This is a genomic window from Haloarcula sp. H-hyl2 (genome assembly GCF_056934385.1).
Window position 1 is genome coordinate 1,050,097 of record NZ_JBRIIJ010000001.1, and the last position, 111,330, is coordinate 1,161,426.

At 65.6% G+C, this 111,330-nt stretch carries 117 protein-coding genes and 3 tRNA genes (2 of these 120 cut by a window edge); 62 read left to right on the top strand and 58 right to left on the bottom strand.

All coding sequences use genetic code 11. The features are described from left to right. From ilvN to Hhyl2_RS05420, 4 genes are all read right to left on the bottom strand, one after another. Positions 1-347 carry the 5' portion of an acetolactate synthase small subunit gene (gene ilvN, locus Hhyl2_RS05405; protein WP_483549708.1) on the bottom strand. 241 nt of this gene lie to the left of the window's left edge, so only the first 347 of its 588 coding nucleotides appear in the window; it begins with the start codon at positions 345-347; its stop codon lies beyond the left edge, outside the window. Positions 348-361: 14 nt separating this feature from the next. Continuing rightward, the gene (gene ilvB, locus Hhyl2_RS05410; RefSeq protein ID WP_483549709.1) at positions 362-2,125 is read right to left on the bottom strand and encodes a biosynthetic-type acetolactate synthase large subunit; all 1,764 of its coding nucleotides are present in this window, start codon (positions 2,123-2,125) and stop codon (positions 362-364) included. A gap of 324 nt (positions 2,126-2,449) precedes the next feature. Continuing rightward, on the bottom strand, positions 2,450-3,661 hold the full coding sequence (locus tag Hhyl2_RS05415) for a LeuA family protein (RefSeq protein ID WP_483549710.1): 1,212 nt from the start codon (positions 3,659-3,661) through the stop codon (positions 2,450-2,452). Positions 3,662-3,740: 79 nt separating this feature from the next. After that, positions 3,741-4,427 (bottom strand): VOC family protein, encoded by a 687-nt coding sequence (locus Hhyl2_RS05420; RefSeq protein ID WP_483549711.1) that lies wholly within the window; start codon positions 4,425-4,427, stop codon positions 3,741-3,743. Positions 4,428-4,528: 101 nt separating this feature from the next. Here Hhyl2_RS05420 and Hhyl2_RS05425 point away from each other — a divergent pair, with 101 nt between their 5' ends. Then, positions 4,529-4,828 carry a DUF5779 family protein gene (locus Hhyl2_RS05425; protein ID WP_483549712.1) on the top strand — a complete coding sequence of 100 codons (300 nt, stop codon included), beginning with the start codon at positions 4,529-4,531 and terminating at the stop codon, positions 4,826-4,828. A gap of 3 nt (positions 4,829-4,831) precedes the next feature. On the opposite strand, the gene Hhyl2_RS05430 is transcribed toward Hhyl2_RS05425, so the two are convergent. Together Hhyl2_RS05430 and Hhyl2_RS05435 are read right to left on the bottom strand one after the other, a co-directional pair. Beyond that, positions 4,832-5,989 (bottom strand): acyl-CoA dehydrogenase family protein, encoded by a 1,158-nt coding sequence (locus tag Hhyl2_RS05430; protein ID WP_483549713.1) that lies wholly within the window; start codon positions 5,987-5,989, stop codon positions 4,832-4,834. A 105-nt stretch (positions 5,990-6,094) separates the two neighbouring features. After that, positions 6,095-7,240 carry an acyl-CoA dehydrogenase gene (locus Hhyl2_RS05435; protein ID WP_483549714.1) on the bottom strand — a complete coding sequence of 382 codons (1,146 nt, stop codon included), beginning with the start codon at positions 7,238-7,240 and terminating at the stop codon, positions 6,095-6,097. Between the two features lie 162 nt (positions 7,241-7,402). On the opposite strand from Hhyl2_RS05435, the gene Hhyl2_RS05440 reads away from it, so the two are divergent. From Hhyl2_RS05440 to Hhyl2_RS05465, 6 genes are all read left to right on the top strand, one after another. Continuing rightward, positions 7,403-8,197 (top strand): electron transfer flavoprotein subunit beta/FixA family protein, encoded by a 795-nt coding sequence (locus Hhyl2_RS05440; RefSeq protein ID WP_483549715.1) that lies wholly within the window; start codon positions 7,403-7,405, stop codon positions 8,195-8,197. Continuing rightward, positions 8,194-9,150 (top strand): electron transfer flavoprotein subunit alpha/FixB family protein, encoded by a 957-nt coding sequence (locus Hhyl2_RS05445; protein WP_483549716.1) that lies wholly within the window; start codon positions 8,194-8,196, stop codon positions 9,148-9,150. The genes Hhyl2_RS05440 and Hhyl2_RS05445 overlap by 4 nt, the downstream gene beginning before the upstream one ends. A 3-nt stretch (positions 9,151-9,153) precedes the next feature. Next, a complete protein-coding gene (locus tag Hhyl2_RS05450; protein WP_483549717.1) occupies positions 9,154-11,217 on the top strand; it encodes a (Fe-S)-binding protein in 2,064 nt (687 codons plus the stop codon). Positions 11,218-11,262: 45 nt separating this feature from the next. Further along, positions 11,263-11,907 carry a cupredoxin domain-containing protein gene (locus Hhyl2_RS05455; protein ID WP_483549718.1) on the top strand — a complete coding sequence of 215 codons (645 nt, stop codon included), beginning with the start codon at positions 11,263-11,265 and terminating at the stop codon, positions 11,905-11,907. 63 nt (positions 11,908-11,970) lie between these two features. Continuing rightward, positions 11,971-12,651 (top strand): hypothetical protein, encoded by a 681-nt coding sequence (locus Hhyl2_RS05460; RefSeq protein ID WP_483549719.1) that lies wholly within the window; start codon positions 11,971-11,973, stop codon positions 12,649-12,651. A gap of 42 nt (positions 12,652-12,693) precedes the next feature. Further along, positions 12,694-13,104: a JAB/MPN domain protein-containing protein gene (locus Hhyl2_RS05465; RefSeq protein WP_483549720.1), complete on the top strand. Its 411-nt coding sequence runs from the start codon at positions 12,694-12,696 to the stop codon at positions 13,102-13,104. On the opposite strand, the gene Hhyl2_RS05470 is transcribed toward Hhyl2_RS05465, so the two are convergent. The 5 genes from Hhyl2_RS05470 to Hhyl2_RS05490 all read right to left on the bottom strand — a co-directional run bounded on the left by Hhyl2_RS05470 (position 13,105) and on the right by Hhyl2_RS05490 (position 17,378). Further along, on the bottom strand, positions 13,105-13,314 hold the full coding sequence (locus tag Hhyl2_RS05470) for a ribbon-helix-helix domain-containing protein (protein WP_483549721.1): 210 nt from the start codon (positions 13,312-13,314) through the stop codon (positions 13,105-13,107). 37 nt (positions 13,315-13,351) lie between these two features. Continuing rightward, complete coding sequence (locus tag Hhyl2_RS05475; RefSeq protein WP_483549722.1) at positions 13,352-13,510, bottom strand: hypothetical protein; 159 nt, start codon at positions 13,508-13,510, stop codon at positions 13,352-13,354. A gap of 180 nt (positions 13,511-13,690) precedes the next feature. Beyond that, positions 13,691-14,863: a M24 family metallopeptidase gene (locus Hhyl2_RS05480; protein WP_483549723.1), complete on the bottom strand. Its 1,173-nt coding sequence runs from the start codon at positions 14,861-14,863 to the stop codon at positions 13,691-13,693. Positions 14,864-14,910: 47 nt separating this feature from the next. Continuing rightward, on the bottom strand, positions 14,911-16,113 hold the full coding sequence (locus Hhyl2_RS05485) for an outer membrane protein assembly factor BamB family protein (RefSeq protein ID WP_483549724.1): 1,203 nt from the start codon (positions 16,111-16,113) through the stop codon (positions 14,911-14,913). Further along, entirely contained in the window at positions 16,110-17,378 is a 1,269-nt protein-coding gene (locus Hhyl2_RS05490; RefSeq protein WP_483549725.1) for an outer membrane protein assembly factor BamB family protein, read from the bottom strand. The genes Hhyl2_RS05485 and Hhyl2_RS05490 overlap by 4 nt, the downstream gene beginning before the upstream one ends. A 96-nt stretch (positions 17,379-17,474) precedes the next feature. Between Hhyl2_RS05490 and aroA the strand changes: the two genes are divergently transcribed. The 3 genes from aroA (at position 17,475) to Hhyl2_RS05505 (ending at position 20,703) form a co-directional block, all read left to right on the top strand. After that, positions 17,475-18,764, top strand: a complete 1,290-nt coding sequence (gene aroA, locus Hhyl2_RS05495; RefSeq protein WP_483549726.1) for a 3-phosphoshikimate 1-carboxyvinyltransferase — start codon at positions 17,475-17,477, stop codon at positions 18,762-18,764. 63 nt (positions 18,765-18,827) lie between these two features. Continuing rightward, complete coding sequence (gene aroC / locus Hhyl2_RS05500) at positions 18,828-20,075, top strand: chorismate synthase (RefSeq protein ID WP_483549727.1); 1,248 nt, start codon at positions 18,828-18,830, stop codon at positions 20,073-20,075. Between the two features lies 1 nt (position 20,076). Then, complete coding sequence (locus tag Hhyl2_RS05505; protein ID WP_483549728.1) at positions 20,077-20,703, top strand: uracil-DNA glycosylase; 627 nt, start codon at positions 20,077-20,079, stop codon at positions 20,701-20,703. Positions 20,704-20,708: 5 nt separating this feature from the next. Here the strand turns inward: Hhyl2_RS05505 and Hhyl2_RS05510 are convergent, their stop codons facing one another. Together Hhyl2_RS05510 and Hhyl2_RS05515 are read right to left on the bottom strand one after the other, a co-directional pair. Beyond that, positions 20,709-21,236 carry a hypothetical protein gene (locus Hhyl2_RS05510; protein ID WP_483549729.1) on the bottom strand — a complete coding sequence of 176 codons (528 nt, stop codon included), beginning with the start codon at positions 21,234-21,236 and terminating at the stop codon, positions 20,709-20,711. Between the two features lie 51 nt (positions 21,237-21,287). Then, the gene (locus tag Hhyl2_RS05515) at positions 21,288-21,698 is read right to left on the bottom strand and encodes a CBS domain-containing protein (RefSeq protein ID WP_483549730.1); all 411 of its coding nucleotides are present in this window, start codon (positions 21,696-21,698) and stop codon (positions 21,288-21,290) included. Positions 21,699-21,795: 97 nt separating this feature from the next. On the opposite strand from Hhyl2_RS05515, the gene Hhyl2_RS05520 reads away from it, so the two are divergent. From Hhyl2_RS05520 to Hhyl2_RS05560, 9 genes are all read left to right on the top strand, one after another. Then, positions 21,796-22,548, top strand: a complete 753-nt coding sequence (locus Hhyl2_RS05520; protein ID WP_483549731.1) for a hypothetical protein — start codon at positions 21,796-21,798, stop codon at positions 22,546-22,548. 26 nt (positions 22,549-22,574) lie between these two features. Continuing rightward, a tRNA-Ser gene (locus tag Hhyl2_RS05525) sits at positions 22,575-22,657 on the top strand. Positions 22,658-22,860: 203 nt separating this feature from the next. Then, a complete protein-coding gene (locus tag Hhyl2_RS05530) occupies positions 22,861-24,252 on the top strand; it encodes a PGF-pre-PGF domain-containing protein (RefSeq protein WP_483549732.1) in 1,392 nt (463 codons plus the stop codon). Positions 24,253-24,298: 46 nt separating this feature from the next. Continuing rightward, positions 24,299-24,598, top strand: coding sequence for a DUF5785 family protein (locus Hhyl2_RS05535; protein WP_483549733.1), 300 nt, complete (start codon positions 24,299-24,301; stop codon positions 24,596-24,598). Positions 24,599-24,653: 55 nt separating this feature from the next. Next, entirely contained in the window at positions 24,654-24,986 is a 333-nt protein-coding gene (locus Hhyl2_RS05540) for a DUF7344 domain-containing protein (RefSeq protein ID WP_483549734.1), read from the top strand. A 49-nt stretch (positions 24,987-25,035) separates the two neighbouring features. Beyond that, a complete protein-coding gene (locus tag Hhyl2_RS05545) occupies positions 25,036-25,803 on the top strand; it encodes a GTP cyclohydrolase III (RefSeq protein ID WP_483549735.1) in 768 nt (255 codons plus the stop codon). A 71-nt stretch (positions 25,804-25,874) separates the two neighbouring features. Next, positions 25,875-26,450, top strand: a complete 576-nt coding sequence (locus Hhyl2_RS05550) for a CBS domain-containing protein (protein ID WP_483549736.1) — start codon at positions 25,875-25,877, stop codon at positions 26,448-26,450. A gap of 40 nt (positions 26,451-26,490) precedes the next feature. Beyond that, on the top strand, positions 26,491-26,958 hold the full coding sequence (locus Hhyl2_RS05555) for an N-acetyltransferase family protein (RefSeq protein ID WP_483549737.1): 468 nt from the start codon (positions 26,491-26,493) through the stop codon (positions 26,956-26,958). Positions 26,959-26,989: 31 nt separating this feature from the next. Then, positions 26,990-27,063 (top strand) — tRNA-Thr (locus Hhyl2_RS05560). Positions 27,064-27,515: 452 nt separating this feature from the next. On the opposite strand, the gene Hhyl2_RS05565 is transcribed toward Hhyl2_RS05560, so the two are convergent. After that, complete coding sequence (locus Hhyl2_RS05565; protein WP_483549738.1) at positions 27,516-28,652, bottom strand: hypothetical protein; 1,137 nt, start codon at positions 28,650-28,652, stop codon at positions 27,516-27,518. A 270-nt stretch (positions 28,653-28,922) separates the two neighbouring features. Between Hhyl2_RS05565 and Hhyl2_RS05570 the strand changes: the two genes are divergently transcribed. Further along, positions 28,923-29,069: a hypothetical protein gene (locus Hhyl2_RS05570; protein WP_483549739.1), complete on the top strand. Its 147-nt coding sequence runs from the start codon at positions 28,923-28,925 to the stop codon at positions 29,067-29,069. Positions 29,070-29,380: 311 nt separating this feature from the next. Here Hhyl2_RS05570 and Hhyl2_RS05575 read toward each other — a convergent pair whose 3' ends face one another. The 7 genes from Hhyl2_RS05575 to Hhyl2_RS05605 all read right to left on the bottom strand — a co-directional run bounded on the left by Hhyl2_RS05575 (position 29,381) and on the right by Hhyl2_RS05605 (position 35,897). Continuing rightward, positions 29,381-30,223: a hypothetical protein gene (locus tag Hhyl2_RS05575; protein ID WP_483549740.1), complete on the bottom strand. Its 843-nt coding sequence runs from the start codon at positions 30,221-30,223 to the stop codon at positions 29,381-29,383. A gap of 93 nt (positions 30,224-30,316) precedes the next feature. Further along, positions 30,317-31,759 (bottom strand): PKD domain-containing protein, encoded by a 1,443-nt coding sequence (locus Hhyl2_RS05580; RefSeq protein ID WP_483549741.1) that lies wholly within the window; start codon positions 31,757-31,759, stop codon positions 30,317-30,319. A gap of 194 nt (positions 31,760-31,953) precedes the next feature. Continuing rightward, on the bottom strand, positions 31,954-32,313 hold the full coding sequence (locus Hhyl2_RS05585) for a hypothetical protein (protein ID WP_483549742.1): 360 nt from the start codon (positions 32,311-32,313) through the stop codon (positions 31,954-31,956). Positions 32,314-32,394: 81 nt separating this feature from the next. Beyond that, positions 32,395-33,048, bottom strand: a complete 654-nt coding sequence (locus tag Hhyl2_RS05590; RefSeq protein ID WP_483549743.1) for a ribonuclease HI family protein — start codon at positions 33,046-33,048, stop codon at positions 32,395-32,397. Between the two features lie 124 nt (positions 33,049-33,172). Further along, entirely contained in the window at positions 33,173-35,305 is a 2,133-nt protein-coding gene (gene katG / locus Hhyl2_RS05595; RefSeq protein ID WP_483549744.1) for a catalase/peroxidase HPI, read from the bottom strand. Between the two features lie 158 nt (positions 35,306-35,463). Further along, a complete protein-coding gene (locus tag Hhyl2_RS05600) occupies positions 35,464-35,643 on the bottom strand; it encodes a DUF7130 family rubredoxin-like protein (protein ID WP_483549745.1) in 180 nt (59 codons plus the stop codon). Beyond that, positions 35,640-35,897 (bottom strand): DUF5789 family protein, encoded by a 258-nt coding sequence (locus tag Hhyl2_RS05605; RefSeq protein WP_483549746.1) that lies wholly within the window; start codon positions 35,895-35,897, stop codon positions 35,640-35,642. The genes Hhyl2_RS05600 and Hhyl2_RS05605 overlap by 4 nt, the downstream gene beginning before the upstream one ends. A 115-nt stretch (positions 35,898-36,012) precedes the next feature. On the opposite strand from Hhyl2_RS05605, the gene Hhyl2_RS05610 reads away from it, so the two are divergent. From Hhyl2_RS05610 to Hhyl2_RS05640, 7 genes are all read left to right on the top strand, one after another. Further along, on the top strand, positions 36,013-36,744 hold the full coding sequence (locus tag Hhyl2_RS05610; protein ID WP_483549747.1) for a Yip1 family protein: 732 nt from the start codon (positions 36,013-36,015) through the stop codon (positions 36,742-36,744). A gap of 134 nt (positions 36,745-36,878) precedes the next feature. Next, positions 36,879-37,718, top strand: coding sequence for a DsbA family oxidoreductase (locus Hhyl2_RS05615; RefSeq protein ID WP_483549748.1), 840 nt, complete (start codon positions 36,879-36,881; stop codon positions 37,716-37,718). Next, positions 37,718-38,686 (top strand): glutathione S-transferase family protein, encoded by a 969-nt coding sequence (locus tag Hhyl2_RS05620; RefSeq protein ID WP_483549749.1) that lies wholly within the window; start codon positions 37,718-37,720, stop codon positions 38,684-38,686. Before Hhyl2_RS05615 ends, Hhyl2_RS05620 begins: the two co-directional genes overlap by 1 nt. 710 nt (positions 38,687-39,396) lie before the next feature. Then, on the top strand, positions 39,397-39,990 hold the full coding sequence (locus tag Hhyl2_RS05625) for an LURP-one-related family protein (protein WP_483549750.1): 594 nt from the start codon (positions 39,397-39,399) through the stop codon (positions 39,988-39,990). Positions 39,991-40,333: 343 nt separating this feature from the next. Beyond that, a complete protein-coding gene (locus tag Hhyl2_RS05630; RefSeq protein WP_483549751.1) occupies positions 40,334-40,750 on the top strand; it encodes a DoxX family protein in 417 nt (138 codons plus the stop codon). A 12-nt stretch (positions 40,751-40,762) separates the two neighbouring features. Next, complete coding sequence (locus Hhyl2_RS05635; protein ID WP_483549752.1) at positions 40,763-41,983, top strand: MFS transporter; 1,221 nt, start codon at positions 40,763-40,765, stop codon at positions 41,981-41,983. A 160-nt stretch (positions 41,984-42,143) separates the two neighbouring features. Then, positions 42,144-42,524 (top strand): winged helix-turn-helix transcriptional regulator, encoded by a 381-nt coding sequence (locus Hhyl2_RS05640; RefSeq protein ID WP_483549753.1) that lies wholly within the window; start codon positions 42,144-42,146, stop codon positions 42,522-42,524. A 24-nt stretch (positions 42,525-42,548) separates the two neighbouring features. On the opposite strand, the gene Hhyl2_RS05645 is transcribed toward Hhyl2_RS05640, so the two are convergent. After that, a complete protein-coding gene (locus Hhyl2_RS05645; protein ID WP_483549754.1) occupies positions 42,549-42,791 on the bottom strand; it encodes a hypothetical protein in 243 nt (80 codons plus the stop codon). A gap of 687 nt (positions 42,792-43,478) precedes the next feature. Here Hhyl2_RS05645 and Hhyl2_RS05650 point away from each other — a divergent pair. Continuing rightward, positions 43,479-43,922 (top strand): type IV pilin domain-containing protein, encoded by a 444-nt coding sequence (locus tag Hhyl2_RS05650; protein WP_483549755.1) that lies wholly within the window; start codon positions 43,479-43,481, stop codon positions 43,920-43,922. Between the two features lie 294 nt (positions 43,923-44,216). Further along, on the top strand, positions 44,217-44,453 hold the full coding sequence (locus tag Hhyl2_RS05655) for a hypothetical protein (protein WP_483549756.1): 237 nt from the start codon (positions 44,217-44,219) through the stop codon (positions 44,451-44,453). A 3-nt stretch (positions 44,454-44,456) separates the two neighbouring features. Here Hhyl2_RS05655 and Hhyl2_RS05660 read toward each other — a convergent pair whose 3' ends face one another. Together Hhyl2_RS05660 and Hhyl2_RS05665 are read right to left on the bottom strand one after the other, a co-directional pair. Continuing rightward, positions 44,457-45,227 carry an IclR family transcriptional regulator gene (locus Hhyl2_RS05660; RefSeq protein WP_483549757.1) on the bottom strand — a complete coding sequence of 257 codons (771 nt, stop codon included), beginning with the start codon at positions 45,225-45,227 and terminating at the stop codon, positions 44,457-44,459. Positions 45,228-45,284: 57 nt separating this feature from the next. Next, positions 45,285-45,953 (bottom strand): RraA family protein, encoded by a 669-nt coding sequence (locus Hhyl2_RS05665; RefSeq protein WP_483549758.1) that lies wholly within the window; start codon positions 45,951-45,953, stop codon positions 45,285-45,287. Between the two features lie 91 nt (positions 45,954-46,044). Here Hhyl2_RS05665 and Hhyl2_RS05670 point away from each other — a divergent pair, with 91 nt between their 5' ends. After that, positions 46,045-47,247, top strand: coding sequence for a mandelate racemase/muconate lactonizing enzyme family protein (locus Hhyl2_RS05670; protein ID WP_483549759.1), 1,203 nt, complete (start codon positions 46,045-46,047; stop codon positions 47,245-47,247). Continuing rightward, positions 47,234-48,415 carry a galactonate dehydratase gene (gene dgoD / locus Hhyl2_RS05675; RefSeq protein WP_483549760.1) on the top strand — a complete coding sequence of 394 codons (1,182 nt, stop codon included), beginning with the start codon at positions 47,234-47,236 and terminating at the stop codon, positions 48,413-48,415. Before Hhyl2_RS05670 ends, dgoD begins: the two co-directional genes overlap by 14 nt. Here the strand turns inward: dgoD and Hhyl2_RS05680 are convergent, their stop codons facing one another. From Hhyl2_RS05680 to Hhyl2_RS05690, 3 genes are all read right to left on the bottom strand, one after another. Next, entirely contained in the window at positions 48,416-51,313 is a 2,898-nt protein-coding gene (locus Hhyl2_RS05680) for a glycoside hydrolase family 2 TIM barrel-domain containing protein (protein ID WP_483549761.1), read from the bottom strand. Positions 51,314-51,519: 206 nt separating this feature from the next. Next, positions 51,520-53,007 carry a 4-alpha-glucanotransferase gene (gene malQ / locus Hhyl2_RS05685; RefSeq protein ID WP_483549762.1) on the bottom strand — a complete coding sequence of 496 codons (1,488 nt, stop codon included), beginning with the start codon at positions 53,005-53,007 and terminating at the stop codon, positions 51,520-51,522. A gap of 47 nt (positions 53,008-53,054) precedes the next feature. Next, the gene (locus Hhyl2_RS05690) at positions 53,055-54,014 is read right to left on the bottom strand and encodes a nucleotidyltransferase family protein (protein WP_483549763.1); all 960 of its coding nucleotides are present in this window, start codon (positions 54,012-54,014) and stop codon (positions 53,055-53,057) included. Between the two features lie 181 nt (positions 54,015-54,195). Between Hhyl2_RS05690 and Hhyl2_RS05695 the strand changes: the two genes are divergently transcribed. Continuing rightward, a complete protein-coding gene (locus tag Hhyl2_RS05695) occupies positions 54,196-55,302 on the top strand; it encodes a glycosyltransferase family 4 protein (protein ID WP_483550555.1) in 1,107 nt (368 codons plus the stop codon). On the opposite strand, the gene Hhyl2_RS05700 is transcribed toward Hhyl2_RS05695, so the two are convergent. Continuing rightward, positions 55,303-55,713 (bottom strand): DUF7510 family protein, encoded by a 411-nt coding sequence (locus Hhyl2_RS05700; RefSeq protein WP_483549764.1) that lies wholly within the window; start codon positions 55,711-55,713, stop codon positions 55,303-55,305. It lies immediately after the preceding gene. 137 nt (positions 55,714-55,850) lie between these two features. Between Hhyl2_RS05700 and Hhyl2_RS05705 the strand changes: the two genes are divergently transcribed. Beyond that, complete coding sequence (locus tag Hhyl2_RS05705) at positions 55,851-60,380, top strand: DUF7997 domain-containing protein (RefSeq protein ID WP_483549765.1); 4,530 nt, start codon at positions 55,851-55,853, stop codon at positions 60,378-60,380. Between the two features lie 8 nt (positions 60,381-60,388). On the opposite strand, the gene Hhyl2_RS05710 is transcribed toward Hhyl2_RS05705, so the two are convergent. Continuing rightward, positions 60,389-60,703: a helix-turn-helix transcriptional regulator gene (locus Hhyl2_RS05710; protein WP_483549766.1), complete on the bottom strand. Its 315-nt coding sequence runs from the start codon at positions 60,701-60,703 to the stop codon at positions 60,389-60,391. Between the two features lie 212 nt (positions 60,704-60,915). Between Hhyl2_RS05710 and Hhyl2_RS05715 the strand changes: the two genes are divergently transcribed. The 4 genes from Hhyl2_RS05715 to dinB all read left to right on the top strand — a co-directional run bounded on the left by Hhyl2_RS05715 (position 60,916) and on the right by dinB (position 63,678). Then, entirely contained in the window at positions 60,916-61,188 is a 273-nt protein-coding gene (locus tag Hhyl2_RS05715; protein ID WP_483549767.1) for a MarR family transcriptional regulator, read from the top strand. Between the two features lie 77 nt (positions 61,189-61,265). Next, complete coding sequence (locus Hhyl2_RS05720) at positions 61,266-61,634, top strand: hypothetical protein (protein ID WP_483549768.1); 369 nt, start codon at positions 61,266-61,268, stop codon at positions 61,632-61,634. 209 nt (positions 61,635-61,843) lie between these two features. Further along, positions 61,844-62,359 (top strand): hypothetical protein, encoded by a 516-nt coding sequence (locus tag Hhyl2_RS05725; RefSeq protein WP_483549769.1) that lies wholly within the window; start codon positions 61,844-61,846, stop codon positions 62,357-62,359. Positions 62,360-62,403: 44 nt separating this feature from the next. After that, complete coding sequence (dinB, locus tag Hhyl2_RS05730; RefSeq protein ID WP_483549770.1) at positions 62,404-63,678, top strand: DNA polymerase IV; 1,275 nt, start codon at positions 62,404-62,406, stop codon at positions 63,676-63,678. Position 63,679: 1 nt separating this feature from the next. Here the strand turns inward: dinB and Hhyl2_RS05735 are convergent, their stop codons facing one another. After that, on the bottom strand, positions 63,680-64,027 hold the full coding sequence (locus Hhyl2_RS05735; protein ID WP_483549771.1) for a hypothetical protein: 348 nt from the start codon (positions 64,025-64,027) through the stop codon (positions 63,680-63,682). 130 nt (positions 64,028-64,157) lie between these two features. On the opposite strand from Hhyl2_RS05735, the gene Hhyl2_RS05740 reads away from it, so the two are divergent. Next, positions 64,158-65,936, top strand: a complete 1,779-nt coding sequence (locus Hhyl2_RS05740; RefSeq protein WP_483549772.1) for an ATP-binding protein — start codon at positions 64,158-64,160, stop codon at positions 65,934-65,936. Between the two features lie 14 nt (positions 65,937-65,950). Here Hhyl2_RS05740 and tpiA read toward each other — a convergent pair whose 3' ends face one another. Further along, positions 65,951-66,598, bottom strand: coding sequence for a triose-phosphate isomerase (gene tpiA / locus Hhyl2_RS05745; RefSeq protein WP_483549773.1), 648 nt, complete (start codon positions 66,596-66,598; stop codon positions 65,951-65,953). Positions 66,599-66,701: 103 nt separating this feature from the next. Here tpiA and Hhyl2_RS05750 point away from each other — a divergent pair, with 103 nt between their 5' ends. Continuing rightward, positions 66,702-67,265 (top strand): response regulator, encoded by a 564-nt coding sequence (locus tag Hhyl2_RS05750; protein ID WP_483549774.1) that lies wholly within the window; start codon positions 66,702-66,704, stop codon positions 67,263-67,265. Here Hhyl2_RS05750 and Hhyl2_RS05755 read toward each other — a convergent pair. The 7 genes from Hhyl2_RS05755 to Hhyl2_RS05785 form a co-directional block, all read right to left on the bottom strand. Beyond that, the gene (locus tag Hhyl2_RS05755; protein WP_483549775.1) at positions 67,262-67,795 is read right to left on the bottom strand and encodes a multiprotein bridging factor aMBF1; all 534 of its coding nucleotides are present in this window, start codon (positions 67,793-67,795) and stop codon (positions 67,262-67,264) included. The genes Hhyl2_RS05750 and Hhyl2_RS05755 overlap by 4 nt on opposite strands. A 49-nt stretch (positions 67,796-67,844) precedes the next feature. Then, a complete protein-coding gene (locus Hhyl2_RS05760; protein WP_483549776.1) occupies positions 67,845-68,453 on the bottom strand; it encodes a CDP-alcohol phosphatidyltransferase family protein in 609 nt (202 codons plus the stop codon). After that, positions 68,450-68,956: an adenylate kinase family protein gene (locus Hhyl2_RS05765; protein ID WP_483549777.1), complete on the bottom strand. Its 507-nt coding sequence runs from the start codon at positions 68,954-68,956 to the stop codon at positions 68,450-68,452. Before Hhyl2_RS05765 ends, Hhyl2_RS05760 begins: the two co-directional genes overlap by 4 nt. Then, positions 68,953-70,035: a histidinol-phosphate transaminase gene (gene hisC, locus Hhyl2_RS05770; RefSeq protein ID WP_483549778.1), complete on the bottom strand. Its 1,083-nt coding sequence runs from the start codon at positions 70,033-70,035 to the stop codon at positions 68,953-68,955. Before hisC ends, Hhyl2_RS05765 begins: the two co-directional genes overlap by 4 nt. 66 nt (positions 70,036-70,101) lie before the next feature. Further along, the gene (locus Hhyl2_RS05775; RefSeq protein ID WP_483549779.1) at positions 70,102-70,308 is read right to left on the bottom strand and encodes an HVO_0649 family zinc finger protein; all 207 of its coding nucleotides are present in this window, start codon (positions 70,306-70,308) and stop codon (positions 70,102-70,104) included. A gap of 43 nt (positions 70,309-70,351) precedes the next feature. Then, on the bottom strand, positions 70,352-71,188 hold the full coding sequence (locus Hhyl2_RS05780) for an NAD-dependent epimerase/dehydratase family protein (RefSeq protein WP_483549780.1): 837 nt from the start codon (positions 71,186-71,188) through the stop codon (positions 70,352-70,354). 39 nt (positions 71,189-71,227) lie between these two features. Beyond that, entirely contained in the window at positions 71,228-71,557 is a 330-nt protein-coding gene (locus Hhyl2_RS05785) for a hypothetical protein (RefSeq protein ID WP_483549781.1), read from the bottom strand. 330 nt (positions 71,558-71,887) lie between these two features. Here Hhyl2_RS05785 and Hhyl2_RS05790 point away from each other — a divergent pair, with 330 nt between their 5' ends. Together Hhyl2_RS05790 and Hhyl2_RS05795 are read left to right on the top strand one after the other, a co-directional pair. After that, positions 71,888-72,577 (top strand): chemotaxis protein CheC, encoded by a 690-nt coding sequence (locus Hhyl2_RS05790; RefSeq protein ID WP_483549782.1) that lies wholly within the window; start codon positions 71,888-71,890, stop codon positions 72,575-72,577. Between the two features lie 58 nt (positions 72,578-72,635). Continuing rightward, a complete protein-coding gene (locus Hhyl2_RS05795) occupies positions 72,636-73,091 on the top strand; it encodes a transporter (protein ID WP_483549783.1) in 456 nt (151 codons plus the stop codon). Here Hhyl2_RS05795 and Hhyl2_RS05800 read toward each other — a convergent pair. Next, entirely contained in the window at positions 73,088-74,719 is a 1,632-nt protein-coding gene (locus Hhyl2_RS05800) for a GMC family oxidoreductase (protein ID WP_483549784.1), read from the bottom strand. The two genes, Hhyl2_RS05795 and Hhyl2_RS05800, sit on opposite strands and share 4 nt — an antisense overlap. A gap of 125 nt (positions 74,720-74,844) precedes the next feature. Continuing rightward, positions 74,845-75,618, bottom strand: coding sequence for a fumarylacetoacetate hydrolase family protein (locus Hhyl2_RS05805; RefSeq protein WP_483549785.1), 774 nt, complete (start codon positions 75,616-75,618; stop codon positions 74,845-74,847). A gap of 186 nt (positions 75,619-75,804) precedes the next feature. Between Hhyl2_RS05805 and Hhyl2_RS05810 the strand changes: the two genes are divergently transcribed. From Hhyl2_RS05810 to Hhyl2_RS05830, 5 genes are read left to right on the top strand one after another with little or no spacing between them, the layout of a single operon-like run. Continuing rightward, positions 75,805-76,536, top strand: coding sequence for a prephenate dehydrogenase/arogenate dehydrogenase family protein (locus Hhyl2_RS05810; protein WP_483549786.1), 732 nt, complete (start codon positions 75,805-75,807; stop codon positions 76,534-76,536). Next, the gene (locus Hhyl2_RS05815; RefSeq protein ID WP_483549787.1) at positions 76,533-77,933 is read left to right on the top strand and encodes a small ribosomal subunit Rsm22 family protein; all 1,401 of its coding nucleotides are present in this window, start codon (positions 76,533-76,535) and stop codon (positions 77,931-77,933) included. Before Hhyl2_RS05810 ends, Hhyl2_RS05815 begins: the two co-directional genes overlap by 4 nt. A gap of 43 nt (positions 77,934-77,976) precedes the next feature. Then, positions 77,977-78,768, top strand: a complete 792-nt coding sequence (surE, locus tag Hhyl2_RS05820) for a 5'/3'-nucleotidase SurE (RefSeq protein WP_483549788.1) — start codon at positions 77,977-77,979, stop codon at positions 78,766-78,768. 45 nt (positions 78,769-78,813) lie between these two features. Next, on the top strand, positions 78,814-79,863 hold the full coding sequence (locus Hhyl2_RS05825) for a lysylphosphatidylglycerol synthase transmembrane domain-containing protein (protein WP_483549789.1): 1,050 nt from the start codon (positions 78,814-78,816) through the stop codon (positions 79,861-79,863). A gap of 60 nt (positions 79,864-79,923) precedes the next feature. Beyond that, positions 79,924-80,847, top strand: coding sequence for a DMT family transporter (locus Hhyl2_RS05830; RefSeq protein ID WP_483549790.1), 924 nt, complete (start codon positions 79,924-79,926; stop codon positions 80,845-80,847). A 3-nt stretch (positions 80,848-80,850) separates the two neighbouring features. Here Hhyl2_RS05830 and Hhyl2_RS05835 read toward each other — a convergent pair whose 3' ends face one another. Then, positions 80,851-81,744 (bottom strand): hypothetical protein, encoded by an 894-nt coding sequence (locus Hhyl2_RS05835; protein ID WP_483549791.1) that lies wholly within the window; start codon positions 81,742-81,744, stop codon positions 80,851-80,853. A 119-nt stretch (positions 81,745-81,863) separates the two neighbouring features. Here Hhyl2_RS05835 and Hhyl2_RS05840 point away from each other — a divergent pair, with 119 nt between their 5' ends. Continuing rightward, positions 81,864-82,256, top strand: a complete 393-nt coding sequence (locus Hhyl2_RS05840) for a CopG family ribbon-helix-helix protein (RefSeq protein ID WP_483549792.1) — start codon at positions 81,864-81,866, stop codon at positions 82,254-82,256. A 1-nt stretch (position 82,257) separates the two neighbouring features. Here the strand turns inward: Hhyl2_RS05840 and Hhyl2_RS05845 are convergent, their stop codons facing one another. Further along, the gene (locus Hhyl2_RS05845) at positions 82,258-82,821 is read right to left on the bottom strand and encodes a sugar O-acetyltransferase (RefSeq protein WP_483549793.1); all 564 of its coding nucleotides are present in this window, start codon (positions 82,819-82,821) and stop codon (positions 82,258-82,260) included. Positions 82,822-82,931: 110 nt separating this feature from the next. On the opposite strand from Hhyl2_RS05845, the gene Hhyl2_RS05850 reads away from it, so the two are divergent. From Hhyl2_RS05850 to Hhyl2_RS05860, 3 genes are all read left to right on the top strand, one after another. Continuing rightward, positions 82,932-83,522 (top strand): arsinothricin resistance N-acetyltransferase ArsN1 family B, encoded by a 591-nt coding sequence (locus tag Hhyl2_RS05850; protein WP_483549794.1) that lies wholly within the window; start codon positions 82,932-82,934, stop codon positions 83,520-83,522. A 45-nt stretch (positions 83,523-83,567) separates the two neighbouring features. Next, on the top strand, positions 83,568-84,248 hold the full coding sequence (locus tag Hhyl2_RS05855; RefSeq protein WP_483549795.1) for a carbonic anhydrase: 681 nt from the start codon (positions 83,568-83,570) through the stop codon (positions 84,246-84,248). Positions 84,249-85,218: 970 nt separating this feature from the next. Beyond that, the gene (locus Hhyl2_RS05860; protein ID WP_483549796.1) at positions 85,219-85,791 is read left to right on the top strand and encodes a hypothetical protein; all 573 of its coding nucleotides are present in this window, start codon (positions 85,219-85,221) and stop codon (positions 85,789-85,791) included. 5 nt (positions 85,792-85,796) lie between these two features. Here Hhyl2_RS05860 and Hhyl2_RS05865 read toward each other — a convergent pair whose 3' ends face one another. Further along, positions 85,797-86,090: a chorismate mutase gene (locus Hhyl2_RS05865; RefSeq protein WP_483549797.1), complete on the bottom strand. Its 294-nt coding sequence runs from the start codon at positions 86,088-86,090 to the stop codon at positions 85,797-85,799. Continuing rightward, complete coding sequence (locus Hhyl2_RS05870) at positions 86,087-86,944, bottom strand: shikimate kinase (protein ID WP_483549798.1); 858 nt, start codon at positions 86,942-86,944, stop codon at positions 86,087-86,089. The genes Hhyl2_RS05865 and Hhyl2_RS05870 overlap by 4 nt, the downstream gene beginning before the upstream one ends. Positions 86,945-87,040: 96 nt before the next feature. On the opposite strand from Hhyl2_RS05870, the gene Hhyl2_RS05875 reads away from it, so the two are divergent. Continuing rightward, complete coding sequence (locus Hhyl2_RS05875) at positions 87,041-87,472, top strand: DUF5796 family protein (protein WP_483549799.1); 432 nt, start codon at positions 87,041-87,043, stop codon at positions 87,470-87,472. Positions 87,473-87,511: 39 nt separating this feature from the next. On the opposite strand, the gene Hhyl2_RS05880 is transcribed toward Hhyl2_RS05875, so the two are convergent. After that, entirely contained in the window at positions 87,512-87,787 is a 276-nt protein-coding gene (locus Hhyl2_RS05880) for a helix-turn-helix transcriptional regulator (RefSeq protein WP_483549800.1), read from the bottom strand. Between the two features lie 588 nt (positions 87,788-88,375). Here Hhyl2_RS05880 and Hhyl2_RS05885 point away from each other — a divergent pair. Next, entirely contained in the window at positions 88,376-89,098 is a 723-nt protein-coding gene (locus Hhyl2_RS05885) for a DUF7117 family protein (protein ID WP_483549801.1), read from the top strand. A gap of 1 nt (position 89,099) precedes the next feature. Here the strand turns inward: Hhyl2_RS05885 and Hhyl2_RS05890 are convergent, their stop codons facing one another. The 6 genes from Hhyl2_RS05890 to glyA form a co-directional block, all read right to left on the bottom strand. Beyond that, on the bottom strand, positions 89,100-89,591 hold the full coding sequence (locus tag Hhyl2_RS05890; protein WP_483549802.1) for an NUDIX hydrolase: 492 nt from the start codon (positions 89,589-89,591) through the stop codon (positions 89,100-89,102). Between the two features lie 3 nt (positions 89,592-89,594). Continuing rightward, entirely contained in the window at positions 89,595-90,488 is an 894-nt protein-coding gene (locus tag Hhyl2_RS05895) for a bifunctional methylenetetrahydrofolate dehydrogenase/methenyltetrahydrofolate cyclohydrolase (protein WP_483549803.1), read from the bottom strand. Positions 90,489-90,589: 101 nt separating this feature from the next. Continuing rightward, positions 90,590-91,543, bottom strand: a complete 954-nt coding sequence (locus Hhyl2_RS05900; RefSeq protein ID WP_483549804.1) for a beta propeller repeat protein — start codon at positions 91,541-91,543, stop codon at positions 90,590-90,592. A gap of 95 nt (positions 91,544-91,638) precedes the next feature. Continuing rightward, a complete protein-coding gene (locus Hhyl2_RS05905; RefSeq protein WP_483549805.1) occupies positions 91,639-92,229 on the bottom strand; it encodes a hypothetical protein in 591 nt (196 codons plus the stop codon). 36 nt (positions 92,230-92,265) lie between these two features. After that, the gene (locus tag Hhyl2_RS05910; protein WP_483549806.1) at positions 92,266-93,084 is read right to left on the bottom strand and encodes an alpha/beta fold hydrolase; all 819 of its coding nucleotides are present in this window, start codon (positions 93,082-93,084) and stop codon (positions 92,266-92,268) included. Positions 93,085-93,134: 50 nt separating this feature from the next. Beyond that, positions 93,135-94,382: a serine hydroxymethyltransferase gene (gene glyA / locus Hhyl2_RS05915; protein WP_483549807.1), complete on the bottom strand. Its 1,248-nt coding sequence runs from the start codon at positions 94,380-94,382 to the stop codon at positions 93,135-93,137. A gap of 150 nt (positions 94,383-94,532) precedes the next feature. Between glyA and Hhyl2_RS05920 the strand changes: the two genes are divergently transcribed. The 3 genes from Hhyl2_RS05920 to Hhyl2_RS05930 all read left to right on the top strand — a co-directional run bounded on the left by Hhyl2_RS05920 (position 94,533) and on the right by Hhyl2_RS05930 (position 99,440). Then, positions 94,533-96,617 carry a hypothetical protein gene (locus Hhyl2_RS05920; protein WP_483549808.1) on the top strand — a complete coding sequence of 695 codons (2,085 nt, stop codon included), beginning with the start codon at positions 94,533-94,535 and terminating at the stop codon, positions 96,615-96,617. Between the two features lie 267 nt (positions 96,618-96,884). Beyond that, entirely contained in the window at positions 96,885-97,703 is an 819-nt protein-coding gene (tbsP, locus tag Hhyl2_RS05925) for a transcriptional regulator TbsP (protein ID WP_483549809.1), read from the top strand. 48 nt (positions 97,704-97,751) lie between these two features. After that, the gene (locus Hhyl2_RS05930) at positions 97,752-99,440 is read left to right on the top strand and encodes a YcaO-like family protein (RefSeq protein ID WP_483549810.1); all 1,689 of its coding nucleotides are present in this window, start codon (positions 97,752-97,754) and stop codon (positions 99,438-99,440) included. 3 nt (positions 99,441-99,443) lie between these two features. On the opposite strand, the gene Hhyl2_RS05935 is transcribed toward Hhyl2_RS05930, so the two are convergent. From Hhyl2_RS05935 to Hhyl2_RS05950, 4 genes are all read right to left on the bottom strand, one after another. Next, on the bottom strand, positions 99,444-100,592 hold the full coding sequence (locus Hhyl2_RS05935) for a DUF63 family protein (RefSeq protein WP_483549811.1): 1,149 nt from the start codon (positions 100,590-100,592) through the stop codon (positions 99,444-99,446). Between the two features lie 74 nt (positions 100,593-100,666). Next, a complete protein-coding gene (locus Hhyl2_RS05940) occupies positions 100,667-101,491 on the bottom strand; it encodes an inositol monophosphatase family protein (protein ID WP_483549812.1) in 825 nt (274 codons plus the stop codon). 53 nt (positions 101,492-101,544) lie between these two features. After that, positions 101,545-101,745, bottom strand: a complete 201-nt coding sequence (locus tag Hhyl2_RS05945) for a hypothetical protein (RefSeq protein WP_483549813.1) — start codon at positions 101,743-101,745, stop codon at positions 101,545-101,547. A 629-nt stretch (positions 101,746-102,374) separates the two neighbouring features. Then, positions 102,375-102,458 (bottom strand) — tRNA-Leu (locus tag Hhyl2_RS05950). A 102-nt stretch (positions 102,459-102,560) separates the two neighbouring features. On the opposite strand from Hhyl2_RS05950, the gene Hhyl2_RS05955 reads away from it, so the two are divergent. Genes Hhyl2_RS05955 through Hhyl2_RS05965 form a run of 3 tightly spaced genes read left to right on the top strand, consistent with a single transcriptional unit; the run spans position 102,561 to position 104,139 of the window. Next, positions 102,561-102,779, top strand: a complete 219-nt coding sequence (locus Hhyl2_RS05955) for a hypothetical protein (protein ID WP_483549814.1) — start codon at positions 102,561-102,563, stop codon at positions 102,777-102,779. 42 nt (positions 102,780-102,821) lie between these two features. Then, the gene (locus Hhyl2_RS05960; protein WP_483549815.1) at positions 102,822-103,304 is read left to right on the top strand and encodes a DUF309 domain-containing protein; all 483 of its coding nucleotides are present in this window, start codon (positions 102,822-102,824) and stop codon (positions 103,302-103,304) included. Between the two features lie 46 nt (positions 103,305-103,350). Beyond that, positions 103,351-104,139, top strand: a complete 789-nt coding sequence (locus Hhyl2_RS05965) for a M14 family metallopeptidase (protein ID WP_483549816.1) — start codon at positions 103,351-103,353, stop codon at positions 104,137-104,139. A gap of 1 nt (position 104,140) precedes the next feature. Here Hhyl2_RS05965 and Hhyl2_RS05970 read toward each other — a convergent pair whose 3' ends face one another. Beyond that, positions 104,141-105,043: a J domain-containing protein gene (locus Hhyl2_RS05970; RefSeq protein WP_483549817.1), complete on the bottom strand. Its 903-nt coding sequence runs from the start codon at positions 105,041-105,043 to the stop codon at positions 104,141-104,143. 58 nt (positions 105,044-105,101) lie between these two features. Next, a complete protein-coding gene (locus Hhyl2_RS05975; protein ID WP_483549818.1) occupies positions 105,102-105,377 on the bottom strand; it encodes a DUF8066 domain-containing protein in 276 nt (91 codons plus the stop codon). Positions 105,378-105,483: 106 nt separating this feature from the next. Between Hhyl2_RS05975 and Hhyl2_RS05980 the strand changes: the two genes are divergently transcribed. Then, positions 105,484-106,386 carry a 1,4-dihydroxy-2-naphthoyl-CoA synthase gene (locus Hhyl2_RS05980; RefSeq protein ID WP_483549819.1) on the top strand — a complete coding sequence of 301 codons (903 nt, stop codon included), beginning with the start codon at positions 105,484-105,486 and terminating at the stop codon, positions 106,384-106,386. On the opposite strand, the gene Hhyl2_RS05985 is transcribed toward Hhyl2_RS05980, so the two are convergent. Then, complete coding sequence (locus Hhyl2_RS05985; protein ID WP_483549820.1) at positions 106,383-107,192, bottom strand: sugar phosphate isomerase/epimerase family protein; 810 nt, start codon at positions 107,190-107,192, stop codon at positions 106,383-106,385. The genes Hhyl2_RS05980 and Hhyl2_RS05985 overlap by 4 nt on opposite strands. A 186-nt stretch (positions 107,193-107,378) precedes the next feature. On the opposite strand from Hhyl2_RS05985, the gene Hhyl2_RS05990 reads away from it, so the two are divergent. The 3 genes from Hhyl2_RS05990 to Hhyl2_RS06000 all read left to right on the top strand — a co-directional run. Next, entirely contained in the window at positions 107,379-109,919 is a 2,541-nt protein-coding gene (locus tag Hhyl2_RS05990; RefSeq protein WP_483549821.1) for an extracellular solute-binding protein, read from the top strand. Positions 109,920-109,981: 62 nt separating this feature from the next. Then, positions 109,982-110,938: a 1,4-dihydroxy-2-naphthoate polyprenyltransferase gene (locus tag Hhyl2_RS05995; RefSeq protein WP_483549822.1), complete on the top strand. Its 957-nt coding sequence runs from the start codon at positions 109,982-109,984 to the stop codon at positions 110,936-110,938. Continuing rightward, on the top strand, positions 110,935-111,330 hold the 5' portion of the coding sequence (locus tag Hhyl2_RS06000) for a mandelate racemase/muconate lactonizing enzyme family protein (RefSeq protein WP_483549823.1). It continues 660 nt past the right edge of the window; only the first 396 of its 1,056 coding nucleotides appear in the window; the start codon lies at positions 110,935-110,937; its stop codon lies beyond the right edge, outside the window. Before Hhyl2_RS05995 ends, Hhyl2_RS06000 begins: the two co-directional genes overlap by 4 nt.

Sequence of the window (111,330 nt, forward strand, 5' to 3'; positions counted from 1 at the left end):
CGTCGAACCGCCTCCGGTTCGAGTTCCATCACCGAGACGACGGGCACGAGCTTCTGCAGTTGCTTTTTCGCCTGTTCGATTCCCGGCTGTGGTTCCTCGATGAGGATCGTCATCCGGGCTATACTCTCGTCACTGGTGGGGCCGACGGTGAGGCTTTCGATGTTGAACTGCCGGCGGCTGAACAGCCCCGAGATCTCGGCGAGCACCCCGGGACGGTGTTTCACCAGGGCCGAGAGCACTGCTTGGCGTGGTTCGTGGGTCGCTTCTGCTTCGGGATCGACGCGAATCCCTTGCGAGTTGCGTCGTCCCTCGGGTCGCATCCGGTCGTGTGGCGCAGGGCCAGGCATTCCTCCAGTCATCGTTAGATCTCGTCCAGGTGGTCTTCTTCGAGTGCGAACAGTCCGTTGTCGCCGCCGCTTGGCACCATCGGGAAGACGTTCTCTCCGGGGTCGATGTGCGCGTCGATGACCGCCGGGCCGTCGTACTCACGCGCGGCCTGGATGGTGTCCTCGACGTCGTCGTAGTCCTCCAGCCGGAAGCCGGCGGCACCGAAGGCCTCCGCCAGCTTGTCGAACTGCGGGATCCACGGGTACTCCGAGGCCATCCGACGGCCCTCGTAGAACCCGTCCTGCCACTGGCGGACCATCCCGACGGCCTCGTTGTTGAGGATGACGTAGGTGATATCCAGTTGCTCGCGGACCGCGACCGAGAGGCCCTGGACGGTCATCAGGAACGAGCCGTCGCCGTCGAAACAGACGACCTCCTGGTCAGGGGCGGCCAGTTTCGCGCCGATGGCGGCGGGCACGCCGTAGCCCATCGTCCCCAGGCCGTGCGAGGAGACCCAGGTCCGTGGCTCGGTGTACTCCCAGAACTGGGAGGCCCACATCTGGTGTTGCCCGACGCCCGTACAGACGATGGTGTCGTCCGGCGTCACGTCCGAGAAGTGCTCGACGATGTACTGCGGTTTCAGCGGCTCGTCGTCGGGCGTGTCGTAGGTCATCGGGTACTCCGCTTTCCAGGTCTGGCACTGCTCGCGCCACACGTCGGCATCGGGCGCTCGCGGCATGGCGTCGAACATTTGTCGCAGGACCTTCCGTGCGTCCCCGATCAGCGGATAGTCGGCGTAGATGTTCTTGCTGATCTCCGCCGGGTCGATGTCGACATGGATGATGTCCGCGTCGGGGGCGAACGAGTCGACACCGCCCGTGAGGCGGTCGTCGAACCGGGTCCCGATGGCGAGCATGCAGTCGGTGTTCGTGATCGCCAGGTTGGCGTAGCCGGTGCCGTGCATCCCCGCCCACTCCAGGGAGAGTTCGTGGTCCTCGGGGAACGACCCGATGCCGGGCATCGTCGTGATGACCGGGATCTCGTACTCCATGGCGAACTCCCGGAGCGCGCCGGAGGCGTTGGCCTTGATGACGCCGCCACCGGAGAGGATGACCGGGCGCTCTGCGTCGGCCAGTGCCTCGGTGGCCTCCTGGACGGCCTCGTCGTCGGCCTCCTCGGGGACGTCGTAGGTGTCGGGCGTCGACGGGGCCTTCGGTTCGACCTCGGTCTCGCCCTGGGTGACGTCCTTCGGGAGGTCGACGAGCGTCGGGCCCTGCCGGCCGGCGTCGGCCAGTGCGAACGCCTCGCTCACGTCGTCGCCGACAGTGTCGGAGTGGCTGGCGAAGTAGCTCTCCTTCGTGACCGGCTGGGTGATGCCGACGGTGTCGGTCTCCTGGAAGGCGTCGTTGCCGACGAACTCCGTGGGGACCTGGCCGGTCAGTGCGATCATCGGGTCCGAGTCCATGTTGGCGTCGGCGATGCCGGTCACGAGGTTGGTCGCGCCCGGCCCGGACGTCGCGAAACAGACGCCCGGTTCGCCCGAGACGATGCCGTACGCGTCGGCGGCGTGGGAGGCCCCCTGCTCGTGGGCCATCGTCACGTGCGTGATGTCGGAGTCGTACAGCGCGTCGTAGACGGGCATGATCGCCCCGCCCTGGACGCCGAAGACGTACTCCGCGCCGGCGTTCTCGAGCGCCCGGACGACCGACTGTGCGCCGGTGGTCACCGGTGCCTGCTCGTCGTCGGTCTCGGTCGCTTGCTGTTCGTCTTCTTTCGGAACTGATGCTCGTTCGCTCATGCTGGGAGCCCTCCGTTGTCGGTCGTGGATGTGGATGCAGTCTGCATTGTGGTGTCGCTGGTGTCGGATCGAACCTCGATACGGTCGGCGTCGGAAGTGGGTGTAGTGGGGGCTATAGCGCCCCTACGATACCCTCGCCGAGAAGAATGGACGCGCTGCTGGGAGTCGAGCGGACCCGACTGCCAGCACGCGCTGTCATCACGTGCGGTACCAGTCCGTCCCGGATAATAAACGTTCTGTGATAGGTGCTGACGAACGGCGTCCCACACCAGGGGATTCACCCGTGGCTGCTGGCCGTAGACAGCGACCGAGGACGACATGGGCCTACGCCCTGACCTCCTCGGTCTCCTCGTCGACACCGACCTCCTGGGCGAACCGCTCCAGTTCGGTCATCGTGACCTGCTGTTTCTCGGCGCCGAAGTCCTTGACCCGACGGGTCACCTCGCGGACCTCGGCCTCGGTCGGATCGTAGCCGGCGTCGATCAGCCGTTCTCGCACCGAGTGGGCGCCCGTGTGCTTGCCCAGCACCAGTTCGCGCTCGGCGCCGACCATCTCGGGGGTCATGACGCCGGGTTCGAAGGTGTCGGAGTTCTCGATGACGCCCGCGGCGTGGATGCCGCTCTCGTGGGAGAAGGCGTTGCGACCGACGATCGGCTTGTTGGCCGGAATCGGGATGTCGGACTTCTCCTCGACGATCCGTGACAGTTCGGTGATCCGGGTGGTATCGATACCGGTGTCGACGTCGTACAGCGACTCCAGGCTCATCACGACCTCCTCGTAGGCCGCGTTGCCCGCCCGCTCACCGATACCGTTGACCGACACCTGGGCCTGGCTCGCGCCGGCCTCGAACCCGGAGATGGCGTTTGCCGACGCCAGCCCGAAGTCGTCGTGCGTGTGCACGTCGATGCGGGCCTCGGTGTGTGCGTCGACCTCCTCGATGAGGTCGTAGAACCGCCGCGGCGTGGCGACCCCACAGGTGTCGGGGATGTTGATCCAGTCTGCGCCTGCCGCCGACGTCGCCTCGATGACCTCCAGGAGGAACTCCCCGTCGGTCCGGGTGGCGTCCATCGGCGAGAACATGCACTCGACGCCGGCGTCTTTGATCATCTCGACGCACTCGACGGCCGTGTCGAGTGCCTCCTGCCGTGTCGCGTGCATGGAATCCTGCAACTGTACGTCCGACGTCGAGACGAAGGTGTGGACCATGTCCACACCCGAATCTAAGGCCGCCTCGATGTCTTTCTCGACCACACGCGCCAGCCCGCACGTCGTCACGTGAGTTGCTTCGGCGATGTCGCGGACGGCCTCGAACTCCGCGTCGGAGTTGACGGGGAAGCCAGCCTCGATGACGTGGGTGCCCATCTCGTCGAGAATCGCCGCGATCTCGCGTTTGTCCTCGTAGTTGAACGACGTGCGTGGCGACTGCTCACCGTCACGCAGTGTGGTGTCGAAAATCCGTGCGTCTGTTATCTCAGACGTGGAATCCAGTGTGCCCTGGAAGAACTCGATCCGCCGGAGATTCCGACGTGCCCTCAATGTTGGACATAATCACCCGTATCTGGTCGCTTCCGGTACTTATAGTTGTCCATCGGCCCCCGACATGTCCGGGTTCCGACTATTCTGCGACCAGCGTCAGGTAGTGGCCGTCGGGGTCCCGGATACGGATACCCTCGTCGACCGACGTCACGGCGAGGGCTCTGTCGGCGACCTCGCGAGCAGTCGAGTCCGGCGCCGAGGCCACGACACCGAAGTCGACGTGGACACCGCCGCGGGCGTCGGCGATACCGAGCCGAGGTGCCCACAGTTCCAGATCGAACTCGCCAGTCGAGAGGCGGACCCGGCCCTCCTGGCGGCCGTCGTCGACGACCGCGAAGCCGAGGTCGGTGTAGAACTCGACGGCCGCGTCCAGGTCCTCGACCTCCAGGACGAGTTCGAACAGGTCCGAGACGCCCTCGGGGGCGTCGGCCCGCTCGCCGAGTTCGACGCAGTTCCCCTCGGGGTCGTAGAAGTACAGCGACCGCTGGCCACCGAAGGTTTCCTCGACGAGGTCGAAGCGCTCGCCGAGCACGTCGTACCAGTCGTCGTACTCGCGCTCGGGGACCGTCAGGGCGTAGTGGGTGTGGAGGCCGCCACGAGGGACCTCCCCGGGTGCGCGCAGGCGGAGCGCCGTCTCGCCGGCCGAGAGGACCGCCTCCTGCTCGGACTCCGAGACGATATCCAGTTCCAGGAACGCCTCGTAGAACGCCGCCAGCCGGTCCGGATCCTTCGCCTCCAGCGTGAGCCACGCGGGCGTCGAGAGCATGGCCGGCCGTTCACACGCCACGGACAAAAATCCGGTCGGCAGGAGCGACGACGGGCCGACCGTGGGGAGGATTTTTCTCTCCGCCCCGCTATCGACTCCGTATGAGTGACTTCGAGGGCCTGGACCTGCAGGCGGTCGAGGACCAGATGGACGGCGACAGCGGCGGGGGCAACAGCGACCGTGTCGTGCTGGGTATCCTCGACGGCACGACACCCGATCAGGAGTGGATCGAGACCGTCGAGGATGGGGCCGTCCTCGTACTGAACGTCGACGGCGACCTCAACGAACTCGCGGCGGGGTTCGCCCGACCCGTCAAGGAGGCCGGCGGCGAACTGATGCATTTCCGCGGATTCCTCGTGGTCACGCCCCCGGGCGTCGACATCGACGCCGACCGGCTCTGACCGTCAGAACGCGCCCTTTCCCAGCAGTTCGCGGGCGATGATGTTCTTCTGGATCTCCGTGGTCCCCTCGTAGATCTGGGTGATCTTCGCGTCCCGGTAGAGCCGCTCGACGTCGAAGTCGTCGACGAAGCCGGCGCCGCCGTGGATCTGGACCGCCTCGTCGGCGACGTCGACGGCCACACGAGAGGCGTACTCTTTCGCCATCGAGGCCAGCATCGTCAGCTGGTCGTCGGCGTTGTCGACGCTCCAGGCGGATTTGTAGGTCAGCTGCCGGGCAGCTTCGGTCCGGGTGTGCATGTCGGCCAGTTTGTGCTGGATGGCCTGGAACTCCCCGATAGGCTTACCGAACTGCTCGCGCTCCTGGGCGTACGAGAGCGCACGCTCGGTGGCTCCCTTGGCGATACCGACACCCTGGGCCGCGACGGCCGTCCGCGTCTCGTCGAAGAACTGCATCAACTGGAGGAAGCCGGCCCCGCGCGTGCCCACGAGATTCTCCGCTGGCACCCGAACGTCGTCGAGTAGCAACTCCGCCGTATCGGAGGCACGGATGCCGAGTTTTCCGGTGATCTTCTCGGCGGCGAACCCGTCGCGGTCGGCCTCGACGACGATCTGTGAGAAGCCGTTGTACCGCCCCTCCGCGTCGGAATCGGTCTGGCAGAGGACGACGAAGTAGTCCCCGACGGTACCGTTGGTGATCCACATCTTGTTTCCGTTGACGACCCACTCGTCGCCGTCCTTCTCGGCGCGTGTCGAGACCGACGAGACGTCCGACCCGACGTCGGGTTCGCTGATCGCAGCCCCCATGATTGCGTCCCCGGTCGCGACGGGTTCGAGGTACCGTTCTTTCTGCGCTTCTGTCCCGAAACCCATGATGGCGTCGGCCCCGAACGAGGCCGCCGCGATGGAGAGTCCGATACCGGGGTCGACCGCGAACAGTTCCTCGATGATCAGGGCCATCTCCAGGGTGGAGTAGCCGGCCCCGCCGTACTCCATCGGGATGCCTGCGCCGGTGAGACCCATCTGGGCCGCTTCTTCGACGATCTCGTGGGGGAACTCCTCGTTGCGGTCGTACTCGCCGGCGACCGGCGCGATCTCGTTCTCGGCGAACCGGCGCACTTCGTCGCGGATCTGTTCCTGTTCTGCACTGAGGGCGAACTCCATATCCCAGTTGACAGAGTAAACGAGTTTATCGTTCCACCCAAAATCCTGTGGGTCTATTTCACAACCTATCGACAGGCCGTCATCTGCTCACGTGGTCGCGGGCGCTCACTCCTCCAGTAACTGATCGCCGATCGTGTTCCGCAGGACCTCGCTGGTCCCCTCGTAGATCTCGTTGAGTTTGGCGTCCCGGTAGAACCGCTCGACCGGGAAGTCCTTGGTGTAGCCGTAGCCACCGTGGATCTGGATCCCCTCGTTGGCCACCTCCCGGGAGATCTCGGAGGCGTACAGTTTGGCCTGTGCGGCCTCCTTGATGAACCGCTCACCGCGGATCTTCCTGTCTGCGGCTTTGTGCATCAGCATCCTGGCCGCCTGGATCTTCGTGTCCATGTCGGCGAGTTTGTGCTTGATCGCCTGGAACTCGCCGATGGGTTGCCCGAACTGCTCGCGCTCCTGTGCGTACGAACTGGCCTCGTCGAGAGCGGCCTGCGCGATGCCGACACCACGGGCGGCGATTGAGATACGGCCACCGTTGAGCGTCTTCAGGGCCTGGACGAACCCACGACCCTCCTCGCCGAGGCGTCGGTCCGCCGGCAAGAACATGTCGTCGAACCGGAGTTCCGCGGTCGGACAGCCCTTGTCGCCGAGTTTGTGCTCGGTGCCCTCGACCACGAACCCGTCGTCCTCCTCGGGCCGGACGACGAACGAGGAGATGCCCTTGTTGTCCGCGTCCGGGTCGGTCTTCGCGAACAGGACCACAGTGTCCGCGACGGACCCGTTCGAGATCCAGAGTTTGTTTCCGTCGACGACGTAGCCGTCGTCGGTGCGTTCCGCGGTCGTCTCCATCGCCGGGACGTCGCTCCCGGCGCCGGGTTCCGAGAGCGCGAACGCACCGATCTCACGCCCCTCCGCCAGGGGCGTGAGGTAGGTCTCCTTCTGGGCCGCGGTCCCAAAGTCCGCGATCATGTTACAGGCCAGGGAGATGTGGGCGCCGACGATGGTCGCGAGGCCGCCGCTGCCACGAGAGATCTCCTCCAGTGCCATCACGTAGCTGTGGTAGTCCAGGCCCGCACCGCCGTACTCCTCGTCGATGGGCATTCCCATCAGCCCCAGGTCGGCCATCTGGTCGACCAGATCCCGAGGGAACTCGTCGCGCTCGTCGATCTCGCCGGCCCGCGGAACCACCTCCTCGTCGACGAACTCGCGGACCATCTCCCGGATCTGACGCTGCTCCTGTGTGAGAGCGAAGTGCATACGAACGATATTTCATGGCAGCATCAAATAATTCCCGGCGGAAAACTATCTCGGGACTGTATTTAACACTGGTAAATTTATCGGATATATAGCGAACAATACTTGAAACAGCTGCGTTGTTCGGATAAACGTTAATGTGAGACCGCTGAGTACATCCGCTGTATGCGCATCCTCACGACCGCCGCGGAGACGGCCGTCGTCGACGACGAATTCGAGATCGTCGACAACCGGATCGACGACCAGTACGTCACCCACGAACTCAACGAGTGGGACGAGTACGCCATCGAGGAAGCAGTCCAGATCACCGAGGCCGCCGACGAGGAGTGCGAGGTCGTCGCAGCGAGCATCGGGCCAGAACGGAGTGAGGAGACGATCAGACAGGCCCTCGCCAAGGGGGTCGACCGGGCCGTGCGGGTCTGGGACGACACGCTCGCGTCGGCCGACGTCCTCGACGTCGCTGCGAAGGCGACTATCCTCGCCGCAGTCGCCGAAGAAGTCGACCCCGACCTGGTGTTGACGGGCGTGCAGTCGGGTGACGACGCCTGGGGCGCGACCGGCGTCGCGCTCGCGGCGGAACTGGACTTCCAGTGGGCTGCCGTCGTCAACGACCTCGACCTGGGCGCCGACGGCGGCGTCGCACACGTCCACCGGGAACTCGAAGGCGGCGTCGAGGAGCAGACCGACGTCGACCTGCCCGCCGTCCTGACCATCCAGTCCGGCATCAACGACCCGCGGTACGCAAGTCTCCGGGGCATCCGACAGGCCCAGTCCAAGCCCCTCGACGTGCAGACGCTCGCCGACATCGGTCTGGAGGGTGAACTGGACGGACGGCTCTCGCTGCGCCGTCTCGCCGAACCCGAGAGCGAGAGCGACGCCGAGTACCTCGACGGCAGTCCAGACGAGCAGGCCACCAAGTTGGCTGATGTCCTCGACGACGAGGGGGTGATCGACGCATGAGCGACGTGCTCGCAGTCGCCGAGCACCGCCAGGGAGAGCTTCGTGACGTGAGCCACCGCCTGCTCACGGCCGGCCGTGAACTGGCCGACGGGCTCGGCGGGGACCTCCACGTCGCCGTCGTCTCGGGCGACGTCGACGCGTTCGCCGAGTCGCTGAACCGAAAGGGCGTCGACGCCATCCACACGGTCGACTACGGGAAGGAGTTCAACCACGACGTCTACGTGCAGGCGGTGGAGCGGCTCAATGACCAGCTCTCGCCCGCTGCCGTCGTCACCCCGCACAGCGTCGACGGGATCGACTACGCACCTGCGGTCGCACGACGGCTCGACCTCCCGATCGTGACCGACGTCGTCGCGACCGCCTTCGACGACGACACACTCGTCGCCACCCGCGAGCGACTCGGCTCGAAAGTCGAGAGCGATATCGCCGTCGAGGAGCGACCGTGTCTGCTGACGCTCCGGGCCAGCGAGTGGGAACCGGCGACCGGCGACGGGTCGGCCAGCGTCCAGGCGGCCGACGTCACCATCGACGAGGGCACCATCGGCTCGACGGTCACCGGCTTCGTCACGACCGGTGAGGGCGACGTCGACATCAGCGACGCCGATTTCCTGGTCAGCATCGGTCGCGGCATCGAGGAGGAGGAGAACCTCGACATGATCCGGGAGCTCTGTGACGTGACCGGGGCGACGCTGTCGGCCTCCAGACCGGTCGTCGACAACGGCTGGCTCCCGAAAGACCGCCAGGTCGGCCAGTCCGGCAAGACGGTCACGCCCGATGTCTACCTCGCAATCGGGATCTCCGGCGCGGTCCAGCACGTCGCCGGCATGAAGGGTGCCGAGACTATCATCGCCATCAACGAGGACCCCGACGCCCCCATCTTCGACATCGCAGACTACGGTATCGTGGGGGACCTCTTCGACGTCGTTCCGGAACTGACCGAGCAGTTCGCCTGACCGATGCTCCAGACAGTCACCCGACCGACGTTCTGGCTCATCGGCCCCGTCGGCAAGGCCGTGTTCTACTACCTGGCGGCCCTGGCGTTGCTGGTCTTCGGCGTCGGCGTCTATCGGCGGGTCCAGCAGTACCGGGCCGCGGACGAAGAGCCCATCGACCGCCTCGGTGACCTCCCCGGCCGGCTCCGCGAGGGCCTGCTGGCGGCGTTCGGCAACGCGAAACTGTTCGCCAGGGACGGCCTGGGCGCGACCTGGCACCTGCTGGTCTTCTGGGGCTTTCTCACCCTGCTGATCGCGACCACCATCCTTGGCATCGACATGGACATCTACCGGCCGCTGACCGGCCAGTCGTTCTTCGTCGGGGACTTCTACCTTGGCTACTCGCTGGTCGTCGACGCGATGGGGCTGCTGTTCGTCGTCGGTCTGGGTATCGCCATCTACAAACGCCACGGAGCCAGTCTCGACCGCCTTCAGGGCCCCTACAGCGGCCGTGACGACCTGCTCTTCCTCTGGTCGCTGTTCGCGCTCGGCGTCGGCGGCTACCTGACCGAAGCCGTCCGTATCCTCGGCCAGGACTTTCCACCGTTCGAGACGGTCTCGTTCGTCGGCTACTCGCTGGCAGCGGTGATCTCGGCGGTGGGCGTGACACCCCAGACCGCACAGACCGCGTACCCCACCGTCTGGTGGTCACACTCGCTGCTGGCACTGTGGTTCGTCGCCTGGATCCCCTACGGCAAGCCGTTCCACATGCTCTCCTCGGCGACCAACGTCGCACTCGCCGACGAGAAGGCCGGGGTCCGCCTACCCGGCGTGCCCGCCGACGCCGCGCCGGAGGACATCGGTCCCTCGACGATCGAGGACTTCTCCTGGAAGCAGACACTGGACCAGGACGCCTGCACGAAGTGTGGTCGCTGTTCGTCGGCCTGCCCGGCCAACGCCGCCGGGCGCCCGCTGGACCCCCAGGAGGTCATCCTCGATCTGAAGTCCTACCGCGAGGAACGCGCTGCGGGCGAGACGGAGGCCATCCCCATCGTCGCCGACGGCGGGACGAGCGTCATCGACGCGGGGACGATGGAGTCGTGTATGAACTGCCTGGCCTGTGTCGACGCCTGTCCCGTCGATATCGAGCACCTCACGCACTTTACCGATATGAACCGCCGGCTGACCGAGTCCGGCCAGATGGACGAGCACGTCCAGGACGCGATGATGGACGTGTTCCAGCACGGCAACACCTTCGGGGAGTCCGCCCGCAAGCGGCCCGACTGGACCGACGACCTCCCGTTTACGGTGCCCGACGCCCGCGAGGAACCAGTCGAGTACCTCTGGTACGTCGGCGACTATCCGAGCTACGACGACCGGAACAAGGCCGTGGCACGTGCCCTGGCACGGGTCTTCGAGGCTGCGGACGTCGACTACGGCATCCTCTACGAAGACGAGCAGGCCGACGGCAACGACGTCCGCCGCGTCGGCGAAGAGGGACTGTACGAGGAACTCGTCGAACAGAACTGCGCCGCTATCCAGGACTGCGAGTACGACGCCATCGTCACGACCGACCCCCACGCGTTCAACACCTTCGCCAACGAGTATCCCGAATTCGAGGCCTGTGAGTGGGCCGAGAGCGACGTCTTCCACTACACGCAGGTGGTCTCGAAGCTGGTCTCGTCCGGAGCTCTGACCGTGCCGGACGCGCTCGACTACACGGTCACCTACCACGACCCGTGTCACCTGGGCCGGTACAACGACGAGTACGAGGCCCCACGGGAGCTGATCCGGTCGACCGGCTGTGAACTGGTCGAGATGCCCCGGAACCGCTCGGACAGCTTCTGCTGTGGTGGCGGTGGCGGCGGGCTCTGGATGGACTTCGACGAGGAGCCGAAACCGAGCGAGGAGCGGCTCCGGGAGGCCCTCTCCGACACCGAGGCCGGCGACGCCGTCCAGAAGTTCGTCGTCGCCTGCCCGATGTGCATGACGATGTACGAGGACGGCCGCAAGACCGGCGGCTACGAGGACGATGTCGAGATAGTCGGCATCACGGAGTTGCTCGCGGAGGCGCTGGCGGTCAGGTAGGCACGCTATTACAAACCCGGTTCGGGGGCGACCGTCGGGGTGTCGATGGTCCCGTCTCCGCTCACGACACGCCGTGGCTTCCTGGGGGCTGTCCTCGCTGTCTCGGGGTTCGCGTCCGGTCTCCTGGGCGGTGGCAGGTCCGCGGAGCCGGCCGGAGACGTGACGGGACCCGAGAGCAATCCCGTCGAGCCAGACGATCCGATCGTCTGTGGCCGGACGGCTTTCGCCAGGCGGCGGCGACTCGGCGCCTTCCTCAACGAGTCGGCAGCGTTCGTCGAGCCACCGGTCTGGAACAGCGGTCTCGTCGACCGGACCGATCAGGAAACAGTCGAGATCGCGGTCGGCGACCCGCGAGCCGTGGACGTTCCCGGCATCGAGATGGAGACAGCCCCCGTCTCGTACTCGCCGACGGCTGTCCTGGTCTCGCCGGGAACGACCGTCCGCTGGACCTGGGCCGAGGACGGCGATCCAGCGTTCCCGAACGACGTCGTCTCGCTCTCGCTGGGGTGTTTCGACAGCGGCATGCGCCCGCCCGGCGGCGAAGAGTTCACCCACACGTTCGAAGCCTGGGGGCACTACCTCTACTACAGCACCTTCCACGGCGCCCCGTACCGCGTCGAATCGTTCATGGGGGGCTCGGTCTACAACCAGTTCGGGATGCGCGGTGCCGTCATCGTCACCGGCGTCTGAGGGAGTGTGTGGACCACCCACACGGTGAACGGGCTTAATACCGTGTAACCCTCAGTTCTGGATATGCCCCTGAAAGGTTCGGGGACGGCGACGAACTGGGAAGTGACGAACCGCTGGGACCGCGGGGCCAGTTGGATCGCCCACCCCGAGGAAGGGATGCAACGGGCCAGTCACGTCCTCGCCACCGACGCGGGCGTGTTCCTCGTCGACCCGGTCGACGCGGAGGGTATCGACGACCTATTCGCCGAATACGGCGACGTGGCCGGCGTCGTCGTCCTGCTGGACCGTCACAAGCGCGACAGCGCTGCCATCGCGAACCGCCACGACGTGCCCGTCTACCTCCCCGAGGCGCTCTCGGGCGTCGCGAGCGAACTCGACGCACCGGTCGAGCGGTTGCACCGCCAGATTCCGGGGACGGACTACGGCGTCCACACTGTCCGGAAGAACCCCTTCTGGCAGGAGGCGGCGCTGTACGGCGACGAGGACGACACACTCGTCGTCCCCGAATCGGTCGGCACCGCCGACTACTTCCTGACGGGCGACGAGCGACTCGGCGTCCATCCGATGGTCCGTCTGTTCCCCCCGAAGAAACTCACCAGGCTGAACCCCGACCGGATACTGGTCGGGCACGGCCACGGCATCATGGACGACGCCGCCGAGGCGCTGACCTACGCAGTCCGTGGGTCGCGTGAGCGGGCACCGGGTCTCTGGGCCCAGAGCATGAAATCGCTCGTCTTCGGGTAGGGGCGGCGACGGGGTTTTATTCCAGCCACGCCAATCTCGGGCGTGGTATACGTCACCCGCGGTCTGGTCCAGACGCTGTTACGGCTGGCGAGCGACGCCGAACCGGATTCCGTGACGATATCGCTCGCGGTGACACGGGCGTCGGAGCTCCCGGATGCCGACCTCCCGCCGGAGACGCCCGTGTTCACGGACTTCTATCTGCCCTCCGCGGGTAGCTCCGTCAACGCCGTCTTCGGGATGGATCTCGGGACGCCGGCGGGACAGACCCACGGGCGGTTCATCTCACATCCCACAGGACGGATGGGCGTCGACGTGACCGACGACCTCCACGAGGTGATCTTCGTCGCCATCCCGCCGTGGGACGAGGACTCCTTCAAGGCGTTCGACCGGTCGGACCGGGAGCAGTCGGTCGAGATACTCGATATCGAACCGCCCGAGGAGTATCCGGTTTGATCAGTCCAGGTAGCCCAGGTCCCGCAGTTCGTCGGCGATATCCTGGAACTCCGCTTCGGTGAGTTCGCCCTGGCGCTGGTGCTGGACGACGATGCTGCGCAGCAGGAACCGGACGAGATCGGAGGTACTGGCGAAGCTCGTGCCTTCGATCGTCTCGTCGACGCGGTCCGCGAGGTCCTTCGGGATCGAGACCGTCGTGTACTCAGCCATGGGTGGGGAGACGACGGCCGCGGCCAAAGGCGTTCTGTTACTGTGGCTGGTCGGCTTCGGTGTCGAACTGCCCGGCCGTCGCGGAACTGGTCGGCGAGAACATCATCGGCGCCCGATCGCTCCGGTCGGTCTCGCCGATCGTCTGGGTGGTCGGGTACGATTCGTCGTCGCTGGGTGTCGTGATCCGTGTTGTCATCCTGGGGGTCGTGTGGGTCGTGTCGTGTAGTCGGGAGTCGAGGCGCTGTGGCGTGTCGGCGAACGAATTGCTTTGGGTACAAGCATAGGGTACCACCTCCTTTTGCCCCATCTATAATAAATGTTCATGATATAATCGTGCCAGTGATTACCACGTCACAAACCCGCAGAAGTAGGCCGCTCAGATCACCAGCGTCTGCTCGTACTCGGTCAGGTTCTCGTAGCCGTCCTCGGTGACGACGGCGATATCCTCGATGCGGACGCCACCGATTTCGGGGTCGTACAGCCCCGGTTCGATAGTGACGATGTGACCTGGTTCCAGTTCGCCGCCGTTGGGCGAGAGACGCGGGAGTTCGTGGACGTCGAGACCCACTCCGTGGCCGGTACTGTGGATGAAGCCCGTCTCGGTGCGGTCGTCGCTCCGGAGCGTGGGCTCACCCGCTTCTTCGTAGACGTCACAGACGGCGTCGTGGACTGCCTCGCCAGTGACACCGGGTTCGAGCGCCTCGAAGGCCGCCGCCTTCGCCCGCTCGGTGAGGTCGTACCACTCGCGAATCTCGTCGGTGGGCTCGCCCTTGACGAACGTTCTGGTCATGTCGGCGTGGTATTTCGTGGTCTTGTCCTGCGGGAAGATGTCGACGATGATGGCCTCGTCGGCCGAGAGCGGGCCGCTCCCGCGGTCGTGGGGGTCCGCCGCGTCGGCACCACAGGCGACGATGGTCTCGTCCAGTGCACAGCCGTGGCGCAACAGCGTCACCTCGATCTCCTCTTTGACGGCCTCGCTGGTCAGCGGGTCGCCGTCGTGGACGAGCGTACCGTCCTCGACCGTCGCCTCCCGCAGGAAGGCCTCCGCGGCCGCCATCGACGCCTCGTTGGCCCGCTGGGCGGTTCGGACGTGGTCGATCTCCGTGTCGGTCTTCGTCGCTCTGATCTCTGTCACCACGCTGTCGGTGTCGGCAGTCACCGTCTTGCCGCGGTCTCTGAGTCGGTCCGCGGTCCGCAGTGGGAACCGCGACGGAACGGCCACCGACTCCACGTCGTAGCTGTCCAGAAACGCCGCGAGGACGTGCGAGACCGCCTCGTCCGGGCCGTGTTCCTCGACGAGACGCTGGTGGTCGAAGTCGACGTACCGCTCGACCGTATCGGCCCGGGATTCCCGCTTCGCCCGGCCGAACTCCAGACTCCGGGGGAACAGGAGATGTGTCTCCCCGTCGTACAGCGTGACGAAGGGGTCCGGGGCGTCGAAGCCCGAGAGGTAGTACTGGTCAGACAGTTCCGAGTCGGCGTCGATCAGATAGCCGTCGGCGCCAGTCTCGTCCAGGTAGGCGTCCAGTCGAGAGAGGTCGGGGTCCATGCCACCGTCTCCGGGCGTGGGCGGGAAAGAGCTACCGCCCGCGGCGATTAGCTGAACCGTGCGAGGCCGGTTCCCCCGCTGACGTACACCGCGCCGTCGACGACGGCCGGCCCGGTCTCGAAGTGGGTGTCCTCGGCCCCCCACGACTCCAGTCGGTCTCCCGTGACGGGGTCGAGGGTTACGAATCGGGTGTCGCGGCGGTCGGCGGGGACGTACAGCCGACCGCCACCGACGGCGACGCCGGCGTTGTAGCTCCCGCCAAGGTCGGGTCTCGACCAGCAGACCGTCCCGTCCGCGACGGCGAGCGTGTGGAGCCGCCCACCCGCAAGAATATAGACTCTGCTCCCGTCGGTCGTGATCGTCTCGGGAGTCGGCCGGTCACCCTCCGACTTCGGGAGCCGATACCGCCACTCCCGGCTCCCGTCGGCGGCGTCCAGCGCGACGACGAATCCGTCACGGGACCCCGCGAAGACCCGTCCGGCGGCGACACTGACGTTCCCTTCGACACGATTACCGAACTTGTACCGCCACCGCTGGCTCCCGTCGGCCGCCGAGAGCGCTCGGACGTAGGTGTCGTCCCCGCCGACGTAGACGGTGCCGTCGGCGACGGCGGGCGTCACCTCGGACTGAAGCCCGGTGGCGTACCGCCACTCCGTCTCGCCGGTGGCTACATCCAGCGCGTAGGTGGCGACGCCGACCTGGACGTACGCCGTCCCGTCGGCGATGACTGGGCGCGCGTCCAGCAGGCGGCCGCCGGTCTCCAGGGCCGTCCACACCGTCTCGCCGGTCGCCGCGTCGAGGGCCCTGACGTCCTTGTCGGCGAGATAGACCACCGTCTCCTCCGCGACGGCCGGTGAGCCAGGATATTCGGGAACGCTCGTCTGCCAGTCCACGTCACCCGAATCTACGTCGAGCGCCCACATGGTCGTATCCAGGTCGCTGACGTAGACCGTCCCGTCGACGACAATGGGGGTATGGTAGCCGAGTGCCGTCTCGAACTCGAACGTCCAGTCGTGGGACAGGTTCGCGCCGGGAATCGCGTCGGCCGGGACGGTCCCGGTCCCCTGGGGACCGCCCAGGCGTGTCGTCCACGCCGATGTCGGCGAGACTGTGGGCTCGTACGCCGGGCACGAGCCGACCGAGTCGGTACGCTCGGCGTCCTCGGAACCGCCACTCGCACAGCCAGCGAGTCCGGCGATTCCGGCGGCACCGAGCGAGCCGAGCAGTTCGCGGCGGGACCGCTCGGTCATGCGAACTTCTGCACCCCCCGGACGGAGTGTGTCAGGTAGAGCCCGTCGGCCGTCACCGCGAGGTTCGCCATCGGCACGCGGTCGTACGGATCGGTGAAGAACTTCCCCGAGTCCGCCCAGCTATCGGCATCGGACCCCCAGCGGCGTGTCCCGGTTTCGGGGTCGAACCCGGCCGCCCGCAGGTAGACCGTCCCGTCGGCGACGACGGGCCTGGCCAGGAACGGCACGCCGTTGATATCGGTATCGTTCCGGGGTCGGGACTCGTTGACGACGCGCCATAGCTCGGTCCCGTCGCCGGAATCGAGCGCGTAGAGGTTCTTCGCGGCGACGTAGACGCGCTGGCCGTCGGTCGCTGGCGGTCCGGCACTGTAGTACCCAGTGACGAACTCCCAGTCCAGTTCGCCGGCCGCGGTGTCGACCGCCGCGACGGTCCCGCCGTGCGAGAGATACAGTGTCCCGTCGTCGAGCGCCAGTCCTCTGGGACCGACGTCGTACCCGATCCCGGACTGGAGTTCGAGGCGCCACTTCCGCAGGCCGCTGTGGTCGTAGGCGACGACGACCGAGGGGCCGCTGTCTCCGGTGCTGAACGCGGCGTAGACCCGATCGCTGTCGACCGCCGGGACCGCCGCGCGAATCGGATCGCCGCCTCCGAGCAGTGCGTCCAGCAGGGTACTCCGGGACGCCGTCCAGCGGGTCGATCCCGACTGGTCGAGACAGTGCAGCGCCCCGCTGTCGTCGGGGACGTAGAGTCGGTCGCCGAACACCGAGGGAGTCAGACCGGCACCACCGAGCGAGGTCTCCCAGGCTGGCTCGCCCTCCTCGACGGCCAGGACGCGACCGTCGGCCGTGCCGACGACGACGGTCGACCCGATCACCGCCGGCGCGCCGACGATCCGCTCTTCGACAGTGTGGGTCCACAGCGTCGTCCCAGCGTCCGGGTCGACCGCGGCCAGCACGCTGTCGAGTTGCTCGGAGTCGTAGTAGCCTCTGGCCATCCCGGCGACGTAGACCGCGTCGCCGACGGCTGGCGGGCCGAGATAGCCGTACATCGACGGCTCTACTGACTCGCGGTCGAGGGTCCACTGCTCGGTCGGGGCGTCGGGGCCGGCGGGTGCGTGACTGGTGCCGGCAGGGGCGTACCCGGCGGCGGGCCAGCGATCGGTCGGCCGCCCGAACGATCCGTCGTACCCGGAATCGCTCGAACAGCCCGCGACGGCGGTCGAGAGGGCAGTTGCACCCGCCGCGAGGAATTCACGGCGGCGCACGGGAGACGAATTGCGCTCGTGGCGTAAAGTGTCTTCCGGGGGCCGACAGTTCGCGGGAACGGTAGTCTCTTGTCGCCCGCCCGCAAGGCCCCGAGCATGGACATCACCATCGCCGAATCCACGGTCGACGGGACCGCACAGGCCCCGCCGTCGAAGAGCTACACGCACCGCGCGATCCTTGCAGCCGGCTACGCCGACGGCGCCGTCGTCAGGGCGCCCCTGGTCAGCGCCGACACACGAGCGACGATGCGTGCCGTCGAAGCGTACGGCGGCAACACCGACCTCTCGGAAGACGAGCAGACGCTGACGGTCGAGGGCTTCGATGGCCGGCCCGAGACGCCGGACGACGTCATCGACTGCGCCAACAGCGGGACGACCACGCGACTGGTTACAGCTACCGCGGCACTCCAGGCCGACCTGACGGTCCTGACCGGCGACGACTCGCTGCGCTCGCGCCCGCAAGGGGCACTGCTGGAAGCTATCGAGGACCTCGGCGGGCGCGCCGAGAGCACCCGCCGTAACGGCCAGGCACCGCTGGTCGTCGGCGACGGTATCTCGGGTGGCCACGTCGCCATCCCCGGTGACGTCTCCTCGCAGTACATCACCGCGCTGCTGATGGCCGGCGCCGTCACCGAGGAGGGCATCGATATCGAACTGACGACCGGGCTGAAGTCCTCACCGTACGTCGACATCACGCTGGAAGTGCTGGACGCCTACGGCGTCGACGCCGAGGTGACCGCGGAGGGATACAGCGTCGGCGGCGGACAGACCTACGACCCCGACGGCGGCGAGTACCACGTTCCTGGTGACTTCTCCTCGATCAGCTACCTCCTGGCGATGGGCGCGCTGGCCGCCGACGACGAGGTCGTCGTCACCTCGGCGGTCCCGAGCGCACAGGGCGACACCGCCATCGTCGACATCCTCGACCGGATGGGCGCCGACCTCCACTGGGACGAGGACGCCGGCGAGATCACGGTCCGCCAGAGCGACCTCTCGGGGATCGAGGTCGGCGTCGAGGACACGCCGGACCTCCTGCCGACCATCGCGACACTGGGCGCGGCCGCCGACGGCGTCACCCGCATCACCGACGCCGAACACGTCCGCTACAAGGAGACCGACCGCGTGAGCGCGATGGCAGAGGAACTCACCAAGATGGGTGCCGAGGTCGAAGAGAAGGAGGACGAGTTGATCGTCTACGGCGAGGACACCGACCTGCAGGGTGCGACCGTCGACGGGCGGGCCGATCACCGGATCATCATGTCCCTGGCGGTCGCCGGTCTCGTGGCCGACGGCGAGACGACCGTCACCGGCGCCGAACACGTCGACGTCTCGTTCCCGAACTTCTTCGATCTGCTCGCAGACCTCGGTGCGAGCGTCGAGCGGTAGCGGGCCGGGTGCGGGAACCGGCATCTACAAGGTTCAAATGCCCCCGTCCCGGAACCCTTCGTAATGAACGGCAACGAGTTCGGTCGTCTCTTCCGCATGACGACCTACGGCGAATCACACGGTGAGGCGATGGGATGTGTCGTCTCCGGTGTCCCGGCGGGGGTCGAACTCTCCGAAGAGGACATCCAGAAAGACCTCGACCGGCGGAAACCCGGCCAGTCGATGATCACGACCTCGCGGGGGGAACCGGACAAGGTGGCCATCAACTCCGGCATCCAGGACGGCTACACCACTGGGACGCCGGTCGGGATGGTCATCCAGAACAAGGACGCCCGGTCGGGCAAGTACGAACCGTTCATCACGGCACCGCGACCCTCCCACGGCGACTACACCTACTCGGCGAAGTTCGGGACGCGCAACTGGGGCGGCGGCGGCCGCTCGTCGGCCCGCGAGACCGTCAACTGGGTCGCCGCCGGCGGCATCGCCAAGCAGGTCCTCGAACAGTCCGACTACGACGTGACAATCAAGGCCCACGTCTGTCAGATCGGCGACGTCGAGGCCGGCCCGGTCACCTTCGAGGACATGCTCGAACACAGCGAGGAGAACGAGGTCCGCTGTGCCGACCCCGAGGCCGCCGAGGAGATGCGCGAACTGGCCGACAAACACCAGACGGAGGGCGACTCCATCGGCGGGGCCATCTACTTCGAGTGCCGCGGCGTCCCGTCGGGGCTGGGCGCCCCGCGGTTCGACAGTTTCCCGTCGCGGCTGGCACAGGCGATGTACTCCATCCCCGCCGTCAACGACTTCGAGTACGGCATCGGTCGCGAGGCCCGCACGACGAAAGGCAGCGAGTACAACGAGGACTGGGAGTTCGGCGAGAGCGAGGCGACAGCCTCGGAATCCGCGAGCGACGAGGAGTCGCGAGCGAGAGGCGACCCGGTCCCACAGGGGAACGATCACGGCGGCATCCAGGGCGGTATCACCACCGGCCAGCCCATCTACGGGGAAGTGACCTGGCACCCGCCGGTCTCGATCCCGAAGACCCAGGAGACCGTCGACTGGGAGACCGGCGAGAAGAAGGAGATCACCGTCACGGGCCGGCACGACCCCGTGCTGCCGCCACGTGCTGTCCCGGTCGTCGAGGCCATGCTCTACTGTACGGTGCTTGACTTCATGCTGCTGGGTGGCCGCATCAACCCCGACCGACTCGACGACCGGCCCGGAGCGTACGAGACGGCCTACCACCCGTCGAGTCCGCAGAACGACCCCGACGACGCCGAGACGAAGGCCAAGACCGTCGACGAGGACTAACATGGACGCCAACCAGGAGGAGGCCTCGAACCCCTTCGGGATGGACGAGGAGTGTCAGAACTGCGAGGCGCTCTGCGAGACCCGTGAGACCGTGGTCCACGGCTACGGCGACGTCGGCGCGGAGTTCCTCGTGCTCGGTGGGTCGCCCAGTGCGGAGGCCGACGCGTCCGGTGTCCCGTTCACCGGCGACGAGGAGCGTGGCCTGCTCGACATCCTCACGGCCGTCGATATGTGCGAGGACCCCGACGCCGACGAACCCACCCTGGACAACGCCCTCCTGACGTACGTTACTCGGTGTCGCCACCCCGACCGTGACGCGACAGACGAGGAAGTGCGGAACTGCGAGCCCTACCTCAACAGCGAGGTGCGGATGATCAACCCCGAGATTCTGCTTCCCGTCGGCCAGCGCGCGCTCGAAGCGCTTGCCTTCGAGTACACCACGATGAGCGAGGACGAACTCGACGTGACCGAGCAACACGCCACGACCATCCGCGGGCGCGGATTCGAACTCCTCCCGATGATCGAACCGGCCGACCAGACCGACGAGGAGCGGACCGCCTTCCTGGAGGCCTTCAGCGAGACGTTAGGTCGCGACTACCGCCAGACCAAGGGTCGTCGCGGTCGGTAGGAAACTCACCCCAGCGCGCCCGGTGCGGCGACCGTCCCGTAATCCGCCGCGGTCTGCAACCGCTGGCGACCGTCGCGGTGGAATCGTTCTGCGAGCCTGTCGGCCGAACGCTCTCTGGCGAAGGTCGCGCCGCTGAGCCACTCCATCGCCTGCCAGAGACAGGTCACCTTCTGGCGGGCCTGCTCACAGGGCTGGGCCACGGCGTCGCTCCCGGCGCGACCGACGGCGGTCGTGAAATGATCGACAGCCGTCTGGAACTCGCTCGCTGCCCCCTCGATGTGGGCTCTGGCCTCGGTCCAGCGCTCCTGAGCGTAGTCGTCGAGCCCGGCGGTGAGTCGTCGGCGGCCTTCGCGGTATCTCGCGTAGCCGATCCGGTACTCACGTCTGGCAGTACAGTCGCCACAGAGCCGTCGTGCCTGCCCACAGTCGGGGCACCTGACCGTCGACGATGCCGCTGTATCGCTGCGCGTCTCGCCCCTACACCCGCCACAGCCACACGTCTGTCCGGCGTCGTAGCTCGTATCCTGGCCCATGCCAGATAGTCACACGAACGATGGCAAAGGTATGTGCCGGCTACGGGACCTTCAGCTGGGGTCCCAGCGGTCTCGAACCTGCTCGGTCGTAGAGAGCTCCTGTTTGAGGTCAGCGAAGTGCCAGACGACGTCGGTGAGCGTGATCATCCCGACGAGGTCGACGCCGTCGACGACGGGGACCTTCTTGACGCCGGCCTCGATCATCGTTCGCACGACCGACGATACCGACCGGCCCGGTGCGGTCGTGACGACGGCACGGTGGCCGACCTCGCGGATACCGAGATCGGAAAGCGGTCTACCAGTCTCGTGGGCGGCCTCCAACGCGTCGCTCTCCGTGATCAATCCCATCGGTGTGCCGTCCGTGTTCACGACGACACAGGAGCCGACACCCTCGTCGAGTAGTCGCCCGACAGCCACCTCCAGTGTCTCGTCGACCGGGACCGTCACCACGTCGGTCGTCATTAGGTCGCGCACGAGCACACTGGACGTGAGTCCGCCAGCGGAATAAGTCCCACCCGTGAACGCAACCGACAAACCCCGGACGGTCCGAGGGGAGGGTATGACCACTGTAGCAGTGCTCGCGGACCCGCCGGTCGAGGGTGAAGTCCTGGCACCGTTCGTCGACGGCCCGCTCACCCAGGCCGAAGCCGTCGAGTTGTACACCGCGATGGTCCAGGACGTCTGTCGTGCCGTCGAGGACAGCGGGGGCGAACTCCTCGTCAACTACCGGCCCGCCGACCAGATGGCGGCCGACGTCGATCCAGAAGCCAGCCTCCGGGAGGTACTGGAGCCCGCACTGGCCGACCCGGACGACGCTCGCTACGAGGTACAGGTCGGGACCACGTTCGCGGGCCGTGTGGGCAACACCGTCACGTACCTGCTCGAACAGGAGCAGGTGACGACGGCCGCCGCCGTCCGACCCACGAGCGCGCTCCTCTCGCGCCAGCGGATCGACAGCGCCGCGATGAAACTCCGGTCCAGCGAGGTCGTCCTCGGCCCCTCGACCGACGGACGGGTGTACTACGCTGGCTTCGCCGACACAATCGACTTCGCGGACGCCTACACCGCACCAGCACTGGTGACCCTGACAGACCGTGCGCGTGAAGCTGGGCTCGACGTCGATTTCCTGCCGAGCGATCCCGTCGTCACACGACCGTCGGATCTCCGTGACGCGCTGCCGTTCATCACCGCCCGCCGTCGTGCCGACCGGCTCGTCCCGCCGCGAACGGCCGCTTGCCTGGCCGACCTCGGGCTGACCGTCGAACCCGACGGCGACGAACTGACGGTCGTCCGCCGAACCGACAGTTCTTAGAGGAGCCGTCCAATAGACCCGTCCGCGGTGGGATGGCAGAGTGGCCCATTGCGCCTGCCTTGAAAGCAGGTGGCGTTATGCCTCCTGGGTTCAAATCCCAGTCCCACCGCTGCTTTGCTCCGAGCATTCACGTGAGGAGCAACAGCGAGACGCTGGGATTTGAATCACGGCAGACCGAACGAAGTGCGGTCTGGCATCGGGTTCAAATCCAAGTCCCATCGTGTTCTGAGGCCCTCTCGGCGCCGACGAGTTAGTGTAGTTCAGTCAACAACTGGGCAGTTTTATACTCCTGGTGTTGGTCACACAGATATAATGCACCAACAGCAAGGGTCCCCGGCGGCTATCCTCGCCGCCGCCTGTCTGGTCGGCCTCACAGTCGCGGGGGTTGCGATGGCGCCTGCCGCCGCAACGCCCAGTACGTACCTCGCCAACGCGAACGTCGATAGTACCGAGGTTCTGGTCGGTGATTCAGTCGAAGTGACTGCCGTGGTCGGCAATCTCGGGACGTCGAGAGGAGGGCATACGGTCACGTTCACCCGGAACGAGACCACCGTCGCGGAGAAGCGCGTGGTGGTCGAACCGGACGAACGAAACCGGGCGTCGATCAACGTCAGTTTCGACCGGCCGGGCGTCTACGAACTCCGCGCGGACGACGAACTGGCCGGCTACGTCACTGTCAAGCGGACACTGGCGACGGAATCGTCGCGACTCGACGCCAGCCGTGACGTGACCGTCCGCGTCAACAGTGTCCCGCTCCGTGAGACCTACTACGTCCGGATGCCGACAGCCGAGAACCGCTCGGTGTCGCTCGAACAGTGGAACGTGACGACGTCGGACCACCAGTTCGAACAGACGGTCACGGAATACGCCGACCCTGCCGCGGCCGACGTTCCGCTGCCGTCGTCCCACGCGACAGTCGCCGGCGTGATCTCCGTCTCCTCGTCGGCCCCCGTCGATGCGACGGAGGCACGAGTGGCGGTCAACCGGTCTCAACTCGACTCGCTGGGGCTGGACCCCACCGACGTCTCGCTGTACCAGTATCAGGACGAGGAGTGGCAAGCTGTCGACACGACGGTCGTCGACCGTCGCGCGGACGCAGTGGTCTACGAGGGGACCGTGACGAACGGCTCGTCGTTCGCCGTCGGTCAGTTCTCGCCGATGTTCTCCATCTCCGAGACATCGCTCGACACGGTCGATGCTGACGGCGGCCAGCGTATCGTGGTCGAGGCGACAGTCGCGAACGACGGGGCCATCGCCGACGACTACGACATGACGCTGTCGGTCAACGAAGAGTCGGTGAATCAGACGGCCGTCCGCGTCGCGCCTGGCGAGTCCAAAACGGTGACGCTGTCTTCGGTCACCAGTTCGGCCGGATCGTACAACGTCGCGGTCAACGACCAGTCTGTCGGTGTCGTTCAGATCGTCGAGAGTCAGGTCGAAACCCCCACACCGGAGGGTCCCACGCCGACTCCGACGCCAGCAGTGACGGCGACTCCCACACCGACCGACGCGGCGGGTCCGGGTGGCGGGTCCGGCGGTGGTGCTGACGGCCTCCTCCCGAGTTCCCTGCCCGATACTGTCGCGGGCATCTCGACAGTGCTGATCGTCGGTGTGGGTGCCGGCGTACTCATCTTCCTCGTTATCGGCGGCCTGCTGTGGCGCAGCGGTCGATCCAGCGGTGGGTCCGACCCCAACCGGTGGTAACACCCCGAAAGCAATTCTTTTTGTCCCGCTGTTCTCAGTGGCAGGTATGGACTGGCCGCACGATCCCGACGGTGAGGAGGGCAGCGAAGGACGCCGCAAGTACGGGCACGCAGTGCTAGCGAAGAAGATCGACGAGGAAGAGGACTTCCCGCTGTCGGCCGCGGACTACGTCGACCAGTACGGCGATCACCCGGTCCGGATCGACTACGAGACCGTCGTCAGCGTCGCCGACATCTTCGAGTACGTCGATCAGGAGGAGTTCGAGGACTTCCCGGACTTCCACAAAGCGCTCGGACGCGCGCTCCGTGAGGCGGACTGGTGGCCCTACCGGCTCACCCACGCCTGATCGAGTGGTGTGAGACCACGACACATACTTGTACCGGGCTGTTGTAGTCCCGTCTATGGCCACACGTAGCTCGAACGGGACGGACGAGCCGACCAGCCTGCCCGACCACGTCGTCGAGGGACTGCTCGAAGACGACCACTGCCGACTGGCCCTGGAGATTCTGGACGACAGCAGCGACCCGATGGTCGTCGAGGACCTCGCTGCCGCGATTCTGGCGAGAGAGCGGGACACGACAGCGGCTGCGGTCGACGAGGACGACGTACAGGCACTCAGAACCGAACTCTACGAGGAGCACATCCCGAGACTGACTGCCGTGGGAGTGGTCAGCTACGACTCGATGCTGGGATCCGTCGAACTCCAGCGAACCGAGATTCTCTCGCCGGAGTGAGCGGCTTCCGACAGACCAATGTTGGCCCCTCACGAAGTCGGCACCGACAGTGACGAACACGCAGGTAACCCACGTTCAGATCGACAACTACGGGCCGTGGACGGTGACGCCGGAGCCGAGACGCGAGGTCGACCTCCAAACGCTCCAATCGCGACTCTACGCGGACCTCGCACAACTGTTCGGCAACCGTGACGGCTACCTCTTTTTCTCTCGGTTCGACAACATGGTCGCGGTCACGAACGGTCTCGACAGGTCCGATCACGCCCGTATCCAGGAGTCGGTGGGGAACCGCTATCCGGTGACGATGAGCCTCTCGGTGGCGACCGCACCATCGCCGGCAGCGGCCCTGGGGACGGCGACCGAACAGCTCCAGGCAGCAGGCAGTGCACAGGACGACGGTCGTCGCGAGGTGCTCGAGACTGACATCCTCGCGTCTACGGACCGGACTGACACCGACGTCCAGCTCGCACATTTCGACGTCGACGACGCGACCGGGAAGTACACGGACCAGCTCAACGAGTTCGACACGTTCATCAACATCGAGCAGGGCTACGCCGCGCTGATGAAGTACATGCGCTACGCGCACGACTCGCTGTCGTTCTTCGTCGGCGGCGACAACATCATCGCCGTCTGTTCGGCGCTGGACCGCGAGGATTACCGGGACGCCATCGACCACGTCCAGGAGACCGTCGGCGTCGAACTCAAGGTCGGCGTCGGTCGCGGACGGACGGCTGCCACCGCTGGGATGGAGGCCAAACACGCGCTGGAGGAGTGCCGGGAAACCGGTACCGCCGTCCACTTCGACTGGTGGGACTAAAGAGGTACGTCACCGCGTAGCATAAGCGTGGTGGAGGTACCTTTTAGGCAGCTCGTGAGATATTGACACACATGAACGCCGCGGTGACCGCCCGAGAGGTCATGAACCGGGAGTTCGTCGGTGCCAGCGAGTCCGACGACCTCCACGAAACCGCCGAGTTGCTCGTCCGCGAGGACGAGACCACAGCGCTCGTCCTGCGCGGGAACGAACCCGTTGGCGTAGTCACAGAGACAGACATACTCGGGCATATCGTCGATGCCGGCGACACCGATAACGCGACCGTCGGCGACGCGATGGTCGAATCGGTTCCGTCCGTGGCCCCCGACGCCCGCCTCACAGACGTGCGCGACACGATGCTCGAGTGGTCCGCCGGGTGGCTGCTCGTCGTCGACGACGGCGAACCGCTGGGAACCGTCACCGAACACGACGTCCTGGCCGCCGCCCGCATGGAGAGCGAGTCAACCGAGCAGGTCACCGAGACCCAGGAGGTAGCGACCACAGAGCAGGTGGCTACGGCTGACGGCTCGGCGACGGTCGCGGAGGACCGGTTCGAACAGCAGGGCATCTGTTCCGCTTGCGGGACGTTCACCCGGAATCTCGCGTCGTTCAACGGTCAGTTGCTCTGTAGCGACTGCCGGAACGTGTAGTCAGGCGAAACGTTTTGTCCGTACCAGCCCGACTGTCCCTGTGGAGATCCGGACCGCACGGACCAGCGACGCCGACGCGATCGCCGACCTCTGGGTCGATCTCGCACGAGATCAGCGTGCACACGAGTCGCATCTGCGTACGGCCTCGAACAGAACCGCCATCCGTGAGGTCGTGCTCCAGCGCACGGTCAACGATCGACTCTTCGTCGCCGACGACGACGAGGAACTCGTCGGCTTCGTGATGTTCACCATCGAGAGCGGCACGTACGAACAGGACGCGGTCCGCGGCATCGTCGAGAACCTCTATGTAGAAACGTCGTTCCGGGACGGCGGCATCGGCGGCGAACTGCTGGCCGCCGCGGAGTCCGCGCTGGCCGACGATGGCGCAGAGATAATCTCGCTGGAGGCCATGGCTGACAACGACGCCGCCCGCCGGTTCTACCGCGACCACGGGTACACTCCCCACCGGATCGAGTTCGAGAAGTCGACCGAAAGCGATACTCTCTAAACGGTCCCCCCAGAACTACCCCATGCGAAGCGCCAGGGGAGCTTGGGTGGTCCAAGCACTCGACTTGTAATCGAGAGTTCGTGGGTTCAAATCCCACCCCTGGCTCTATTCATTTTCCTTACACACCAACGCTGCCGAGTCTCAAAATAACGCGACGCTGACACCGACAGATAGGTGGACATCATATTACGAGATAGATATTTCGGCTGGAACAGTCGAAACGGGGGGTGCTCCGTATGAGCGGGCAGCAGTACGACGGGCCCGCTCTCGACGGCACCGTCCAGTAGATCGGCGATCGTCCGGATCAATGACGACGTCCTGACCGACCGGCCGCCACTCCCCATCTGAGAGCTCATCCTCGTAGTAGTCCCACTGCCCGTCCGTGCGGGGCTCCCATCGGTCGCGGCGGCGCTGGCCGGTCGAGAGCGTCTGCTCAACCACCAGCCCGACGCGCGAGCCGGGCCGGATCGCGCTCCGGTGTGGCACGCTGGGCGCCGGTCGCGGAGATCGTCTCCGATATCAGGTCACAGCGCTCCGAGACGGCCAATCGGGCGTGACTACGTCCTGGGGAGGGCGTCGCGGCCCCCTTCCCAACCCGACAGCGCATCGTCCGCATCACTGGCAAGGCTCTCGCGACGGTCCTGCTCCCAATCAGCGCCGGCCTGTGCGGCTTGGTCGTACAGCCGGCACCCCTCGGCTGCTGCTGCAGTGAGCTCCGTGACTCCCTCGACGATCCGAGCGCGTGGCCCAGACCAGTCGGCAGAATCAGCCGTGTCGCCGGCGTCCTCGAAGTTCTGGCGGGCAGTAAGGAACGTCGCGCTGGCATCCTGATACTCATCGGTACGATACTCCCGAGCGGCCGTCGCGAACGTCTCTACAGCATCGGCCACGGACAGGAGCAGCGAGGCGAGCGCCTCGTACTCGTCGACTGCCGTCTCGATCTGGTCGATCTTGTCCTCGTACTCTTCGGCAGAGCGATCTGCGAGGACAGCCACGTCCGCGGGGTCGCTGTTGCCGGTGACCTTCTCCAGTTGCGGGCGGACATCGGCAGCGTCCTCCGGAACCGACTCCGCACGGGATCGCACGGCCGTCCAGTCGCCGCCGATCGCCCGATCCCACGCGTTGGCCGCTCGACGGTGTGTCGTCCGGAGCGCTTCCTGCGTCGGCTCCAGATACCACGGACACCACCGTGCACCCTTCAGATGGCTGAGCCGGGTCTCTTCGACGTCGGAGAGGTTCTGGTCTTCGGCATCGCTGATGCGGTCGCGAGCGTCGTAGAGCGGCTCCCGTATCTCGGCACCGTCGACGCTGTTAGCCGCGGTCACATCCAACAGCCCGCCACCGGGCCGCCCGATCGCGATGTATCGGGCGACGGCGTCCTCGACGAGCGATTGGACATCGAGGACTGCCTGGTTTTCTATCGCCGCAGACTCGGTCTCCGTGGGTGTGGGCTCCTCGCCGTCAATGTCGCCCTGGCAGGCGCTGACCTCGGGATTCCGGACTGCCACCGACCCGCCGGCGTAGTAGACGATTACCTCGCTGATGACGCCGGTAACGGAGAACGTCTGCCGTCCGCTATAGCCTGTATCGTATTCGACGGCCTCGCGATCGACGCGAGCCACGTAGACCGTGCCGTACGTCCCGCCGTCGACGGCGACTTGGCTACAGGACTGGTAGGTGACGGCCGGCTGCATTGGAGTTGCGGTCGCTGTTGGAGTGGCCGTGTCGGTAGCTGTCACAGTCGGACTCCTCGTTGGAGTCGTGGCGGGAGTGTCCGTCGGGGGAGGGCTGGGCGTCGGATCTGACGTCCCGAACTGACAGCCAGCCGTCGCTGTCAGTCCAAGGGCGGCCAAGAACGTCCGTCTGTCCATGCGACCGACATATCTATCAAGAATCATAAGGCTGCCCATAGGAAGCCTGCGGGCGGCCATAGATCGAAGCGCTCCGCGTCGACGAGGGCAGGTATGTCGGCGCTCATCGAACCCGGATTACCGTTCGTTCAGGACATGCTCATAAACACCCCGGCGATCGTCGTGGGGGCCCTTCTGCTGGCGCTCACCAGGCTCGTTGTCAGGCATCTCACCGAGAACAACACGAAAATGTCACGATAGTGGGCAGCCCAGCAGCTGCTCTGCGTCACTCTTCGAGTGGACGAACCGCTGCCGACAATCAGCTTCGTGAGGGAAATCGTCGGTGTTCCAGGCCGTCGTGCCGCAGGCCTCGCAGTGAATCTCGCCCGTGGGTCGCATCTCGGTCACCCGCCGTTTCCGATCGGGACCTCCTCCCAGACGAGCTCGAAGTGTGCCGACGGATCGGCGAACGACAGGTAGCCCGCCATCAATCGAGCTCCACGTCGAAGCCAGCGCCTGGCTTCGAAGCGGTCGTTCGACCCGAGCTGATTGTTTTCCGATAGCCGGACCGTCTACCTCGAAGCCCGGTACTCCTGCACGCGCTCGGCCACGAGTGACCGGAACTCGGCCATCGAGGCGACGAACTCGCCGTCGGGGAACAGATCGACGTACGACTCCCTCGCGACGTCCGCGATCAGTCGGTCACGGATCGAATCGACGGTCAGCGATGCCCCCTCCCCCTGGAGCGCCGCGACAGTCCCGTCGATTCGTGCTGGCGTCGCGTAGCGGTCGGCCAGTTCCGCGGCGGAAGGCGGCGCTGTCTCCGAATGTGTCGCCGACCGGTCGACGGCCCACGCGGCAGCACGCCCACCCGACTTGTCTCGTATCAGTACTCCCGCAACCGACCCGGCACACCACTCTGACTCAGGGAACCCCGTCTCGTCGTGGAATCGCTCCAGATCAGTGTGTGCAGCGACGACCTCCGTCTCGATGGTCGGTAACGTCGGAATCCCCAATCGTTCGAAGACGCCAGTCGCAGCATCCGGTGCCAGGAACTGCCCCTGGCGCTGGGACCAGACGTCGACGCCGACGAACGGCGGGACCGAATCCCAGTCGTAGTCGACGCCCTCGTTGCGGGTGGCGATCCCACAGAACGTCACACTCTCGGGATCGTCGCTCGCGGCCTGGAGTGCGTCCAGATTCAACCGTTCGCTGATCGTCGTGGCTGCCCTGCGGAACTGAGCCGGGACTGCCGCGACCGTTTCGAAGGACTGCTCCGGTGTCGCGAACGTCACCAGTCCCGAAGCAGCCACCTGGAACCGGAACCTCTCCCCGGTCGGGAGTTCCTGCACCCAGACGTGGCCGGCGAACTCGTCGGCAGTCTCCAGCGGGGGTGTCTCGGGGCACTCCTTCACACTGGTGTCCACACTGCCCGCTGATGTAAAGCACGTGGGCGCAGCGAGCCGCCGACGAGACGCTCGAGTGCCACCGGACTTGACCAACCCAGATCAGTCGATCACGTCCGACCAGTCGCCGTTGTCGTTGTACGCCGAGATGACGTTCATCACGTCCTGTGGACTGATCTGCTCGTTCAGATCGGGGGTACTGCCGGAACTGCCGACGTTGCCACCGAACCCGCTGATATCGTTCCCGGCCATGCTCTCCCGGTGGAACTCGACCATGTCCTCGATGGCAGGGCTGGGGGAGTGGCCGGCCCGTTTGTAGATCTTGAACGCAGCGGAGACACCCTTGTCGTCGTAGACTGACTTACAGTAGGGCATCCTGTCGCGTTGCATGTTCGGTCCGTAGACGTCGTACGCGACGGCCTGCTGGGTCGAACTCCAGGCGTCGCCGTAGGGCAGCGTGTCGTTCGTGTCCAGATCACCCATGTAGAGGAACTGATCGACGTCACGGAAGCTCCCGAGGTCGAACGACTCGCCGACGAGGGAGGGCAGGTCAGCGATCCCGATCTGGTAGTTCAGCGTGTGGCCCTTGGCGGCGTCGAGCGGGAGGATCGCCGTGCCGTTGATCCCGCCCGCCGTGACCGAGATCACCTCGTCGGGATGGAGCGCGGCGAACCGGTTGACGAAGTTCCCCGAGGCGGAGAAGCCGGTCAACAACAGCTTCTGTTGGACAGTGTACTGCGTGTTGGCCAGTCGCCGCCGCGCGTCTGCGGCCATCTCCAGGAGTTGCCTGTCGACACGTTCGAGTTTCCCGCTGGAGAGACGCATCGTCTCGGTATCGAGTTGGTGCACGTAGTGCGTGTAGTCGACGGGCGTGGATTGCGGGCGCGGAAAGACCGGGACGAGCAGCGGGACCTTGAGTCGGTCGGCGATGGTCCGCCCGGTTCCCCCGTTGTGGTTCCCCCTGATCGTCTCCAGGGCCTTCTGGCGGTGGGTGTCGAAGTCGTCGGTCGACGTTCCTGTGTTGTTCGGCTCGACGAGGATGGGACCCTCGGCGTTGGCCGGTTTAGCTGGCGGGACGTACAGGTAGTAGGGGTAGTTGAACCCAGCGTTCGGGTCGGCACCGACCTTCGTCTCCGAGAGGCCCGGATACACGTTCGAACCAGAACTGACCGATATCTTCGCGATGTCCTTCGCGAGCGCGCTCCCGCCATCCTTCGGGTAGAGCGTGAACTCGAGCGGTCGTTCCTGTGTGAGTTGCTGCCGTAACGTAACCGTGAAATCCCGTGTGTCCGTACCGGCCGCGATCTCACCCTCGGCGAAGGTGATGCTGTGGTCGTCGGTCGCCAGCGTATATCGCGCGTCGACCGGTGAGACGACGCGAGCGACCGTTATCTCGAGTCCTGCTGTGGACTGTTGTCGCAGATCGACCACCGCTGTCGACTGTGCTCGACCGGTCCCTGTCCCTTCGGTCGTCAGGAACGCGAGCGCCGATGCGGAGACTCCTGCCGACTCCAGTACGCCCCGACGACTCCACGTGTCGCGCATGGTAACTGCACACGGGAGAGCAGTATTGAAACTATCCGTTTCAGCGAATGTTCGTTGCTTCCCCCGGGATAGGCAATCGGATATCTCGTGTTCGAATATCAATAGGATCGGATCTTCGATCACTTCGTCGGACACCGGTCGCCGACATCAAACTGGCGCTGCTGGACGGATAGGCACTCACTCGGCAGTGGTGATCAGTGACCAAGACGGGCCATACGGTATCGGTCTGGCCGCAAGATCCGCAGTCGGCACCCCTCGACGGCATCGGGGTCGGCGATACGTTCCTGCTCCTGTGCCGTGTCGAGGACAGTGCGAACGAACGCCTCCGGAATCTCGATACTGATGGAATCCGTCTCGCCAGGGACGGTCAGCCGAGCCATGGTACGTTCGGTGCCATCGTCGTTGTAGATGCTACCGACCTTCGTCCCGCCCCGAAACAGGCGTAATGTGACATGGGTGACCTCGATTTCGTCGACAGTAGCCTCGAAGACGTCGTCGGTATCCTGGAACCGGCACATGAGGCCGTCGGCGTACGCTTCGGTCACTTGGGGCATCACCCCGCTGTAGGGGCTGCAGCGGCGTCAATTGCGTGGCCCGTGGCGGGAACACCGGCAATAGATTCTGGCGTCGAGAGGTCACGGCCCGAGCGCCGCGATATCGGCGCCCACCGTCGCTCGCGCGTCGGCCGGGTTCGGCTCGCTGTCGGCGAGATGGGTCCAGTCGTGGGCCGGAATTGCCGACAGGAGTTGGCTGATTCCAGTGCTGTACTCCACGTACTTCTCGGCTGGCTCGTTACCCTTCCAAACGTCCTTGACGACCGTCATCGAATCGGTCCTGACCTCTACTGTCTCCGGGTCGTACCACCGGATCAGTGTGTCCAGCCCAAGATACAGCGCCGCGTACTCGGCGACGTTGTTCCCCGTCTTCGAGCCGACCGGCTTGCCGAGCCGTGCGAGCGTCCCGCTCTCTCCCTGGAGGACTGCGCCGGCGCCCGCCGGGCCAGGATTTCCGTGGCAACTACCGTCGACGTAGAGGACGACCGCCGAGGGGTCGGCCTCGTGGTCGCGCTGATCTGCCCGCCGAGCGGCGTCGGACGTGACCTCGTCCAGCGCTGTCCGGAGGTCGGCCGTCGACGTATTCACGTCGAACAGGCCGCCGATACCGGGAACGGCAGCGTCGATAGCTTCGATGGCAGGCGTGAGCTCGTAGTCGTAGCGTGCGAGCACGTCGTCCACCTGTGCTGCCAGCGGTGAGAGCCACTCGGAGGGTGGGTCCGGACGATCACTCACGACTAATCACCCAGCGATAGCGGTGCATAGTGGGTTGGTCGTACTGCGAACGCCAGAAGGAAAAGCACACTGTCAGCGACGATGTGACAGCGTGACCGTCATCGCACCGGATGGGTCGCCCGGGCTACTCCAGGTCGAAGCGGTCCAGGGTCATCACTTTGTGCCAGGCGTCGACGAAGTCCTGGACGAACTTCTCTTCGCCGTCTTCGGCACCGTAGACCTCCGCGACGGCCCGCAGCCGGGAGTTCGAGCCGAAGATCAGGTCGACGCGTGTACCCGTCCACTCCAGCTCTCCGGTCTCGCGGTCGTACCCCTCGTAGAGCTGCGCGTCCGCGTCGGCCTCCTCCCACTCGGTGTCCATGGAGAGCAGGTTCACGAAGAAGTCGTTGGTCAGCGTGCCGGGTTCGTCGGTGAGGACACCGTGGTCAGTATCCTGGTACGTCGCACCGAGCGTTCGCAGCCCGCCGACGAGCACCGTCATCTCGGCCGGCGTGAGGTTCAGCAGTTCGGACTTGTCGACGAGCAGTTCCTCGGCCGGCGTGTCGACGTCCTCGCGTCGGTAGTTCCGGAAGCCGTCCGCCTTCGGTCTGAGCGCTTGGAAGGACTCCTCGTCGGTCTGTTCGGGCGAGGCGTCCACACGGCCCGGCTCGAACGGCACGTCGACATCGTGGCCGGCGTCGGCCGCCGCCTGCTCGATGGCAGCGTTACCACCCAGGACGATCAAGTCGGCCAGCGAGATACGGGTACCGTCGGAACGTGACTCGTTGAACTCGGCCTGGATGTCCTCCAGGGTCTCCAGTACCGTCTCAAGCTGCTCGGGCTCGTTGACCTCCCAGCTCCGCTGGGGTTCGAGCCGGATGCGTGCGCCGTTGGCACCGCCGCGCTTGTCGCTGTCGCGGTACGTCGACGCGGCGGCCCAGGCGGTCTTGACCAGGTCCGAGGTCGAGAGCTCCGAATCGAGGAGCTCCGCCTTGAGGTCCTCGACGGCGTCCTCGCCGACGGGTCCGTAGTCGGCGTCGGGCAGCGGGTCCTGCCAGATCATCTCCTCGTCGGGTACTTCCGGCCCGAGGAACCGCTCTGGCGGTCCCATGTCGCGGTGGGTCAGCTTGTACCAGGCGTTCGCGAAGTTGATCCCGAAGGACATGGGGTTGTCCCGGAACTCCTCCATGATCTCCCGGTAGTCCGGATCGCGCTTGAGCGCGATGTCCGTCGTGAGCATCATCGGCGTGACCGCCTCGTCGGCGTCGTGGGCGTCCGGCGCGCTCTCGATGTCACCCTCGACCGGCGTCCACTGCCAGGCGCCACCCGGCCCCTTCTGGGCAGCCCACTCGTAGTCGAGGAGGTTCTCGACGTACCCCATGTCCCACTCGATGGGGGAACTGGTCCAGGGACCCTCGATACCGCTCGTGATCATCGCACCCTGTTTCGCGCCCTCGTGCTCCCAGCCCAGCCCTTGCTGCTCGATGGGCGCGGCCTCGGGTTCGGGACCCATGTTCTCGTCGGGGTCGTCCGCTCCGTGGACCTTCCCGAAGGTGTGGCCGCCTGCGATGAGCGCGGCGGTCTCCTTGTCGTTCATCGCCATCCGGGAGAACGTCTGGCGGATGTTCTTGGCCGACTGTTCTGGGTCGGGGTTGCCGTCGGGACCTTCGGGGTTGACGTAGATGAGCCCCATCACGGACGCGCCGAGTCCCTCCTGGATCTCGCCGGGTTCGTCGAAGCGCTCGTTGGCCTCCATCTCGTCTTCGGGGCCCCAGTCGACGGCGTCGTCGGGCTCGAAGGCGTCCTCGCGACCACCGGCGAAGCCGACTGTCTTGCCGCCCATCGACTCGATGGCGACGTTGCCGGCCAGGACGATCAGGTCGGCCCACGAGAGGTGCTTCCCGTACTTCTGTTTGACTGGCCAGAGCAGTCGACGGGCCTTGTCGAGGTTCGCGTTGTCGGGCCAGCTGTTGAGCGGTGCGAAACGCTGTCGGCCAGCGGCTGCGCCGCCGCGGCCGTCGCTCGTGCGGTACGTCCCGGCACTGTGCCAGGCCATGCGGATGAAGAACGGCCCGTAGTGGCCGTAGTCGGCCGGCCACCAGTCCTGGGACGTCGTCATCACCTCCTCGATGTCTTCTTTCACCGCGTCGAGGTCGAGTTCCTGGAACGCCTCGGCGTAGTCGAACTCCTCGCCCATCGGATCGCTCCGGCGGGCGTTCTGGTCGAGGACGTCCAGCTGCAACTGATTCGGCCACCAGTCCTGATTGGACCTAGTCATCACCGGGACCTTGTCACGTTGCCCTGTTAAGATTGACTAAAACGGAACTGAAGTTTCGGTGCGACAAAAGCAAATATTTGATTTGAGATCTTTACTGTCTTTGACACCGAAACCGCCCTCAGAACACCCTCACGAACGCGATGGGAGTCGTTCCCGAGTCAGTCCTCGGCCCAGTAGAACAGCGCTTCTCTGGGCTCGCCACATCCGGGGCAGGTTCGCGGGAGCGAGCGGCCGAGACGCCCCATCTCGCCACAGGACCCGCAACGCCACGTCCCGTACGCGACGCCAGTGACGTCACGGCGGCGGGGTGGTCGAGACTCGCCGACGAGGCGGGTCATGCGTCCCCCTCCGATTGATACGGCTCGCCGACCGCGTTGCGCGGGAGAAGCATCCTGAACGAGAGTTCCAGGTCCTCGGCAGAACTGAACGTATCTGTCTGGGAGTCACCGATGACCTCGCTCATCGTGACTTCGCCCTCGGCCAGTTCGACGACGATGTCCCCACATTCGTCGGCGACCCTGTCCGGGGTCGTCGGATACTCCAATCTCTCCAGGACCGACGTGATCTCTTTGAGTGCGACTGTTTGGGTCATGTCACCATCTAGACGCGCGCTGAGAGCATCAATCTATCTGCGGCTTGGTCACCGAATTGCGACGCTGGCGGCCCCAGACACAAGGCCTATTATCGCCCCTTCCGGTCCCGAAACTATGGCCCCGCGTACGCCCCTCCTCCGCCCGGATAGATACTTCGCAGACCGACACCCCTCGTTCTCGCGGGGGCTCGTCGTGGCGATACTGGTCACGGTCGCGGCAGTCGCCTTCGTCGCCGGCCTTGGGACAGTCTTCACCGCCAAGATCGACGGCACGGTGATGGTCGACAACCCGAATCGCCCGTCGGAGGCGTTCTGTGAGATGCGCACGAACGACACGTTCAGCGAGATCAACGACACCGGCTTCGACTGCAGTGGGCCGGCCGAGATCGAGCGCAACGTCGATCCACTCATCCAGCGGACACTCGGTAGCTTCTACGGTGCCATGCTGATCGGGTTCCCCATCGTCATCCTCGTCACGGGAGTCCTGCTCCACGTCGGGACGGCCCTCTGCAACGGGGAGGGAAGCTTCGCGGACACACTGGCGGTCACCGCCTGGGGGCTGAGCCCGTTCCTCGTCACGATGCCGCTCGGACTGCTGGCCCTCTGGCTGTTGATGGATCCGGTCTCGGTCACACCGGGTACGGCACCCGAAGCGATCCAGCGGACCGTGATGGCGAGCCTGGATCCGTGGGTCCCGGTGGCGATGGGACTCAATCTCGTCGGATCCGTCTGGGGTGCGGCCATCTGGACGTTCGGCCTGGAACGCGGCCGTGACGTCACGCGTGGCCAGGCAGCGCTCGTCGCCGGTGTCGTGACACTATTCCTGATCCTCGGTGGATTGAGCTGAGCGGACCGGACACGGGCTTGCAGTCGACTGCACCGCGTGGGCGATAACATTTCGTAACCTGATTGGGATCGCTACAGCCAGTTTAGTATAAGTTGCCTGAGATATATTCGAGGCGTGAACCTTCGTCTACTCGTATGCCGACACACGACACGCCGACGATCACACAGTTCACCGACCCCATGTGCACGTGGTGTTGGGGGTCGGAACCGGTGTTACAGCGCCTCCGGACGACGTTTGGCGAGCAATTGGAGTTCCGGTTCGTCCTGGGCGGGCTCGTCGAGGACTTCGAGACGTTCTACGACGCGGCGAACGATATCTCGGCACCGGGAGACGTGGCGCCACACTGGGAAGAAGCTTCCACGAAGCACGGGATGCCCGTGGACACCACTATCTTCGAGACCGACCCTGCCCAGTCGACCTATCCAGCAAGCGAGGCCGTCGCTGCCGCTCGTATCCTGGACCGGAACCTCGGCCAACGGTACCTGCGACGGATTCGAGCGGCCTACGCGACAGCGGTTCGGAACGTGAACCGACGTGAGGAACAGATCGAGATCGCTGCCGAGGTCGGCCTCGACGTCGAGGCGTTCACCGCCGCGATGGACGATGGCCGCGCCCGTCGGGCCTTCGAAGCGGACCTCGAACGGAGTGCACAGGCGGGCATCCGGTCGTTCCCGACGTACAGGATCGACGGCCCCGACGGAGTCGAGCGGGCAGCGGGCTTCCAGACGTTCGACCAACTCGCATCGCGCCTGGAGACGGTCGCACCGGGACTGGAACGACGGTCCCCGCCGCCGGTCGAACAGTTCGTCGACGAGTACGGGCCCGTCGCGACACAGGAGGTCGCCGAGGTCTACGATCTCGATAGGGGGAAAGCAGTGCAGACCCTCGAAACGCTCGTCGACGAGGGGGCCCTCGATCGCGAGCGGCGCGGTAACGGGTACTTCTGGGCATCTCGGACGGGCGGTGATGCGTGATGGGCTTGCTGCACGACGGGGAGTGGGAGCCCATGGCCACCCGCGACCAGTACGACCACGACAGTATCGACGACCGAATCGGTACTGGTCCGGACGCGCAGTACCCGCCAGCCGAGGATCGATACCACCTCTATCTGTCGCGGGCCTGCCCGTGGGCGCATCGGACTGCACTGGTCCGCCGACTGCTTGGCCTCGAAGACGTCGTCAGCGTCGACGTCGTCGACCCGGTCCGTCGGGACAGGGGCTGGGAGTTCTCGCCAGAGAAAGCGGGCTGTACCCCCGAATCGGTGTTCGGGTACGAGAAGCTCTACGAGGTCTACCGCTGGGCTGACCCGACGTACACCGGCCGTGTGACGGTCCCGGTGTTACTCGACAGGGAGACGAAGACACTCGTCAACGAGGAGTCCGCGGACATCGCTCGGATGCTTGCCACTGCGTTCGACTCGTATCAGACGACAGCCCTCGACCTCTATCCGGACTCGCAGCGCGGGGCAATCGACGACGCCATCGACGACATCCACGAGTCGATCAACACCGCCGTCTACCGCGCCGGCTTCGCGGACTCGCAATCGGCCTACGAGACGGCCGTCTCGCAGCTGTTCGACGGCCTCTCCCGGTGGAATAGATACCTCGCCGACACCCGGTTCGCCGTCGGTGACAGCCTGACGCTCGCCGACGTGTTTCTGTTCCCGACCCTCTACCGGTTCGACGCGGTCTATCACACCCACTTCAAGTGTACGCGCAACCGGCTCGTCGACTTCGAGTCCCTCTGGGCGTACGCCAGGGACGTCTATCAGACGCCGGGAGTCGCCTCGACCTGCAACATGGACCACGTCACCGCTCACTACTACCGCAGCCACGACGATATCAACCCCACTGGCCTCGTCGCCGTCACTCCGGACGCCGACTGGACCGCGCCACACGCCAGAGCGGAGCTGGGTGGACAGGTCCCACTCGGAGAGCAGTAGGCAGGTCCGGGCGAGACCTCTCTATCGGTTCCAGGTCCGGGCGAGACCTCTCTATCGGTTCCAAACGATCGTCGTTTCCCGAGTTGGCCTTGTTGACACTCTCACTCGGGGAAAGATTTCAGTAGTCTCGGTGAATTGAGGGCGGAATCGCTTACGCAAGTGACCTCCTCCACGGGCTGAAGGCCGTGGCATCCGGCCACCGGATGACCGGCCTGTCGAAACAGGCCGTTCCGGTTCCAACCCGCACTCAGAGGGAACCGGCAGCATACCGGCGAAACTCTCGTTTTCTCCCTCGCTATAGGGCTGTGGCCCGGTCACTGAGGCCCCATCGGAATCCGTGTCATCGCCGTGTGACGAACAGACCTGGTTCGTCACCGCCCCTTGTCTGTTGGGGACCGGCATCTCACCGATTCCGTAGCAGTTTCCAGTCTGTCGGGCCACGACAAAAACGTTCGGTTGGTCATCCAGATCCGCCACAGTACGGCGGTGTATCGGTCGGAGTGTCCGCTCGACCCCCGCCTGTTCGCTCCTCGGTTCCGACTGGTGTCGGAACACTCGTCACTCACGGGAAGGCGGGGGTATGCGCTCGTATCTCTATCAGTATCTGATGTGGGCTCTTCGGGCGCCATTTCCAACATTTGACTGACAATTTCACAGATAGAGACAGTAGTTCCTGTTTGATGTATCGTTCGGGCAAACTCCCTCTAACGATGGGATCTCCACAACGATACGAGACTGCTGCCCTCGACCTCTCCGGTACTCGATATACCGTCGAGCAGACAGGGACGGACAAAAACTTTCGTCCAGAGTACGAAGCCAGAGATGTTACTGGCGATACGATCTTTCGATGTACCTACAAAATGTACGAAGGGAACGATACATTCCCCTTCGTTGACACCGACGGCACGGAACTGTTCACAGTCGAAGCGAGCGGCAACTGGAACGTAGCTGGCGATTATTTACTTACAGATAGCCAGACCAGAGAAGAGCTCGTCGTTCTGGATAACGACTTTTCCATCCTCCAAGATACCTGGCGGATCCGGGATGCCGAAGACGGTTCTCTCCTCGCCGAAATCAACTCACGTGGTGCACTCGCTACTGTCGGACGAAAGCTCTTGCCCGTCGGGCAATGGATCGGACACAGATTCGAGATTACAGACGCCGAAGGCGATTCTGTCGGGACCATCCAGAGTGACTTTGCGGTGTTCGATCAATATGAGATCACAATTACTGATAGCAGTTCGGTGCCGGTGGACCCGATTGTGGCAGGAACAGTTGTGATCGACGCAATTCAGGGATATTAATCGATTGCTGCATCCTCCCTCTGTAATCTTCCACGCCGATTTTCTCAACTCCTGAGGAATGTCGACAGACGCTTAATTATCAATATTAGTATACTCTTACGAGTTTAGGTTCCGTGATCAATATACACTGTTCCAGAAGACCCCAGAGCCGTTGATACCACTGGAACGCCAGGTCAGATTCGGTGCGGGAAACCTGGTATCGTATAATTTGCCTGAGGTATATCGGGAGCGGGGAACTATCTCGAATCGCGATGTCATCGATCAACCGACGACACGCGATGTTCACGCTGTATCGAACGACCGATCGCTCCGGAACCGACGCTCGAATTGGGGGTGCAGACTGATGGAACTCCCCTCGGTGCTCGCCGACGGTGCGTTCCTGCTCGGCAGAGCACTGTTCGCGCTCGTCGTGGGCTACCTCGCGGTCGGGAATCTCCTCGACCTCGAATCGTCGGTGGGCTACGCCAGGAGCAAGGGCATCCCGCTGGCCGGCGTCACCGTTCCACTGGGGAGTCTCGTCCTCGTGGTCGGGTCGCTCGGGGTCCTGGCGGGCGTCTACCCCACCGTCGGGGCACTCGCCGTCGCAGTCGTCCTCGGGCCGATAACCGTCGTCATGCACGACTTCTGGACGATGGCGGGACAGGACCGACAGAACGAACAGATCCATTTCCTGAAGAACGTGGGACTGCTCGGCGGCGCGCTGGTGTTCCTCGCGCTCTCGACCACCGAGTGGCCCCTCGCTGTCGGTATCGGGCTCTGATCGGCGATGTCGGTGACCGAAAGCGTGGGCAGCGGGGAACCTACCGATGACGAGCACGCCAGCGGCGTCCCGTGGCGGTCGCCCACGCTCGTGGCGCTCCTCGCGGCCACGTTGCTGACTCCGATGGACGTCCCGCTCGTGAGTCCGGCACTGACCGAGATTCAGGCCGTCTTCGGCGTCTCGGCCGCTCGGGCTGGCCTGTTCGTCTCTGCGTACGCGCTGCCCGGGATACTGCTGGCGCCGGCGATCGGGTCCCTCGCCGACCGTATCGGCCGCCGTGACGTCCTCGCTGGCTGTCTCGTGGTGTACGGCCTGGCGGGGACCGCGATCGCGTTCACGAACGACTTCACCGTGGCGCTGACGCTCAGGGTCCTCCAGGGGTTCGCCGCCGGGAGCATCCTCTCGGCGCTCGCGATGACCGTGGTCGGGGACACCTACGACGGTCGCCGACACGACGCCGTCATGGGTGTCACGTCGGCGACGCTCTCGCTGGGGACAGCAGTCTTCCCCGTCCTCGGTGGCTACCTGGCGGCGCGGGCCTGGAACGCGCCCTTCCTCCTGTACGCCCTCGCGGTGCCGGTCGCAGGCGTCGTCCTGTACTCGCTCGACGGAGACCGCGCGAACGTGGCTGGCAACACTGGTTCAGTTCGCGCGGCGCTCCGCGAAGTGCCCACGCGGCGGACCGCCGGTCTCTATGCCGTGATGTTCGTCTCGTTCGCCCTGGTGTTCGGCGGTCTCTACACCGCGCTGCCGTTCTATCTCGCAGCGCAGTTCGGTCTGGCGCCGGCCGCCGTCGGCCTCGTCACGAGTAGCGTCCTGGCCGTGACGGGTGTCGTCGCCACACAGAACGGTCGATTGGCTGCCCGAATCTCGACGACTGGCCTTCTCCGTGGCGGTTTCGCTCTCTACACGGTCGGGTTCCTGGGTGTCGCGCTCGCCGACGGCCTCGGTTTGCTCGTCGGGGCGCTGCTGGTCTTCGGGGCCGGCAGTGGACTCGTGACACCGACACTGTTCGCGGCCATCAGTTCGCTCGCCCCGGACCGGGTCCGAGGGAGTGTGATGAGTCTCCAGACGACGACCATCGGCGCGAGCCAGGCCGTCGGGCCGGCCGTCTTTACCGGCCTGGGGACTGCCGTCGGCTACCAGACCGCCCTCCTCGGCGCGAGTGGCGGCGCAGCCGTCTGTACCGTGGTGCTCGCCATCGTTACTGTCGACCGGTCCGGTCCCCCCTGATGAGAAATCGAGTTCACACGCTTCCGCGCTGACGCTCCCGCTCGTCACCTCGGCCCTCCGTCGCACCCATCTGTCCGCCGTCGCGAGAGTTGAACACCTGAAATCAGCTTCACAGAGCTTTTACAGCCCTGTTTGACGTGTATTTGGGTGTGATCAACCGATGACCGCCGAGACAGAACACCGACAGCAGGCGATCGAGACGCAGAACGCACAGGCATGCCCAGTGGTCCACGCCATCGAGCAGGTCGGCACCCCCTGGCGACTCAACGTCCTGCACGCACTCCAGGACGGCGAGCAGCGGTTCAACGACATCAAGCGTGCGACGGACGCCCGCTCGAAGACGCTCTCGGACGCGCTAGACCACCTTGTCGAGGCCGGGATCGTCGACCGCCGGATGGAGGCGGCCGCACCGGTCGCGGTCTACTACAGTCTGACCGACAAAGGCAGGGAACTGACCACCGTGCTCTCGCAGTTGGGTGACTGGGCGGAGCGCTGGGACGACCCAGTGCCCGACGGCACGACCGGACGGATTCGTGAGTGAGCAGCCGCGGGTATCCAGCGGCCCTTAGGCGTCCGAGAGGGCGATCGCGCGAGCGACGACGTACAGCAGAACCACACCCGAGCCAACTGCGAGAACGAACTGGCCGAGGACGGTGAACAGGACACCCAGGAGCGATTGCCCAAACACAGCGTAAACCAGTGTGAAGGGGACAGCTGCGACGGCGGCGACCAGTCCGATCAGTTTTGCCAGGGGAATCGCTTCCGCGATGATCTGGGGGAGATCCAGCGTGTCGGTACGTCGGTCCACGAAGGGCGGGGAGGGCGACATCAGGTGGTGGCTTCTGCCCCGATTTATTTAGGCAATCGGGTTCGGCCGGCTCGACCCCTGATCGTCGAGTGGGCGTCTCGCCGGGCCGACACCGCAACACAGCGAGCGCCACCGAAGTGCCCGCCAGAACTCGATGTCGCTACCGACTCGTCTGTCACTGGGGGTACCACCCCCCGCGTAGAAGCGCGCGTTACCGTCCTCTCAGAACCGTCCATTGCCGTAACAGGTATGCCCTATCCAACCGTCTGGCGTGGGTTCTGACCCCGAAGCGGACGTTTAGATATATCCCCGGACCGGATGCAGATCGCACTGCGGCTGTCGACTGTCGAACACGACGATATCAAGGGGTCGTTGAATGGTGAGCGACCTGTTCCGACAGAGCGGGCGAGTCGGACCGACGATCAGACGAGCGGCCGCTATGACGAGGTCTTTACAGTACACCATTATCAAATTCTGTATACGGATAGGAAGTCGAAAGTGCCAGCTTGAGGCGCCGTTATCTATCCAGTTCTCAAATTCGATATCTAGTGCCACAGATCAGACTGTTCGCGGGTCCGCCAGCCCCGGGACTGGATCCTTCGACGCGTTCAAGACCGGGTTGAACCGCTCACTCCGCGACGAAAGGTCTGTGCTGTTTATATCGGTCTCCGTCAGAGCCAGCGGTGTATGCGACTCAAACAACTGTTCGCAGACGACGACGCGGTCTCACCGGTCATCGGGGTCATCCTGATGGTTGCGATTACCGTCATCCTCGCTGCTGTGATCGCCTCGTTCGTCCTCGGACTCGGCGACCAGGCCAGTGAAACCGCACCGCAGGCATCGTTCAGCTTCGACTACGACGCGGGTAGCGACGTCCTCACCATCACGCACGACGGCGGTGACACTATCTCCGCGAACGAACTGTACGTCCGTGGGAGCGGCATCCAGGGCAGTGGTCCAGACATCACCACTAGCGGCGATGACTGGACTGTCTCCGGGGTGTCCGAAGTGTCTGCTGGGACCAGTGTCACTGTCGGGGTCTCCAGTAGTTACGACGTCCGGGTCGTCTACGAGGCAGCACCCGGTGACAGTTCCGCCACGCTCGGACAGGACTCCGGTCCGGACGCGTAACCGCGAGTCACGGTTCCGTAGTCGAGCGGCTGCTAGCACTCACACACGACCGGGGAGCAGTAGGTCACGAGCCTCCGTCTCGGGGTCTGAAAAATCCGTCCCAAGGATGGTATGGGTAGGGGGGTTGGGACGGTGTCAGAGGCCGTGGGCACCGCGCCCACACGCACTCTTACTTACTGAACAGGGTTAGTTATATCACGACTTCGCAGGAGTAAGGGGTTGTTATCCGTCAGTTCGTGACTGACGGCGAACCGTCCAGGGAGATATAAACCGTTCCCGCCACTACGCCAGGGTATGCCCGACACGATGGAGGTCTACACCGGCGACGTCGTCACCGTCGAGCACGTCGAGGCGCTGCCGGACGGCGGTGCCCGGTTCGACGTCAGGCTCGACGACGGCCGGACCTGGCGTATCGACGTGACCCGCGACGGTGACAGCGAGATCGTCACGACGAAACGTGACGGGACACTCGCGGATCTGGACGTCCCGGAGTGGATGGACGACGTCGTCGCGCGACTGGCCCGGGCCTGATAGTCAGGCGTCCGGGCCGTAGGAGATCGTGATGCCGATGACGTCCGCAGCCTCCATGACCACCCCTGGGAGCGTCTCGTAGAGTCTGTCGTCTTCGACACGGCGAGCAGGTGCCGAGACGCTGACCGCGCCGAGTACGGTGTCGTCCTGGGTCGTCACGGGGGCGGCGACACAGCGGAGGCCGGGGAGTCGCTCCCCGTCGTCGACCGCGTATCCGTGGTCCCGGACGGAGTCGAGTTCCGTCTCCAGCGCAGATCGGGTGGTCACTGTGCTGTCTGTCAGCGCCGGCAGGCCGTGGGTCTCGATCAGGGAGTCGACGTACTCGTCCGACCGGTGTGCCAGGATCGCCTTCCCCGACGCGGTGGCGTGCATCGGCGTCGCGGCCCCCGCGTGCGTGTCGAGGGTCACCGCGTCCGAGCCACTGCTCTGGTAGATGTGGACACAGCGGTACCGCTCGTCGACACTGAGGTTCGTCAGTTCGCCGGTCGACTCGGCCAGCGAGTCCACTTCCGGGGCGCCCACCCGGAATATCGGTAGCGACTTGCGCACCTGTGCCCCGGCGTCGAGAAACTGGAGGCTGGCGCGGTATCGCTCGCCGTCCCTGACGGCGTAGCCCGCCTGGACGAGCGTGGCGAGATGACTGTGGGTAGTGCTGACTGCCAGGTCGAGTTCGCCGGCGACGGCGGAGACCGTCGACGGCCCCTGCTCGACGAGGACGTCGACGACCTCGAACGCCCGGCTCACCGAACCGACGGGGTTTGTAGCCTCCTCCATGCAGGACGCTGGGGCTGGATCGCAATAGCTGTTTCAGTGATGCCGAAACGATCCCGATCAGAACGTCCCGTGGTCCTCGTAGGCCTGAAGCGGCGAGATACCGTCGGCGACAGCGTCTCTGACGGCGCTCTCGGAATCGACGAGGGCCTCGGCCTCCACGAGAACGCCTGCGGCGATCGCTTCGGGGACGACCACCACGCCGTCGGCGTCTGCGACCACCACGTCGCCGGGTTCGACACGGACACCGCCCACGACGGCAGCTGTATTCCAGTCCAGTATCTCCCACCGTGGCACCGCGTCGGCAGGCGTCCGGTGTTTCGTGAAGACTGGAAATCCGTGGTCGAGCATGTACGCCACGTCGCGCACACAGCCGTCGACCACCGCGCCACGACAGCCCTGCTCGGCCAGCGCGGTCACGGATAGCTCCCCCAGATGGGCGGCTCGGTCGTCGTTGGTCTGGTAAGTCAGCACGCCGTGTTCGGGGGCCTCGCCGAGCATCTGGAGGATACTCCGGATGTTCTCTTCCGGGTCGACAGCGCGGTTCTGGCGGCCGATAACGGGGTAGGCGACTCCCGCTGTCGTCATGTCGTCAGCCAGTGGGGACAGGGCGGTGTCCATGGTCTGGTCGTAGCGCCCGTACTCGGTGTCGAGGACGTCAGTCACGGCCCCGGTATACAGTCGTTCGTAGCGGTCACAGAGCGTCTCCGTGGGGATGTCGGTTCCCATCGAGCACCCTCTTTCGGTGGGCTATCTTAACTGTTCCCCTCGGGGTGCGCCGATAGCTATATATCACCCACCCACAGTTGCGCACTCATCGATGGAGATCACAGATGTCAGCGTCGTCGTCGTCGAAGGGAACTACGATTGGCCGATCGTCAGAGTCGACACCGACGCCGGTGTGAGCGGCCACGGCGAGGTCCGTGACCACCTGCAGGGCGAGTTCTGGGCGGACACTCAGTCACCGTACGTCGGTGCCGCCGACCTCGCCCTTGCGTTACGGGACCGCGTCGTCGGCGAGGACCCGACCGATATCGCACGGCTGTTCGAGACGATCCGTGACGCCGGGGGACACGGCAGACTCGGCGGCGGCGTCAGCGGTCTGGAGGTCGCCTGCCTGGACGCCTTCGGGAAGGCCATCGGTGAACCGGTCTACAAACTCCTGGGCGGCTCCTATCGTGACAGCGTCCGGGTGTACTGTGACTGTCACGCTGGCCATCCCATCTCGGACTCGGCGACGGACTACAGGCTCGACGGTGAGCGATACACGCCAGCAGCCTACGCGACCCACGCGAGCGAGCGAGTCGCCGAGGGGTTCGACTTCGTGAAGTTCGATCTGGATCCGCGGGCAGTCAGCGAGACCGACGGGCAGACCGGTGTCCGCCACGGCCACCTCACCAGGGCGGGGCGGTCGTACCTCGTCGAGACGGTCAGGGCCGTCCGCGAGGCCGTTCCCGCGGACGTGGACATCGCCTTCGACTGCGCGCCGATGCGGGATCTGGCGCTCTCGGACGTCGTGCGCTTCGCTCGTGACGTCGAGGGACTGGACGTCGCCTACCTCGAAGACCTCCGCCACGACGACGACGTGCGCGGCTGGGAGCAACTCACCGACCGGACGACGGTCCCGACGCTGGTCGGCGAGGACCTCTACACGGTCGAGAACTTCCGACCGCTGGTCGAGGCTGGCGCGATAGATATCGCCGGCCCGGACCTGCTGACGGCGGGCGGCATTCGGGAGACGAAACGGATCGGCGAGTTCGCCGCGCAGTTCGGCGTGCCGGTCTCGCTGCACTACGCCGGGTCGCCGGTCGGCTTCGCCGCGAGTGTCCACGCCGCGGCGGCGATGCCGTCCGTCCTGGCCACGGAGTTCCACGGGGTCGGCCTCCCATGGTGGCACGACGTCGTCGAGGAACGCGTCTTCGAGGACGGTGTGGCACCGGTCCCGGACGCGCCGGGTCTGGGCGTCGAGCCCGATTACGACGTGCTGGCGGCTCACGCCAGCGAGGACCATGAGTTCCTCTGAGGAGGGCACCGAGACGCCGAGTCGGCAGATCGTCGACTACGAGCTCTTTACCGTCCCTCCACGGTGGCTGTTCCTGCGGCTGGAGACGAGCGATGGCACGGTGGGGTGGGGAGAGCCGTCGGTCGAGGGACGGCTGGAGACAGCAGCAGCCGCGGTCGGGGAACTCGTCGAGACGTATCTGCTCGGCGCCGACCCGAGCCGTATCGAGCACCACTGGCAGACGCTGTACCGCGGCGGCTTCCACCGCGGCGGGCCGGTGTTGCTGAGTGCGCTGGCAGGGATCGACCAGGCGCTCTGGGATCTCAAGGGGCGGACGCTGGGAGTGTCTGTCGCGACACTGCTCGGCGGCCGTGTCCGGGACAGAGTCAGGCTCTACCAGTGGATCGGTGGCGACGACCTCGCGGAACTCGTGGCCGAGGCCGAGGCAGCCGTCGACCGAGGGTTCTCCGCGCTGAAGCTCAACCCGGTAGCGAAGTTGCGACCGATCGACTCGCCGGCGGCCGTCGAGGCCGCGAGTGCACGGGTCGGTGCCGTCCGGGAAGCGGTCGGACAGGACGTCGACGTCGCCGTCGACCTCCACGGTCGCGTCGCCGCACCGATGGCCCGGCGTCTCATGGCGGCGCTCGACGAGCACGACCCGATGTTCGTCGAAGAGCCGCTCTTGCCAGAACACGGGGACCGACTGGGGGATCTCAGGGACGCGACGACGGCACCGATCGCCGTCGGAGAGCGGTGTTACTCGCGATTCGACTTCGAACCCCTGCTCGCCGCTGGCACGGTCGACGTCGTCCAGCCACACGTCTCCCACGCCGGCGGCATCAGCGAGGTCCATCGCATCGCCGCGGCAGCGGAGACCCACGACGTCACGATGGTCGCGCACTGCACGCTGGGCCCCATCTCGCTGGCGGCATCGCTACAGGTCGCAGCGTGTTCGCCAGCCGTCTCGCTTCAGGAGGTCAGTCCCGGCCTGATCGGGCCGGGCGGCGACGGCCTCCGGTATCTCGAAGCGACGGACCCATTCACGCCGAGCGACGGCACACTACCGGTGCTCGACGGGCCGGGGCTGGGCATCGAAGTCGACGAAGCAGCAGTGCGAGCGGAGACGATGGCCGTCGGCTGGCACAATCCCGTCTGGCACCACGACGACGGCAGCCTCGCGGAGTGGTGATCACTCCAGCGAGAGGTCCAGCCGCGCAGCGACTGTCTCGCCGGGTGAGAGTGACCGTCGGTCCGCAGCGACGTGCGGGCCGAAGAACGGGTCGGCGCCGCCGTTCGAGTGGGCTGCGACGAGCAACCGTGTACACTCCTCGTCGACGCGAGCCCTGACGTGCTGGGGCGTCCCGTCCGGGACGACTCGGAGCCCGTGACCATCCGGGTCACGGAGCGTCGTCCGCCGGATGTCGTACTTCGTCGACCGGAAGTCGTTGCTGCCCGCCGCGGTCGTGTCCGCGGCCCAGGGGCCAGTCGGGCGCGTCCGGCGGTCGGTCGATTCGGCGTCGCCGAACGCGTCGGCCCACCCTGCCGTGCGACCGATGTGGGTCGGCGGATAGGTACTCCACTGTCCGTCGCGATTCCACTCCAGTCGCTGACAGGCCGGGTCGAGGTCGAACGTCAGGCCGACCTCACGCGGGGCGAGTGATGCCAGGACCGTGAACTCGTAGGCGACCGATAGGCCGCCGTCGGGGGCGAACTCGTAGGTCAGCGCCGCTTCGACCGCCGGGGTGGTACCGGTGACCGATACCGTCGGTGGCGTCGTCGACGTGACGGTGACATCGGTCGCCGTCCAGGACGTCAGGACGCCCTCCAGCGAGTGAGTGTCCGGGGCACTCCCGCTGTCGCCCGAGAGCGGCGCCGGCGGTTCTTCGAAGTACGACCCGACGTCGTCCTGCAGCGGGGTGATCGTCACCCAGGGACCGTCCTGGAGTATCGGGTGCCCGTCGGCACCGATTCCCTGTAGGTGTCCCGTCGCCCGGTCGACGGTCCACTCCACCGATCCAGCCCCGACGATGACGGCTTCGGCAGTCTCGGTGACAGAGAGCGGTGTCGGATCCACGTCCCGGTCGTGGGTCGGTCGCGCCGTCGACTCCTGTCCTATCTCGACGTCGACCGCGAACTCGTCGATCACGTAGCCGTCCGGATGACTGACCGTGAGCGAGAGCGTGCCGTCGGTCTCCGGCGTGACGTCCGGCACGATCTCGCCCTGCTCGCCCGGCGGAATCGATGGGCGACAGATACCCGATGCCGTCCCGAGCGACCACGTCACCCGACAGTCCGACAGATCGAGCACCTGCATCTCGTTGTCCAGGGTGACCGCCGGTCGTTCACCGGGTTTGATCGAGACCGTCTCCGTATCCACCGAGAGCGGCGAGTAGGCTTTCTTGACGTGCCAGTGTTCGGGTTTCGGCCGGCGCCAGCCGTCGACGACTCCCCACTCACCGTAGCCGACGTACGGGTCTGCACCGGGAAGGGCGAACACCTCGTCGATGCCCGACCAGAGCGCGCCGCCGGCCACGCCGTCGGTCGACTCCATGCGCTCCCACATCCGGGCGAACCCGCGCCCCCAGTAGTCCCGGAGTCCAGGGTCTGTTGTCAGTTCCCGACGGTTGTAGGTATTGAGATGGCAGTACTCGTCGAACAGCACCGGCCGGGTCGGGTCGTCGACGGCAGCGAGTCCCTCCGGGCCAGGGTAGTGGTGGACGCCCAGCTCGCAGTACTCCGCGTCCGCGTCGTCGTAGTCGATGTAGTTGAACACCAGCGGGCGGTCGTCCCGCTCGCGGACTGCCTCGGCTGCCAGCGCGAAGTTCTCTCCCCAGACTGACTCGTTGGCCAGCGACCAGAGGGCGACCGACGGGTGATGGCGGTGGGCATCGACCGTCTCGACGGTCGGACCGACGACGTGGGCCGACAGGTCGGGATCGGTGGCGTAGGCGGCGTCCGCGTGGTCGGCCTGCCCGACCCAGGAGAAGGGCGCCTCGACCTCGACGAGCAGTCCTAATTCGTCACAAGCGTCCAGGAACGCCTCCGTGGGCGGGTAGTGGACGGCCCGGACGAAGTTCGCGTTACAGGCTCTGAACCGAGCAGCGTCCGTCCTGGCGACTTCGGGTGGGACAGCACGCCCGTGGACCGGGTGGATCTCGTGTCTGCACACGCCGCGGAGCGTCAGCGGCTCACCGTTCAGCACGAGGCCGTCCTCGTCGACGGACACCTCACGGAAGCCCACCCGTCGTCTGACGACCGGGACGCCGTCGACGGCACAGGTGAGTCGATAGCAGGCCGGCCGTTCGGGGTGCCATTTCACTGGGTTCGAGACCGGGACTGAGATCGTCTCGTCGACGGTCTCGCCCGGCGCTACGGTCGGTAGCGTCCACTCCTGGGTCGGCAGTTCGACGAGGTCGCCGTCCGGATCACGGAGCGAGAGCGTGAGGTCGGGGCTGTGCGGTGTCGCGTCGTCGTTCCGCACCGAGACCGTGCAGGTCAGCGTCGCGTCCTGGAACGCGTCGTCGAGCGTCGTCTGGGTTCTGAGATCCGAGAGGTGGTGTTCCGGGACCGTAAATAGCCGGACCGGCCGCGTGATACCCGTCAGCGCGTGCCCGGCGTAGCGGTTCCCGCTGGCGAGGTCGTCGGCGACGTCGTCGGCACTGACCGCGACACCGAGGACGTGCGACCCGCCTGGCTCGACCGCTTCGGAGACGTCGAGTTCGAACGGCGTGAACCCACCCGAGTGTGCCCCGATCCGCTCACCGTCCACCCTGACCACGGCATGGCTGTACACGCCGTCGAACCGGAGCAAGATCCGCTGGTCTTCCCACCCCGCGGGGATCTGGACGCGTCGGCGGAGGCCAACCACCGTCTCCGGATCGACATCCATCCCTTCCGCAGCCAGTTCACACGGGATCGTGACCGAAGTCCCGCCGTCGACTGTCTCCGCGGTCCAGAAGTCGGTCTCCGGCTCGAAGACCGCAGTCCAGGGCCCATCGAGTGAGACCACCCGTTCCTGGGCCGTCCCATCGGCGGGTGGGACCGGCGTATACCCCACCTGTCCGGTCCCGTCCGTGTCGTCGTGCATGGCATTCGCTCTGTACCGTCCGATATAAACCCATCGTCGGTGTCGGCCACCGACCGGCGAGGTAGCCGTTCAGGGCTTCGAGCGTCCGTCTCCAGCATACCCGGCGCCGTCGGTCCTGCTTACTGACGTGGCGCTCGGCGCCAACCCAGCACGCTCACGGCCCGGATTCAGCGACACCGAAAGGGGGGACGGGCGGGCACGGCCGCTCAGCGGAGCGTCGCGTCCGTGATCAACTGGAGTTCGTCGGCGACATCGTCCGACAGTTGGGCCTCCGTGACCCGCCAGGCCCAGTTCCCGTCGGTGGTTCCCGGGGTGTTGAACCGCGCCTCGCTCCCGAGGCCGAGCAGGTCCTGCATCGTCGTCATCGCGATCACCGAGTCGGAGTTCCAGACGGCCTCGACGATGTCCCAGTGGACGTCCTCGCCGTCGGAGCCGAGGTTGAAGTGGAGACAGTCCCGCTGGCGGTCGCCCAGCGAGCGGTAGTAGCCGACGATGGTGTCGGTGTCGTGGGTCGAGGTGTAGCCGACGCTGTTCTCGGGGAAGTGCATCGGCTGGTACATGTTCCCCTGCTCGCACCAGTCGGCGTACTGCGGGACGCGCATCCCCGGGAAGTCGAACTGGCTGCGCAGATCGTAGCTGGTGTGGTCGACGAACCCCAGGTCCTCCGCGACGAACGGGAGGCTGCCAAAGCGCTCGCGCACGACGTCGAAGAACGCGCTCCCGGGACCGTCGAGCCAGCGGCCGTCGGCCGGGTCATCGCTATCTTCAGGGATGGCCCAGAACTCGTCGAACCCCTTGAAGTGGTCGATGCGGGCGATGTCGACGAGGTCGAACAGCCTGTCGAGCCGTCCCAGCCACCACTCGTAGCCGGTCGAGGCGAGGTGGTCCCAGTCGTAGACGGGGTTGCCCCACCGCTGTCCGGAGTCGCCCTGGTTCGGCGGGACGCCGGCGACGTCGGTCGGCCGGTGATCCTCGTCCAGTCGGAAGGCCCCCGGACTCGCCCAGACGTCGGCCGAGTCCAGCGCGACGTATATCGGGAGGTCACCCAGCAGGTCGATGCCGCGGTCCTGTGCGTACGAGCGGAGGTCCCGCCACTGCTCGTCGAAGACCCACTGGCAGAACTCCCGGAACGCCACCTCGTCCGCCAGTTCCTCGCGGTACCGCTCCAGCGTCTCCGGATCCCTCGTGGTTACCTCGTCGGGCCACTCCGTCCAGAGTGCGCCGTCGAACTCGCGTTTGAGCGCCCGGAACAGGGCGTACTCCGGAAGCCAGTCGGCCTCCCGCTCGCGGAAGGCGTCGAACGCCGAGCGATCCTCGCCAGTCTCGTCCTGGAACTGTTCGAACGCCGTCCTGAGACGGTCGAGCTTGAACGAGCGGACCGCCTCGTAGTGGACCTCGTGGTCGTCGGCGTCCGACGGTGGGTCGACGGCGTCCGCGGACAGGTAGTCCCGCTCGACCAGCCAGTCCAGGTCGACCAGCAGCGGATTCCCGGCGAACCCAGAGAAAGTCTGGTACGGCGAGTGACCGTGGATCGACGCTGTCGGTCCGAGCGGACAGATCTGCCAGACAGTCTGGCCCGCCTGGTCCAGGAAGTCCACGAACGAGCGGGCACCGTCACCGAGGTCACCGATGCCGTGGCGACTGGGCACTGACGTGAGATGCAGGAAGACACCGCTTCGGCGACTGAAACGCATACCCGACAGTTCAGCCGGAGGGGATTTGAACTATCGGGTGCCGTGGCTCACTTGACCTTGGAGTGTTCGCCCACGAGGGCACCCGAGAGGTCGACCCCCGAGACTCTGGATTCGCGGTCGACGAGCGACCACTCGACAGCGGCGTCCTCGACCGTCGCACCGGGGAATACGACCGTATCCTCCAGCGTAGCGTCGGTGACCGTCGCGTCGGCCATGACGTGGACGTTCTTGCCGAGTTTGCTGTTTGTGACCGACGCGCTGTCGGCGACGATTGTCTCGTCGCCCAGCGCCCACTGGACCGCCTCGATGTAGGCGTCGGCCTCGCCGACGTCGTACCAGTAGCTGTCGAAAGTGAAGGCGTTGACCGCGTCGCGCTCGGCGAGCCACTGCATGAGCCAGCCGGGTTCGTCCGGGTTGTTGTCCTCCGAGAGGTACTCGTCGAACAGCGGGAGCGTCTCGCTTGGGAAGGCGTAGCAGGCGATCGAGCAGAGCGTACTCTTGGGGTTGTCGGGCTTCTCCTGGAAGCCGACGACCTCGGTCCCGTCGAGATCGACGACCCCGTAGGAGGTCGCTCGTTCCTTCGATCCGACGTCGTAGGCAGCGATACACGGCGTGCCGGTCTCCTCGAAGAAGGAGGCGAACTCACCGATGTCGAAGCCGATGAGGTTGTCCCCGGCGACGACGAGCATGTCGTCCTCGATGCCCTCGCGGTCGATGAGCTGGGCCAGCGCGCCGACGACGCCGAACTTCGAGTCCTCGTTTGTCGTCTGCTCGATGGATAGTTGCGGTTTTTCGAAGTCGCTCTCGTCGATGTGTGCCTGGAACTCGTCGGCGAAGTACTCGTTCGTCGAGATGTAGACGTCCGAGACCCGCTCGTCGGCCTCCAGATCCGAGAGGATACCGTCGATGATGGTCTCCTCGCCGACCGGGAGCAACATCTTCGGACGGTTCCGCGTGATTGGCCAGAGTCGTGTCGCGTACCCACCTGCCAGAACAATCGCGTCCATAGGGCCATCCACTCGGGCGGGGGGTATCTCTTTTTTCCTTTCCTGTTGATATGTGTGTGCGACACAACGGCGTAGTCGGTCGCTCGATCGAGCCCGTCCGGGCGCAGCCACGCCGTCGGTCTCGGCCAACAGTATAAGTAGCCGACCCGCGACCATCCACGTGATGGCAATACAGGTCCTGATGCTGGCTTGGGGATTCCCACCGAACGTGACCGGTGGGTTGGACACGGCTGTCGGTGAGCTGTTCGAGCAACTCGAGACCAGAGACGAGGTCGACATCGAACTGGTGTTGCCCGCGGAGTACGCGCCCGAGGGGTACGACAACATCCACGGCGTCCCGACTGGTCAAGGTGACATCATCACCCGGATCGGTCGTCTCTCCGGGGAGTTCGTCGACAGGGCTGCGGACGCCGATATCGTCCACACGAACGACTGGTTCGGCTACAACCCCGGCTCGCGCGCGCAGTCGAGACACGACGTCGAGTGGGTGACGACGTTCCACTCGCTGTCGTCGGACCGGAACATGGAGCCGCCCGAACGGGAGGTCCAGACGGAACAGCGGATCGTCAACCGTGCGGACCACCTCATCGCAGTGAGCAAGTACACTGCCGGGAAGGTCCGGCGGGAGTACGGCCGCGACGCGGACGTCATCTACAACGGCTTCTCGTCGGTCGAGTCGTCCGGCCGCGATATCAAGCGGGAACTCGACATCGACGGCGAGATGCTGTTTTTCGTCGGCCGCCACACCGACCAGAAGGGTATCTCCTATCTGCTGTACGCCCTCTCGAAGCTCCGCCGGGACGACCTGACGCTCGTCCTCGGTGGCTCGGGCCACCTCACCGACCAGCTCAAGCGGTTCACGGAACTGCTGGGCATCGAGGAGCAGGTCGAGTTCGTCGGCTACCTCCCCGAGGAGGACCTGGGGGACTACTACGCCAGCGCCGACCTGTTCGTCTCGCCCTCGCTGTCGGAGCCGTTCGGAATCACGTTTACGGAAGCGCTCTCTGTCGGGACGCGTGTCGTCGCGAGCAACGCCGGCGCGGCCGAGGTGCTCCCGGACGACTGTCTCATCGAGGTCGAACCCCAGTCCGACTCCATCGCCGACGGTATCGAGTACGCGCTCACGCTGGACACGCCCATCGAGTACGAGGTCCGGACCTGGGCGGACGTCGCCGAGGACCACGTCGAGATGTACAAAGCGGTCGCCGGCGGGGAAGAAGACACTGTGGACGACGAAGCAGGTGATGGCGCGGCCGAGGACGGGACTGACGACGGGACGGCCGAGTGATCAGCGGAGAAGGCGGAGATCGGTGACCGGTTCGGGATGGACGATACGGAACCCGTCTGCGGTCGGCGACATCCCGACGCGGTCGTTGGGTTCGCCGCTGGACTGATAGGGGCTATCGGAGTCGTCGGCCGACTGGTACGGGCTGTCAGATTTGTCCACCGACTGGTACGGGCTGTCCGACTCGACGGACTGGTAGGGGCTGTCCGAATGCGGTGTCTTCTCGCCGGCCGAGTCCGGCGGTCGTTTGAAGTCCTCCGGCGGCAGGTAGATCCGTTCGCCGGACCGTGACTCGACGACGACGGCCGCGTCCCGGTCGCCCGTGGCGGTGATGACGGTCCGTCCGTCGTCTATCTCGACGTCGACCGAGATCGGGATCGACGACTCGACCGAACTGGCGTCGGAATCGCTCATACCTGAACGTCTCTACGGAGCCACTTATACTGTCGGTCCGCCTGAGCGCCGTCGACTCTCGAACCGAGCGTCGTCGGGGCCTCGGTGTGAACCGATACCATGAGAACTTTATCACGGGGGCTGTTGTAGGGACCACGATGCGGTTGCGAACGGCACTCAACGAGTACAAGCGGGACCGAACCGAGGGGGCACCCCCAGTAGACGGGGCCTTCTCCGCTCACGGCGATCGTCTCGTCCACGTGGCGCCCTCCGGCACCGTCCGTGACTTCTCCTCGGCTATCTCCGGCCTCTACGGGATCGACCGGTCGCGGTTCGGCATCAAGACGGCCCGCCGGACGGTCTGGCTCGACGACCTCGACACGGTCCGCCAGCACTACTACCGGGAGACGATGCTCATCGAGACCGAGTACGACGCCGGCGAGTTCACGGTCCACCAGTACGACCTGACGCTCGGCCGGGCACATCTCACGCACGTCGAACTCCGGGGAGCGGTCCCCCCCGACGCCGAACTGGTCACGTTCCTGACGATGGCGCCGGAGGGCCAGGAGACCCGTGTCGGCCGACTCGTCCATCCGGACAAGGGCCCCGACGACGGCGCGGTCGTCGAGGTGTTCCATCAGCAGGAACACGACTACGTCACTGCCTCGACGGGGCTCTCGGGGATTCGTGGCCAGATCCCCGAACGGTTCCCGGAGATCCTCGACGACGACCCAGTGGAGTTCCCCCGGCGGGAGACCCGTCGCCGCTACGAGGACACGCACCTGAGCGGCGACGTCGTCGTCCGGGCGCCCCTAGAGCGGGAGGGGCGTGGGGTTCGAACCACGCTCGTCACCCAGCTCTCTGACCACGGTGATATCGACCGGAGCACTGCGATCCGTGACCTCACGGAGTGTGCGTCCAGGTTCGAGAGCGCTCGCGACGTGAAGGCGGCCGCCCGCGAGCGCACGGAGATAACGGTCCCGGACGAGGTGGTCCGCGAGCGGGTGGTCAGAAGCGACCTCCGGGCGCTCGATCTCCTCAAAGCACCCAGTGGTGGTCGTATCGCAGCCCCCGAATTCGACCCGTTCTTCCGCAACTCGGGTGGGTACGGCTATACCTGGTTCAGAGACGACGCCAGCATCGCGCTGTCGTTGCTGGAGTCGACTGCTGAACTGGGACTGACCGTCCAGGACGAACTCGTCGAGAGCGCGCAGTTGTACTGCCAGACACAGCTACCCGACGGGACCTGGCCACACCGGGTCTGGGCGCGGGACGGGTCTATCGCTCCTGGATGGGCACACGCACACGTCGAGGGCAACGACGAGTCACGCGAGTACCAGGCCGACCAGACGGCGACGGTGACGGCGTTTCTGGCAGCACTGCTCCGTGACCGACGGGACCAGCTCTCTCCGGAGATGGCCGGCGACATCCGGGCGACGATCGACGCGGCAGTCGACGCGATGGAAGCACATCTCGACGACGACGGACTCCCCGGCCCCTGTCAGAATCTCTGGGAGGACATGGTCGGCCAGTTCACCCATACCGCCGCGACGTATCTCGAGGCGTTCGCCACGGTCGCGGACGCACCCGTCTCGGACGCCCTGCGCGAGCGGGCCCGTGAGGGTGCCGAGACGGTCGCCGCCGGGCTGGACACGCTCTGGGAGGACGCCACGCGGACCTACGCGCTGCGACGGACCGACGGGGGACTCGACCTCCGGCTGGACGCCGCGACGTTCGCCCTCGTGGACGCGTTCTCGGCGTACACCGCCCTGGACGGGGTCACGCTCGATTCGGAGACCGCCGACAGACTCACCGAGCACGTCAGCGCCTGTCTGGACGACCTCTACCGGAACCCCGCCGGCGAACCGGTGGCGGGGCTCGTCCGCTACGAGGGCGACGAGTGGCGGACAGAGGGCCAGGACGGCGAGAAGATCTGGGGGCTGACGACCGCGTGGGGTGCTGCGGCCGCGGCCAGACTGGGTGTCCTGCTCGACGAACACGGCCGCGACGGGACGGCGTTCTTCGAGCGCGCCGCCGGGCTCTACGCCCTGCTGGAACACGACGGGCCGCTTGTGACCGCACTCGGGTTCATCCCGGAGCAGGTGTACGACGACGGCCGGCCCGACAGCGGGACGCCGCTCGGGTTCGCCCACGCCTACCGCCTGCGGGCGACGGCGACACTCGCTGCTCACGACTCACTCCCGAGCGCTGCCCCCTCCCCGACCGGCCCGCCGGACAGGCCCCGATGGACGACCGGCGAGAAGTTCGGCGTCGGGACCGTCGCGGACCACCGGACCGAGGATCCCTCTCGCGTCTGGTTTACGCTCACCGCGGGCGCACTGACCGAGGTCCGGTTCCCCCGCGTCGACGTGATGAACCTCCGGACGCTCGATTTCATCGTCTCCTGTCAGGCCGACGACTACAGCGTCAGAACACACGTCGAGGAACCACAGCGGGCCGAGGGTTCCGTCGAGCGACGCGTCGAACCAACCGAGGACGACGCGCTCTGTTTCAGACACGTCGTCACCGAGACGGGCGACGGGCAGGGCCACGAGTGGCGACTCACCGTCGAGTACGCCGCCGACCCGGACCACGACGCCGTCGTGGCCGATCTCGACTTCGAGGCCGGCGACGGACAGCGTTACGACCTCTTCGCCGCCGCCGACGTCGCGCTGGCCAACAGCGGCACGCAGGACCGCGGGCTCAGACTCGGACAACCTGGCCGCTATCACGTCGCAGCGCGCGACGCGGGTGCCTACACCGGTTCCTCGACTCAGCCGCGGCTCGTCGACGAGGACGGCGAGGGGTATTCCGTCGCCCTCGCGATGGTCGCCGCCGACCGCTTCCACTGGGCGACCGTCGGCGTCAGCGGGAGCGACCACATCACGGACCTCTTCGCTGAGGGGAGCAGACCCGAGCCACGCGAGTCCATCTCGAACGACAGCGTCGTGCTGGTCGGCCAGCTCGGGAGCGGAACGCAGGTCGGCGAGACGGTGGCGCTGGGGTTCGCGCGACAGGCCGATACCGCGGCGGCACTGGGCGAGGCCGAGGGTGCGTTAGCGAACGGCTACGACGCTGTCAGGGCGGGCTACGTCGACTCCTGGCGGGGGTTCCTCGACGGGCGGCCACTGCCCGAGAGTGTCGGCGACGAGCCGGCTCTGGCGGCCCAGTACCGGACCGCACTGATGACGCTGCTGGCCGTCGAGGACAAGACCTTCCTCGGTGGCTCCATCGCCTCCCCGTCGGTGCCCTGGGGCGAGGCCGTCGCCGCAGAGGAGCGCAAGGGGTACGGCTACAACTTCGTCTGGGCACGGGACCTCTATCAGGTGTTCACCGCGTTCGAACTCGTCGACGACATGGAGACGGCCGTCACGCAACTGGAGTACATCTACCGCTACCAGCAGGACGAGAACGGCTTCATCCCGCAGAACACCTACCTCAACGGTATCACGCGGTGGGGCGGCGAGCAGATGGACAACATCTCGTTCCCGCAGGTGATGGCCGCCCGCCTCATGGAACGGGGCTACGGCTTCGACGATGTCGACTACGACTACGAGCACGTCCGCCGGTCGGCGGACTACGTCGTTCGGAACGGTCCGGCGACCGGACAGGAGCGCTGGGAGGAGGAGGCGGGCTACTCCCCCTCGACCATCGCCGCCGAGATAGCGGGCCTGGCCTGTGCAGGCCAGGTCGCCCTGGAGACCGGCCACGAGGCAGACGCACTCGTCTGGCTCTCGTTGGCTGATCGCTGGACCAACATGGTCGAGAACTGGACGGCCACACAGACCGGGACCGACCGCCACGCTCGGACACCGTACTACGTCCGTGTAACACGGGACGGGAACCCGGAGACGGGCTACCGCCGGCGACTCGCCAACGGCGGTCCACAGCTCGACGAGCGCAACATCATCGACGCCGGGTTCCTCGAACTCGTCCGCCTGGGTATCAAGCCCTGGGACGACGAGATCGTCCGGAACTCCGTCGCCGAGGTCGACGAGACGATCCGCGTGGATCTTCCCGCGGGGGCGGCCTTCTACCGGTACAACGGCGACAGCTACGGCGAAGCCGACCGCGAGAACAGCGGCGCTCCCTGGGCCATCGAACACAGCGGCAAGGGCCGCCTCTGGCCACTGCTGACCGGCGAGCGTGGCGAGTACGAACTGCTCGCGGAGACCGACGACCCGGCCCTGGCGCCGGAAGAACTCCTCCGGACGATGCAGCGGTTCGCCAACTCCGGGCGGATGATCGCCGAACAGGTCTGGGACCGGGAGTACAGCACCGAGTACGACTGGGAGTACGGCGAGGGGACCGGCTCGGCGACGCCACTGGCCTGGGCGATGGCTCAGTTCATCAGACTCGCACACGGTATCGACGCGGACGAACCGGTCGAGACGCCGGCGTTCGTCCGTGACCGGTACAGCGACCGCGGGCTACACGGCCCCGACAAGAGTCCGGGGCTCCACGTGGATACGAGCTTCGAGGGCAACCAAGTAGTCGTCAGTGGTGAGACCACCGCTGCTGTCGTGGCCATCAAGACGCCGACGGACATCGCCGTCGTCGAGCCCGAAGACGGCGCCTTCGAGCAACGCCTCGATATCACCTACGGGGAGAACGACATTATCGTGGCTGCTGCAGCCGACCGGGATATCGAACAGGCCGGGACAACCGTCAGGCGTTTGACTGTCTGATCGGGCTATCACTCCTCGTCTGTCAGCGACCGTAACAACGAGCCTTGCTCTCGAAGGAGTGACGTGCCGGCCCCCGTGATGACGTACTCGTTGGTCCGTCTGTCCAGTTGCTGTTTCTCGACGAGTCCCCGATCGTCGAGTTCGTCGAGGTTCTGATAGAGACGGCCATGTGTCACCGTACCAGTGTACGCATCCTCGATGATACGTTTGATCGCGAGGCCGTAACAGGTCTCGTCCTCGCGCTCCAGTCGGCAGATCGCGACGAGCAGATCCCGCTGGAAGCCGCTCAACTGCGTCCAGTCCGTATCTAGCTGTCCTGTCATCGCCACTCTCGCCGTTCTATCGCTCCGTCGCTACACTCGTCTCGTCCAGCTCCCCACCGGGGGACTGGCGTCGCCGTATGCCACATATGTTCAGACGTTCGACCCGAACAACTTAGTTCCACCTCACGAGTTCGTACTCCCTAACTGACGACACTATCATATTCTGTAACTGACCGAACAGGATTTAAGTCAGTGTCCGTAATGACAGATGAATGTATACTAAAGTGGACTGGATGAAAGCAGCAGACCAGTCCATCCTCACGGTTCTGGGCCCGCCGAAGCCACTCGAACTGACGCCCAGTAACATCGCGCGCAACGCAGGGTTCAGCCGTGGATACACGAGCGGCCGCCTCAACGAACTCTGTGAGCGTGGGCTGGTCACCGTCGACGAGTCGGGCGGGTCACACCCGTACTACAGCATCACGGAGCGGGGTATCGACGTTCTCAACGCCCAGATTCCACCCGAAGAACTCAGTGACGAGTGAGCACGGTGTTCGAGCCGCCGTCGTCTCCTTACCAGTTAGGTAACGAAGGCACTAGCCGGTAGGGTGTCGAAACAGGTATGGAAGTCTCCCAAGCCAGTTACGATGTCACAGCAGACACCACGCGGAACACGCTCTATCTCGACCTGCACGGGCTGGTAGACCAGGGGACCGCCGAACGACTGGCGGTCGAAGCGATCACCTCGGCGCGGTCGCTTGAAGACGACTTCGCGGTCGTCACTAACGTTTCCAGAGTCGCCGAGCGGTCGAGCGAGGGCCTGGAACCGATACGACGGGCGAGAGACGAGCTAGCGACGATGGGGAGTTCCGCGATGGTCAGCGTCCTCGACTCCGCCGACGCTGTCGACCCTACCAGCGGCGACCACGACGTAGCGACGGTCACGTCGATGAAAGCGGCGGAGTCGTACGTCACGGACGCCGACGCGTAGTGGCGGTGGTGTGTTCCGGAGTAGCAAGGTTGAAGTACGGTCGTGGTATATGGTAGCATGGAGCAGCACGACTCCCGGCGGGAACGACCGCCGTATACATCCGGGATTGGCATCGGCGGCCAACCGATAGCCGGCGGGGTTCGGCCACTCCGCCGGCGACTTCACTATTATAGTTGCCCACTCGGTAGCTACTGCTATCTGCTCACAGAATGACTGTTCTGTCCGCTGTCGTCCGTGTCGGTGACCGCCCACCCATCGGTGACGGGATGGTGCCCCAGGTCGAGGCCCACCTGTACGGGAACGGCCTGGCCCGGTTCGTCGCGTTTCACGTCGCCGAGGGCCCGGAACTGGACCGGATCCCTGGGGCGTACGCACCGGATTTTTCGGCCGCTCCGGCCTATCCGGTCACCGACCTGTTGCTCGCACTGCCGGCGACGCGGGCGCTCTCGTCGGTTGGGCAACGGCTCGATACGCTCTCGACGAAGGCCGAGGCGAACTACGGGCAGTCGTTCGAGGCGATGGTGTTCACCACGGACGTCGAGTGGGGCAGCGACGGCTACGGACGACTGTTCGAAGCCCGCAGTCAACTGGAGGCCCACCCCTTCGAGGGGATCGTGAGCATCACGTTGCTCGACGCTGCCACGGCGACCCAGCGGAACGCACTCCGGACCAACCTCGACCGCATCGACGGGACGACTCGCGTTTTTACTGTAGTCGAGGAGTGACCGACAGCGACATCGACTTTGGGAACCGTGTCGTACGACCAGCCATGGACGGTCAGCGACTCCCCGGAACGAGCCGTCGGGAACGGGTGGTCGCACACGTCGACATGGACTGTTTCTACGCGGCCTGCGAGCGACGCCGCGAGCCAGCACTGGCTGGTGAACCGCTGGTCGTCGGCATGGGCTTCGAACCGGGCGAGACGCACGGCGCGGTCGCGACGGCGAGCTACGAGGCCCGCGACTACGGGGTGGAGTCGGCGATGCCCATCTCCGAGGCGCTGGAGCGGTTGCCGCGCAAGGTCGATGCCGCCCGTGACCCGGAACTGGACGTCGAGGAAGCCGGGTTCTACCGGTCGGTCGACCTGGACTACTATCAATCGGTCGGCGCGACGGTCAAGGAGGTACTCCACGACACGGCCGAGACCGTCCGGGAGGTCAGCGTCGACGAGGCCTATCTCGACGTCACCGACAGCGTCGACTGGGACGAAGCGGGGGGCTGGGCGCGCGACCTGAAACACCGTATCGAGGAGTCGGTCGGCGTCGTCGCCAGCGTCGGTCTCGCGCCGACGATGAGCGCCGCCAAGGTGGCCAGCGACCACGACAAGCCCGACGGCCTCGTCGTGATCGAACCCGGTGAAGTCCGTGAGTTCTTCGACCCGCTCCCGGTCGAGGACGTCCACGGCGTCGGCCCAGTCACCGCCCGAGAGCTCGCGGCGATGGGCATCGAGACCGCAGGGGACCTCGCGGCGGCCGACCCCGAACGACTATCCACTGAGTTCGGGGAGCGTGGCCGCGAGATCCGTCGGTTCGCCCGCGGGGACGACGACCGTGACGTAACCCCGAAGGGGGATCCAAAGAGCCTCTCGCGTGAGTCGGCGTTCACCGAGGCGACCGAGGACAGCGAGACCGTCCGCCGCCGGGTTCAGACACTCGCCGAGGCCGTCGCGGATCGGGCCGACCACCGGGACGCTCGCTACCAGACCATCGGTATCAAGGTCGTGACACCGCCCTACGACGTGCACACGAGAGCTCATTCGCTCCCAGGGCCGGTCGCCGACGCCGACCTCGTCGAGTCCGTCGCGCTGGACCTGCTGGCCGAGTTCGACGACGCGGCCGTCCGGAAGGTCGGCGTGCGCGTCTCGAATCTGGACTTCTCGGCCGGCCAGCAGGCGAGTCTCGACGGCTTCGATGGGAGCGGAGAGACGGACAGCGAGACTGGCGAGCACAGACTGTCTGACGACCAGGCCAGCCTCGTCGCGTTCGAGGCGCCTCGGGAACCGGACCACATCGAGGGCCAGACCACTCTCGACGACTTCCGCTGAGCTACGAGAGGCCGTGTTCCAGATTCTCCAGGAGTTTGCCGACGAACAGCCCCCCACGGGGCGAGAGCGTCTCGTCTTCCGGGACGACTGTCGGATGTGCTTCGAGTGTCTGGACGAACTGCTCGCTGTGTGTCATCGCGTTGAGGATGTCGACTACGTCGACGACGAGCCCCTCGTCGGACGTGTCGACGGTCGGGAACTGCTCTCTGTACGCTTCGGAGTACTGGATCGTCCAGGCAGGTCCGCCGACGGCGTCGAGGACGTCGTCCAGTGGCGCGATCTCGATGCGCCCCTCGGCCGTCCCGACGTAGACCACCCCGTCCTCGACGACCGTCGCGTATCGTGCCATCGATTACCAGACTATCTGGAAAAATGGAGCGCCAGCACATTAGGGGTTTCTCCGTTCGGCCCGGTCAGCGGACGACAGACACCTGTCTGACGGATAGTTATGGGGTGTGCGTGTCTTCACCACTGTAAGAATGGCAGAGACCGAACAGATAACCGTCGCCGATACGAGCGCCGGCACTGGCGGCAACGCGGATCCGGGCCGACCCGTGAATCTGCCCGTCGTCGAACTGCTGACCGGTCGGGGGTTTATCACCGGCAAGAGCGGCAGCGGGAAGAGCAACTCGGCAAGCGTCATCGCCGAGAAGCTACTCGACAACGGCTTCGGGTTGCTCATCGTCGACATCGACGGCGAGTACTACGGGCTCAAAGAGGAGTACGAGATCCTCCACGTCGGCGGCGACGAGGAGTGTGACATCCAGGTCACGGAGGACCACGCGGGCAAGATCGCCTCGCTGGCACTGGAACAGAACGTCCCCATCATCCTGGATATCTCGTCGTTCCTGGACGAGGAAGAGGCCGAGTCGCTGCTGACAGAGGTCGCGAAGCAGCTGTTCGCCAAGGCGAAAAAGCAGAAACAGCCGTTTCTCATGCTCGTCGAGGAGTGCCACGAGTGGATGCCCGAGAAGGGGTCGATGGGCGAGGTCGGGAAGATGCTCATCAAGATCGGGAAGCGGGGCCGGAAACACGGCCTGGGTATCGTCGGCATCAGCCAGCGGCCGGCCGACGTCAAGAAAGATTACATCACCCAGTGTGACTGGCTCGTCTGGCACCGCCTGACCTGGAACAACGACACGAAGGTCGTCGGGCGCATCCTCGACACCAACTACGCCGACGCCGTCGAGGACCTGGGCGACGGCGAGGCGTTCCTGATGACCGACTGGGCCGAGTCGGTCCACCGCGTCCAGTTCCACCGCAAGCAGACCTTCGACGCCGGCGCGACACCGGGGCTGGACGACTTCGAGCGGCCCGAACTGAAATCCGTCAGCGAGGACCTGGTCTCCGAACTGGAGACCATCAGCGACGAGAAGCAGGCCACCGAGAACCGTATCCAGGAACTCCGCGAGGAACTGGACAAGAAGAACTCACGCATCGCGGAACTCGAACGCGAACTCCAGGACGCCAGGGACCTCTCGCGGATGGCCGAGCAGTTCACCGAGGCGCTGGTCGACCACGTCGACGACTACAACCCCGGCCGGACCGCCAAGGAGGAGGAACGACAGCGTCGCGAGCGGTTCGCCGAGCAGTCCGACGAAGGGGCGGGGCCGACCCAGGACGACTCCGCCGAACCCGACACCGCCGACGCAGGCGCCTCCGGTGGCGGCTTCGGCGACGACTTCGGCGACTTCGCACCCGAGGAAGGGATGGACTCCGGACCAGCGGACGGGTTCGCACCACCCGAGGACGGCACCGCAGACGCGGCGACGAACGGCCACGACACCGGCGACGACGCCGAGGCGGCCTTCGCGGCGGCGATGGCGTCGGTCGACGCTGGCGGTGGATCGTCGGAGAGTGGCGGGACGACGACCGAAGGCGGGACGGCAACCGCCTCGACACCACAGCCTATCGACCCCATCGACGGGTCCGTCCCGGACGCGGTGGCCGACATCGCCGCCGACGTGGCGGATCTGGAGAGCAAGACCCGCCGGATGCTGGCCTTCTACACCGAACAGGGGCCGGGAACGCCCCTGAACGCACACTTCTCGGCGGGCGGTTCGGGCGACCGGACGGCGGCGTACGCCCGGAACCGGACGCTGCGGCTCCGCGGACTGATCGAACACGTCGGCCGGGGCTCCTACGACGTGCGACTGCCGGCGCTCATCGAGGAGGAGACAGCCGCCAACATCGACGAGAGCGAACTGCAGACCTACGCCGACCGCATCGAACAGCAGGTCCTCGACAGCGACGACTGACGGTGTCGCGGGCCTCAGACAAGCGGCTCGACGAGGTCTTCGAGGGCTGCACGCGGATCGTCTGCTTTTGCGACACCACTGGCCAGCAACACGCCGGTCGCACCGAGGTCGCTCGCCGAGACCAGGTCCTCGCCGGTCGAGATACCGGCGCCACAGAGAACGTCGACGTCCCCGTCGACCCGGGAGGCGGCGTCGACCGCACCGGTGACGATATCGGGGTCCGCCTTGCTCACTGGCGTCCCGGTCCCGATGAGTTCCGGCGGTTCGACGGCGACGGCGTCCGGACCGAGTGCGGCGGCCGCACCGATCTGTGCCGGGTTGTTCGCACAGACGATGGTCTCCAGATCGTTCCGGTCGGCAGCGTCCAGCGAGCCGTCGATGTCGGCGAGCTTGAGCCGGTTCTCCGAGTGGTTCAGCAGCGTCCCGACCGCACCCGCGTCGGCGACGGCCTCCGCCAGCGTACTCCCGGTGTGGCTGCCGTGGTCGACCGGGCTGACGTGCTGGGCCCAGGTCTCGGCGCCGGTCTCGACGACCGATTCGATGTGGGCCGCTTGCGGAGCGACGGCGATCCGGACGCCGGAGTCGTCGGAGACGTCGGCGGCTGCTGTCGCTACCTCGATCGGGTCACACGGATACGCCTTCAGGTTGACGAGTACGAACATACGACTATCCCCTCGGCGAGCAGGCAAATAGGTTGTGCGGTATCCACTACCAGACGAAAGCTGGGGTATTAAGACGACCCACACCGTCACCAAAAACCGAACCGTGAACCGTGGAGATGGGGGCACACCGACGGTCTTGATCGTCGAAGACGAACAGCATCTTGCAGACCTCTATACGGACTATCTAGCGACTGCCGATTACGACGTACTGACCGCATACGGTGGCGAAGAAGCCCTCGAACTGATCGACCGTGAGCCTGATATCGTCCTGTTGGACCGTCGGATGCCGGTCGTCTCCGGGAACGAGGTCCTCGCAGAGATCGAAGAGAGTCCCGTCCAGTGCCGGATCGCGATGGTGACAGCGGTGAACCCCGACTTCGAGATCATCGACATGGGCGTCGACGACTACATCGTCAAACCCGTCACCCGCGAGGAACTCGTCGATGTCGTCCAGCGGCTGGAGAAGATCGCCGACTACAACGACCAGATGCGAGCGCTGACGACGAAGAAGCTCAAGCGTAACGTGTTGCAACTGGAAAAGACCGAATCGGAACTCCGGGAGAGCGATCAGTACCACCGGCTACAGGCCGAGATCGAAGAGATCGAAGCGAGCGTCGACTCGCTTGCCGACGAACTCGACGTCGAAGAAGAAGACCTCCGTCTCTAGTCCTTCCGCTCGACGACGTCCCCGAGTGTATAGCTACCCGAACTGTTGCCGCTGGACCACTCGGTCTCCTCCGTGCTCCCACCTTCGCTCAGCGAGATCTCTAGTTCCCGTTCCAGTTTCTTCTGTATCTTGTCGGTGGGCAGCGTATCGCCACGTTCGAGTTTCCGGATGAGGCTCGCCTTCTCGTTGAGTTTGCGCGCCAGATCCTCCTGGCTCATCCCGCTGGCCTCGCGTGCCTGGCGGATTCGCTGGTCGTAGTCCTGCGCGACCTCGTCCATCTCGTCGAACATGTCCCGCCGGCGGCTGCCACCCGATCCACCAGAACTCGACGAACTTCCTGTCGACGACGAGGACGATCCGCTCTTCCCGCTCGACGACGTCGAGTACTTCGTCGATGTCGACGAGGAGTCCTCTGTCGTGACCTCCGTGCCGAAGTCGGTACACTCGTCACAGACGTCGAGTTCAGCACCCTCGATCTTGACGCGGTTCGGAGACGAGACCTCCTTGCCGCACATCTCGCACTGGACCATACTGCCGGGTTGGAGAGGGGAGGGTATAAATGGTGTGCCGGCGGCCGACCTAGTCCAGCGCCCGCATCGAGTGGTAGAACCGCTGGACGGCGGTCAGATGGCCCACGAGGGCAAAGAGTACGAGTAGCCAGCCGACGAGCGAGAGGTCGGCGACCTGTGGCTGGACGAAAGCGGCGACGCCCGTCACGAGTCCGACCAGCGCGAGTCTGTCTGCCCGACCTAGTAGACCGCCGTAGACTCGGTCGAGGCCGACAGCCTGGGCCTGCGTGCCGAGATACGAGGTCATGAGGACGCCAGTGACGGCGGCGATTCCGAGCGCCCAGCGGTCGATACCGGCCGCCAGGCCGACGATGATGGCGATATCGGCGTACCGGTCGAGGACGTGGTCGAGCAGGTCCCCACCGGACGATGCGACGTCGAGTTCGCGGGCGAGCGCACCGTCGACGAGGTCGAGCCAGCCGTTACAGAAGACCAGGAACGCACCCGCGAGATACAACAGCGGGGTCCGCGTCGCGACTGCATAGACACCGCCGGCGCCGACCGCCAGCAGGAACGCGATGACGCTCACACCGTTGGGTGAGAGGCCGGTCATCCGTGCGGCGCTGACGAACGGGCCAAGCGCTCTGTCGGCCAGCGGGCGGAACCTGTCCAGTGTCATAGCCAGTCGATGTAGGAGACGGTCCCGGCACTCGGTTCCCGGTCCCCACGGACGACGGCCTCGATGGCGTCGGCCACTGCGTCAGGGTCGGTCTCGGTCGTGACGATCTCGTAGACGTTCTCCGTCCCGTGGCGGTCGACGGCCTCCGAGAGGATAACGTCCAGCGCCTCCGATTCGGCGTTCTCCGCTGCTTTGGCCTCTTCGTCACCTCGCTCGCGCAGGCGGTCCGCGACCGTCTCGGGGTGGGCCCGCAGGACGACGACCCTGTCCGCGTCGAAGTGGTGTGCCAGGTGTGACTCGAAGACGACGTCGTCGCGGCCGTCGAGCCAGTCGGCGACGGCGTCCATGTCGGCGACGACGCTGCCCCGTTCCTCGTCGACGCCGGTCGAGAACCCCTCCGACTTGACGACGTTGTTGAGATGAATCACGTCGAGATCGGTGTCCAGACGCTCCGTCACCGTCGTCTTCCCCGTTCCGGGGGTTCCGGTGACCGCGACTCTCACGCCTCGGTCACCTCGAGTATCTCGTTGAGCGTCGAGACGGCACGGCGCGTATCCTCGCGGGTCCCACAGGTGATACGGACACACTCGGGGAGGCCAAAGGAGGAGCAGTCACGGAGGATGACGCCCTGCTCCTGGGCCGCGTCGGTGACCGCGGCGGCGTCACCGACTTCGGCGAGGACGAAGTTGCCAGCGCTCTCCCAGGTATCGGCGGCGAGTTCGTCGTACAGATATTCGCGCGCCCAGGCGGCCGTCTCGACGGACTGGTCGACGTGCTCGTCGTCGTCCATGGCGGCCAAGGCAGCCCGACAGGCCAGTTCGCTCGCCGAGAAGGGCGTGTTGATCCGGGCGTAGGCGTCGGCCCATTCTTCGGGGACGAGCGCGTAGCCGATGCGGACGCCGGCCAGTCCGTAGGCCTTCGAGAAGGTCCGCAGGATGGCGACGTCGTCCCGTTCGTCCAGCAGCGGTCGCTTGCTCGGCCGGTCCGAGAACTCCCCGTAGGCCTCGTCGACGACGACGAGCGTCTGTTCGTCGGTCGATTCGGCGATCTCCCGGACCGCGTCGGTCGTGAACTCCGCACCGGTCGGGTTGTGCGGACTCGTCAGGTAGACGATGCGCTCCCCGTCGTAGTCTTTCAGGACCGTCTCGGCCGTCTGGGCGAAGTCCTCGGCTTTCGAGATGGTATACTCGGCGACGGTGCCGTGGTGGTACCGCGCACTCATCGAGTAGTAGGCGAATCCCGGGTCAGGCGTCAGGACCCGCTGGCCGGGGTCGAGCATCGCACGGGCGAGACAGTCCAGTGCGCCGTCCCCACCGTTGCCAAGCCAGACCTGTTCGGTGTCACAGTCCCACTGCTCGGCAATCCTCGCCACCAGGTCCGCATGCGAGGCCTTGGGGTACGAGTGCATCCCTGCGGCCGACTCCTCGATGGCCTCGACGGCGGCAGGACTCGGCCCGAACATGTTCTCGTTCGAGGCGAGTTTCACGAGGGACTCGGGGTCCAGCCCCAGTTCGCGGGCGACTTCCTCGATACCGCGGCCCGCCCGGTAGACCGTATGCGACGAGAGATCGCGTGGCTCCATGGGTGTGCCAAGCGGGTGGGGCGGCTTAAGAGTGACCACCTGTGTTTGCGAGCAAAAGCCCCGTCCTCAGCCCAGAATCGAGAAGGTGTGTTCGCGTTCCGCTCCACAGCTGGGACAGGTGTGTCGGTAGACGATCTTCCCGCCGTTGGTCCGGCTATCCCAGTTGCCGGCCTCGTCGACGTAGCCACACTCCGGGCACTTCTTTTTCGTCCCCTCGTAGCGGTCCTGGATGCGTGCGAGCGGCGAAGAGCCGCCCCTGCGGTGTGTTGCCATAGACCATTATTATCCGTTCGTGTAAATAAATCTTGACGTCCGGTCACTCCGGTGGCCCGTCCCACTCCTCACCGTTGTCCTGTGGCTCGTACCCGATGGTCTCGCGGGCGTACGCAAGATCGTCGAGCCACCGGCGGTCGTTGCCGCTCACGCCGTAGAAGTGGTCCCACTCGACGGACTCGTCTGTCAGACAGCACTCGACCATCTGTGCCAAATCCCGGCGAGACTGCCAGAGCCCCTTCATCCGGGCCGCCTGCTCCTCGTAGGGATCGCTGCCGCGCTCCCAGCGCCCCTCCTCGACGCCGCGTTCGGCGTCGCCGTAGGGGTGGTCGTACGGCTCGTCTCGGACGGCCCCGATACGGAGCCCGTAGAACCGGATGCCGTGGGCCTCCGCAGCGAGGCGGCCGAGGTCCTCGCCGTAGCTCTTGGTGAGGCCGTATCGCGAGTCGGGGCGGTGTGGCTCGTCGTGACCGGCGCTGATTCCCTTGTCGTGATAGACGTCCGGCGCGTTCCGGGCCTCGACCATCCCGACGGCGTGGTTCGAGGAGGCGAAGACGATGCTGTCGAGGCCGGCGTCGACGGCAGCATCGTAGACGTTGTGGATGCCTTCGAGGTTGTCGGCCTGTGGTGTCGACCACGAGATTTCGCGGGAGTCCGGCCCGCCAGTTCCGGGTGTGAGTGCGAGGTGGACTACGGCGTCCTGTCCGTCGAAGTGTTGGCGTATCTCGTCGTACTCCCGGACGTCGGCGACGACCGTCTCGTGTGGGCGGTCAGCATCTGCGACGTCGAGGAGAGTGAACGAGAACCGGTCGTCGTCGCCGAGGTGGTCGGTGATCGCCGTCCCCACAGTACCGTGGGCACCGGTAACGAGAATGTCCATACCGGCGTAGCGGCCGGCGGCGGGTTAGTCCTTCCCCCGTTACTCCAGTGGCAACGCGTCGATGTCGATCTCGAAGTGAAGCGTCCCGTCGATCACTTCACGGTTGACCGGGACACGTTTGCCGACGAGTTCGTCGACCTGGTCGGGTGCCAGCCCGTAGGCGTCCAGAAAGCGCTTCAGATCGCAGTTCGCGCCCCAGACGGGCGGCCGTTTGAACCGCTGTTCGAGCGTCGCCCCGCCGGGCAGTTGCATGGTGAGGACGACCTCGTGGCCCTCCTCGGTGACGTCGGTGATCTCCACCGTGTCGAGGTTCCCGTTCGTCCGGACCCGCGCGAGCGCGTCGGCGGTGTTGTCGATGTCGCCTGTCATACCCGACTCTGGCGATGCCGGAGGTGAAAACCTTTCACATGACGGCAGGGACCCGCCGAGACGGATAGCGAGAACTCGATGTGGCGTGACAAACCTCTCCAGAGGAGCTAACTCGGGCACTCCGCCAATAGAACGCGTAGCTGAATTCGCACATCGCATGCTTCAGTTAACGTGGTGGACCCAGAAACCGCTCGCGCCAGCCCCGCCGGACCCGCACCGCGAGGCCATCAGAGCAAGATGTGTCCTGGGTCTCGAACACGTCCCCGCGACACCGGCGTCCACCGCAGACCACCGAAAATGGTAACATACGGCAAGATGTGTAGTAGGCTAATGCCACTTCTGATCGACATCCGGAAGCTCTCGCTGATCACCGAACTGATCAAGGAGGGCGCCGAACAGGTCGCTTCGTCGCTGGGGACACTCGCCGGGGTCGACGCCGTCGTCGAGATCAAGAGCCTCTCGTTCGTCCAGCCCGAGGACATCGTCGCCGAACTGGGGACTGGCGAGATCTACAGCGCCCGGGTCCGGTTGACCGAACCACCGTACGGCGTGTTCCTGATGTCGTTCTCCACCGAGACAGCGGCGGAGATCGCCGGCCTGATGACCGGGACCGAGGTCGACGGGGAGTTCACCCAGCTCCAGCGATCGGCGATCCAGGAGATGTGCAACATCCTGACCTCGGGGTTCATCGACGGCACAGCGAACACGCTGGAGACGACTATCGACATCGGGACGCCGACGGTCGAACAGGACGAGGCCAGCGTCATCGCGGAGGACGCGCTCTCACACGTCCGCCGGGACTCGCTGACCATCGTCCTGGACTCGCTGGTCGACATCAAAGAGACCGACGTCGCCTTCTCGCTGCACATCTTCCTCGTCCCGGACCCGGGCTCGTTCGTCCATCTGATCGACCAGCTCGACCGGGACGTCGAGAGTGGTGGGGTCGTCGGTGCCGACAGGGCCGACGTGGAGGAACTGGACATGTCCGCCGAGGTCGACGTGTTCACCGAGGACGGCTGACCGGTCGGAACGGGCTGGAAAGCAAGACGTTGAAGGCGGTCCCGGCCAACCACCGGGCATGAGCACTGTCGATGCCGCCATCTTCGGGGCCCACCTCGTCTTCGCGGGCCTCTGGTCGGGGAGCGTGTTGTTCACAGCCTACGCCGTCTTGCCGGTCGCGATGAACGGGGACGCACGGGCGGGCGCACTCTCGACGCTGACGAGCAAACTCCAGACCGTCTCCCGTGCCAGTGCACTGTTCTTGCTGCTGACCGGCGGCCACATGGCAGCGGCGCGGTACACCACGGAGTCACTGACCGGGACCGGACGTGGCCACCTCGTCCTGACGATGGTCGCGCTGTGGTTCCTGCTGGCCGGCCTCGTCGAAGTCGGGACCGCGAAGCTCTCCAGCGGGTTCGACCAGCAGAAGGTCCGTTCGCCGGCCCACGAGGCACGCCCGTTCATCCTCGGGGCCGCCGTCGTCGCCGTCCTGTTGCTCGTCAACGCTGGCGCCATCCTCGGGCTGTACTACTAGAGCCGTTCGTCGACGTGGTCGGCACATTTCAGCGCCAGCGCGGCGATGGTCAGCGTCGGGTTCAGTGAGCCGGCGGTGACGAACACCGACGACGACGCGATCGAGAGGTTCTCGACGTCGTGGGTCCGCAGTGTCGGTGAAACGACGCTCGCCTCGGGGTCGGTCCCCATCCGGGTCGTCCCCATGTGGTGGTATGCGGGGCCGGTCGATTCGGGGCCGACGGTGCTGCCGATGTCGGCCCCCAGTTCGGAGAGGATCGCCCGCTGGAGTTCGTTCGCGCGTTCGAGCGACGCCTCGACACGGTCGCCCAGCGACCACACGACGTTGGGGACCGGGTTGCCGTGGTCGTCCGTTCGGGTCGTATCGAGCGTGACACGGTTCTCCTTGCGCGGGGGCTGACCGACCAGGCCACCCAGTGCGATGTGGGTCCCGTAGGCCGCTCTGAGGTCGTCCAGAAGTTCGTCGCCCCACGTCTGGCTATCCAGCGCGAGTTCTACGGGCGAGGGACCCGCGTAGTTGAGGAACTCCAGTTTGATCGGCGAGAGCGTCTCGTCGGTGGCCGGCACCACCGTCTCGCCGGTGTCGACGCGCTCGACCGATTGCGCGGGGTCGTCGTAGAACTGGTGGCACTCGCTCGTGATGAACCCGACGTGGTTCTGGCGGGTCTCCCGGTCGAGGATCCCGTCCGCGCCGGCGAAGAGGTGCTCCATGAAGTAGTGCCCGACCAGTCCCGAGGAATTAGCCAGCCCGCCAAGGTGGTCAGACGAGGCCGAGAGCAACAGGAGACGGGGGATCTCGACGCCCCCCGCGGCGAGGACGAACTCGCGGGCTTGCTGGCGGTGTTCGGTCCCGTCGGGCGCCGCGTAGACGGCCGCGGTGACCCGCCCCTCGCCGTCGGTCTCCAGTCGCTGGACGGGCACGCGGTCGAGCACTCGGGCGCCCTGTGTCTCGGCGTCGCGGATGTGGACGCTGGCGTCGTACTTCGCGCCGGAGGGACAGACCGGTTGGCAGGTCCCGTAGCCGACACACTGGCTCCGCTCGTCGTACGTCTCGGAGTTGCGAGCGTTGGGGACCGAGTGCATGTCGATGCCCAGCGACTCGCAGGCTTCGGCGAACAGCGAGTCACTGTACGACGGCGGGAACCCCGGCATCGGATACGGCGACTCCCTGGGTGGGGCGAACGGATTGTCGGCGTCACCGGCGACACCCATCGCCCGCTCGGCGTCGGCGTAGTAGGGCCGGAGGTCGTCGTAGCTGATCGGCCAGGCGGGATCGTCGTTGTCGTGACCCCCGTCGAAATCCGTCGGGTGGAGCCGCATCACCATCCCCTGCCAGTGGAGTGTCGACCCGCCGATCCCCTTCACTCTGGAGATGTTCAGCGGATAGTGACGCTCGCCGTCGGAACTGTACGCGTCGCGTGGCCCACCCATCTCCCAGACGTCCCGGTCGTCTCCCGGCCGGATGGCTCGCTCCATCCGTTCGGTGCGCGTCTCGAAATCGAACCGTGGGCCGGCCTCCAGGACGACGACGTCGTAGCCGTCGCTCGCGAGTCGACTGGCGACGAGTGCGCCCGCCGGGCCGGCACCGACGACACAGACGTCCGCTCGCACGGACGGCTCGCGGTCCATCTCGGCGGGGATTAGGCAACCCTAAACTTAGGCATTGCTATCGTCGTGCGGAATAGTGTAATCTGCCTGTCGTATCGTCGATGCACAATCGGACGAGCAACGAGACAGAGCGACGACAGTCCGGCTCAGGGGATCTTTACGGAGTGTTTCAGCGTTCCGATACCTTCGATCTCGATCTCGACGTCGTCACCGTCCGAGAGCGGCCCGACGCCCTCCGGAGTCCCCGTGGCGATGACGTCCCCCGGTTCCAGCGTCATGTATTCGGTGATCTCCGCGATGAGTTCCGGGATCGAGAAGATGAGATGGTCCCGCGAGGACGACTGACGGGTCTCGCCGTTGACACGGCACTCGATGGTGGCGTCGTCGGGGACGTGTTCGGGCGTCGCGACCAGAGGGCCGATGGGGCAGGCGTTGTCGAAGGCCTTGCCCCGGACCCAGTTTTGCTCTTTCTCCTGGTCGTCACGGTTCGAGATGTCGTTTACGCAGGTGTAGCCCGCGATAACGTCCATCGCGCCCGATTCGGAGACGTTCTTGCACTGCTCGCCGATGACGACCCCGAGTTCGGCCTCGTGGTCGATCCGCTCTTTCCCCGAGGGGAGCGTGAGGGTGTTACCGTGCGAGGCGATGGAGTTGGGTGCTTTCAGGAACAGCATCGGTCGGTCCGGCAGGTCCTGTTGCATCTCCTCGGCGTGGTCGGCGTAGTTCCGGCCGATACAGACCACCTTCGTCGGTTCACAGGGCGGGAGGATGTCGACCTCGTCGGGGTCGTAGGTCTCGTCCCCGAAGGCGATACGGCCGTACGGGCCGGCGGCGGCGGTGACGACAGGCTCACCGTCCTGGACGGTCCACCGACCGCCACGGACGTTCCCCGCGGAGTCACGGAATCGAACGCGCTTCATGGCTCTCACCTCGCCCGGACCACGGATAAGCGTTTAGGAGCGAGCACGGGAGAGACGACCCACCGCCGTCCCTTGATTTCGACGGTCGTCTACGGCCCTATCGTCAGGTGGGGAATCGGCCTGCTGTCGACCCTCGCCGATGGGTGACCGAACGCCTTTTGAGACGGGGCGGGCTACGCCCGTTCGATGAACGTTCTCGTCGTCGGTGCGGGCGCGATGGGGCGGTGGGTCGCCGGTGTCCTCCGGGACCACGCCGACGCCAGCCTCGCCTTCACCGACACGGACCGGAGTGCCGCCGAGGCCGCCGCCGGGGCCGTCGGTGGCCGGGCGGTCGATACCGACACCGACGAGCGATTCGACGTGATCTGTCTGGCCGTGCCGATGCCCGTCGCAAGGGCCGCTATCGAGGAGTATGGGCCGCTTTCGACCGGCGCCGTCGTCGACGTCACCGGGAGCATGGCCGAACCACTCGCCGCGATGCGGGCGGCCGCTCCGGACGTCGAACGGATGAGCCTCCACCCGCTGTTCGCGCCGGCCAACGCGCCCGGGAACGTCGCTGTCGTCACCGACGCCGGCGGGCCGACGGTCGATCGGGTCTGGACGGCGATCGACGCGGCCGGGAACACGCTCTTCCAGACGACCGCCGAGGACCACGACCGGGCGATGGAGACGGTCCAGGCCGCCGCTCACACCGCCGTGCTGGCGTTCGCGCTGGCGGCCGACGACGTCCACGAGATGTTCCACACGCCGATCTCGGCGGGACTGACCGACCTCGTCGAGAGCGTCACCGGCGGCGACCCGCACGTCTACGCCGACATCCAGCGGGCCTTCGACGGGGCCGACGACGTGGCCGACGCCGCGCGCCGACTGGCCGACGCCGACCCCGAAGAGTTCGCCGCGATCTACGAGGAGCTATGAACGCCGACACACGCAGGCAGATCCGCGAGAACGCCCAGTACCTCCGGAACGTCCGCCCGCTCGACCCCGAGGAGATCCAGGAGTACGTCGAGGGCCAACCACACCCGGCCGTCGTCAGACAGGTCCTCCGGGAGGAGTCGTTCGATCTGGCAATCGTCGAGCAGTCCGACGGGACCTTCGTCCCGGCCCCGGAGGAACCGCTTTCGGTCCCGTTCCACGGTGTCGAGTCGTTCCCGGCGCCCTACGCCCGGGCCGTCGAGGACCTGCTCGTCGAGGAGTTCGGGCCGAACTGGCACGACGGCGACAGCGGCGACAGACTCCGGGACCGAATCAGCGACGTCAAAGAGCGGTACCTCCACGGGGCCGACGTCGAGTACGACACGCTGACGGCGCTTGGCTACGCCATCTATCACCTCCCGGACTACTACGCGACGGCACAGTATCTGCTTGCCGACCTCGCCAGGGATGGCCTACTGCCGTCACGGCTCCGGGTCCTCGACGTCGGCGCCGGCGTCGGCGGCCCGGCACTCGGCCTGCTGGACCTGCTGCCCGACGACGCCCTGCTGGACTACCACGCCGTCGAGCCCAGTGCTGCCGCCGACGTCCTGGAACACCTCCTCGAATCGCGCCCGCCACACGTCCAGGCGACGGTCCACCGGGAGCGAGCGGAGAACTTCGACCCCGACGAGTCGGTCGACCTGATCCTGTTCGGGAACGTCCTCAGCGAACTGGACGATCCAGCGGCGACGGTCGAGCGGTACCTGGAGTTCCTGGCCGACGACGGCACGATGCTGGCCATCGCCCCGGCGGACCGCAACACTGCCACGGACCTCCGGACTGTCGAGCGGGCGGTCGCCGACGACGGCCCCGCGACCGTGTACGCCCCGACGGTCCGCCTCTGGCCACACCAGCGCCCCACCGGGGAGTGCTGGTCGTTCGACCGCAAGCCCGACATCGAGGTCCCCGAGATCCAGCGCCGTCTGGACGACACCGGCGGCGGGACCGGCGAGTTCGTCAACGTCGACGTCCAGTACGCCTACAGCGTCCTCCGCCTGGACGGCCGCCGGGCCATCGAGTTGACGCCCGACCGGGGCGTCCACGCGCCGATGGCCGACGCGGAACAGTACGTCACCGACCGGGTGAACCTGCTCGCGATCAAACTGAGCCACGACCTCTCGGATGGCGAGGGCAATCCGCTGTTCCTGCTGGGCGACGGCAGCGAGGCGACCGACCACTTCGCGGTCAGGACCGATCCCACGATGCTCAACGTCGACCTCGTCGAGGCCGACTACGGCGACCTGCTCTCGATACAGAACGCGCTCGTCCTCTGGAACGACGACGAAGCGGCCTACAACGTCGTCGTCGACGGCGAAGCGGTCGTGGACCGGGCCCGATAGGGCGGAGCGGTGGGCTTTTCTCGCGGACGGCCGGACAGGCGGTATGGACGACCCGGCCATCCTGTTGACGAACGACGACGGTATCGACAGCGTCGGCCTGACGACGCTGTACGAGGGGCTCTCGACGGTCGGTGACGTCACCGTCGTGGCGCCGGCCGAGGACCAGAGCGCGGTCGGCCGCGCCATCTCTCACGAGGTCGAGGTCCGCGAGCACGACCTCGGCTACGAAGTCGAGGGGACGCCCACGGACTGTGTCGTGGCTGGACTGGAGGCACTGGTGCCCGAAACGGACCTCGTCGTCGCCGGGTGCAACCGCGGCGCCAACCTGGGATCGTACGTCCTGGGCCGCTCCGGGACGGTCAGCGCCGCCGTCGAGGCCACGTTCTTCGATGTCCCGGCGATAGCCGTCTCGATGTACATCCCGGTCCGCGAGGATGCCGCCTTCTCCGATATCGAGGCCAACGGTGACAGCTACGGCGAGGCTGTCCGGGCGACGACCTACCTCGCCGACCACGCGCTGGGTGCCGGCGTCTTCGAGCAGTGTGACTACCTGAACGTCAACGCCCCCGTCGCCGAGTGGGGGCCGGCCGATATCGAGATCACACGCCCCTCGCACCTCTACGAGATGGACGCCGTCCACGAGGGTGGCGCCGTGACGCTCCACGACCGTATCTGGGAGCACATGGCCGAGGGCGACATCCCCGACCCCGAGGGAACGGACCGCCGAGCGGTCGTCGACGGAAAGGTCAGTGTCTCGCCGCTGACCGCCCCACACACGACCGAACACCACGAGGCGCTTGATGCACTGGCCGAGACGTACGACCCGAGCTCCTGACTCGCCGACACGTTCAATATTCTCCCCCGCACCAGACGTAGTACGATGGCCACTGTCAGCGAATCCCGTCCGATACGGTTCAGACAGCTGGCCGGGATGGCGCTGGCGGTGGCGCTCATCGGCCTCCTGCTGTTCGGCCTCGATACCGCCGCGATCGTCGAGAGCTTCGCCGACGCCGATCTGACGTTCGTGGCCATCTCCCTGGTCGCCTCGCTGGCCGCACAACTCTGCTGGAGCCTGACGACCGCGACGCTCCTGACGGGGACGAACGGCGCGTTGCCACGCCACCGCATCCAGCTGGGCTACCTCTCGGGAACCTTCGGCAAACAGATCCTCCCGCTGGGGAACGTCGGTGGCACGGCGATCCTGGCCTACGTCATCTCCGAGGACCTCGATCAGCGGTTCAGGGACATCTTCGCGGCTGTCGCAGCCAGTGAGTTGCTCATCTTCGCTGGCTCGCTCGGAGTGGCCGCGCTGGGACTGGCCGGTCTGGTCGTCCGACCTCGGCCAGGGTTCGACGGTCCGGTGCTCCTGGCTGTTTCGGTCGCCCTACTGGCCGTCATCGTCGTCGGCGCCGCGCTCGTTGCCTACCGACGTACCGCGTTCGGGACCCTGATCGTCCGGGTCGCAGCCGGTGTCTATCGGCTCCTGGCGCCCGTATCGAAGCGCGTCGCACGACAGGTCGAGCCGGCACGGATACAGAACGGGGTCGACTCGTTCCTCGCGGGATTCGAGGACGCGACTGACGACACCAGACGGCTCGCGCTCGCCGCGCTGTTCGGGGTGGCTGGATGGCTCGCGTTCGGTCTGGCGCTGTACTACGGCCTCGCGTCGGTCGGAATCGGACTCCCGCTCGGACTGGCACTGTTTCTCGCGCCGGCGAGCGGCCTCGCGACGCTGCTGCCCACGCCCGGCGGTCTCGGCAGTTCGGAAGTCGGGCTCACGGCCGTGTTCACGGTAGTGACGGCCGCCTCCGCGGAGCAGGCGGCTGCCGGGGTGCTCCTCTACCGGCTGGCGACCTACTGGCTGGTCCTGGCAGTCGGTGGGCTGGCGACCGCGTACCTCTCGGCGTCGGTGTGGCGCGCACTGGAGTGACGCCGGCGCGGGCCGATGAGCAGGGTTATATCGACGGACACGAACGCCGACACACACTCGATGCGCTTCAGGAACGCACTGCTGTTCGTCGCGCTGGCCGTCGTCTGGGGGAGCGCCTTCACCGCGATCAAGGCCGGTCTCGACTACTTCCCACCGGTCCTGTTTGCCGCGCTCAGGTACGACGTCGCCGGCGTGTTGATGCTGGGATACGCCGCCTACGCGACCGACCGGTGGCTCCCACGGAGTCGGGCCGAGTGGCTACTCGTCGGTGTCGGCGGCCTGTTCTTGATCGCTGCCTACCACGCGTTCCTGTTCGTCGGTGAACTCGGGGTCAAGAGCGCCGTCGCCGCCATCGTCGTCAGTCTCTCGCCGATCCTCACCACGGCCTTCGCCCGTCTTTTTCTGCCCGAGGAACGACTCACGGCGCTCGGTGTGGTGGGACTGCTCGTCGGGTTCGTCGGTGTCGTAGCACTGAGCGACCCCGATCCGGGCGACCTGCTCACCGCACGGAACGTCTCGCTGTTTCTGGTTTTCCTGGCCGCCGCCTCGTTCGCCCTCGGGAGTGTCCTCACCCGGCGCATCGACGCGTCACTCCCCATCGAGACGATGGAAGCCTGGTCGATGCTGCTCGGAGCCGTAGTCATGCATGGCGCGAGCCTCGCGATTGGGGAGGCACCGGGCGAGATCCGCTGGACTGCGGCGGGCGTCCTCGCGCTGGGCTATCTGATCGTCGTCGCCAGCGCGCTGGGCTTCCTGATCTACTTCGACCTGCTGGAACGACTGGGACCGATCGAGATCAATCTGGTGTCCTACGCCGCGCCCGTCGTCGCCGCCGTCACGGGCCTGTTCTTCCTCTCGGAGCAGTTGACCGAGGAAACGGTGGTCGGGTTCGGCCTCATCCTCGTCGGATTCGTGCTCCTCAAGCGGGACGCCATCCGCGAGGAGTTCGTCGGCACCCGGACCACGACTGACCGAGACCACTGACGGTCAGAACAGCCCGACGACGAACCCGAGTCCCATGACGATCAGGACGGCAGCCGAGAACGCGGGGAGATACGGCGTGAACCGCTCGACCTCGCTCTCGTAGTGTTCGTAGCCCGCTAGCAGGAGCGCCGTCAGCCCGACGATGCCGACGACGACGGTCAGGGCGTAGGCGCTCATCAGTTCCAGACAGTAGTTCGAGCCGGCACAGAGCGCGATGATCTCGAACTCCTCCTCGTGGGCGAACCCCAGGAGGAACGCGGCCCAGGCGATGCTCAACAGTCCGCGGTCGGCGGCCTCCGACAGCGATCCGTGATCGTGGCTGTGGCCGCCGACGAAGGGGAGGAACCCCACAAAGCGAGCCAGGACGCCGGTATCGTGGTCGTGGTCAGCGTGTCCGTGATCGCGGTCGTGCGTGTCGTGCGCGTGATCGTGGTCGTGACCGCCATCGTGGTTGTGACCATGCCCGTGGCTGTGATCGTCGTGCCCGTGGTCGTGTGTGTGATCTCTCTCGTGACCGGTGTCGTCGGACCCGTCTGTCATCTCGACCCCGTGGCTATGTCCCGAGACGTACTCACGGACGCCGAGCGCCACGAGGAGGACACCCGCGACGATGCTCACCGGGCCGCCGACCTGAAAGCCGCCGACGGTCAGCGGTTCGTTGACCTGCGTGAGCGAGAAGTACGACTTCGCGTAGAAGAACACGGCGACCATCGCGATGCTGCTGACCAGATGGCCGACACCGAGGATCGTACTCGCTGCGATACCAGAGGCCCACTTGTTCGACTGGTCCAGGGCGTAGGAGGCTGCCACCGGCCACCCGTGGCCCGGTTCCATCCCGTGGACCGCGCCCAGCGCGATGGCACCGACGAGCAACCCGAACAGTTCGCGCTCGATCATCTCGACCGAAACTTGCTGTGCGGGCCGTTTAAGGGTAGTTAATACCGGCTTCGGGGTATCGTCATACGCGGGCAGTCGTCCCATGGTGTTCTTGTACGCCGGCGTCCGACTCGACGACCATGCGAACGAGCTTCAACATCCCCGACGAGGTGCTCGACGAGTTCGACAGGGTGTGGGAGGAGCAGGGACTGGACAACCGGTCGCGGGCGGTCCGCGAGGCGATGCGGGAGTACATCGAGGCCCACTCCCGGTTCGAGGCGCAGTCCGGCGACGTGGTGGCGCTCCTCGGCTTCGATTACCGCCACCACGACGTCATCGAGGCACTCCACACCGTCCAACACGACTATCAGGACGTCATCCTGAACACCAGCCACACGCATCAGGGGGAGTGGTGTCTGGAGTCGCTGTTCTGTCGCGGGCCGGCCCAGCGGGTGCGGGCACTGACGAACCGCCTCCGTGACTTCGACGGGGTCCACCGCGTGAAGGTGATGATGATCCGGGACGGCGAGTAGGTTACTCGGTGTCTACCTCTCTGACGACCGTCGCCGGGTTCCCTTGAACGACGACCCCCGGTGGGACGTCCTCCGTCACGACCGCGCCGGACGCGACGACGCTCTCGTCGCCGACCGTCACCCCCGGATTGAGGACTGCCTGGCCGCCGATCCAGACGTCGTCGCCGACCGTCACCGGCTTGCCGTACTCCACACCGCGGCGGCGCTCGCGCGGGTCGAGCGAATGTGTCGCGGTGTAGACGTGGACGCTGGGGCCGAGCAGGCACCGGTCGCCGAACTCGATCCGGCAGACGTCCAGGAACACACAGTCGAAGTTCGCGAAGAAGTCCGCGCCGACGTGGACGTTGTAGCCGTAGTCACAGCGGAACGTCGGTTCGACAGTCGGGTCCTCGCCGGTCGACCCGAACAGTTCGGCGAGCAACTGCTGCCGGCGGTCCTCGTCGGTGGGGTCACTCTGGTTGTACTCGTGTGTCAACTCGCGGGCTCGCTCGCGGTCGGCGACCAGTTCCGGGTCCGTGGGGTCGTACCGATCGCCCGCGAGCATCTTCTCTTTCTCGGAGGGCATAGATCCGGGTTATATCGACAGCCGGGTCAAGCTACCGGACGCTGTCCGACAGCTACTGTCCGCGGTCGAGAGTGGACCGCTTATATCCGTCCTGCCGCTAGCCGTGCCAGATGGCCGAGATACGAGTCGCTACGGACGCAGACGCTGCTGCCTGCCGTGACATCTACGCACCGTACGTCCGTGACAGTGCGATCACCTTCGAGACGACCGTCCCGAGCGTGCCAGCGTTCGGGGACCGTCTGACCGACACGCTCGAAACCCACCCCTGGCTCGTCTGTGAACACGACGGGTCGATCCACGGCTACGCGTACGCGAGCGCCCACCGCAACCGGGACGCGTATCAGTGGGCTGTCGAATCCTCTGTCTACGTCGCCGAGACGGCCAGGCGGGCCGGGGTCGCCCGCGGACTGTACACGTCGCTCTTCGAACTCCTCCGACGCCAGGGGTACTACACTGTCTACGCCGGAATCACCGTTCCGAACCCGCCCAGTGCGGCCTTCCACGAGTCCGTCGGATTCGAGCCAGTCGGGACCTACGAGAACGTCGGCTACAAACACGGAGCGTGGCACGACGTCGAGTGGTGGGCACACTCGCTGCAGGACCGCTCGGGCGAGCCGACAGCCCCGGTTCCGTTCGACAGCCTCGATGCGTCGGCCGTAGAATCCGACCTCGGTGCTGGCGAGGGCGACGTCACACTGTAACCGGGACACCAACTGATATATCGACGGCCACAGTTGGGGGTGTGTATGAACGATGTCTTCGCGGATTTGCTGGCCCACAACGCAGCACACGCCGACGCGTTCCAGTCGCGATTCGACGACGTTCAGGACGCCCAACATCCGGATGCTGTCACGGTCTGCTGTTCGGACTCGCGGGTCCTACAGGACCATCTCTTCGGGAACGAGACTCCCGGTCATCTGTTCACGTGTGGCAACATCGGGAACCGCGTCATCCAGCAGACGGCGTCGGGTGAGGCAGTCTCCGGTGACGTCCTCTATCCGCTCGCTCACACCGGGACCGAGACCGCCGTCGTTATCGGTCACACCGGTTGTGGTGCCGTCACCGCAACCTACGACGACCTGACCGAGGGCCTCTCGGACGCGCCGGGTATCGAACACTGTATCGGTCTGCTCAAGCCCCATCTGGAAGGTGGCGTCGAGGCACTGCCGGACGATATCGACCGTCCAGGTGCGATCAACCGCCTCGTCGAGTACAACGTCGACCGACAGGTCGAGCACCTGATCGAGAGCGACGACGTCGACGACGACGTCGACGTCTTCGGCGTCGTCTACGACTTCCAGGACGTCTACGGCGGCAAGCGCGGCGAGGTCCACGTGGTCAACGTCGGCGGCGAGACCGACGTCGACGCGCTCCGTGAGACGTACCCCGAATTCGAGGACCGCATAAACCGCCTCTGGGAGTACTGATCGGGAAGTCTCGTAGACGTACTTGGCCGCTTCGGCCCGTGTGGGCGAACTGGAACTACTGTGATGACGAGGATAGGTACTGTGTCAAATTTATAAATATACTTATGATTTAGCCGCTCGTTAGTATCCACTCATGAGTTCACGAAGACCTGCCGGTACCTCATCCGACGTGTCACACGGGACCATTAGTCGTCGTCGCTTCCTCGCGGCAGGCAGTCTCGTCGCGGCCGGGTCGCTCGCTGGGTGTTCGAACCGTGTGTCGTCGGCGGTGACGAATACGGGGGCGTCGCCTGCGGCAGTGTTCGCGGGCATGGGATGGAACGACGATGACTCGGGCGTCACGTTCGAGATGGCTCCCGGTGGGCCACACGTGAGTCGGTTGACGCCGACACTGTCGGGTGGATCTGGGATGTTGTCGGGCGAGATCGAGTTGGAGGGGTGGGTGACGTCGTCTGCGGTGATGGCGACGGATTACAACTCCTCGCGGAGCAACAGACCCCGAACACGGTCGTCGGACGGGGATTCCGACGGGGATGGAGTGTCGGATGCTGACGAACAGGACGAGCTTCTGGCGTATCTGGGTGGGAAACCGATCGTCGGTGAGCGGTTCACGGTGTGTCTACCCGAGGCGGAGGTTCCGGGTGGGAACGGAAGTATCGCGGCGGCGGTGACCCCGGAGCGACTTATCGATTACATGACAGGGCAGTCCGGTGGGAGTGGTCGGGTGTATTCGTGGGGGACATCGAAGTCCGGTCCGGGCGACCCGGACGAGTCCGGGGATTGCGACGATGACGATCCAAGCACTCACCCAGGTGCGGTGTGTGGGACTTCACCGCATCTCGTGGCAGACAGTACGGGACCGACGGCGACGGGCGGGAGTCTCGAGATTGTTCGAGGAGAGGATGGGACGGTGGCGGTTGTGAGCCGTCCGGCGGAGGATGGCGATAGTCCTGCGAGGGTATGTGCCGGTATGGCGGACGATGACCCGTGTGGGCCGGGTGTGTGGGCGCGGACGACGCGGTCGACTTCGGGGTCGGGCATCTCTGTCTCTCAGGTGCTGGTGCAGCCACCGGCGTGTCCGCATCCGTTCCCGGCGCTGTTGTACGTCCAGCAATGTCAGCGCGACGAGCAACTCGTCTACACGGGCGGATGGGTCGTCGACGAGGCAGCACTGTACGAGAACTCGACGACGGTACTGTCGATGACGACGGGGACGCAGGTGGTTCCTGTCGAACTCGAAGCTGTCGACGGTGACGCTGACGGGGATGGACTCGGAGATCTGGTGGCGCGGTCGGTGCCGGGTCCGCGTGCTCGGCGAGGGGCGCGGCTCGACTCGGGGACGGTCGATGCGTTGGTTGGGTCGGGGGTGCTTTCGAATGGTGTGGCCGGAGGCATCCGGAAGCGGCCCGGAAAACGGGAGTACGATATCGATCTGAAGCACGTGGCGGTTGACGCGCCGGTGCTTCACTTGATGAGTGCGAGTCGGGCGTCTCAGGACGTGAAGTTCAAGGCGGGTGCGGAGCTGTCGAAGGCGGTGAACTGACTCGGTTACCGGCTCTCGCGCTGTTCGACCTTGTTCAACTCGATCAGGAGTCGGAACGTCGCTTTCACGAGGTTCGCGTCGACGTCGAACCGCTCGGCGTTCTCGCCGGCGCGGTCCATGACGGCCTGTTCCTGTTCCTCGTCGGTCGTCGGCAGGCCCTGCTCCTCTTTGACCTGGGCGATGGTGTCGGCGACGTAGGTCCGCTGTGCGATCTTCTCGACGATCTCGCGGTCGATAGTTCGAATCTCGTCGCGCAGTTCCTCCAGAGACATGTTCTCGGGGTTCGGCTCTGAGCTCATACTGTGTGTGTTCCCTCTGTCTGTGTGGTCGTCAGCAGTGTCTCGCCGGCGCGTTCGTCCCAGTCGGTCTTGACGGCTTCGAGGGCCGCCCGGTCGCCGACTGCGGTGAACGACGGGCCGGTCCCGGATAGCGACGCGCCCTCGACGTGTTGCATCGCCTCGACCAGCGGTTCCGCGTCGTAGCCCAGCGCGGCACAGAACGCCAGTCCGTTGACGGTCATCGCCCGCTGGTAGTCGCCGTCGAGGGCGAGCTCCTCGACCAGCCGAGCCATCGGCGCGATATGCTCACAGCGCTCGACGTCGGCATCGGCCGAGAACGACTGTTCCGGCGGCGACCAGACCAGCACGTCCCACTCGACGGTTTCGCGTGCGAGCAGGTCGTCGTTCTCGTTGTCGGTGACGGTCACGCCGCCCAGCATCGACGCCGACGCGTCGTCGAACGCACCGGTGATGGTCACGCCGACGTCCCGCGCCGCCATCACGCCGAGGCGAGCCATATCGGCCCGTGTCATCCGGTCGGTCGCATCGAGTGCGTCCAGCGTCGCCATCACCGTGGCGTTGGCGGCCGCGCTGGAACTCTTCAGCCCCGAGGCCATCGGGACCTCGCTCTCGGTGTAGACGTGCCCGCCGTCGACGTCGGGACCGCCGTGGGCGTCGAGGACGAACTCGACACAGCGCTCGATCAATCGAGTATCCGCGTCCGGTGCGTCGTCGATCTCACCGGTGACGCCCGATTCGGGCATCAGCTCTACTGTTGCCGTGGTGTACTCGTCGATGGCGAACGCCGACCCACGGCCGGTCGAGAGCGCGTTGAGGACGGTGCCCGCTGCCGGTGCCACTGCCTTGCCTTCCATCGACCGCATCTCCCGGCCGGGGGTACTTACCACCTGTGAAAGCGTCGGTCGGGTCCACAGCGCGTGGCTTTTCCCCCCGCGGGTGGAAGGGCGGGTATGAGCAACCGTTCGGACATCCCGCCGGACACGCTGTCCGTCGAACTCACCGAGGACGGCGTCGTCGTCGAGTACCTCGACGGTCGACGTGTCTACTACTACGGCGTCCCCGAGGCGGTCGAGGGTGGTATCCGGACCGCCCCAGGAAAGGACACGCACGTTCTGGTGACCGACCAGACAGAGACGAGCGGTATCCTCGTCTACGTCAACGACCTGCGAACACACGACGACATCCTGGAGGAGACAGGTGTGGGACGTGTCATCCTCGACGACGGCGAGGAAGACGAACTGTTCCCGGGTGTCACTGTCCGTGACGAGCAGATGCGTGTGGTGGTGGACGTCGACTTCGAGGTCGCGGACGGCCGCGTGTTCGTCTTCGAGGAGGACGAACTGGGCGAGCGTAGCTACGAGATCGTCGCGGAGACGGCGTAGAATCTGTACCGGGACCCAGCGGGGCGGCGTTCGGTTCTGTTACTCGCCGATGTACTGTGCTTCCCAGTCACGCCGGGCGTCGATCTCCCGTCGGCCGCGCCGTGTCAACGTGTAGAAGTTCGTCCGACGGTCACGTTGGCCCTTCTCGACGAGACCCTTGTCGACAAGCGTGTCGAGGTTCGGATAGAGTCGTCCGTGGTGGATCTCCTTCTCGTAGTACTCCTCGAGTTCTTCTTTGATTGCCAGCCCGTGGGGTTCCTCTAGACCGGAGATGACGTAGAGGAGGTCGCGCTGGAAGCCGGTCAGGTCGTGCATTGGTCTGTCCTGTATAGATATTACTGTCTGAATCCTTTAAATATTTCGGAGCAGATTATTCCTCGTTACCTTTCAAATCCAATCACGGACTGAACGGGCCTCTAGGCGACAATTTCGGACCAATTGTGGCCCAGACATTTCGAGTCAAAATTTCATCATACAGCAGAAGGTGACGATGAAGGATTACTTGTCCGTCCGGAACAGGTCGCACGCTTTAGCGACGCAGCAGTCTGCCGCCACCGAACCACTCGACGACAGCCGATCGGTACACTATCCGAGAACCGTATCGTCACGACGAAAGCTGCGCTATCTGGTGTCAGTAAAGCGAAGTAAGTGGAAAGCGGTCGTGAGAAAACACGACCGCTTGCCGCCCTGAATTGGTCCCCGCTGACGCTTCGGCCCTCCAAGCGAAGCGTCACTTAGGCGGAGGAGTGTGAGAAACTTAAATGTACCGGCACCGGGCAGATGGTGTAACATTTCGAATCTATCGTCGGCGGACAAAACGGTTCCGTATCCGCCGCCGATGGCGATCGGGGGCGCTCGTCCCGGCGCGGAACTCACTTGAGGGCAGAGCAGCGAGAGTATCGTATGAAAGTCCGTGGGGAACGAGAATGCCAGGACTGTGGCACCCGATGGTCCTACTACGAGAGCGGGAGTATCGCCTGTCCCGACTGCGGCAGCATCCACAGCGTCGGTGTCGACGATCGGACACGACACACGGACGCGCCAGCGACCCTCGATCTGACCCCGATCCGGAACCGGATCGACGACGTCACGCTCAGTGAACTGGCTGCACAGGCTGCCGACGCGTGTCGCGCGTACACGCGGAAGCGTGGCTTCATCGACGCGGGTGAACTCCGCACACTCGACGAGACGTTCGTCGCGGCCCGAGAACTCCAGTACGTCGCCGACGAGATCGGGCGCGAACTCCGTGTCGACGACGCCGTCGAACTGTACTTCTACGACCTGCTGGGCGGCGCCGACATGGGTGAGCGACCGAGACCCGAAGAGGTCCCAGAATCGCTCCGGAGCGCCTACGGACTGGCGATGGCAGCCACCGTCGCGGACTATCAGCGGGACGTCCGGACGTATCTCGACGAGCATCCGGACGAGCAGGCGCGACAGCTCTCGGGCCGGATCCGTGACCATCGCAAGCGCATCGAAGCGCTGGACGGCGACGTCGACCCGGCGAACGCGAACCGTCTCGTCCGTGCGACCCGCGACCTCGGGACGCTGGCAGCCGACGGGGACGAGAACGCCTACGTCACCGCCGACAACTGGCTCGCTGGTATCGACGACACGACGGCGTAGGTCACCGGAGACGACGGAGCAGTCCCGTGTCCAGCGCGCTGTCCGGAATCGAGGGCTTCCACGCGACGTCGACGATACCTTCGTCGTCGACGCCCGGATCGTCGGTGAGACGCGTCGTCTCCGGCGTCGCGCGGTAGGTCCCGAAGTGGAACCGTGCCTCCCGGTCGTCGTGTGCGACCGTCACCTCGCTGACCGCCAGCAGGTCGTCGACGGTGATCTCGACGCCCGTCTCCTCGTGGACTTCACGGACGAGCGCCTCCTCCCGACTCTCGCCGCGCTCGACACCGCCGCCGGGGAGTTTCCAGGTCGCGTCCTCGTAGCTGTCGCCCTCGCGGACGAACAGGACCCGGTTATCGTCCTCGACGAGGGCACCGACGCCCCAGTCCAGGCCGTTCTCGATCCGCCGGCTGATCGACGCGTAGCTCTCGGCGTCGGTCTCGCGGGTGACACGACGGGTCACCACGTCCCGCTCGGCGAACGTGTCGAGTGTCATCGCTCAGGGGAGGTCGACGTCGACGTCGTGTTGCCGGCTCGCGGCCTTGACCGTGTTGTACAGCAGCATCGCCCGGGTCATCGGGCCGACACCGCCGGGGACCGGCGTGATCGCGCCGGCGACCGCCTTGGCGCTCTCGTAGTCGACGTCGCCGACCAGTTCGTAGCCCTTGTCGGTGTCGGCGTCGACGCGGTTGATGCCGACGTCGATAACCGTCGCCCCATCGGAGAGCATCTCGCCGTCGATCATCTCTGGGACGCCGGCAGCAGCCACGACGATATCCGCCTGGCGGGTCTTCGCGGCCAGGTCGTCGGTCCGGGAGTGACAGACGGTGGTGGTCGCGTTGCCACCCGGCGCTTTCTGGATGAGCAGGTTCGCCATCGGCTTGCCGACGATGTCCGAGCGGCCGACGACGACGGCGTCTTTCCCCTCCGTGTCGACGCCGGCGGATTCGATGAGTTTCTGGATCCCGTGGGGGGTGCAGGGCTTGTAGCGGGCGTCGCCGGCCACGAGTCGGCCGACGTTCTCCGGGTGGAAGCCGTCGACGTCCTTCTCGGGGTCGATGGCCCGCAGGACGGTCCGGTCGTCGACGTGGTCCGGAACGGGCATCTGGACGAGGATGCCGTTGACGTTCCCGTCGGCGTTGAGGTCGTCGATGGTGTCGTACAGTTCGGCGGCGTCGGCCTCGGGGTCGATCTCGATGTCGATGGCCTCGATGCCGACCTCCGCGCAGTCGTCCTGTTTCATCGAGACGTAGGTCTCGCTCGCTGGGTCGTCGCTCATCAGCACCGTCGCCAGCGAGGGTTGGACGCCCGCGTCGGCGAGCTGGTCGATAGCCGTCGCGAGGTCGTCCCGTACCGACTGGGCGACCGCGTTCCCGTCGATTATCTCAGTCATCACGTGGAGAGGGACCCTCGGGAGGCAAAAACGTCACTATGCCACTGTCGGCACTGTCGACACAGTACGAATCCGCAGGGAAGAACGGAGTGGACCGCGGCCTACTTCTCGACGATGACGCCGCCAGCACCGACCGCGACGTCTGTCTTGCCGGTGACGACCGCCTTCAGGTTCTGGCCGGTCGGCGTCGACTGGGCCGTCCAGCCGTCGCTCCCGCGACCGTAGACCTTCCCACCGCCGCCGACGGCGAGGCCGCTGTCGCCGGACACCTCGATGTCACGCAGCGCTGCGTCGCCGGTATCGGTCGGCGTCCACTCGGTGCCGTTCCAGTGGTGGATCATCCCGCCGCCGCCAGCGATCCAGACGTCGTCTGCACCGTCGCTGTCGACCGCGTAGAAGTTCGCGTTCGCGTCCGCGAGGCCGACCTTGTCGTAGGTCCCGCCGTCGTCGGTCGCGAACACCGACTTGTTCCCGTCGACGATGTGCCCCGAGCGGACGTCGTAGAAGTCCGCCGCGTTGATCGCGGAGCCGCTGCCGGGCGTGGTGTCGTCCCACGTCCCGGTCGCGCCGTCGTCGAAACTGTAGTAGAGCTTCCCGGAGTCGCCGGCGACGTAGGCGTTGGCCGAGCCCATCACGCCGGTCACCGAGACGTCGTTGAAGTTGTTCGTGACGTCGTTGGGTGCCGAGTGATCGTCGACGGCGTACGAGGAGACGTCCATCTCGCCGATGGCGCCGCTGGAGCCGACGAACCAGAGTCGACCGCCCGCGGACGTCACGTCGGAGCCGTAGAGACTGTTGCCGTTGCCGGTCGGACCGCCGTCGAGGACTTTCTCCCAGCCGGTTTCGGTCCGATGGAGGACGATGCCGCCAGCACCCACGGCGAACAGCCCGTTGGACGTCTGTTCGACGTCGTAGAGGGTGTTCCCTGTCGGCGACTCGGCGACGGACCACGTCTCGGCCGTCTGGCCGGACGCCGTCGTCCCGAGCGCCGCGAGTGTGATCGTACCGCCGATACCTTTCACGAAGGACCGTCGTGTCGTCGAAGAGTCACTCATGTGAGCAACCACGTTGGTGGACAGGAGGTGATGAGTAAGTAGCAGGACACAACGTGTAAGGGATGGGGAAGGTTCCCGTGTGAGCCTGGAACGTGCTACGGGCAGGCGTCTGTGGAGATAGAGCGACGCTCGCTGGCCTGCTGGACGGGATTTATATCACCGCCGGGAATTCCCACCACCATCGCCTGACCGCCATAGCCGTGGGTCTGGTCGTGGCCCCGGACGACGACACAGGAAACGTCCGCAGGGACGGTGACCGTCTCCGACCGGGTGAACGGGGCCGTCGAGTGCGCGTGTAGCAGTTTCCGCCGGCCCAGTTGCTCGCCGTCGAGTGTCTCGACCTGCCACCAGTTCGCGTAGCCGTCCTCGCCGTCGTCATCGTGATACAGCGTCACGTCGAACCGGTACTGTCTGTCGTCGACGGACTCGACGGCAACCCCGATGACGTTCGCTTCGCGCAGATCCAGATCGGGAGTGGGTGTCCCCGTATCCGAGCCGCCATCGCTCGCGACAGGGCTGTCGGAGCGTGTGTCCGTCTCGTCCATTGTCGGTGTCGCCGCCTCTGTTGTCGCGCTGTCCGTATCCCCGCCCTCGTCGTCGCTGCCAGCCGGCCCGCCACACCCGGCCAGCGCCGTCAGGCCACCGCCGAGGACGCCCAGCAGGCGCCGTCGCATCGGCTGTTCCATACGGGCGATGGCACCGCTCGGGACAAAAGCGTCGGGTCAGTGTGCGTCGGTGACGCCATCGAGGAAGGCGCGTAGCTGTCTGTTCACCGCCGTCGGTCGTTCGAGGTTCGCGGTGTGGCCGGCACCGTCGATGGACTCGAACCGGCCGGCCGGCAATTTCTCGGCAGTCTCACGGCCGAGTGCCGGCGGGATGGCCGTGTCCTCGGTGCCGTGGAGAACGAGCGCGGGACAATCCACCGTCGAGAGCTGGTCGACGGTCCCCGGACGGTCCAGCCAAGAGTGGACCTCGTTGTAGACGGCGTCGCCACGGTAGGTCTGCCAGCGGTCGACCCAGTCCTCGACGAGGGCGGGCCGCTCTTCCCGCGTCGTCTCGCCGAACAGCGTCTCGGCGATACCTTCAGCAAGGGATGCTGGCACTGTCGACTGGCCCGCGAGTGGCTCGACCAGCGCCGCGTACTGCTCCTGCTGGGTCGAGGAATGCGGGACAGCAGTACTATCCAGCAAGACGAGTCCCGCCACCCGGTCGGGTGCGGCCAGCGCTACCCGGAGCGCCACGAAGCCGCCCATCGACATCCCGACGAGGACCGGCGCGGACATCCCCAGCCCGTCCATCGCTGCCAGGCAGTCGGTGGCGAGGTCGGCCAGCCCGTATCCCTCGACGGCGTGTTCGGTCCGTGCCCGGAGGTCGTAGGCGGCGACGCGGTAGTCGTCCGCGAGCGCCTGCCGCTGGGGGTCGAACATCGTCCGGTCCATCAGGGTACCGTGGAGACAGAGCACGGGCGGCCCGTTCCCGGCGACACTCGCCAGTGCGTCGATCCGTTCGCGGTACATCGCGGTGGCAGCCCCGCCACTCATCAGCAATCAGTACGGTGCGGGCGACAAAAACCGTCGGGGACCGCCGTCGGTCAGTCGTACAGCGTGTACTCGTCGGTCAGGTCGTCGACGCGGTCGGCGACCTCGGCGATGACGTCCTCGTCGTGTGGTGCATCGACGACCTCGTAGATGAGGTCGGCGACCTCTCGACAGGCGTCCTCGTCGAAGCCGCGCGTGGTCAGGGCCGGCGTGCCGGCGCGGATACCCGAGGGGTTGAACGCCGAGCGGGTCTCGCCGGGAACGGTGTTGGCGTTGAGGACGATGCCGGCCTCCTCTAGCGCCTCTTCGACTTCCTTGCCGGTCGTGTCGGGGTGGGACGGCCGGAGGTCGATGAGGACGAGATGGTTGTCCGTACCGCCCGAGACCAGTTCCAGGCCGTGTTCCTGAAGCTGGTCGCCCAGCGCCTTCGCGTTCTGGACGGTCTGATCCGCGTACGTCTCGAACTCGGGATTCAGCGCTTCGCCGAAGCCGACGGCCTTGCCGGCGACGTTGTGCATCAGTGGGCCGCCCTGTGAACCGGGGAACACCGCCGAGTCGATGTCGTCGGCGTACTCCTCGTCACACATGATGATGCCACCACGGCCGGCACGGATGGTCTTGTGCGTCGAGCCCGTGACGAAGTCCGCGATGCCGACCGGCGACTGGTGGGCTCCAGCGGCGACCAGGCCAGTGATGTGGGCGATATCGGCGAGGTGGTAGGCGTCGACAGCGTCGGCTGCCTCCTGGATACGCTCGAACTCGACCTCGCGCGGGTACGCGGAGTAGCCCGAGACGATGATGTCGGGTTCGAACTCCTCGGCCGTCTCCTGGAGTTCGTCGTAGTCGATGTAGCCGGTTTCCTCGTCGACTTCGTACTGTTCGACCTCGTAGACCTGGCCGGCGAAGTTGGCCGGGTGACCGTGACTGAGATGGCCGCCGTGGGTCAGGTCCAGCGAGAGGATCTTGTCGCCGGGGTCCAGCACCGCGAGATAGACACCCATGTTGGCCTGCGATCCGGAGTGGGGCTGGACGTTGACGTGGGCTGCGCCCCACAGCTCCTTGGCGCGGTCGATGGCTAGCTCTTCGACGTCGTCGGCGTACTCACAGCCGCCGTAGTACCGCTCGCCGGGGTAGCCCTCGGCGTACTTGTTCGTCAGTTCGGAGCTCTGGGCCTCCATGACCGCCTCAGAGACGTGGTTCTCGCTCGCGATCATCGCCAGCGTGTCGTTCTGGCGGCTCCGTTCGCCCTCCAGCGCGTCTGCTACCGCCGGGTCCGTCTCGCGGACGGTGTCGTAGGTCATATCTGCCCCTCGGAACGGGGCCGACAATAATCTACCCTTTGTCAGATGGCGTGCGACAGCGTGCCAGGAGTGGACTCTCACGACCGGGTCCGGAGGTGTCAATCGCGCGACCAGCACGTATATACCTGATAAGGACACACAATCTGCCATATGGTCACCTGGGGGGTGACAGACTCCGAGACCGACTCGACGACGCTGGAAGCCGGTGCTATGGGCGACGACGCCGCCCCGACAGTCGTACTCTCACAGCTCGATCACTGCTGTGAGACGGTCGAGCGACCCATCCCCCGCCGAACCGACGAGAGTTTTACTGGTGAGGCCACGCGCCTCGTCCTTCCTGGAAACGAAACGACAGTCACCTCGTTGTCGTGTGACGCCCAGTACCACCTGACGACCGCTTCGGAACTGCCGGACGGTGGCTTCCTCGTGACGACGACGATGCGGACGCTCAGTGGTGATACGACCGATCCGCTGACGGGCGGTGCCTGCCGGGTGTTCGTCCGGTTCGAGGGGCCTGCCTCGCTCAGACCGACCGACGACGGAACGGTGCTATCGCTGTGGGAGTGTAAACCGATCACCGTCGGGTTCCGCGAGATCGCACACGCCACCCCCGGTCGGATCACGGTCCCGGAAACGCCACAGGGCATCGCAGCGGGTATCTCCGCGCTGAGTGCTGCCCACCACACGCTCGCTCCGTCTCGGTCCCACCCAGGACTCCGGGATCACCCGCCCCTGGTGACGACCGGCGAGTCGCTGTCGATCCCAGACAACATCGTGAGCAACCGCACCGAGACGGAGATCTCGCTCAGACTGCCCGAAACACTCGACTCGCTGTTCGTCGCGGCGCCGCTCGCGTACTACCTCGGCGCCGACATCACTGTCGAGGACCGATCGACACCGCTGCTCACGACAGCCGACCGGGCCGTGCAGTACGAGTTCAGCGACCTCCCAGCGTTCCAGCAGGAGGTCGCAGCCCTCCTGCGTCGCGTCTTCTACCTCGACTGTCTGGTCAGACGTGTCGATCCGAACCGGACCGGAGCGGCGTTGCTCTCCGATATAGATATCGAGCCCGCTGCGGTCCAGGACCTCGCTCCGGCGGCGCGACTCGAACGGTACCTCGACGCACCCACGGACCGGGTTGTGTCGTCGCTCCCGGACTGGCACCTCTCGACGTACGCAGCGCCGTCGACTGAACGGGTCCGCTGTCTCCCCTTCCTCCTGGACAAACTCAGTCTGATCTACCTCCCGGACGGGACGGAACTGGACCGGAGCGACCTTCTGGAGCGGACGCTCTCGGATGCGTACCCGACCAGGGGCGCGCGCGCTGAGCGCACACAGGTGCTCGCACCGAACCTCGGAGCCGGTCACATCCACGCCTGGCTGGCCCCAGGGACGCCTATCGACGCCCACAAGAGCATCCCCGAGGCCTACGAGAACCGGTACCGCTATCGCGACCGGGACGACGACCGGTTGCAGGTCGCGGTCGTGCTGAACGACAGAGAGATGGGTGACGAACACAACGCCGTCGCGGAGATATACCGTGAGCGGGCGACGGGCCTGCCGATGGACGTGACCGTCAACGAACAGTTGCCGGCCGACCGACTCGGGACTGTCTTCCAGGCGAACAACGACTTCGTCCACTACATCGGCCACTGTGACGATGCCGGGTTGCGGTGTCCCGACGGCCATCTGGCAGCGAGCGAACTCGAAGCGGCCCGGACGCCGACCTTCTTCCTCAACGCCTGTGGCTCGTACGACGAGGGACTGGACCTGGTCGAGCGCGGTGCCGTCGCGGGCGCCGTGACCTTCACCGACGTCCTCGACGAACACGCTGCGACGGTCGGGACGGCCTTCGCCAGACTGCTGGTCCACGGGTTCAGTATCGACCGCGCGCTGCAACTGGCTCGGCGACGGATCGTCATGGGCAAGGACTACGCCGTCGTGGGCGACGGGACGTACGCGATCCTCCCGAGTCCGGGTGAGCCTGCTGTCCTCTGGTTATCGGACGCCGAGGACGGCTACACCCTCACCTGTGAGGTGGTCTCGCCACGGCGCGCAGGCGAACGGTACCAGTTACCCTTCGACGGTGGGACGGAAGCGATCAACGGCCGGACGAAGGAGTACTCGGTGACCGGGCCGGAACTCGTCGACGTCCTCGAAGAGAGTTCGCTCCCGGTCATCTACGGTGGGGAGTTCCACTGGTCCGAGGAACTGGCAGCGTCGCTCGATTTCTGAAACGTGTCGCTGTGTTCGTCCATTCGAATCCGTAGCGCGGACCAGCGATCGTACCCACGCGTGTCAGCAGTTCGCCGCCCAGTAGTTCTCGCTGGGTCGTAGGGTTCTGCTAATTGTTGATAAAGAGGAGTTTAGCCTTCCGTTAATGATTGTTAAAGAATACATTTAGGATAACACGTCGGCGGGTGTTTTGAACAATGATGAGAATTCAATGGTCGTAAGGGGATAAAATTAAATATGATAGATAACTATATACCTCATTAGAGCATGAGTGCTACTCTACTCCACGACGATAGTAGCTCGATGCTGTCAACGATCCTCACGGAGGCAGCGGAGCCACTGTACATCGTCAACCCGTCGCACGAAACGATCTCAGAACTCGTCTCGACACTCCAGACAGTCGAGAACGCGCCGAGCGTCAGGATGCTCGCCGACGAGCGGGCTCTGAAAGACGTCATGGACGACTTCCTGGTCGCCAGTACCGCGGCGGACCTCATCGAGGCCGACCAGCTCTCGCTGCGCGTCCTCGACGAGGTCCCCAACCACTCTATCGCCGTGACCCCCGAGATGGTCCACGCCATCGTCGAACTCGACGACAGAGCGAGCGGCCTCGGGACCGACGACGAGGACTTCGTCGACGAGGCATACGAGCAGTACAGCACGCAGTGGTCCAACGCGGACGCGTATTCGCTGCGAACGCCGCCACTCTCCCGTGTCCAGACGACCCTGGAGTCGGATATCGGGCCGGAGACGGCGACCGACTTCGACAGCGTCCTCAGTTCGCTCACTACCGCCCGTGGTGATGGCGACGGGCTCGACGAGGTGACCATCAGCCTCCTCGTCGCTGCCCGGAACGGCGAACTGCTCTACGACATCAGCAAGTGGGGCGAGGACATCGGGCTGGCGAGCAAGGCGACGTTCTCGCGCACCAAGACGAAACTCGAAGATATGGGCCTGATCGACACCGAGAAAGTCCCCATCGACGTCGGTCGCCCGCGTCTGCGTCTCCTGCTCGGCGACGAGCGTCTGGAGGACGCCGACGCCGACGAACTCGCCACCGTCGCACAGAGTATCCTGGCAGCCTGACGAGTCGAGACGTACAGGCTTTTGACCGCCCTCCGTGAGTCGGCAGGTATGACACCTGTCGCCGTTGTCGGCACCGGGCCGGCATCCGAAGCACTCACCGACGCGTTCTCCGCAGCCGATATCGCCGTCCAGCATCGGGAGGAACCGGACGATACCGACGCCGAGCTACTGGTCGTCGTCGACAGCGCCGGTGCCGAGCCGTTCGAGACAGCCACCGACCGATCTGAGTCGACCTGGGTGGCGGTCGAACTGGGCGGTATCGGCGGCCAACCGCTTGTCGACGGCGCAGTGACCGGTTTCGGCCCCGAGAGCGGGTGCTATCGCTGTCTCCGGACACGAGTCGAGGCAGCGACGGTGGGAGATAACGGAACAGTGGAGCTGCCACCGCCGGAGACACAGCGGTACGTCGGTGCCGTCGCCGGACATCACATCGTCGGCGCACTCGAAGGAGATACCGACCTCGTCGGCCGGATCGTCGAAGTCCCACACGCCGAGCGACAGTTCCTCCCGGTACCCGGCTGTGCGTGTGACGCCGAGCGTGACTGGGCACCTCGCCGTCAGGAGCCAGCCCACGAGAGCGACGCACTGACACAGGCCGAGCGAGGGCTCGACGAACGGGTCGGTATCGTCACCGAGGTGGGGGAAGCGGAGTCGTTCCCGGCGCCGTACTACCTCTCGACGCTCAGCGACACGAGCGGATTCAGCGACGTGGCTGCGCCCCGGCAGGCGGCCGGCGTCGCCGCCGACTGGGACACGGCGTTCATGAAAGCCCTGGGAGAGAGTTACGAGCGCTACGCAGCAGGTGTCTACCGAACTTCGATCCTCGCCGACCGACCACCGACGAGTACGGTCGTCGAGCCAGCGAGCTTCGTCGCGCCGGACGACCACACCGACGACCCACCGGTCGCCTGGCTCCCCGGTGAAGAGCTGCAGTCCGGTAGCCCTGTCTCGCTTCCAGCGGAGACCGTCCTCTATCCACCACCATCGGACCGTGTCCGCCCGGCGACGACGACGGGACTCGGGCTCGGTAGCTCCGGGACCGACGCCGTCCTCGCCGGCCTCTACGAGATCGTCGAGCGCGACGCGGCGATACTGGCGTGGTACTCGACGTACGAACCCCTCGAACTCCGTATCGAGGACCACGACGGCTACGAGACGCTTCGGCGTCGCGCGACGGCGGAGGACCTCTCCGTGACGCCGCTGTTGCTCACGCAGGACGTTGACGTCCCAGTCGTCGCCGTTGCCGTCGAGGGCGAGAGCTGGCCGAAGTTCGCCCTCGGGATGAACGCGGAGTTGGATCCCGGTGCTGCGGCCGTCGGTGCGCTCGCCGAAGCCCTCCAGAACTGGATGGAACTCCGCGGGATGGGCCGGAGTGACGCACAGGACGCCAACGGCGCTATCGGCCGCTACGCCGACCTGCCACAGTCGGTCCAGTCACTGACCGACACCGAGACAGCAGTCCCACTCGGGAGTCTCGGGCCGGACCGTGTCGGCGACGCCGACGACGAACTCGACATCCTGCTGGACCGTGTTTCCGATGCCGGCGTCGACGCGTACGGGGTCCGTCTCACGACGCGCGATCTGGCGATGATGGGCTTCGAAGCGGTCCGTGTCGTCTGTCCGAGCGCACAGCCACTGTTCTTCGGCGATGCGTACTTCGGTGAGCGTGCCCGGTCAGTACCAGAAGCGCTGGGCTTCGAGCCCAGACTCGACCGGGCCCACCACCCGTATCCCTGACCGTCAGACCCCGAACGTCGCCCGCAGCATGTCACGCGTTCCTGGGCCGAGTCCGACCGCGGTGACCGCGACGAGCAACAACAGCGCGTAGCGGGGACTCTCCTCGATGAACTCGTCGTTGAACAGCGAGACCACGAGCGAGGCGACCGCGAGTTTGACGATCAGGAACGGCCAAGAGGTCCCGATAGCAGCGCTCACTCCGGCGGGCTGGAGCGTCTCCGTGACGTCGATGATGAACGCGTTGGCCGGGTGTTTCGGGTAGTAGGTCAGCGGGACGTTGAGCAGGTCGAGCCAGTCCGCCAGGACGACGTTCGCGACACCGTCGATGGCGTGGCCCCAGATGACCAGCAACCCGATGGGACCGGTCCCGACGTTGACCGCCGGCCAGACCGAATCGTAGAGCCGGTACAGGCCATAGGAGAGTGCCGTCGCGAGCACGACCGTGACCACCAGCACCGAGGGGTACAGGGTGGCGTACGGCCGTGTCGTAGCAGCGATGGTCAGATACGTCAGTGTCAGTCCGACGAATCCGACACCGAGTGCGGCCATCGTACGGTAGTAGCTGTCGACGTAACCGTTCGAGTCCAACCAGACGCAGGCGATCAGCGAGACCAGCGTCAGGACGAAGACGCTGCCGTAGATGATCGGACTGATGAGCAGCGAGTTCAGCGGGTACGTGATGAGCGGGTCCACACCGGCCTCAAGCGCGCGGTCGCCGACGTCCTCGACAGTCCGGAGCGCGCCACCGAGGATCATGAACGGGACCAGCGCGTAGTACAGTTCCGGGTCCTCGGCCACGTCGAGGTTCTCCAGCAGGAGGTACACCCCGACGAGCATGTAGACGAGGATGAGCATGTACCCGACCTCGGAGACGACCGTGTACCCGGGCTCGGCGACGACCTGACCGGCCGCGATAGCGTCGCTACAGCCCTGGTAGAGCGCCTGTGGACCCTGCTCAGTCATGACTGCACACTGGGCGGCCTTCGCGTCGGCGTACACCGGCCCCCAGAAGTAGTGCCAGAGGAAGCGGTCCCAGACCTGGACCGGCGCCGCCAGTACCGCACCGGCACCGGCGACGATCAGCGCGACGAACGAGGCCAGCCACAACCGCTCGGCCCCGTACTCGTCGACGACCCGATCGAACGTGTTCATGGCCGAGTGACCGGTGGCAGGCGGTTTCAGACTTCCGGTCCAGTGTGCGGTCCCCACAACGCCGTCGTGTGGGGCTACGAGAGCGCCTGCCCGGCCGCTGCCAACAGTTCGTCGTGCGCTTCGCCGTTCGAGGCCACCAGCGAGTCGCTGTCACGGTCCCACTCGTTCCCGTCGAGATCGGTGACCGTCCCGCCGGCTTCCCGGATCATGTGGACGCCGGCGATGGTGTCCCAGGGATACATCTTCCGGGTACAGATCGCGCCGTCGAGCCCCCCGTCGGCGACCGTCGCCAGGGTCAACTGGAACGAACCGAGTCGGCGCATGTCACCGAACCGCTCCGCGACGGCGGTACAGAGGCGACTGAACTCGCCGCGGTCGTCGCGGTCCCACCAGCCGACCGGCGCGACGGCGAAGGTTTCGGGGTCGGAGCGGTCGCTCACCGAGAGTTCCGCTCCGTCGCGTGTCGCGCTCTCGCCGGCCGCATAGAGGTCACCCTGGGCGGGGACGTAGGTCGCCGACCCGACAGTCTCACCGTCGACGATTGCCGCGATGGAGGTCGTCCACAGCGGCATCCCGCGGACGAAGTTCGCCGTCCCGTCGATCGGGTCGACGACCCAGGTCGCCCCGGCGTCCGGAACGGAATCGACGAGAACGCCCTCGTTGTCGGTCCCCGGAACCGGGCCGACGTCCTCCTCACAGACGAACGAGTCGTTCGGGAACTCCCCCTGGATTGTCGCCATGACCTGGCGCTGGGCGTCTCTGTCGGCTTCGGTCACCACGTCGTTCTTGTTCGCCTTGGTCTCGACGGTCAACACGCTCCGGAACTGTTCACGGGCGACGGCACCACCCGCTCTCGCGGCACGCTCGGCTACCGCTGCTCTGTGGTGAGTATCGGTCATGCCTTCCGCTGGCACCCCCGCCCTCAAACCACCTCGGTATCCAGCAAAACCCGTTAGTTCCCGTCGGTTGCGTCCTCGACCGCGTCGAGGATGTCTCTCGCGATGTCTTCGGCCTCCTCGGGCGTGTAGAGTACCTGGTTCCCCAGCGACTGCTCGATACGGACGTACCCATCGTCCGTCTCGATCGAGAAGAACGCCGTGTTCTCGAACGGTGGCACTCGCAGACGCGACCCTTCAGACTGGTCGGTTGCCATGCCATCACGTATCAATTGGATACTGATAAATCTACGGTCGAAGATACTTGTGAAGAAAGTGCTCAACAACCCTCGCGTGACGGTTCGGCATCACAGGATAGCGCCGGAGAAGCAGCTATCTATCACTAGAATTGCGAGGGAAGACCGCTCCGTGCAGTCTTCCGCACTGTGAGCGAGGGGCCGTCTCGGCCCCCGTCCCGACCACTTTCACGTCTCGGGCGTCGTCGCCTTCGGCGACACCACCCGACGGCGATAGCGGTCGGTCAGTGCGAGGGAAGGGATTTGAACCACGGGAAGACGGTCGGCCTCACTTCGTTCGGCCGCTGCGACGTCCCTGATTCAAACCCTTCTTGTGCATCTCGTCCGACGCGGGGTGCGCCGGACAGCGATGCGAGGGAAGGGATTTGAACCCTTGGACCACGGGAAGACGCTCACGCTCGCGGTGCTCGCGTGCTGCGACTTCCCTGCCTCCGTTCGCTTCGCTCACGGAGACCCTACGGGAGCGGATCTTGAGTCCGCCGCCGTTTCCAGGCTTGGCTACCGTACCTGTTTCAGTAAGGAATTTGCGAGGGAAGACCGCTCCGTGCAGTCTTCCGCACTGTATGCAGGGGACCACTCGGCCCCAACAGTGCGAGGGAAGGGATTTGAACCCTTGGACCCCTACGGGAGCGGATCTTGAGTCCGCCGCCGTTTCCAGGCTTGGCTACCCTCGCACGCGATTCTCGCATCTCCACGGACGTCGGTCACGGTTAAAGGTGCCACGGAAACGACCCGGCGGGCGAACGTATATAGGTCTCCATAGCAACGGCTTCGGCATGGGTATCACTGGCACGATCCTCCAGTTGGAGGGTGCGTTGCCCGTCGTCGGCGTCCTGCTGGGCTTGATCCTGGTCGTCGTGGCAGCGTACGCGGTCAGGGACGACGCCGGCTACCAGAATGTCGCACAGGCGGACGATGAGATCGTCTGCCCGCGGTGTCACCACTCGACCGGCGGCGCGACAGATCTCTGTCCCGAGTGTGGGAAGGACCTCTGATCCGACCGGAGGATTGACCCATCCAGGCGGCCAACTGTGTGTATGGACGACCACACGCGGGACCCGACCGTCGATCCCCCGAGAGGGGACCCGGCAGGGTGGCGCAGCGACGGGCAGTGGGAGCACGCGACGCTCAGACAGGCCGTCGTCCACGGCGTTCGGCTCTACAACTCCGGGGAGTTCCACGACTCACACGACTGCTTCGAGGACGAGTGGTACAACTACGGCCGGGGGACCGCCGAGAGCAAGTTCCTCCACGGGATGGTCCAGGTCGCCGCGGGTGCGTACAAACACTTCGACTTCGAGGACGACGAGGGGATGCGCTCGCTGTTCCGGACCTCGCTCCAGTACTTCCAGGGGTTGCCAGGGGATTTCTACGGTGTCGACCTGCTCGACGTTCGTACCACCGTGACGAACGCGTTGCAGGACCCGACAGTCCTGGAGGGGTGGCAGATCCGCCTCGACGACGGGTATCCGGAGGCGCGACCCGAGGACATCGAATACGCCGAGACACTGGAGCATTGAGACGGATTCCACAGTCACTTAGTGCCGTCATCCATACGGAGTGGTAATGCGAGTCGAGCAACTCGGTGAGGGGGACCCCGAGGTCGCGGTCGTCGGCGGTATCCACGGCGACGAGCCCTGTGGCCCCGCGGGTATCGAGGCTGTTCTCGAAGACCCGCCCGCCGTCGAGCGTCCGGTGAAGTTCGTCGTTGCGAACGAGGAGGCACTGTCTGCCCACCAGCGCTACGTCGACGTCGATCTCAACCGAGCGTTCCCGGGGGATCCGGACAGCAAACTCCACGAGGAGCGACTGGCGGCCGAACTCACTCGGGAACTGGCGGATTGTACCGTCCTCGCGCTCCACTCGACCCAGTCATACGACGACCTCTTCGCGCTGGTCGACGAGGTGACGCCACTGGTACGGAGCATCTGCCCGCAGCTCTCCGTCGACGCCGTTGTCCGGACCGCGGGTGCGAACGAGGGCCGTATCTTCTCTGCGGCTCCCTCGACGATCGAAGTTGAATGTGGGTTCCAGGGGTCGGCGGCGGCCGCCGCGAACGCAGAGCTGGTCATCAGGGAGTTCCTCGCCGCGACGGGCGTGGTCGCTGCCGACCCACGCGAACGACAGACGTCGCTCCCAGTGTTCCAGTTGGGCGACCCGATCCCGAAATCGAGTGCCGACTCCTACGAGGTCTACGTCGACAATTTCAAACTGGTCCCGGCGGGCGAACCGTTCGCCGCTGCGGACGGCACGCCGGTCTCGGTGAACGAGCCGTTCCATCCGGTGTTGTTGTCCCCGGAGGGGTACGAGGACGTCTTCGGGTACACGGCCGAGAAAGTCGGCGTCCTGGAGTGATTCACGGGCCCGACCGCAGTATCGAGAGCGTCAGCACCGAGAATCCGAACGGGAGCCAGGTCCCACAGAGCGTGAAGATGCCCACGATGGAGAAGATGCCGAACGGGAGCCCGAGCAGTATCAGCGGGGCGATGAGGCTCCAACCACCGAAGACCATGACAGCGATGCGTGGCATCGACTGGAGGTAGCCGAAGACGAACACCGCACAGAGACCGACGAAGATGTTCACCGTGATCGGAAACGGCGGGAAGACCGCACTGGCGAGCAGGACCGGGTAGAACGCGAACGATAATCCGAAAACGGTGAGCGCACGACCGCTGGGCAGCAGGTCTTCTGGTTTCTCGACGACGTCGTACTCCTGTCGGACCGAGTACTGCGTTGCCGTGGTACCACCCTGTGACATCCCTTGCTGTGTGGTGCCGCTGGCGGTCGTCGCCGCGGTGGACGCTGTCGTCCTGTTCGTCCCCTGTGACCGTGAGCGCTGACGGTTCTGGCTAGGCTGTCTCCGCTCGTTGGAAACGCGCTCACGGGCCCGCCGCTCGCGGTCAGAACGGCGCTGTCGGTTGCCCCGGTCGTCACCCTCGCTGTCCGTGTCTTCCGGTTCCGAGGAGGGCTGTCCGTAGCCGGCACGCCGTGCGGCAGCGGCCGCGTTACTCTCCGAATCGACAGTTCCCTCCCCAATTCTCACGTAGGCAGCATGACCGATATCGTCGTACCGCGCTCGCTCGTCCTCGTCGACGAGGACGTCCCTGGCCTCGACGATGGCCTGTGTATCTTTGCGGGCGTCGGCGGCGTCGCTGACGTCGGGATGTGTCTCCTTCAGCCGCTCCCGATAGGCGGCCTCGATCTCGTCGGTCGAGGCCTCCTCCGAGACCCCCAGCACGTCGTAGTACGTCTCGGTCATTGCCTGCCCGTTAGTCCCTACTCGTCGACATGTCGGTATAAATCCTTGCGCCCGATTCTCACAGTTCGCGTTCGAGTTCCTGCTCCGGATCGTCCGTCCTCGCCGTGGACCGCTCTGGCGACTCCTCGGACTGTGCGACCCTGACTTCGAGCGAGCCAGCGATCCGTTCGAGTACCTTGATGAGGCGCCAGACGAGGTAGATACCCCAGACGGCCACGACGGCCAGCACACCCAACAGTATCTGCTGGACGATGACGAGACTGTACGCGAGTAGCAGGAACGAGCCGACCGCGAGGGCGGTTTTCAGTGAGCGATCGGTCGAAGTGGAGGGCATACGACTCGTATCTCGACCGACACGGACGAAAGGGTTACGGCCTCACGGACAGATGTCGGCACGCCCACGCGTGAATCTTTTTGCGGCGGCCGCCCGGACGGGAGGTATGGTCTCTGAGATCTTCGATCCGGACCGCTGGGAGTCGGTCGACCGGTTCGACTTCACGGACATCACGTATCACCGTTCGACCGAAACCGGCGCCGTCCGGATCGCGTTCGACCGGCCGAAGAAACGCAACGCGTTCCGGCCGGAGACGGTCGACGAACTCGCGACGGCGCTGGACCACGCCAAACGGCTGACCGACGTCGGCTGTGTCCTCATCACCGGGAACGGTCCGTCACCGAAGGACGGCGGCTGGGCGTTCTGCTCCGGGGGCGATCAGAGTATCCGGGGGGAGAGCGGGTACGAATACCGAGAGACCGACGCGTCGGAAGCCGACGACGCGCCGGAGAACGTCGGCCGCCTCCACATTCTCGAAGTCCAGCGCCAGATCAGACACATCCCGAAGGTCGTGGTCGCCGTCGTCCCGGGATGGGCCGTCGGGGGCGGCCACTCGCTGCACGTCGTCTGTGACCTCACGCTGGCAAGCGACGAGCACGCGAAGTTCCTCCAGACGGACCCCGACGTCGGGAGTTTCGATGGTGGCTTCGGTTCTGCGTATCTGGCCCGCCAGATCGGCCAGAAGAAGGCCCGTGAGGTGTTCTTCCTTGGAAAGACCTACAGCGCCGCGGAGGCCGCCGATATGGGGATGGTCAACGAGGCGGTGTCACACGACGACCTGGAGGACACCGCCATCGAGTGGGCCGAGTCGATCAACAGCAAGTCACCCACGGCCATGCGGATGCTGAAGTACGCGTTCAACCTCGATTCGGACGGAATGGTCGGCCAGCAGGTGTTCGCCGGCGAGGCCACGAGACTTGCCTACATGACCGACGAGGCCCAGGAGGGTCGGGACGCCTTCAACGAGGGGCGCGCGCCGGATTTCGACGACGTTCCCTGGCATTACTAGCCCCGGAGCAGTTTCTCCGTGTTCGACTTCCCGAGTGCGATCGTGGCGTAGTCCTCGGTCCCGATCTCGAGGGTCGCAGTTCCCCGCCAGTCGGCCGCTGCAAGTCCAGCCAGCACCGTCGCGAAGTCGAGATTCCCCATTCCGACCGGGAGGTGTTCGTCGTCACTGCCCCGCGTATCTACGAGGTGGAGGTGGCCGATGCGGTCGGCGTGCTCCCGACAGAAGGTCGCCATCTCGGCTTCGGCCATGCCGCTCAGCAGGGCGTGACTGGTATCGAAGGTCATCTGTGCGTCGGGATACCGCGCCAGGAGGTCGGGGAACCGTTCGGCGGTGTAGTAGCTGCTGATGATGTTCTCCAGGCACGGGACGAGATCTCGCTCACGGGCGGCAGGAACGAGCGTATCCAGACTCCCGTGGACGAATTCGCGAGTTTCGGTGTCCGACCAGCCGAGACTCCAGGCGTCCGACGCCGGGTGGAAGACGACCTTCGCGGCCCCGATATCGGCCGCGAAATCCATCTCCGCTGTGAACTCCGCTACCGCGCCCTCTCGGACAGGTGTGAAAGGAGAGCCGATGTCGGCCGTGAACGGCAGATGAACGACGAGTGCGAGGCCGGTCCCGTCGAGTACAGTTCTCATCTCGGTACATCTGTCTTCGATCCGCTCGCGAGCGTACGGCCCATCGAGGAGCAACTCGACGAACTCGAACCCCTGCCTGCTGGCCCACTGGACTGCCGTCTGGAAGTCCAGGCCGAGGCCGACAGTGAACCCCAGATCGAGATCGTCGGTCTGTAACGAGTCAGTCATATGTCGTTATCTCTACCCGAACAGATGACCATTTCGGCGCGATGAAGGACCATTATATAAACACTGGTAGGTATTCCCACTCCTCGATTTCTTTACTTCCAATACCCATCACACGCATTATGAATAAAAAATTGTTCTACCCCTTCGGAAAGATACATATATAACCATCCAAAACAATCATCAGGAATGGACAGGAAACGAACGGACGAGCGCCGGCAAGACCTCTCGACGGATGGCGGGAGTGCTTCGCCGCCCCCAGGGTCGACGGACGTTCCCGAACCGGATCTAGAAACAGCTTCACCGGAGGAGTTACGTGAGCAACTCAGAGCAGTCCGTGCCGAACGTGATGCCGCCCAGGATCGCGTCGCGGAACTCGAAGCGGAAGCACGCCAGCGCGAGCACAGACTCTACGATCTGGAAGGGTCGCTGGCGGAACTCCGCGGCGTCATCGAGGCCAACGCCGAGGGCGACCTGACACGTCGGGCCGACATCGACTCCGACGTCGACGCCATCGTGGAGTTCGTCTCACGATACAACCGGATGTTAGACGAGTGGAATCAGACGCTCAAGCGTGTCACGGAGTCGAGTACGACGGTCGACGGTGCGACCAGCGACGTCGCAAGCGAAGTCGCGACCGTCGAATCCGAGAGCGAACGGGTGAGCGAGTCGATCAGCGAGATCGCATCGGGTGCCGACGACCAGAACGAGGACCTCCAGCAGATGGCCGACGAGATGCGGTCGCTCTCGGCGACCATCGAGGAGGTTGCGGCATCGGCCAACCAGGTCGCCGAGGGCGGGGACCGTGCAGTCGAACGGGGCGACGCCGCCCAGCAGGCTGCCACGACAGCTATCGACGACCTCGATGCGATGGCCCAACAGACCGAGCGGATGGTCGAGACCGTCGAAGAGCTGAGCGAGTTGATGGGCGACATCGAGGAGATCACCGAGTTCATCACGGATATCGCCGAGCAGACGAACATGTTGGCGCTGAACGCGAACATCGAAGCCGCGCGTGCCGGCGAGGCCGGCAGCGGCTTCGCCGTCGTCGCCAACGAGGTCAAATCGCTGGCGACCGAGACCAAGGACGCGACCGACCAGATCAGCGAGACGGTCGCCGAAGTGCGTACACAGACCGAAACGACCGTCGAGGACATGCACGACACGCGGTCGGCCGTCAGCGAGACCGAACAGGCGGTTCAGGAAGCGATCGACGGACTCGACGACATCGTCGACATCGTCGACGAAGTCAACGTCGGCATCCAGGAGATCGACAGTGCGACCAACGAACAGGCCCAGGTCACACAGTCTGTCGTCTCGATGGTCGACGACGTCAGTTCGGTCAGCGAGGAGACGACCGCACAGGCACAGACCGTCGCGGCCGCCGCCGCGAGCCAGTCGAACTCCCTGACGGAAGTCGCCGAGGACGTGACGACACTCTCGAAAGAGGCCGAAGAACTCGGCGAGGCGACGGCCCAGTTCACGACCGGGGAACGGTCCGAACATACCGTCTCGAAGGGCGATACCGTCGTCCCGTTCTGGCACGCGATGGGCGGTGCAAAATCGCTTCTATTACACGACCTCGCACGCGAGTTCGAGGCCGAACACGGTGGCGTGCACTTCGAGTTGACCTCGCTGGGCAGCTACGACGGCGTGCTCGCGGAGACCACTGCAGCCATCGAGACCGGGGAGGTCCCTGCGATCGCTCAGATCAACGAGATCGGGAGCACCAGCGCCCGGCGGTCGGGCGCGTTCAAGCCCGCGGACGAGGTGGTCCCGAAGCGGGCCACGGACTCGCTCGTCGACGCCGTCTACGACTACTACGAGATCGACGGGACGCTGCACTCCATCCCGTTCAACTCCTCGAACCCCGTGCTGGCGATCAACCGGGACCTGTTCGAGGCTGCGGGACTCGATCCATCGGACCCGCCGTCGACGTTCGCTGCGGTCCGACACGCCAGCGAGCAGTTGGTCGACGCGGGCGTCTGTGACTACGGAATCACCTTCGCCAACTACTCGTGGTTCGTCGAACAGTGGTTCGCCGAGGCCGGCCAGGACCTCGTCGACAACCGGAACGGCCGTGCCGGAACGCCGACCGAGGCGTACCTCGACAGCGAGTTCGGGATCGACCTCTTCGAGTGGTGGACCGGGATGGAACGAGATGGCCTCTACTTCGACCCCGGAATCAAGGCCCGCGGGGCCGCGAAGAAGGCGTTCCACGACGAGCGAGCGGCGATGCTCGTCGGATCGACCTCCTCGCTCGGGAGTATCACGTCGGGCGCGTACTTCGATATCGAGACCGGTTACCTGCCGGTGCTGGACGAACGGAACGGCGTTCTCGTGGGCGGTGCATCGCTGTGGATCGGTGACGGTCTCGACCCCGACGTCGAGGCCGTCGTCGGCGAGTTCCTCAGTTGGCTGCTGGAACCGGAGCAACAGGCACGCTGGCACCGCGAGACGGGCTACTTCCCGGTCTGTGAGGGCGCTATCTCGACACTGCAATCGTCGGGCTGGTTCGAAGCGAACCCCCACTTCTCGACCGCGTTCGATCAGTTCCGCGAGACTGCCGACACGCCCGCGACGAACGGTGCGCAGATCGGCCCGTTCCCGTCGGTCCGGTCGATCATACAGGACGGTCGTACGGAGATGGACGCGGGCGATGTCGCCACCGACCTGGCCCGTATCAACGCGGATATCGAATCGGAGTTGACGGCCTGGAACGAGGACTGAGACGGCGTCCGGGAGGCCCGGAACCACAGTCGCTTTGAACGTCGCGACCCCACATCTCGACAATGAGTACAGCGACGGCGGACGTCTCGAAACGGAAGGCGTGGCTGATGGCCGCGCGGCCACAGACGTTGCCTGCGGGGGCTGCACCCGTCATCGTCGGGGTCGGTCTGGCCGTCCACGACGGCGTCGACGCCCTGTTGCCGGCGGTGGCGGCCCTGGTCGGCGCGCTCCTCCTCCAGGTGGGGACGAACTTCGCGAACGACTACTACGACGCCGTCAAGGGGGCCGACACGGACGACCGCGAGGGGTTCACACGGGTGACCGCCGGCGGTCTCATCGACCCCGACGAGGTCAAGCGAGCGATGATCGCTACCTACGGGCTGGCGGTCGTCGTCGGAGTCTATCTGGTCGCCATCGGTGGCGTCCCCATCGTCGTCGTCGGCCTCTCCGGTATCGCCGCCGGCATTCTCTACACCGGCGGGCCGTTCCCCTACGGTTACCGGGGACTGGGCGACCTGTTCGTCTTCGTCTACTTCGGACTCGTCGCCGTCACCGGGACCTACTACGTCCAGGCGGTCGCGAGCATGTCCAGTGTCGGGCTGTTCCCGACGGGACTTCCAGCGGGGAGTGTCACTCTGGCAGCGATCACTGCGAGTCTCCCCGCTGCGGGACTCTCGACGGCAATCCTGGTCGTCAACAACATCCGTGACCGCGAGACCGATGCCAGAGCGGGTAAAAAGACCCTGGCGGTCTATCTCGGGTACCGCTTCAGCCGCGGCGAGTTCCTCGCACTCGTCGGGATGGCCTACACGGTGCCGGTCGTCTTCGCGCTGAACCCCGCGTACGGGCTGCCTGCGCTGGCGCCGCTGCTGTCGCTCCCGCTCGCTGCAGCAGTGACCAGGACGGTCCTCACACGGACCGAAGGGGAGGCGCTGAACCCCGCGCTCGAACGGGTCGGCAAGACGCTGTTCCTCCACTCGCTACTGTTCGCCGTCGGCCTGGGGCTCACCGGCGGATGACTGGAATCACGTTCGAGCGGTTCTCGCTCCCGCTCGCACGACCACTCGGGACCGCCCACGGCACCATCGAGGAGCGCTCGGGCTACCTCGTCCGGTACGACCACCGCGGCCAGACCGGTATCGGCGAGGCGACGCCGCTCCCCGGATGGACCGAATCAATGGACGCGTGCCAGCGGGGGTTGCAGGCCGCAGCCAAGGCCGAACCCGACGGCAGCCACAGCGGCGCGCTCCTGGCGCTCGACGCCGCCGAGGTGCCGGCCGCCCGGCACGGCTTCGCGACGGCACTGCTTGACGCCGACGCGAGAGCCGACGACCTCCCGCTCTATCAGTGGTTTGCACCCGACCAGCGGTGTCGGTCGGTCCCGGTCAACGCGACCGTCGGCGACGGCAGC

Coding starts and splice junctions, on each gene's coding strand:
- ilvB (WP_483549709.1), bottom strand. CDS start 2,125: ATGAGCGAACGAGCATCAGTTCCGAAAGAAGACGAACAGCAAGCGACC.
- Hhyl2_RS05420 (WP_483549711.1), bottom strand. CDS start 4,427: ATGCTCTCGACGCCCGCGTGGCTCACGCTGGAGGCGAAGGATCCGGAC.
- Hhyl2_RS05425 (WP_483549712.1), top strand. CDS start 4,529: ATGAGTGACTTCGAGGGCCTGGACCTGCAGGCGGTCGAGGACCAGATG.
- Hhyl2_RS05430 (WP_483549713.1), bottom strand. CDS start 5,989: ATGGAGTTCGCCCTCAGTGCAGAACAGGAACAGATCCGCGACGAAGTG.
- Hhyl2_RS05435 (WP_483549714.1), bottom strand. CDS start 7,240: ATGCACTTCGCTCTCACACAGGAGCAGCGTCAGATCCGGGAGATGGTC.
- Hhyl2_RS05440 (WP_483549715.1), top strand. CDS start 7,403: ATGCGCATCCTCACGACCGCCGCGGAGACGGCCGTCGTCGACGACGAA.
- Hhyl2_RS05445 (WP_483549716.1), top strand. CDS start 8,194: ATGAGCGACGTGCTCGCAGTCGCCGAGCACCGCCAGGGAGAGCTTCGT.
- Hhyl2_RS05450 (WP_483549717.1), top strand. CDS start 9,154: ATGCTCCAGACAGTCACCCGACCGACGTTCTGGCTCATCGGCCCCGTC.
- Hhyl2_RS05455 (WP_483549718.1), top strand. CDS start 11,263: ATGGTCCCGTCTCCGCTCACGACACGCCGTGGCTTCCTGGGGGCTGTC.
- Hhyl2_RS05460 (WP_483549719.1), top strand. CDS start 11,971: ATGCCCCTGAAAGGTTCGGGGACGGCGACGAACTGGGAAGTGACGAAC.
- Hhyl2_RS05470 (WP_483549721.1), bottom strand. CDS start 13,314: ATGGCTGAGTACACGACGGTCTCGATCCCGAAGGACCTCGCGGACCGC.
- Hhyl2_RS05475 (WP_483549722.1), bottom strand. CDS start 13,510: ATGACAACACGGATCACGACACCCAGCGACGACGAATCGTACCCGACC.
- Hhyl2_RS05480 (WP_483549723.1), bottom strand. CDS start 14,863: ATGGACCCCGACCTCTCTCGACTGGACGCCTACCTGGACGAGACTGGC.
- Hhyl2_RS05485 (WP_483549724.1), bottom strand. CDS start 16,113: ATGACCGAGCGGTCCCGCCGCGAACTGCTCGGCTCGCTCGGTGCCGCC.
- aroA (WP_483549726.1), top strand. CDS start 17,475: ATGGACATCACCATCGCCGAATCCACGGTCGACGGGACCGCACAGGCC.
- aroC (WP_483549727.1), top strand. CDS start 18,828: ATGAACGGCAACGAGTTCGGTCGTCTCTTCCGCATGACGACCTACGGC.
- Hhyl2_RS05505 (WP_483549728.1), top strand. CDS start 20,077: ATGGACGCCAACCAGGAGGAGGCCTCGAACCCCTTCGGGATGGACGAG.
- Hhyl2_RS05510 (WP_483549729.1), bottom strand. CDS start 21,236: ATGGGCCAGGATACGAGCTACGACGCCGGACAGACGTGTGGCTGTGGC.
- Hhyl2_RS05515 (WP_483549730.1), bottom strand. CDS start 21,698: ATGACGACCGACGTGGTGACGGTCCCGGTCGACGAGACACTGGAGGTG.
- Hhyl2_RS05520 (WP_483549731.1), top strand. CDS start 21,796: ATGACCACTGTAGCAGTGCTCGCGGACCCGCCGGTCGAGGGTGAAGTC.
- Hhyl2_RS05530 (WP_483549732.1), top strand. CDS start 22,861: ATGCACCAACAGCAAGGGTCCCCGGCGGCTATCCTCGCCGCCGCCTGT.
- Hhyl2_RS05535 (WP_483549733.1), top strand. CDS start 24,299: ATGGACTGGCCGCACGATCCCGACGGTGAGGAGGGCAGCGAAGGACGC.
- Hhyl2_RS05540 (WP_483549734.1), top strand. CDS start 24,654: ATGGCCACACGTAGCTCGAACGGGACGGACGAGCCGACCAGCCTGCCC.
- Hhyl2_RS05550 (WP_483549736.1), top strand. CDS start 25,875: ATGAACGCCGCGGTGACCGCCCGAGAGGTCATGAACCGGGAGTTCGTC.
- Hhyl2_RS05565 (WP_483549738.1), bottom strand. CDS start 28,652: ATGCAGCCGGCCGTCACCTACCAGTCCTGTAGCCAAGTCGCCGTCGAC.
- Hhyl2_RS05570 (WP_483549739.1), top strand. CDS start 28,923: ATGTCGGCGCTCATCGAACCCGGATTACCGTTCGTTCAGGACATGCTC.
- Hhyl2_RS05580 (WP_483549741.1), bottom strand. CDS start 31,759: ATGCGCGACACGTGGAGTCGTCGGGGCGTACTGGAGTCGGCAGGAGTC.
- Hhyl2_RS05585 (WP_483549742.1), bottom strand. CDS start 32,313: ATGCCCCAAGTGACCGAAGCGTACGCCGACGGCCTCATGTGCCGGTTC.
- katG (WP_483549744.1), bottom strand. CDS start 35,305: ATGACTAGGTCCAATCAGGACTGGTGGCCGAATCAGTTGCAGCTGGAC.
- Hhyl2_RS05600 (WP_483549745.1), bottom strand. CDS start 35,643: ATGACCCGCCTCGTCGGCGAGTCTCGACCACCCCGCCGCCGTGACGTC.
- Hhyl2_RS05605 (WP_483549746.1), bottom strand. CDS start 35,897: ATGACCCAAACAGTCGCACTCAAAGAGATCACGTCGGTCCTGGAGAGA.
- Hhyl2_RS05610 (WP_483549747.1), top strand. CDS start 36,013: ATGGCCCCGCGTACGCCCCTCCTCCGCCCGGATAGATACTTCGCAGAC.
- Hhyl2_RS05615 (WP_483549748.1), top strand. CDS start 36,879: ATGCCGACACACGACACGCCGACGATCACACAGTTCACCGACCCCATG.
- Hhyl2_RS05620 (WP_483549749.1), top strand. CDS start 37,718: ATGGGCTTGCTGCACGACGGGGAGTGGGAGCCCATGGCCACCCGCGAC.
- Hhyl2_RS05625 (WP_483549750.1), top strand. CDS start 39,397: ATGGGATCTCCACAACGATACGAGACTGCTGCCCTCGACCTCTCCGGT.
- Hhyl2_RS05630 (WP_483549751.1), top strand. CDS start 40,334: ATGGAACTCCCCTCGGTGCTCGCCGACGGTGCGTTCCTGCTCGGCAGA.
- Hhyl2_RS05640 (WP_483549753.1), top strand. CDS start 42,144: ATGACCGCCGAGACAGAACACCGACAGCAGGCGATCGAGACGCAGAAC.
- Hhyl2_RS05650 (WP_483549755.1), top strand. CDS start 43,479: ATGCGACTCAAACAACTGTTCGCAGACGACGACGCGGTCTCACCGGTC.
- Hhyl2_RS05655 (WP_483549756.1), top strand. CDS start 44,217: ATGCCCGACACGATGGAGGTCTACACCGGCGACGTCGTCACCGTCGAG.
- Hhyl2_RS05660 (WP_483549757.1), bottom strand. CDS start 45,227: ATGGAGGAGGCTACAAACCCCGTCGGTTCGGTGAGCCGGGCGTTCGAG.
- Hhyl2_RS05665 (WP_483549758.1), bottom strand. CDS start 45,953: ATGGGAACCGACATCCCCACGGAGACGCTCTGTGACCGCTACGAACGA.
- Hhyl2_RS05670 (WP_483549759.1), top strand. CDS start 46,045: ATGGAGATCACAGATGTCAGCGTCGTCGTCGTCGAAGGGAACTACGAT.
- dgoD (WP_483549760.1), top strand. CDS start 47,234: ATGAGTTCCTCTGAGGAGGGCACCGAGACGCCGAGTCGGCAGATCGTC.
- Hhyl2_RS05680 (WP_483549761.1), bottom strand. CDS start 51,313: ATGCACGACGACACGGACGGGACCGGACAGGTGGGGTATACGCCGGTC.
- malQ (WP_483549762.1), bottom strand. CDS start 53,007: ATGCGTTTCAGTCGCCGAAGCGGTGTCTTCCTGCATCTCACGTCAGTG.
- Hhyl2_RS05690 (WP_483549763.1), bottom strand. CDS start 54,014: ATGGACGCGATTGTTCTGGCAGGTGGGTACGCGACACGACTCTGGCCA.
- Hhyl2_RS05695 (WP_483550555.1), top strand. CDS start 54,196: ATGCTGGCTTGGGGATTCCCACCGAACGTGACCGGTGGGTTGGACACG.
- Hhyl2_RS05700 (WP_483549764.1), bottom strand. CDS start 55,713: ATGAGCGATTCCGACGCCAGTTCGGTCGAGTCGTCGATCCCGATCTCG.
- Hhyl2_RS05705 (WP_483549765.1), top strand. CDS start 55,851: ATGCGGTTGCGAACGGCACTCAACGAGTACAAGCGGGACCGAACCGAG.
- Hhyl2_RS05710 (WP_483549766.1), bottom strand. CDS start 60,703: ATGACAGGACAGCTAGATACGGACTGGACGCAGTTGAGCGGCTTCCAG.
- Hhyl2_RS05715 (WP_483549767.1), top strand. CDS start 60,916: ATGTATACTAAAGTGGACTGGATGAAAGCAGCAGACCAGTCCATCCTC.
- Hhyl2_RS05720 (WP_483549768.1), top strand. CDS start 61,266: ATGGAAGTCTCCCAAGCCAGTTACGATGTCACAGCAGACACCACGCGG.
- Hhyl2_RS05725 (WP_483549769.1), top strand. CDS start 61,844: ATGACTGTTCTGTCCGCTGTCGTCCGTGTCGGTGACCGCCCACCCATC.
- dinB (WP_483549770.1), top strand. CDS start 62,404: ATGGACGGTCAGCGACTCCCCGGAACGAGCCGTCGGGAACGGGTGGTC.
- Hhyl2_RS05735 (WP_483549771.1), bottom strand. CDS start 64,027: ATGGCACGATACGCGACGGTCGTCGAGGACGGGGTGGTCTACGTCGGG.
- Hhyl2_RS05740 (WP_483549772.1), top strand. CDS start 64,158: ATGGCAGAGACCGAACAGATAACCGTCGCCGATACGAGCGCCGGCACT.
- tpiA (WP_483549773.1), bottom strand. CDS start 66,598: ATGTTCGTACTCGTCAACCTGAAGGCGTATCCGTGTGACCCGATCGAG.
- Hhyl2_RS05755 (WP_483549775.1), bottom strand. CDS start 67,795: ATGGTCCAGTGCGAGATGTGCGGCAAGGAGGTCTCGTCTCCGAACCGC.
- Hhyl2_RS05760 (WP_483549776.1), bottom strand. CDS start 68,453: ATGACACTGGACAGGTTCCGCCCGCTGGCCGACAGAGCGCTTGGCCCG.
- hisC (WP_483549778.1), bottom strand. CDS start 70,035: ATGGAGCCACGCGATCTCTCGTCGCATACGGTCTACCGGGCGGGCCGC.
- Hhyl2_RS05775 (WP_483549779.1), bottom strand. CDS start 70,308: ATGGCAACACACCGCAGGGGCGGCTCTTCGCCGCTCGCACGCATCCAG.
- Hhyl2_RS05780 (WP_483549780.1), bottom strand. CDS start 71,188: ATGGACATTCTCGTTACCGGTGCCCACGGTACTGTGGGGACGGCGATC.
- Hhyl2_RS05785 (WP_483549781.1), bottom strand. CDS start 71,557: ATGACAGGCGACATCGACAACACCGCCGACGCGCTCGCGCGGGTCCGG.
- Hhyl2_RS05790 (WP_483549782.1), top strand. CDS start 71,888: ATGCCACTTCTGATCGACATCCGGAAGCTCTCGCTGATCACCGAACTG.
- Hhyl2_RS05795 (WP_483549783.1), top strand. CDS start 72,636: ATGAGCACTGTCGATGCCGCCATCTTCGGGGCCCACCTCGTCTTCGCG.
- Hhyl2_RS05800 (WP_483549784.1), bottom strand. CDS start 74,719: ATGGACCGCGAGCCGTCCGTGCGAGCGGACGTCTGTGTCGTCGGTGCC.
- Hhyl2_RS05805 (WP_483549785.1), bottom strand. CDS start 75,618: ATGAAGCGCGTTCGATTCCGTGACTCCGCGGGGAACGTCCGTGGCGGT.
- Hhyl2_RS05810 (WP_483549786.1), top strand. CDS start 75,805: ATGAACGTTCTCGTCGTCGGTGCGGGCGCGATGGGGCGGTGGGTCGCC.
- Hhyl2_RS05815 (WP_483549787.1), top strand. CDS start 76,533: ATGAACGCCGACACACGCAGGCAGATCCGCGAGAACGCCCAGTACCTC.
- surE (WP_483549788.1), top strand. CDS start 77,977: ATGGACGACCCGGCCATCCTGTTGACGAACGACGACGGTATCGACAGC.
- Hhyl2_RS05825 (WP_483549789.1), top strand. CDS start 78,814: ATGGCCACTGTCAGCGAATCCCGTCCGATACGGTTCAGACAGCTGGCC.
- Hhyl2_RS05830 (WP_483549790.1), top strand. CDS start 79,924: ATGCGCTTCAGGAACGCACTGCTGTTCGTCGCGCTGGCCGTCGTCTGG.
- Hhyl2_RS05835 (WP_483549791.1), bottom strand. CDS start 81,744: ATGATCGAGCGCGAACTGTTCGGGTTGCTCGTCGGTGCCATCGCGCTG.
- Hhyl2_RS05840 (WP_483549792.1), top strand. CDS start 81,864: ATGCGAACGAGCTTCAACATCCCCGACGAGGTGCTCGACGAGTTCGAC.
- Hhyl2_RS05845 (WP_483549793.1), bottom strand. CDS start 82,821: ATGCCCTCCGAGAAAGAGAAGATGCTCGCGGGCGATCGGTACGACCCC.
- Hhyl2_RS05850 (WP_483549794.1), top strand. CDS start 82,932: ATGGCCGAGATACGAGTCGCTACGGACGCAGACGCTGCTGCCTGCCGT.
- Hhyl2_RS05855 (WP_483549795.1), top strand. CDS start 83,568: ATGAACGATGTCTTCGCGGATTTGCTGGCCCACAACGCAGCACACGCC.
- Hhyl2_RS05860 (WP_483549796.1), top strand. CDS start 85,219: ATGGCGGACGATGACCCGTGTGGGCCGGGTGTGTGGGCGCGGACGACG.
- Hhyl2_RS05865 (WP_483549797.1), bottom strand. CDS start 86,090: ATGAGCTCAGAGCCGAACCCCGAGAACATGTCTCTGGAGGAACTGCGC.
- Hhyl2_RS05870 (WP_483549798.1), bottom strand. CDS start 86,944: ATGGAAGGCAAGGCAGTGGCACCGGCAGCGGGCACCGTCCTCAACGCG.
- Hhyl2_RS05875 (WP_483549799.1), top strand. CDS start 87,041: ATGAGCAACCGTTCGGACATCCCGCCGGACACGCTGTCCGTCGAACTC.
- Hhyl2_RS05880 (WP_483549800.1), bottom strand. CDS start 87,787: ATGCACGACCTGACCGGCTTCCAGCGCGACCTCCTCTACGTCATCTCC.
- Hhyl2_RS05885 (WP_483549801.1), top strand. CDS start 88,376: ATGAAAGTCCGTGGGGAACGAGAATGCCAGGACTGTGGCACCCGATGG.
- Hhyl2_RS05890 (WP_483549802.1), bottom strand. CDS start 89,591: ATGACACTCGACACGTTCGCCGAGCGGGACGTGGTGACCCGTCGTGTC.
- Hhyl2_RS05895 (WP_483549803.1), bottom strand. CDS start 90,488: ATGACTGAGATAATCGACGGGAACGCGGTCGCCCAGTCGGTACGGGAC.
- Hhyl2_RS05900 (WP_483549804.1), bottom strand. CDS start 91,543: ATGAGTGACTCTTCGACGACACGACGGTCCTTCGTGAAAGGTATCGGC.
- Hhyl2_RS05905 (WP_483549805.1), bottom strand. CDS start 92,229: ATGGAACAGCCGATGCGACGGCGCCTGCTGGGCGTCCTCGGCGGTGGC.
- Hhyl2_RS05910 (WP_483549806.1), bottom strand. CDS start 93,084: ATGAGTGGCGGGGCTGCCACCGCGATGTACCGCGAACGGATCGACGCA.
- glyA (WP_483549807.1), bottom strand. CDS start 94,382: ATGACCTACGACACCGTCCGCGAGACGGACCCGGCGGTAGCAGACGCG.
- Hhyl2_RS05920 (WP_483549808.1), top strand. CDS start 94,533: ATGGTCACCTGGGGGGTGACAGACTCCGAGACCGACTCGACGACGCTG.
- tbsP (WP_483549809.1), top strand. CDS start 96,885: ATGAGTGCTACTCTACTCCACGACGATAGTAGCTCGATGCTGTCAACG.
- Hhyl2_RS05930 (WP_483549810.1), top strand. CDS start 97,752: ATGACACCTGTCGCCGTTGTCGGCACCGGGCCGGCATCCGAAGCACTC.
- Hhyl2_RS05935 (WP_483549811.1), bottom strand. CDS start 100,592: ATGAACACGTTCGATCGGGTCGTCGACGAGTACGGGGCCGAGCGGTTG.
- Hhyl2_RS05940 (WP_483549812.1), bottom strand. CDS start 101,491: ATGACCGATACTCACCACAGAGCAGCGGTAGCCGAGCGTGCCGCGAGA.
- Hhyl2_RS05945 (WP_483549813.1), bottom strand. CDS start 101,745: ATGGCAACCGACCAGTCTGAAGGGTCGCGTCTGCGAGTGCCACCGTTC.
- Hhyl2_RS05955 (WP_483549814.1), top strand. CDS start 102,561: ATGGGTATCACTGGCACGATCCTCCAGTTGGAGGGTGCGTTGCCCGTC.
- Hhyl2_RS05960 (WP_483549815.1), top strand. CDS start 102,822: ATGGACGACCACACGCGGGACCCGACCGTCGATCCCCCGAGAGGGGAC.
- Hhyl2_RS05965 (WP_483549816.1), top strand. CDS start 103,351: ATGCGAGTCGAGCAACTCGGTGAGGGGGACCCCGAGGTCGCGGTCGTC.
- Hhyl2_RS05970 (WP_483549817.1), bottom strand. CDS start 105,043: ATGACCGAGACGTACTACGACGTGCTGGGGGTCTCGGAGGAGGCCTCG.
- Hhyl2_RS05975 (WP_483549818.1), bottom strand. CDS start 105,377: ATGCCCTCCACTTCGACCGATCGCTCACTGAAAACCGCCCTCGCGGTC.
- Hhyl2_RS05980 (WP_483549819.1), top strand. CDS start 105,484: ATGGTCTCTGAGATCTTCGATCCGGACCGCTGGGAGTCGGTCGACCGG.
- Hhyl2_RS05985 (WP_483549820.1), bottom strand. CDS start 107,192: ATGACTGACTCGTTACAGACCGACGATCTCGATCTGGGGTTCACTGTC.
- Hhyl2_RS05990 (WP_483549821.1), top strand. CDS start 107,379: ATGGACAGGAAACGAACGGACGAGCGCCGGCAAGACCTCTCGACGGAT.
- Hhyl2_RS05995 (WP_483549822.1), top strand. CDS start 109,982: ATGAGTACAGCGACGGCGGACGTCTCGAAACGGAAGGCGTGGCTGATG.